Source organism: Bacillus sp. AFS041924, assembly GCF_002577195.1.
Taxonomy (GTDB): domain Bacteria; phylum Bacillota; class Bacilli; order Bacillales; family Bacillaceae_G; genus Gottfriedia.
Map to the genome: position 1 here is coordinate 136 of NZ_NULG01000017.1, position 84,181 is coordinate 84,316.

Annotated in this window: 69 protein-coding genes and 2 pseudogenes; 58 read left to right on the forward strand and 13 right to left on the reverse strand. The window is 31.8% G+C overall.

The annotated features are described in order from the left end of the window. Positions 1 to 123: 123 nt before the first annotated feature. Entirely contained in the window at positions 124 to 360 is a 237-nt protein-coding gene (locus tag COC46_RS06005; protein WP_098808840.1) for a hypothetical protein, read from the reverse strand. A gap of 241 nt (positions 361 to 601) precedes the next feature. Here COC46_RS06005 and COC46_RS06010 point away from each other — a divergent pair, with 241 nt between their 5' ends. Then, positions 602 to 1,216, forward strand: a complete 615-nt coding sequence (locus tag COC46_RS06010) for a zinc dependent phospholipase C family protein (RefSeq protein ID WP_098808841.1) — start codon at positions 602 to 604, stop codon at positions 1,214 to 1,216. A 39-nt stretch (positions 1,217 to 1,255) separates the two neighbouring features. Then, positions 1,256 to 1,954 (forward strand): Dph6-related ATP pyrophosphatase, encoded by a 699-nt coding sequence (locus COC46_RS06015; protein WP_176545073.1) that lies wholly within the window; start codon positions 1,256 to 1,258, stop codon positions 1,952 to 1,954. 106 nt (positions 1,955 to 2,060) lie between these two features. Here the strand turns inward: COC46_RS06015 and COC46_RS06020 are convergent, their stop codons facing one another. After that, complete coding sequence (locus COC46_RS06020) at positions 2,061 to 2,627, reverse strand: hypothetical protein (protein WP_098808843.1); 567 nt, start codon at positions 2,625 to 2,627, stop codon at positions 2,061 to 2,063. A gap of 178 nt (positions 2,628 to 2,805) precedes the next feature. Here COC46_RS06020 and COC46_RS06025 point away from each other — a divergent pair, with 178 nt between their 5' ends. From COC46_RS06025 to COC46_RS06050, 6 genes are all read left to right on the forward strand, one after another. Then, positions 2,806 to 3,360: a histidine phosphatase family protein gene (locus tag COC46_RS06025; protein ID WP_098808844.1), complete on the forward strand. Its 555-nt coding sequence runs from the start codon at positions 2,806 to 2,808 to the stop codon at positions 3,358 to 3,360. 256 nt (positions 3,361 to 3,616) lie between these two features. Then, complete coding sequence (locus COC46_RS06030) at positions 3,617 to 4,735, forward strand: RtcB family protein (RefSeq protein WP_098808845.1); 1,119 nt, start codon at positions 3,617 to 3,619, stop codon at positions 4,733 to 4,735. Positions 4,736 to 5,431: 696 nt separating this feature from the next. Continuing rightward, the gene (locus tag COC46_RS06035; RefSeq protein WP_098808846.1) at positions 5,432 to 5,842 is read left to right on the forward strand and encodes a hypothetical protein; all 411 of its coding nucleotides are present in this window, start codon (positions 5,432 to 5,434) and stop codon (positions 5,840 to 5,842) included. A 179-nt stretch (positions 5,843 to 6,021) separates the two neighbouring features. After that, entirely contained in the window at positions 6,022 to 6,810 is a 789-nt protein-coding gene (locus tag COC46_RS06040) for a DeoR/GlpR family DNA-binding transcription regulator (RefSeq protein ID WP_098808847.1), read from the forward strand. After that, a complete protein-coding gene (locus COC46_RS06045; protein ID WP_098808848.1) occupies positions 6,797 to 7,837 on the forward strand; it encodes an oxidoreductase in 1,041 nt (346 codons plus the stop codon). Before COC46_RS06040 ends, COC46_RS06045 begins: the two co-directional genes overlap by 14 nt. A gap of 11 nt (positions 7,838 to 7,848) precedes the next feature. Next, positions 7,849 to 8,334, forward strand: a complete 486-nt coding sequence (locus COC46_RS06050; RefSeq protein ID WP_098808849.1) for a heme-degrading domain-containing protein — start codon at positions 7,849 to 7,851, stop codon at positions 8,332 to 8,334. Positions 8,335 to 8,598: 264 nt separating this feature from the next. Here COC46_RS06050 and COC46_RS06055 read toward each other — a convergent pair whose 3' ends face one another. From COC46_RS06055 to COC46_RS06070, 4 genes are all read right to left on the reverse strand, one after another. Beyond that, positions 8,599 to 9,444, reverse strand: coding sequence for a polysaccharide deacetylase family protein (locus tag COC46_RS06055; protein ID WP_098808850.1), 846 nt, complete (start codon positions 9,442 to 9,444; stop codon positions 8,599 to 8,601). Continuing rightward, entirely contained in the window at positions 9,437 to 10,807 is a 1,371-nt protein-coding gene (locus COC46_RS06060; RefSeq protein ID WP_098808851.1) for a glycosyltransferase family 2 protein, read from the reverse strand. Before COC46_RS06060 ends, COC46_RS06055 begins: the two co-directional genes overlap by 8 nt. Before the next feature lie 706 nt (positions 10,808 to 11,513). Then, the gene (locus COC46_RS06065) at positions 11,514 to 12,692 is read right to left on the reverse strand and encodes a NupC/NupG family nucleoside CNT transporter (protein ID WP_098808852.1); all 1,179 of its coding nucleotides are present in this window, start codon (positions 12,690 to 12,692) and stop codon (positions 11,514 to 11,516) included. Between the two features lie 102 nt (positions 12,693 to 12,794). Beyond that, complete coding sequence (locus tag COC46_RS06070) at positions 12,795 to 12,950, reverse strand: XapX domain-containing protein (protein ID WP_098808853.1); 156 nt, start codon at positions 12,948 to 12,950, stop codon at positions 12,795 to 12,797. A gap of 329 nt (positions 12,951 to 13,279) precedes the next feature. Here COC46_RS06070 and COC46_RS06075 point away from each other — a divergent pair, with 329 nt between their 5' ends. The 10 genes from COC46_RS06075 (at position 13,280) to COC46_RS06125 (ending at position 23,884) form a co-directional block, all read left to right on the forward strand. Next, complete coding sequence (locus COC46_RS06075) at positions 13,280 to 13,903, forward strand: serine/threonine-protein kinase (protein ID WP_098808854.1); 624 nt, start codon at positions 13,280 to 13,282, stop codon at positions 13,901 to 13,903. Between the two features lie 335 nt (positions 13,904 to 14,238). Next, complete coding sequence (locus COC46_RS06080) at positions 14,239 to 14,760, forward strand: DUF4362 domain-containing protein (protein WP_098808855.1); 522 nt, start codon at positions 14,239 to 14,241, stop codon at positions 14,758 to 14,760. 405 nt (positions 14,761 to 15,165) lie between these two features. Then, positions 15,166 to 15,900: a hypothetical protein gene (locus tag COC46_RS06085; protein WP_098808856.1), complete on the forward strand. Its 735-nt coding sequence runs from the start codon at positions 15,166 to 15,168 to the stop codon at positions 15,898 to 15,900. A gap of 176 nt (positions 15,901 to 16,076) precedes the next feature. Beyond that, on the forward strand, positions 16,077 to 16,814 hold the full coding sequence (locus tag COC46_RS06090; protein ID WP_176545074.1) for a GDSL-type esterase/lipase family protein: 738 nt from the start codon (positions 16,077 to 16,079) through the stop codon (positions 16,812 to 16,814). 193 nt (positions 16,815 to 17,007) lie between these two features. Further along, a complete protein-coding gene (locus COC46_RS06095; RefSeq protein ID WP_098808858.1) occupies positions 17,008 to 18,048 on the forward strand; it encodes an XdhC family protein in 1,041 nt (346 codons plus the stop codon). Then, positions 18,041 to 18,685 carry an NTP transferase domain-containing protein gene (locus COC46_RS06100; RefSeq protein ID WP_098808859.1) on the forward strand — a complete coding sequence of 215 codons (645 nt, stop codon included), beginning with the start codon at positions 18,041 to 18,043 and terminating at the stop codon, positions 18,683 to 18,685. The genes COC46_RS06095 and COC46_RS06100 overlap by 8 nt, the downstream gene beginning before the upstream one ends. Then, the gene (locus COC46_RS06105; protein ID WP_098808860.1) at positions 18,682 to 19,560 is read left to right on the forward strand and encodes an FAD binding domain-containing protein; all 879 of its coding nucleotides are present in this window, start codon (positions 18,682 to 18,684) and stop codon (positions 19,558 to 19,560) included. Before COC46_RS06100 ends, COC46_RS06105 begins: the two co-directional genes overlap by 4 nt. A gap of 17 nt (positions 19,561 to 19,577) precedes the next feature. Beyond that, the gene (gene pucD / locus COC46_RS06110; protein WP_255294828.1) at positions 19,578 to 21,851 is read left to right on the forward strand and encodes a xanthine dehydrogenase subunit D; all 2,274 of its coding nucleotides are present in this window, start codon (positions 19,578 to 19,580) and stop codon (positions 21,849 to 21,851) included. 10 nt (positions 21,852 to 21,861) lie between these two features. After that, complete coding sequence (locus COC46_RS06115; protein WP_098808908.1) at positions 21,862 to 22,362, forward strand: (2Fe-2S)-binding protein; 501 nt, start codon at positions 21,862 to 21,864, stop codon at positions 22,360 to 22,362. 469 nt (positions 22,363 to 22,831) lie between these two features. Next, entirely contained in the window at positions 22,832 to 23,884 is a 1,053-nt protein-coding gene (locus COC46_RS06125; RefSeq protein ID WP_176545075.1) for an ATP-binding protein, read from the forward strand. Between the two features lie 188 nt (positions 23,885 to 24,072). Here the strand turns inward: COC46_RS06125 and COC46_RS23220 are convergent, their stop codons facing one another. Further along, a complete protein-coding gene (locus tag COC46_RS23220) occupies positions 24,073 to 24,180 on the reverse strand; it encodes a putative holin-like toxin (RefSeq protein ID WP_483295513.1) in 108 nt (35 codons plus the stop codon). A gap of 318 nt (positions 24,181 to 24,498) precedes the next feature. Here COC46_RS23220 and COC46_RS22625 point away from each other — a divergent pair, with 318 nt between their 5' ends. The 14 genes from COC46_RS22625 (at position 24,499) to COC46_RS06190 (ending at position 39,236) form a co-directional block, all read left to right on the forward strand. Continuing rightward, positions 24,499 to 24,633, forward strand: a complete 135-nt coding sequence (locus COC46_RS22625) for a hypothetical protein (protein ID WP_255294829.1) — start codon at positions 24,499 to 24,501, stop codon at positions 24,631 to 24,633. 210 nt (positions 24,634 to 24,843) lie between these two features. Next, positions 24,844 to 25,761, forward strand: a complete 918-nt coding sequence (locus COC46_RS06130) for an alpha/beta hydrolase (RefSeq protein ID WP_176545076.1) — start codon at positions 24,844 to 24,846, stop codon at positions 25,759 to 25,761. 188 nt (positions 25,762 to 25,949) lie between these two features. Beyond that, on the forward strand, positions 25,950 to 28,418 hold the full coding sequence (locus COC46_RS06135) for a transglycosylase domain-containing protein (RefSeq protein WP_098808864.1): 2,469 nt from the start codon (positions 25,950 to 25,952) through the stop codon (positions 28,416 to 28,418). Positions 28,419 to 28,485: 67 nt separating this feature from the next. Continuing rightward, entirely contained in the window at positions 28,486 to 28,971 is a 486-nt protein-coding gene (locus COC46_RS06140; RefSeq protein ID WP_098808865.1) for a hypothetical protein, read from the forward strand. A gap of 235 nt (positions 28,972 to 29,206) precedes the next feature. Beyond that, positions 29,207 to 29,644: a hypothetical protein gene (locus tag COC46_RS06145; protein WP_098808866.1), complete on the forward strand. Its 438-nt coding sequence runs from the start codon at positions 29,207 to 29,209 to the stop codon at positions 29,642 to 29,644. Between the two features lie 522 nt (positions 29,645 to 30,166). Continuing rightward, positions 30,167 to 30,562 (forward strand): transcriptional regulator SpxA, encoded by a 396-nt coding sequence (spxA, locus tag COC46_RS06150; protein ID WP_098808867.1) that lies wholly within the window; start codon positions 30,167 to 30,169, stop codon positions 30,560 to 30,562. 96 nt (positions 30,563 to 30,658) lie between these two features. Further along, positions 30,659 to 31,072: an RrF2 family transcriptional regulator gene (locus COC46_RS06155; RefSeq protein WP_098808868.1), complete on the forward strand. Its 414-nt coding sequence runs from the start codon at positions 30,659 to 30,661 to the stop codon at positions 31,070 to 31,072. A 126-nt stretch (positions 31,073 to 31,198) separates the two neighbouring features. Beyond that, entirely contained in the window at positions 31,199 to 31,534 is a 336-nt protein-coding gene (locus tag COC46_RS06160) for an IDEAL domain-containing protein (protein WP_098808869.1), read from the forward strand. Between the two features lie 308 nt (positions 31,535 to 31,842). Further along, positions 31,843 to 32,577 (forward strand): hypothetical protein, encoded by a 735-nt coding sequence (locus COC46_RS06165; RefSeq protein WP_098808870.1) that lies wholly within the window; start codon positions 31,843 to 31,845, stop codon positions 32,575 to 32,577. A gap of 17 nt (positions 32,578 to 32,594) precedes the next feature. Further along, the gene (locus tag COC46_RS06170) at positions 32,595 to 34,274 is read left to right on the forward strand and encodes a vWA domain-containing protein (protein ID WP_098808871.1); all 1,680 of its coding nucleotides are present in this window, start codon (positions 32,595 to 32,597) and stop codon (positions 34,272 to 34,274) included. Between the two features lie 19 nt (positions 34,275 to 34,293). Beyond that, positions 34,294 to 35,442 carry a toxic anion resistance protein gene (locus tag COC46_RS06175; RefSeq protein WP_098808872.1) on the forward strand — a complete coding sequence of 383 codons (1,149 nt, stop codon included), beginning with the start codon at positions 34,294 to 34,296 and terminating at the stop codon, positions 35,440 to 35,442. Between the two features lie 112 nt (positions 35,443 to 35,554). Then, positions 35,555 to 37,921, forward strand: coding sequence for a xanthine dehydrogenase family protein molybdopterin-binding subunit (locus COC46_RS06180; protein WP_098808873.1), 2,367 nt, complete (start codon positions 35,555 to 35,557; stop codon positions 37,919 to 37,921). Next, on the forward strand, positions 37,921 to 38,760 hold the full coding sequence (locus COC46_RS06185; RefSeq protein ID WP_098808874.1) for an FAD binding domain-containing protein: 840 nt from the start codon (positions 37,921 to 37,923) through the stop codon (positions 38,758 to 38,760). The genes COC46_RS06180 and COC46_RS06185 overlap by 1 nt, the downstream gene beginning before the upstream one ends. Further along, a complete protein-coding gene (locus COC46_RS06190) occupies positions 38,757 to 39,236 on the forward strand; it encodes a (2Fe-2S)-binding protein (protein ID WP_098808875.1) in 480 nt (159 codons plus the stop codon). The genes COC46_RS06185 and COC46_RS06190 overlap by 4 nt, the downstream gene beginning before the upstream one ends. Positions 39,237 to 39,356: 120 nt before the next feature. On the opposite strand, the gene COC46_RS06195 is transcribed toward COC46_RS06190, so the two are convergent. Continuing rightward, complete coding sequence (locus COC46_RS06195; RefSeq protein WP_098808876.1) at positions 39,357 to 39,587, reverse strand: hypothetical protein; 231 nt, start codon at positions 39,585 to 39,587, stop codon at positions 39,357 to 39,359. A gap of 81 nt (positions 39,588 to 39,668) precedes the next feature. Beyond that, a complete protein-coding gene (locus COC46_RS06200) occupies positions 39,669 to 40,565 on the reverse strand; it encodes an AraC family transcriptional regulator (protein ID WP_098808877.1) in 897 nt (298 codons plus the stop codon). Positions 40,566 to 41,233: 668 nt separating this feature from the next. Here COC46_RS06200 and COC46_RS22630 point away from each other — a divergent pair. From COC46_RS22630 to COC46_RS06235, 6 genes and pseudogenes are all read left to right on the forward strand, one after another. Further along, positions 41,234 to 41,539, forward strand: a pseudogene (locus COC46_RS22630) (HAD hydrolase family protein). Positions 41,540 to 41,681: 142 nt separating this feature from the next. Further along, a complete protein-coding gene (locus COC46_RS06215; protein ID WP_098808880.1) occupies positions 41,682 to 42,902 on the forward strand; it encodes a sugar efflux transporter in 1,221 nt (406 codons plus the stop codon). Between the two features lie 379 nt (positions 42,903 to 43,281). After that, complete coding sequence (locus tag COC46_RS06220; RefSeq protein ID WP_098808881.1) at positions 43,282 to 43,974, forward strand: response regulator transcription factor; 693 nt, start codon at positions 43,282 to 43,284, stop codon at positions 43,972 to 43,974. A gap of 145 nt (positions 43,975 to 44,119) precedes the next feature. Further along, the gene (locus COC46_RS06225) at positions 44,120 to 45,043 is read left to right on the forward strand and encodes an ATP-binding cassette domain-containing protein (protein ID WP_098808882.1); all 924 of its coding nucleotides are present in this window, start codon (positions 44,120 to 44,122) and stop codon (positions 45,041 to 45,043) included. Further along, positions 45,036 to 45,782 (forward strand): ABC transporter permease, encoded by a 747-nt coding sequence (locus COC46_RS06230; protein ID WP_098808883.1) that lies wholly within the window; start codon positions 45,036 to 45,038, stop codon positions 45,780 to 45,782. The genes COC46_RS06225 and COC46_RS06230 overlap by 8 nt, the downstream gene beginning before the upstream one ends. Before the next feature lie 162 nt (positions 45,783 to 45,944). Beyond that, positions 45,945 to 46,697 carry a sensor histidine kinase gene (locus COC46_RS06235; RefSeq protein WP_369700021.1) on the forward strand — a complete coding sequence of 251 codons (753 nt, stop codon included), beginning with the start codon at positions 45,945 to 45,947 and terminating at the stop codon, positions 46,695 to 46,697. A gap of 523 nt (positions 46,698 to 47,220) precedes the next feature. On the opposite strand, the gene COC46_RS06240 is transcribed toward COC46_RS06235, so the two are convergent. Then, complete coding sequence (locus COC46_RS06240; protein ID WP_098808884.1) at positions 47,221 to 48,621, reverse strand: aminotransferase-like domain-containing protein; 1,401 nt, start codon at positions 48,619 to 48,621, stop codon at positions 47,221 to 47,223. 176 nt (positions 48,622 to 48,797) lie between these two features. On the opposite strand from COC46_RS06240, the gene azlC reads away from it, so the two are divergent. From azlC to COC46_RS06290, 10 genes are all read left to right on the forward strand, one after another. After that, the gene (azlC, locus tag COC46_RS06245) at positions 48,798 to 49,553 is read left to right on the forward strand and encodes an azaleucine resistance protein AzlC (protein WP_255294830.1); all 756 of its coding nucleotides are present in this window, start codon (positions 48,798 to 48,800) and stop codon (positions 49,551 to 49,553) included. Further along, positions 49,550 to 49,882 carry a branched-chain amino acid transporter permease gene (locus tag COC46_RS06250; protein ID WP_098808886.1) on the forward strand — a complete coding sequence of 111 codons (333 nt, stop codon included), beginning with the start codon at positions 49,550 to 49,552 and terminating at the stop codon, positions 49,880 to 49,882. Before azlC ends, COC46_RS06250 begins: the two co-directional genes overlap by 4 nt. Positions 49,883 to 49,900: 18 nt before the next feature. Next, positions 49,901 to 51,658 (forward strand): adenine deaminase C-terminal domain-containing protein, encoded by a 1,758-nt coding sequence (locus tag COC46_RS06255; RefSeq protein WP_098808887.1) that lies wholly within the window; start codon positions 49,901 to 49,903, stop codon positions 51,656 to 51,658. A gap of 328 nt (positions 51,659 to 51,986) precedes the next feature. Next, positions 51,987 to 53,444, forward strand: coding sequence for a spore germination protein (locus COC46_RS06260; protein WP_098808888.1), 1,458 nt, complete (start codon positions 51,987 to 51,989; stop codon positions 53,442 to 53,444). 24 nt (positions 53,445 to 53,468) lie between these two features. Then, entirely contained in the window at positions 53,469 to 54,566 is a 1,098-nt protein-coding gene (locus tag COC46_RS06265) for a GerAB/ArcD/ProY family transporter (protein ID WP_098808889.1), read from the forward strand. Next, positions 54,563 to 55,681, forward strand: a complete 1,119-nt coding sequence (locus COC46_RS06270; protein WP_098808890.1) for a Ger(x)C family spore germination protein — start codon at positions 54,563 to 54,565, stop codon at positions 55,679 to 55,681. The genes COC46_RS06265 and COC46_RS06270 overlap by 4 nt, the downstream gene beginning before the upstream one ends. A gap of 290 nt (positions 55,682 to 55,971) precedes the next feature. Further along, positions 55,972 to 58,086 (forward strand): HelD family protein, encoded by a 2,115-nt coding sequence (locus COC46_RS06275; protein WP_098808891.1) that lies wholly within the window; start codon positions 55,972 to 55,974, stop codon positions 58,084 to 58,086. A 309-nt stretch (positions 58,087 to 58,395) separates the two neighbouring features. After that, positions 58,396 to 59,163, forward strand: a complete 768-nt coding sequence (locus COC46_RS06280) for an ABC transporter ATP-binding protein (protein WP_255294831.1) — start codon at positions 58,396 to 58,398, stop codon at positions 59,161 to 59,163. Between the two features lie 2 nt (positions 59,164 to 59,165). Then, on the forward strand, positions 59,166 to 60,800 hold the full coding sequence (locus tag COC46_RS06285; RefSeq protein ID WP_098808893.1) for a hypothetical protein: 1,635 nt from the start codon (positions 59,166 to 59,168) through the stop codon (positions 60,798 to 60,800). A gap of 222 nt (positions 60,801 to 61,022) precedes the next feature. Beyond that, positions 61,023 to 62,045 carry an NADH:flavin oxidoreductase/NADH oxidase gene (locus tag COC46_RS06290; protein ID WP_098808894.1) on the forward strand — a complete coding sequence of 341 codons (1,023 nt, stop codon included), beginning with the start codon at positions 61,023 to 61,025 and terminating at the stop codon, positions 62,043 to 62,045. Positions 62,046 to 62,134: 89 nt separating this feature from the next. On the opposite strand, the gene COC46_RS06295 is transcribed toward COC46_RS06290, so the two are convergent. After that, entirely contained in the window at positions 62,135 to 62,932 is a 798-nt protein-coding gene (locus COC46_RS06295) for a formate/nitrite transporter family protein (protein ID WP_098808895.1), read from the reverse strand. A gap of 283 nt (positions 62,933 to 63,215) precedes the next feature. Between COC46_RS06295 and COC46_RS06300 the strand changes: the two genes are divergently transcribed. The 5 genes from COC46_RS06300 to COC46_RS06320 all read left to right on the forward strand — a co-directional run bounded on the left by COC46_RS06300 (position 63,216) and on the right by COC46_RS06320 (position 70,585). Further along, on the forward strand, positions 63,216 to 63,767 hold the full coding sequence (locus COC46_RS06300) for a GNAT family N-acetyltransferase (RefSeq protein ID WP_176545077.1): 552 nt from the start codon (positions 63,216 to 63,218) through the stop codon (positions 63,765 to 63,767). Between the two features lie 503 nt (positions 63,768 to 64,270). Beyond that, positions 64,271 to 64,561 (forward strand): SAV0927 family protein, encoded by a 291-nt coding sequence (locus tag COC46_RS06305; protein ID WP_098808897.1) that lies wholly within the window; start codon positions 64,271 to 64,273, stop codon positions 64,559 to 64,561. A 592-nt stretch (positions 64,562 to 65,153) separates the two neighbouring features. Continuing rightward, positions 65,154 to 69,131 carry a S8 family serine peptidase gene (locus tag COC46_RS06310; RefSeq protein ID WP_098808898.1) on the forward strand — a complete coding sequence of 1,326 codons (3,978 nt, stop codon included), beginning with the start codon at positions 65,154 to 65,156 and terminating at the stop codon, positions 69,129 to 69,131. Positions 69,132 to 69,383: 252 nt separating this feature from the next. Beyond that, positions 69,384 to 70,406 (forward strand): TIR domain-containing protein, encoded by a 1,023-nt coding sequence (locus COC46_RS06315; RefSeq protein WP_255294832.1) that lies wholly within the window; start codon positions 69,384 to 69,386, stop codon positions 70,404 to 70,406. After that, entirely contained in the window at positions 70,403 to 70,585 is a 183-nt protein-coding gene (locus COC46_RS06320; RefSeq protein WP_098808900.1) for a hypothetical protein, read from the forward strand. The genes COC46_RS06315 and COC46_RS06320 overlap by 4 nt, the downstream gene beginning before the upstream one ends. Before the next feature lie 132 nt (positions 70,586 to 70,717). Here the strand turns inward: COC46_RS06320 and COC46_RS06325 are convergent, their stop codons facing one another. Continuing rightward, positions 70,718 to 71,557 carry a helix-turn-helix transcriptional regulator gene (locus COC46_RS06325; protein ID WP_098808901.1) on the reverse strand — a complete coding sequence of 280 codons (840 nt, stop codon included), beginning with the start codon at positions 71,555 to 71,557 and terminating at the stop codon, positions 70,718 to 70,720. 107 nt (positions 71,558 to 71,664) lie between these two features. On the opposite strand from COC46_RS06325, the gene fabF reads away from it, so the two are divergent. After that, positions 71,665 to 72,897 (forward strand): beta-ketoacyl-ACP synthase II, encoded by a 1,233-nt coding sequence (fabF, locus tag COC46_RS06330; protein ID WP_098808902.1) that lies wholly within the window; start codon positions 71,665 to 71,667, stop codon positions 72,895 to 72,897. A 108-nt stretch (positions 72,898 to 73,005) separates the two neighbouring features. On the opposite strand, the gene COC46_RS06335 is transcribed toward fabF, so the two are convergent. Further along, entirely contained in the window at positions 73,006 to 73,773 is a 768-nt protein-coding gene (locus COC46_RS06335) for a TMEM164 family acyltransferase (RefSeq protein ID WP_098808903.1), read from the reverse strand. A 1,096-nt stretch (positions 73,774 to 74,869) separates the two neighbouring features. Here COC46_RS06335 and COC46_RS06340 point away from each other — a divergent pair. The 4 genes and pseudogenes from COC46_RS06340 to COC46_RS06355 form a co-directional block, all read left to right on the forward strand. Then, on the forward strand, positions 74,870 to 79,270 hold the full coding sequence (locus COC46_RS06340) for a S8 family serine peptidase (protein WP_098808904.1): 4,401 nt from the start codon (positions 74,870 to 74,872) through the stop codon (positions 79,268 to 79,270). A gap of 330 nt (positions 79,271 to 79,600) precedes the next feature. After that, positions 79,601 to 80,059, forward strand: a complete 459-nt coding sequence (gene msrB / locus COC46_RS06345) for a peptide-methionine (R)-S-oxide reductase MsrB (RefSeq protein ID WP_098808905.1) — start codon at positions 79,601 to 79,603, stop codon at positions 80,057 to 80,059. A gap of 99 nt (positions 80,060 to 80,158) precedes the next feature. Continuing rightward, a pseudogene (gene msrA / locus COC46_RS06350) lies at positions 80,159 to 80,686 on the forward strand (peptide-methionine (S)-S-oxide reductase MsrA); the annotation flags it as partial. Positions 80,687 to 82,108: 1,422 nt separating this feature from the next. Then, positions 82,109 to 84,181: S8 family serine peptidase (locus COC46_RS06355; RefSeq protein WP_304362826.1), on the forward strand; the 2,073-nt coding region annotated here is incomplete at its 3' end.

The following is an 84,181-nucleotide window of genomic DNA, read 5'->3' on the forward strand; positions in this document are numbered from 1 at the left end:
GAGCACCTGTAGTGGAAATCCACATTACATAACTTAGTTATCAGTGATAATTTCCTGTAATAATTGACAAAGTCTTTTTTCAACAGCATGAAAAAAACTCTGATAAAACAGAGTTTTTTTACTTTATTTAACGAAATTTCCAGCAAATTGCATTACAACTGCTTTCACTTCTTCAAGTTTCTCAGGCTTTAATAAAGTAATCATTTTAGGGACAAATTGTTGAACTTCTTCTAGAGAAAAAGTACCTTCATCTTGTTTTCTGAAGTTTTCTAAAAGAATTTCCCTTGCTTCATCTTCTTTACCTTCTTGAACTCTTTCTAAAATAAAATTTAAGAACATTTCTTGACCTTGCTTGTCCATACCTGTTGCCTCCTAAGAAATAAATTATACAACCATAAGGTGTTATTTAAATTATAACACCTTATGGTTGTATGTCAATTTTATTTTTCTGCATGAATAAATCATTATTCGTTAATTATTTGCTATTATTGAAAAATTATTAGCTTATTTGATGTTTAATTTTTAAAGCAAAGTAGGATATTCAAAAGAAAAGTAATTGATTGAAAAATGCTATAATTTCTTTGTGGAGGAGATGTGTAACTTGGGATCACGTAATATGCACCTAATTATTGCGAATCAAGTTGCTAAAAAAATTTCTATTTCTGATAAATCATCATTTTTAATAGGGGGGATTGCACCAGATGCTGTTTCACCGAAAGAATTATCGCATTTCTTTATAGGTGAGGCGAATGACTATACTAGAAGCATAGATTTTGATGGATTTTTACATAAATATAATTCTATTAAGATAGAAAAATATATATTAGGTTATTATACTCATTTAATAGCTGATGATCTTTGGTTAAAGGGCTTTTACTTACCTTGGCTAAAAAACAGAATTGAAAGTGATCATCATATTTTAAACTTATATCACCAGGATTTCGAACTATTAAATGGTAAGTTATTAGAACTTTATGGTGATAAAGATGAATTAAAAGAGGACTTACATAGAAGAAATTCAATATTAGAAATACATGAGGTTTCATCAAATGATGTTAATAATCTTATACCTCATATATTAAAAGATATGAATTATAAAGAGGAAGACGTTTTCATAGATTTAAGTGTATTTAGGTTAGAACAAATTATTGGATATATAGAGACTTGTGTTAACAAGTGTATAATGCATCTTAAACCGATACTAAACTTACCTTAAATGGATTATGAAATGTAGATAGAAAATGAAATAATAAAGGTGGTAATCACAATTAATAAGAAAAAAGTAGCTGTATCTTTTAGTGGAAAGGATTCAACTTTAGCGTTGCATGATCTTATGCAATCTGTTGAATTCGAAGTAGTATTGTTAATTGCATCGGTAACAGAAGGTTATAATCGGACTAGTATTCATGGAGTGAGGGTAGAACTATTGGATGCTCAAGCAAAATCAATCGGACTTCCTATAAGGAAAATATGGATTCCAGAAAATTGTTCAAATGAAAAATATAAAGAGATAATGACTCAAGTTAATTTAGAGTTAAAAGAACAAGGGATCGAACATATTGCATTTGGAGATCTATTTTTAGAAGATGTAAGAAAATACCGAGAAGAAATGCTTAAACCATTAGGAATGAATCCGATTTTTCCACTATGGGGAGAAGGCACAACAAATGTGATTGAACGATTTATTTCCTTAGGTTACAAAACGATTATTACATGCGTAGATTTAACGAGATTAACAGAAGAATTTTCTGGTAAAGTAATCGATAATCAACTTATTAAGGGACTTCCAAAAGAGGTTGATCCTTGCGGTGAGAATGGCGAATATCACTCATTTGTATTTGACGGCCCTATTTTCAAGAATCCAATTCAGTTTGAACTAGGAGAAAAGAAGTTAAGTGCTGATGTTTATACAGGAGAAACTAGATTTTGTTATACAGATTTAGTTCTAGTATGAAATATGATTTAGAAAGAGAATCAAATAGTTAAGTAAAAATAGACTGTTAATTTGTAACGGTCTATTTTTTACTAATTAACTGTAAAAGGAATACTAATTCAAACTACTATTTTTTAAAATCTGGTCCCCAAGGTGGTTCAACTTTCGCATCCATCGTAATATTTTGTTTCGTTAATCCAACTTGTTTAGCATAATAATCTAACATTTCAAATACTGTAAGCCTATGAAAAGAACCATTAGTAAAACGTGGTTCATTTCTTCTTTTAGGATCTACTATCCAAAGAGCTACCGATTCTTTTGCAGAATTGTCGTTGAATTCGTTGATTGGTACATTAAAGTCGATCTGTTCATTATATCCATTTGCTACAGTGATAACAGTAACTTCTCCCATTTGTTTCTTCTGAAAACGATGATCCTTGTTCACTGTTACTTTAATTTTTGCTATTCCGTTTGAATTAGTTAATGTCGTTCCTAATACTTTACCAAAAGAATTAATTACTATAATCCTAGCTCCTTTTATAGGTGGACTAGATTCGACTAAGGTGTCATCTGATGGGCCTACTTGAACTGTAAGTATTGCCGTAACTTTATTTAAATTGTCGGCGAAAATTAAATGTGCTGAACAAAAAAATACTACGGTACTTAAAATAGTAGCAATACATATTTTTTTCATTGATTCACACCTTATGTTATTTTTAATGATTAGTTTTTGTTAAATTATGAAAAGTATACTTTTATTTATGAACTTGATCATTGATTAAACTTTATGATAGAAGATGTTACAAGGAAAAAATCAAAAAAATGTCGAATTTTATAGTGAGAAAGAATATTGATTTTTTAGGGAGAACACTATGATTACGAACCTATACTTAGTAAGACATGCCCATTCTACTTATACTCCTGATGAATTAGGGCGACCATTATCTAATAAAGGGTATACTGATGCAAAAACTGTTGCTGAAATACTATTAAAAGAAAAAATTGACTATGTTGTTTCAAGTCCATATAAACGGGCAATCCAAACTGTTGAAGAGTTAGCGAAATCATTAAATAAAGAAATTAAGCTTGATGAGAATTTTAAAGAACGTTTACTCTCATCAGAGCCTGTTGAGGACTTTGAGTTTGTAATAAGTGAAGTATGGAAGGACTTTAATCGTTCCTGGAATGATGGAGAGTCAAATAATATGGCTCAAAAAAGAGGAATAGAAGCTACTAAGAATCTATTGAAAAATTATTGTGGTAAAAACATTGTTATTGGTACGCACGGTAATATTATGGTACTAATTATGAATTTTTTTGATCAAAAATATGATTATGATTTTTGGAATGAACTTGCAATGCCGGATATTTATAAATTAACTTTTGATGGTGAAACTTTAATTGAAGTGAATAGAATATGGAGTTAATCTAACGGTTTATTCGAGTAGGCAAATAGAATTTTTCAATTTAAAATGAATCTCACTTAATAATTTTCTTTTATTAAATTATTCTATCACATACTTTCTATGAATAAGTTGAAAGATATTGGCTTTTATTAGAAGTAAATGGAAGGTTCATATTTTGAGAGATGCTATAATATTTCTAAGTTATTTTCCATTATATAGTTATTGGATTTGACTTAAATGAAAGAGTAGATATAGAAAATACAAGTGAGGATCATACATGATAGAATATAACGGTAAACATAATAATGGAAAAATATTACTTGATTATGTTGATACAAATGTTATTACACAATTAAAAACGATTTTAGATACGGAATGCTTTTCAGATTCAAACATCGTTGTCATGCCCGATTGCCATATCTCTAGTGGGGGTGTCATGGTAGGGTTTACAATGACGTTAAACGATTTTATTATTCCTTCTATCGTAGGTGTAGATATTGGCTGTGGGGTTAGTGCTTATCATCTTGGGCGAATGAAATCGGTAAAGAGTGAAAAGTTGGATAAATTCATTCGAAAAAATATCCCGATTGGTTCAAATATCCATGATGAACCTGTTATCGAACCACGAGAAATTGCTGAAGCAGTTGAGAGACTTGATCTTAATTATATGTATGTGATGAACAGCATTGCAACTCTTGGATCTGGAAATCACTTTATCGAAATAGATCGAGATGAGAATAATCACTTTTGGCTTGTCATCCATACAGGTTCTAGAAATTTTGGGTTTGAAATAGCAAAGCATCATATGAATGTCGCAAAAGAAAATATGAAACAATTATTCGGAGAAAGTTATAAAGGATATGACTATTTAACTAAAAAGGAAGACAAGGATGCTTATTTAAGGGATCTTTCAATTGCACAACATTTCGCTTCTTTAAATAGAGAAACAATTGCTAAAATCATCATTGAAAAATATTTTAAACTTGATTTTGATTCAATTAAAAAAATTGAATCGGTTCATAATTATATTGATCTTCAAAATAATATTTTAAGAAAAGGTGCAATATCTGCTAGTGAAGGCGAAGAAGTAATCATTCCATTTAATATGGCATTTGGATGTGTTGTAGGAAAAGGTAAAAGTTCGAGAGAGTTTAATTATTCAGCACCTCATGGGGCTGGTCGAATTATGAGCCGAACAGATGCAGTCTATAAAGTAGATTTAGATGTCTACCAAAAATCAATGAAAGGTGTTTTTACAACATCCGTAAACAAACATACTGTCGATGAGTCACCAATGGTTTATAAAAAACCGAAATTAATACTAGAAAATATTACAGAACTGATTGATATCGATTTCTTTATGAAACCAGTTTACAATCTAAAGGCTGACAAATAACCTCTTTATTTTAAGGGGTTATTTTATTGTTGAAAAAGAACAAACCAGCTAATAAACAATTATTCAAAATTAAAGAGAATATTAATCTCTTAAGTTCTTTATCCCCATTATAAGTATACAATTATAGTAATTCACTAATTTTGACACTAATTCTTGTACATAATGGGGGATTACTATGTTCATCAAGCTCAAAAGATTATTATTAGTACTTCTCATTTTTGTTCTGTATCTTGGATTGTCATTGTTACTTGGAAATTTTCTTTGGAGTTTATTAAATGATTAGGGAAATGAAAAAGGAGAAATTCTCCATGTAGCCTGAAGTCATCAGTATTTTTTTGATAGTATTTGAAGGACTAGTATAGTATTACTCTCTTGTGATTCTGAATTTCTTTTTGGATAATCCCTTTTATTATAGTCATTGCACATACCCTTTCTTACTTTATTTATCAACTTTTTTTAAAATAATACCGTCATTTAGCAGCTTATGAAAATCGATAATTTCATTTAACTAAGCCTAAAATTTAATAAAATCAGTATCAAATTAATATAGGTTTGATAGTTTTATAGAAAATCGGCGTTTTTGTCGATTTTTTTTATTGTGATTAATTTGAAGTAGGCCAATATGATTATAAGTAAGAGCATAAATTAAATGAAGTAGAAATGATAATGTAGTGATTATTATTAGGAGGTGCGAAATTGAAAATCGTTTTTTTTAGAAATCTTAATAAAATAGAAACATATGCTGCGAATAGAAAACAAATAAAGTTGAATCTTCCTAGAAAAGAAGAGGCTAGTGTTTTATTCGGCCTGAGAAGGAAATTTGAATTTGATAATCGTTGCGCAAGACCACCACAAATCAGCGGTACTGTTGTTGCTTCGGTTACTTGTAATAGAGATAAGGATATTCGAATTTATTTTTATCCAATCTCTCAAACTATTTATCCGGAAAAGGCGAAATCTCGATTTCATAATGAAGTTTTACCAGAACTTAAGAAATGGATCGATAATCAATCCTCAAAACCAGAAACAGCAGTATTAGGGATTGAAGAATTTATTATTGAGTGGAATGGAAAAAACCACTTATTCCATCAAATAAAATTTTTATAAAATTAAAAATAAGACGGTAAAGTTGAAATGCTTTTACTGTCTTTTTTTGCGAATAAATACTTAAAATATGTAATTAAATTAAGTTTTTTAAGTTTTTTTGGTGGATTAATACAAATTAATTTTATATAATATCTTTAGATTTTGAATTTGCTTTGAAAAAATAGAAGGAGATTTGGGCTATGTATCAAGAACAAAGGCTAACTTTGATAATAAATTATTTGAGTTCAAAGAAAGAGATTACATTAGAAAAAATATGTGAAATGCTTAGCGTTTCAAAAGATACAGCGAGAAGAGATCTAGTAAAACTCGAAGAACGCGGAGAAATAATGCGGATAAAAGGTGGCGCAACACTTCCAATCTCTAATGGAAATTTAATTGATTATAAAGAACGTAATGCAACTGAAGGCAAGGAGAAGATTGCTCAAAGAGCTACATCACTTATTCGTGAAAAAAGTGATTTATTGATGGATACTTCTTCTACAATTGCGCTAATGTCTAAATTTATGTTCAATAAGGAAGTTAATGTGATTACAAACTCAATTGATATTGTTGATTTATTAGGTGAGTATGAGCAAATTCAAAGCTTTATGCTTCCAGGGAAGTTCAATAGAAAAAACAGAAATTTAGTAGGTGCTAGGACAATTGATACACTAAATGATTACAAAGTAGATCAACTATTTCTTGGTGCTTGTGGAATCAGTTCTGATGGAATTACTTCACCTGACGAGGAGGAATCATTTTTAAAGAAAAAAATGATTAGTTGCGCAAGACAAGTAGTATTATTAGCAGATCACACAAAGTTTGAAAAGGGTTTTCTTCACAAAGTGTGTGAAATAAAAAATATAGATGTCATAATTACTGACAAAGCTCCTGATGAAGAATTTAAAAGTAAGATAATCGAAAATAATATTCATTTAATTATATTAGAAGAAGAGGAAAGTGAGAGGATTTTAGATGGAAAAAATTAAGGTTGGTTTAGTTGGATATGGATTTTCTGGTGCTACATTCCATGCTCCGTTTATTAGTGTTTTAGAAGAATTTGAATTGGCAAAAGTTGTTAGTTCAAAAAAGGAAGATGTAAAAAGAGATTTAGGGGATGTAGAAGTAGTAAGTAGTTTAGACGAGGTTCTTGAGGATGAATCGATTGATTTAGTTGTTATCACTACCCCAAGTGGAATGCATTATGAAATGGCAAAACAAAGCTTAGAAGCTGGTAAGCACATAATATTGGAAAAACCGATGGTAGTAAAAACGCGTGAGGCAGAGGAATTAATTAATATTGCAAATGAAAAAAATTTAATGCTAAGTGTATATCATAACAGAAGATGGGATAATGATTTTTTAACCGTTAAAAAGTTAATTAACGAAGGTCTATTAGGAGAAGTGAATACATATCAAGTTCATTTTGACCGATATAGACCAGAAGTAAGGAATCGATGGAGAGAAAAGCAAGGACCTGGCTCTGGGATGTTATTTGATTTAGGATCGCATTTAATTGATCAGGCATTAAATCTATTTGGTCAGCCTCAATTCATTTCAGCAGATGTATTTGCACAAAGAGTAAATGCCGAAACAGATGATTACTTCCATATCATATTAGGTTATGACAAGCTTCGTGTGATTTTACATTCCGGTTCGATTATCCCTAGTAACGGACCACGTTTTCAAGTTCATGGTAATAAAGGTAGCTTTATCAAGTACGGAATCGATGGACAAGAAGCTGCACTAAAAGAAGGGAAAAAACCTACCCAACAAGGATGGGGAGAAGATGTACCACAATTTTACGGTAAACTCTTTACTGTAGAAGGGGAAAAGGAATTGGAAGAAACGATAGTCACAATACCAGGCTCTTATACAACTTATTATAAGAAAATAGCTGAAAGCATTTTTGAAGGTAAAAAAGCCCCAGTTACTGGTGAAGAAGGTTTATCTGTTATTAAAATTATTGAAGCAGCACTTAAAAGTAGTGAAGAAAAGAAAGTTATTTATCTATAATAGGGGGAAGTATGGAGAAAAATATCCAAACAAAGCTTGAAGAAGTAAGGAAACAAGAAGAAAATCTAATCTTTAAAAGTTTTTCTAATCATGATGCTTTAGAAATTGGATTGTCAATTATTGAATCAGCTAAAGCCTTTGATAAACCAATTGCTATAAATATAGTGAAAAACGGTCAAACGGTATTCCATTATGCAATGGATCATACTGCTCCAGACCAAGATATATGGATTAAACGAAAATCAAATGTTGTTCTTCGTCACCATTCAAGCTCATATTTTATGAGGCTTTACAATGAAATGAAAAATCGTTCGTATTATGACTTTTACTCAGCCAGTCCATATGAATTTGCAATTCATGGTGGAGCTTTTCCTATTAAAATTGAAGGTTCAGGAGTAATTGGTGTAATTACTGTTTCAGGGTTATCTCAGGAAGATGATCATAATTTAATTGTTGAGGAATTAGCTAAATTCCTAAATAAAATGTTTGAAGAGTAAAACATATAACTATTTCAAAGGAGTCGAAATTTCGGCTCCTTTGTTATTGCTTAGAAAATTTCGGTTTAATTAAATAGTAAATCGTATCGAATAATATTGGAATTATTTAAATTATTGATCGAATAAGCTTAAAATAACCCGATTGACGCTTTCTGAATACTCATCCAGTATTAGTTTAAAATACTCATTTTTATATGTGGGGTAGATAGAATTCTCTGTTAAAGAAATAAATAGTTAAAAATAAAAAAGAGCTGCCAAAGCAACTCATTTAATCTCTTTTAAATCCAACCATTCAGAAAATGTCAAAATGTTTAATTCATTTTTTTTACTATCTACATAATTAACAATCGTTCTAAACTTTTCTGGATCAAAATTCATTTGCGCTTTATCGGCTTTATTATCAAACCGATGATTTGTAAATACAATCGTTTGTTTCGTTTTAATTGCTAAATCTATCTGATCTTTAACCCATGAAATATCAGTACTAGGAAGTAAATTGATCGTACGTATTTCATATTTTTTGATATCGTTTCTTTCAATTCCATCTTTAATCGTTCGAGCACTTCGATAATGTTCTTCCTGTAAAGTTTTCAATGTATCTTGATTATAAGAACCATATGGATAAACGGCAATATTACTTGCTCTTGTAAAACAATTTCTATTTAACCATTTACGTGCTTTGTTTAATTCTTTTTTTTGTTCTTGCTTATTTAAATTTGCTAAATGACGATGTGTATTTGTATGATTCATCAAGTCCCAACCTGAAGAGTATAAGGTATTTAATTGACTTAATGACATATATCCTTCAGTACCAATTTTTGTTGGTATAACGGCTATACTAGCTTTTATTCCTCTATCTTTTAATATTTGAAACCCTTTCGTAAATTGAGTTTCCCACCCATCATCCATTGTAAAAATAATGTTAGCATTATCTTGTAGCTTTTGAATTGTTTGTGGTTTTTCTTGCAAAGGTCTACATTCAGTAGGGTGTAGTAAGTTATTTTGTTGTATTGGTTTTGACATATAAGATGCGCTACTCTTCATAAATGGATATGCGATCATGAATGACGAAATTAAAATCGCATAAACAATCATAAGTTTTTTATCCAACGTTCTTCATTCCCTTATCCTTTTCTAACTCATAAACTCTACCGGATCTTGAAACTTTGTTCCAATCGTTCCGGTTTATAAAATATGAAACCGTACCAATGAGTACGAAAAATAGTGTTATAAATCGATAGACAAATAAGTCTAAAATAATTGTAATCGTCAATCGTATTTTATCTTTTCCTTTAAATTCAACCCCGTAATAACGAGCAAGATACATAGCGAATAGACTGTAAATTAAATTTAAAGAAACGACCCCAAGTAGATAAAATAGTAGGAGACTTTGAGCATGATTTAAATTTGTAAAGAGCATATAACCTAAATTGAAGAGCGTAAAATAAATTGCAACTGTACCTAAAATAAACGAATCGATTAGCATAAAGAAAGAAACAGTTCGAAATAAAAATGTCTTTATAAGCATCGGAAAATAATAAACGATACAGTCAATAAAAGCCTTTTGCCAGCGGACTCTTTGTTTAAATAAATCCTTCCAGGTTTCCGGACATTCGGTATAACATACTGCATTTGGTACAAATTCCATTCTCATGCCAGGGTTCTTTAAAATGTATTGCTGAAATTTTAAAGTAATGTCGATATCTTCGCCTAAAGTCTTTCTGTATCCACCAACTTTAAGCAATATTTCTCTATTAAAAACACCGAAAGCACCTGAAATAACTGATAGTGCATCAAATTTCGCAAGTGAAACTCTATTAATATAGAATCCTTTTATGAATTCAAATACTTGAAATCTAATGACATGATTAACGGATAAAGTGCGTTCGACTTTCTTTTGATTAAATTGAACTCCTTGAAGTGGGTGCACCATGCCTCCAGCTGCGATTACATCAACATCCTGAAATACTTCATTTAACACCTGTAATGCATCTTCAGCAAGAATACTATCGGCATCTAAAGTAACTACTAATTCATTTTTTGAATACATGATTCCAGCGTTTAATGCGTCATGTTTACCACCATTTTCCTTGTCAATTACGTATACATTGGGGAAAACAGTAGACTTATAGAAGTTTTTGATTGCATTACTTTTTAACTGATTGGATATTTTTCGTTCTTCCGGTACGAGACGAAGTAGTTTAAGTAAGATTTTCATTGTTGCATCTTGTGATCCATCGTTAATATAAATAACTTCTTTTGCTGAGTAATTCAATATTTTCATACCTTTTATAGCTGTTTCGATTATATTTTCCTCGTTAAAACATGGAATGAGTATGCTAATGCTTTTATTTTTTCGTACTTGATTATGGAATATTTTCTTGCGATTAAAAAAGATTGGTAAAGCATTAATCATATGTAAGAGGGGAAAAAAGGTACATAAGAATAATATAAGTAGTGTAACAAATTGCATAATAATATCTCCTTAAAACTATTATCTTAGTTACGAAATTCATCCTAAGAATACTAATTCAATAGTTAAATAGGAAAAGTAACATTAAACCAAACGTAACGAAAATAGATTCAAATTATAAAATAAACATAAGAAATATCATAAAGGGATATAAATAAATTTCCTATGATTTTTTTTGAACAATTTATTTCAATATGATGTCTAACAATACAAATATTAAAATAGTGATTTTTACGACCACTAAATTTTAATTAGTAAGGATACTTGATTACAATTATAAAATTAAAAAATATAAAAATTTCACATACCGTAATTTACTCTTATTTTAATTTGGAAAATAAATCGGTAGGATCGTAATTCAGTCTTTATGAATTATGGATAGAGAGCTTAGTGACAGGAAATGAGAGGGTGAAATCGCATGTAAAAGGAAAAGGTAAAAAACAACAGGGATTAGTCCGGAATTGATGGTTTTTGCAATTGGAAGTACAGTCAATCGTATGTACTCCACTTTGTGATGTATCCTTCTGGATGACGAAAGAATACTTTATCTTATGACTGTTAAATCTGTCAGTTTCATGTATACTTTTGTCGCGATTTATGGATTACTAGGGGATTAGTATTGAGTATGATACTTTAAAATTTTTAAGCCGAGTCCTTAACGGAAAGACTCGGCGTTTTTTGTTTTTACATTATAAGCGGACTGAGATTATCTAACAAATAAACCTACTATTGTCCCTGTTAAAATCGAACCTAATGTAGCAACAAATAGTACTTTAAAACCGAATTTAGCAAAAAGCTCAGATTGTTTTTTATCAATCGCTGCAATAGCACCATATATAATACCGATTGATGAAAAGTTAGCAAATGATACTAGAAATGATGATACGATTGCGACTGTTTTAGCTGATAAATTAGGAATTATTTTTTGGAAATCAAGCATTGCTACAAACTCATTTGCAGCAACTTTTGTGCCCATGATTGATCCTGTTCGAACTAATTCATCACTTGGAATACCCATAATGAAAGCAACAGGAGCAAATACATATCCTAAAATTTCAGTAAATGTCATTCCGATTATCGAGTTAAAAACGAAATTAATCATCGCAAGTAAACCGATATACGTGATTAACATTGCTCCTACGATTAATGCAACTTTACCGCCATCTAGAGCACCGTTTCCAATTGCTTCAAATAATGATTTTTCCTTAATCATTTCTTTAACGTTAATTTCTTCATCTTGTTCTGAAGTTACAGGACATACCATTGATGAAAGAATTAAACCAGAGAACACATTAATTGGTAGTGCAACTAATACATATTCAGGAGGAATCATTTGCATATATGCACCTAGGATTGAACAAGATACTGCTACTAAAGAAGAAGTAACGACAACGAATAAACGGTTAGCTGTAAGTTTGTGTAATTCAGTTTTAACAGAAAGAATTGCTGTTGTATCACCGAATACCATACTATTTACTGCAACGAATGATTCGATTTTAGGTAAACCAGTAATTTTTGCAACTGCACCACCAATATATTTAATTGCTAAGGGGAGTATTCTTGTATAGGTCAAAATTGATAATAATGCAGATACGAATATAATCATCATTAAAACGTTGATCCAGAAATATCCCTTTGTTGATAAATCGCCAAAAACAAATGCAATTCCTTCGTTACCGAATGATAAAACTTTATTAAAGAAGGCAACAATCTTTTGTAGAATTGTTTGTCCAATTGTGGTTTTTAGCATAAACCAGGCTAAAATAAATTGAACTATTAACATGATTGCAACAGCTTTATAATTTATGTTCTTTTTATCATTAGACATTAGCCAACAAATAGCAAGTAACAAGATAATGCCAATGATCGCGATAATATATGACATTTAGTTTCCTCCAAATTACAAAATCGTAGAATTATTTCTAATTTGCTATCTTATTATTTCCAATCAAAATAAAAATATCATTAAATATAACTAGGATTATTTTTAGATAAATAATTGCACTAATTTCATTCCACTCCATACACCTATAATTCCACAAATAGCCGAAAACACAGGGGGGGCTGGAATTGGTAATTTAATGAGTGTAAATATAACGCCAACAATTAAACCCGCAATTAAACTCATTATTATTTCATGCATATATACTAACTCCTTTAACTCTGTTTAGTGAACCAAAAATATGAATTGTGAAATATTGAATATTTTAATTATAAATACTTGAAAAATATAAAAAATTATGTAAAAATCACTCCTTTTAAAAAGATATCATTGAAGTTCGATTTATAGATTTTTTTAATTTAAGAACAAGCTTCTATTTAATAAGGTATTATCCCCAATCGATAAAAAATCATAGCTATTATAAATTTCTACTTTAATTCACATGCAATATAGGTAAATTGAATGTTTTTAGAGAATATATTGTAAAAGGAATTTTAGTTTTAAAATTAACATTTGAAAGGGGATTATAGATGAAACAATCGATTTTACAAGAAATTCATGATTTTTCTTTATTTGGTGAACACACTGATCGTTTTGAATACATAGCAAGTGGGAAAGATGGTGATGTTTACACTAGAGACAATTATGTAGTTAAAGTATTTAAGGATGATGGGAAAAGTCGCGATGATGGAATGAAACTACATCTTCTTGAAAGAAGTATTTATTTTCCACAAGTTCATGCATACACCAATGATTTTATGGTTAGCGAACGTGTATTTGGTGAGACTTTTTATGAGTTAGATGGTCATAATAAAGATATACGTAAACAATATGAAACTCAAATTAATCAAGCTGTCATAGACGCTCAAAATGCTGGACTGTACGCGTTTGATTTACATAATCACAATATCATGTTAACGAATGATGGAGAAGTACGAATTGTTGACGTTGGTCGATTCTCACTTGAAGTAGATACACTCCAATTAGGTTTTTTTAAATCTTTGTTTGGAAGTTCTCATCGACGTCATCGAAAACATAAAAGGAGACATCATCATTCTTCTTCAAACCATCATTATAGACGACACTCCTCTTCGTCTAGACGCCACCACCACAGACATTCACATTCGAGTTCATATAGCTCATACTCTTCATAAAAAATAATCCACCTTTAATCTAAGGTGGATTCAGACTGCCCGCCAAACGCTTGCTTTCTTCGTTGCTTCGCCTGCCTGCGCAGTGCTCATTACCGTTTAGGGNNGGGACTTTGTCTACACTCTGGATGAGGCTGTCCCAAAAAGTAGATTTCAGCCTTGAAATTTAAAAAACAAAACGCAAGACAGTTGAATTTTACAGCATTCTTGAGTTTTTAATTTGACGGTTTTTTAATCAAACAGTGCTTTTGAGACAGCCTCATTTTTTGTTAATCGCATAAGAAATATTGGAATGGAAAAACTAACCAATATTATTAAAAGTAATATTGGAGGGCAAAATGTATAAAATAATTATCTCATTTTTACTAATAGTATTTATTAGTTTTTCCTTCGACCATTTAATTGAAGTAGAGGCTAGTGTATTTACGAAAGAAATGTTAAAAAAAGAAATTGAGAATTACGGAGAAAAAGAAACGAATAGGATTCCGGCATTCTATACGAAAGAAGATGCAATAAAAAATGGTGATATTATCATAAAAGAAAGATCTTCATTACAAAATAACAGGATTAATAAATTTATTAATAATGTAAGAAATAAAAAGCCTGACTTTATTCGATTTGTTGAATTTACTTCAAAAGGTGATCCAGTAATTACCGAATATCAATATAATGGAAAATTAATTTATTATCGCTTTGATAGCTCTAGAGATCGAACAGACAAATATCGAAAAGGTACTTTTGCAATGAGTAAATTTGTTGCGGGCCCAAAAATTTTAGAAGATTATTGCCAAAAGCTTGTTGTAAATTCAAAAATGTCATATTTAACAAATTGTTATCACTTTGATAAAGTTGAATTTTAGTAACAAAAACGTCGGTTAACAAAAAATCGACGTTTTTATTTGTTTTGTTGTTAAAATCAATTAGACAGGGTAATCAAAAAACAAAAATATATATTTAGAAAAAATTCAACTCTGATCCTTGTAAACAATTAGATTAACAATTTAAGAATAGAAAAAATCATATAAACAACAATTTCATTTACCGAAGTATCTGTAATCAAGCGATCCATAAAGGAATTAATCTAATAAACAATTAAATTATCATGAAAATTTCACACACCGTAATATATCACTTAATTAGATAAAATTTACATTAATATGGACAAAGTATTCCGAACTACTCTATAATTTCTACATAAAACGAATAAAACAGCAACTAAAAAATGGAAATAAATAAAAAAGTTTTACTAAAAGGAGCACAGAAAAATGGTCGACAATTTAGTGCAAAGCGAAAAAATTGGAATGATTAAATACATACCTCCAAAAGGGGAATTTACGAAATTTTTGTCTGATGAGGATTATTTAGAAAAAGGACGATCTTGGGGATTATTTAATAAGAATCCAAAATATGATTTTTTATTTAAAGGCCAAGACTTTCAAGTGAATGTCAAGATTGTAGGTTATGAATCATATGGGGTAACGGATGAGTATCATACGATTATTATTGAATTTGAAGACGGTAATTTATCATGTATTCATCCTGCCTATTTAAAAGAAATGCAGTCCCCAAGCTTTAAGAAAGTTTATACAGTAGGTGAAAGTGATACAAAGATTGTTGAAGATAAAAAAACAGAAACTAAAACGAAAGAACCAGCTTCTAAAGGTACTACAAAGAAAAAAGCCGAAAAGAAAGAAGAAGTTTCAATCACATTACCAACTGATAAATCACATTTTAATGGAACAATTAAAGAATTTAGTACAAAATATAACCATTTTAACGATAGCGAAGAAGAAATTATTATATGGGAAAATGTTGTAGTTAAAGGAGAGCAGGATTTAATTATTGGAAATGCATGGTGCTCTTTAAGTAAAACCTTGAAAGCAGCTGAATTAGAAATCGGTAAATCGTATCAATTTGATGGAAAAGTTGTTGATAAGAAATTAAACAAAGAAGTTAAATATAAATTAAATAATCCTTCAAAGGTTGCAGAGATTTCATAAATAAAGTTTGGAAAAAAGCTAACTCAAACTGTTAGCTTTTTTAATTTTTACTTAAAGTTTAATTTTGTATGAGTAAATTTATTGAAATTGGAAATTTTAGTCTTATATTACTATTTATTACAAATTGTTTAATCGAAGTAAGTTTCTTTATCAAATCTTCTAGGGGGGCTCTTTTGATGAGAAAAACAATAGGGTCAGCTTTATTAATCATTACATTAGTAGGTACTTTTTTTTCAACTAGTGCACATGCAAAAGAATATAATGATAATACTTATGCAAAAAATGATCTCGTTGGCCTTGGGGATTCCATTACATTTGGTTATAACTTGGGTATAAATAATGATATACCATCAAACTATGCTTTCCCATTTCTAATTGGTGAATATGCAAACCTTGAAGTTCGTGACCTAGGAGTTCCAGGGTGGACAACTGATGACCTCTTGAAAGCAATTAAAAATGATCGTAATTTCAGGGAATCAGTAAAACAGGCAGGTTATATAACTCTCGATATAGGAAATAATGATTTGATTCATACTTTAAAAGCAACGGATGATTTAAAAGAATTTTCAGAAATGATTGAATTAATGGTTCCAATTTTAAAGAATAATTTAGATGAAATAATTCGTGAAATTCGCAAATTGAATGATGCGCCAATTGTCATGTACAATTTTTATAATCCTTTTCAAGTAACCAATCAACCGAAGCATGCTTTATCCGATCAATTATTATCAACAATCATTAATCCGAATATCGCAATCGTTGCAGATAAATACAAAAATGTAAAAATAGCTGATGCTTTTTCTGCATTTGATGAAAAACAAGATACTTATGTTAGAAAGGGAGACATACATCCTACTATTGCTGGACAGGAAGTACTAGCGAATATTGGAAAGAAAGCACTTGGAATAAAATAATTAAGAAAATACTGAATTAACCTAAAGATTAACTACAGATAGTGGTTAATCTTTTTCTATTTTATCGTAATTGCAAATGTTTAATTATGATATGAGACATAACACGGTAATCATAGAACTATATATTAATATTTACTAAAAATGTTTGTCTTGGAATCATTTATAATCTGAGTTTATATCTAGGGGGGATCTTATGGAATGTATCCATGAGATACTAAATGAAATTTTATCACCTTATGAAAATGATGTTTTAGCTACTATTATTCATGTAGAAGGCTCTGCTTATCGAAAAGAAGGAACATCAATGTTATTTAAAGGAAATGGTAAATGCATTGGTTTATTGAGCGCTGGTTGTCTTGAAACAGATCTTTCTTATCGAATTCAAGAAACTAGAATAAAAAAAATACCTCAGACAGTTATTTATGATATGAGTTCAGAAGACGACTTATCATGGGGAAATGGGGCGGGGTGTAATGGCATTGTTACTTTACTTTTAGAGCCAGTTGATGTAAGTATGTTTAATTTACTAACTAGACTAAAATCATTTCTTTTGAAAGGCAATCAAGTAACAATGATGAAAATTTTATCAAATGACCATGAAGAAGTTGAAACTATGTTCATGGTCGATGATAAAACTTATTTTGGTAATTGCAATGAGCGAAAATTAGAGCAGGTAAAGCGTGTTTTAAATGATTTACATATTTCAAATATGAAGAGCGGGCTTCGAACGATAGAACAGGTTGGAACACAAATATATTTACATTCTTTTAATCCGAAACCTCGCTTAATTGTGTTTGGCGCAGGTAAGGATGCGATTCCTTTAGTAAAACTTGCATCTTTAGCAGGATTTTTTGTAACGGTAACAGATTGGCGAGAAGAATTTTGTTCAAAAGAATACTTTCCAAGTACAGATGAAATACTTGTTGGTTTTCCTAGTGAGATTATTCCTAACCTTCAATTGTCTAATTCAGATTCCGTTATTGTTATTACGCATCAATTTCAAAAGGACAAGGAAATATTGAATCTTATATCAAATGTGAATCTTAACTATTTAGGAGTACTCGGTGGGGAATTACGATTACAACGACTTTTAGGTGGAAATACAACAAATTCAGAAATAAGCAGTCCAGCTGGGCTTCCAATTGGTGCTGAGGGTCCAGAAGAAATTGCAATCAGCATTGTTGCTGAATTAATTCAAAAACAGAGACTAAAAAGGAAGACGAAAGATGGATAAAAATAGCGTCATTGCTATATTACTTGCAGCAGGTAGTAGTAATAGAATGGGTCAGAATAAGATTGCTCTTCCATTAGGTTCATCTACAATTGGTAGCTATGGACTACGTCAATTTATCCAATCAAATATTGACCATATTTTTGTTGTTACGAAAGAAAACGATTCCCTAGATTGGATTGATCGAGATCTTTTTCAATTTCCTAATCGTGATTATTGGTCTCAAGTTCCATGTGGCAACGCTTTCCAAGGACAATCATTTTCTTTAAAATGTGGTTTAACTGCAGCACTTAAAATGAATCCTTTAGGTATTATGATTCTCCTCGCAGACCAACCTTTTTTATCTATAAAAACGATAAATGAATTACATGAAAATTATATAAAATGTATAAGTGAGACCCCTGAAATTCCATTTTTGGCTGCAAGCTTTCATGGAATTCCTAGACCACCAATTGTATTTTCGGCAAATACGGTACCGGACTTATACATGCTAAATGGAGATCAAGGAGCAAGAGTTCTTATTCGGAAACAAACGAATTTAGAAGGATTATTAGTAGAGTTTGATAATAAGTGGGACTTTTTTGATATTGATACAAAAGATGCATATGAGGTTGCGAAGGGAGTTGAATTTAATAATTGATTCGAAAAGGAGATGCAAGCTTATATTATCCTACTGTTTGGTTTCCAGATTCACTTGAAAAAGCATACAGTCTAAAACGCCAATTTTATAATAATTCATGCTTTATTGCAGGGGGAACTCTTTTACAAATTCATTGGGAAAAGGGGATTCATTGTCCTGATAATTTAATAAGTATAGAAAACATTAAAGACATGAAGGAATATAAACTAATACGGAAAGATGATCAAACCTTTCTCCAAATTGGCGCATTAACCACTTTAGATTGCTGTAGGAATAATCCAATATTTTTTGAAAATGTTCCTTTATTAGTAGAAGCCGTTCGAAATATTGCATCTCCAGCTATTCGTAATAGAGCAACGATCGGGGGAAATATAGCAAATCGTCAAGGTGATGTCATCCCTGCATTAATTGTCTTGGATGCACATCTAACTTTGTATGATGGAAACGAAATGTTCGTAAAAAAACTATCAGAGTGTATAAAAGATAGTAACTTTTTATCAAACTCTATACTTGTGAGCATTAGTATACCTGTGCAAAAAAAGAAGCCCAGAAATTATTATTTTTATAAAAAGGTAGGATTACGAGAGGTTTTCTGTCAAAGTATTGTAACTATATCTGGAAATTTTAAGATGAATGAAAATAAAGAAATAGAACAAGTTTGCTTAGTAGTTTGTGGTAACTCATTTTTGCCTCAAAGATTAGTTAATACTGAACAGTTTATTAAAGGCTTAATCGTTCCAACTTTTCAATTAAAAGAAATTGCTAATTCCATCAATAAGGAATTTAAACCTCCTTCAGATCATTTTTCATCTTCGAACTATAAGCAGGTTATTACAACTAATATTATCGTTTCCGAGATTGCTAAACTACCTTAAAAATAAGAGGTGGATGAATGAGTAAAGACATGATTCCTTCAAATAAAGAAAGAAGAATACGTCCTGATGGTCTAGGTAAGGTGACCGGAAATATGAAATATCTTACTGACCTTTCTTTTCCGAACATGTTATATGGGAAAGTGTTAAGAAGTACTGAACCACATGCTGAAATTTTATCAATTTCAATTGAAGAAGCTGAAAAAATTGAGGGAGTAAGGGCTGTTGTTACTTATAAAGATATTCCTGGATTAAATGGTTTTGGTCTAATATTTCCTGACCAACCGGTATTTTGTAAAGATCGGGTAAGATATGTCGGTGATGCAATTGTAGCTATTGCAGCTGATACAGAAGAAAAAGCTGAGCAGGCATTACAAGTAATTAAAGTTGAATATAGGAAACTGCCTGTTATAGATAGTCCTGAGTTTGCACTTCGCCATGATGCACCTCTATTACATGAACAAGGAAATATTTTACATCATGCCACATATCAAAAAGGAGATGTTGAAAGAGGCTTCCAAGATTGCTGTGTGATTGTAGAAGAAACTTATGAATTACCTAGGCAAATGCATGCATATATGGAAACTGAAGGTGGAGTAATTGTACCTGAAACGAATGGGAATTTAACAGTTTATGTTGGAACACAGCATGGTTTTAAAGATCGTTTTCAATTGTCAAGGATTCTTAATATACCAGAAGAAAATATTCGAGTTGTCTCTAGCCCTATGGGTGGTTCTTTTGGAGGTAAAGATGAATTAAATATTCAACCATATGGTGCTTTGTTAGCTTTAAAAACCAAATGTCCAATCAAAATTCATCAAAGTAGGAGTGAATCCGTAAAATCAGGTTTAAAGCGTCATCCTATGAAAATTACAATGAAAACGGGTGTAAACGAAAAAGGAGAAATTGTTTCTCATAAAGTAAAAATTATAGCTGATACAGGTGCATATGCAACATTAGGTCCAGCAGTTTTAGATTTTGCAATAGAGCATGCACCGGGACCATATATCATACCTAATATTGATATTGAAGGATATTCAGTATTTACGAATAATGGAGTAGCTGGTGAATTTAGAGGATTTGGCGGCAATCAAATTACGTTTGCTCTTGAAGGGCAAATAGATCGCCTTGCTGAAAAACTAAAAATGGATGCTACCCAATTTCGTTTGAAAAATTTAAGAAAAACAAATGATTTAGGCCCATTAGGTCAAAAAATTGTACCTACAAACGGTGCTTTTGATGTATTAAATAATATATCAAAAATACATTTATTAAAAAATCAGGGTGAAAATGATAGTAGTCAAGATTGGAAGGTGTATGGCAAAGGTATTGCAATAACAATGCATGGAGGTGGGCTTGGAGTAGATAGACTTGATCCCGCTGGAGGCCGTTTATTTTTTACACGTAACGGTAAAATAGAATCAGCTTTTGGATTTGAAGAATGTGGTCAAGGTTTACTTGGTGTAATCGAAACACTATTAATTGATGAATTTAATTGTTCGGTTCAAGATATTAATATAATCATAGGTGACACTGATTTAGTACCAATTAGCGGTTCTTCTACAGCATCGAGAGCTACAAGCATGGTTTGGCATTCTTTAAAAAGAATGGAAGCCTCATTTAAGAATCAGATTCTTGAACTAGCCCAAAAGGTTACTAGAATACCTATTAACAATCTTAATATGGGTCCAAATGGGATTTGGCTAAAGGTTAACGGAAGAGAGGAAAAATTAATTATCTCTTATAAAGAGCTTGCACGCAAAGCGCCACAAGAACAAGAAATACTCGTTCAAACTTCATTTGATTTTCCTACGAGCCCGGATGCTAAAGTTGGAGGTAGTCACTTTCTTTATTCTTTCGCAGCAGTTTTGGCACAAGTTGAGGTTGACCTCATTACTGGAAAAGTTAAGGTAACTGATTTAGATCATGCTGTTGCTGCTGGTCCAGTTGTCAATGTAGTTGGTTATAAGGGACAAATAGAAGGTGGCGGTATTATGGCATTAGGCTACTCATTAATGGAAAATTCATTAATGGAAAACGGTGTATACATTTCTGATAACTTTGATACTTATCTTATACCAATAATTTGTGATATTCCTTCAAATGTAAATGTAGTTCCAATCGAAAATCTTGAAGAAGGAGATTCATTTGGACCTAGAGGTGTTGGAGAAATCGGAACAGTTGCTGTTGCTCCAGCAATTGCTAGAGCAATTTATGATGCAACTGGCTGTTGGATCAATAAATTACCAATATCTCCAGAATATTTATTGCAATTAATCAAATCAAGGAGATGAGCTAATGGGTATGAATAAAAATAATAAAGATCAACCTATTCATTTGCTTGAGCTCAATTTAATAGTAAACAATATTGAAAAAAAATTACATGTTTCGCCTACAACTCGACTACTAGACATCTTACGAGAAGAGTTAAATATGACGGGAACAAAATTCTCATGTGAAATCGGTCGATGTGGTGCATGTGCTGTTCATATGGATAATAAACTAGTTAATTCATGTATGATGATGGCTTATCAAGTAAACAATACTTCGATTTGTACAATTGAAGGCTTAGCAGATGTAGAACTCCATCCCATTCAGAAGGCTTTCCTAGAAGAGGGTGGGTATCAATGTGGATATTGTACGCCAGGTATGATTATGGCTGTAAAAGCACTCCTTGACACAAATTCAAATCCAACAGAAGAAGAAATCAAAGAAGCACTATCAGGTAATCTTTGTAGATGTACTGGTTATATTGGAATTATACGCTCTGTACAAAAAGCAAAAAGCAATTGGAATGATCAATAAGAATAATAATTAATTTCTATATAATATAAGGAAAAAATTACAACGTCATAAACTTTGTCCTTCTATAATTATCCTATTGTTCATAGGGTAAATATGAGGGGGTTTTTTTGTGTATCGGGATATTTTATATTTCATTTATGGTGCATTTGTTGGATTCTGTATCTTGAAAATAATAAGCAATCTAGTTGTACATAATGATTCTCATACTTGGTTCTATTTTTTTTGTATACTTTTGATCACTGTAAAAGAACGCCAAAAAGGGGGTTTTTTACATGGATTTAGTTTTAAAAAAAAGAAATAATATCATTTTCCACTTTATTTTTACCTTAAATTTTACTTATCTGATTTATTGTATTTAAAAAAATTGAATTGTTTAAATTATTTCCGAAAATTCAGAAATATGTTATTCTTAATATAGAAAATACTGGTTGATTTCTAGTATTTAGTCATCAAAATTGGAAGGAGTATGATGACTTTGCATACAAATAGTAATTTACCATTAAATGAAGATGATAAATTAATTAATCACGTCGACTTATATGAAGTATTTAATAATATGGCTGAAGGTTGTTATTATTTAAATTCTAAAATGGAATTTGTATTTATTAATAAGGCTGCAGAAGCAATGATCGAGAAGCCAAAAGAAGAATTAATGGGTATTTGTATGTGGAATGCATTACCTAATTATATTAATACAGACATCTATTTCTACTATAATAAGGCCTATAATGATCAAAAAATTCAATCGTTTGAAGCAATGACCGAATACTCTCACATAGCTTATGAAATTAAGGTAATCCCAGATCAGAATGGAATCCTAGCAATTTTCAGTGATATTTCTGAGAAAAAAGTTCAGGAAGAAGAGCAGCGTTATTATGAAAAACTTAAAATAATAGGTGAAATGGCAGCTGGAGTAGCACATGAAATCAGAAATCCTCTTACAACGGTAAAGGGATTTTTACAATTAGGGTTACAAAATAAAACTTTTGAGAGCTATAGTCAGATTTTTGAATTGATGATCGATGAAATAAACCGTGTGAACACAATTATTACTGAATTTCTTGATATTGCAAAGAAAAAGCCAAATAAACTTGAAGAGTGTAATCTAAATAAAATAATAAATACCATTTATCCGTTACTTGAAACGAGAGCATTAAAAGAGGACAAAATGATTATAAGAGAACTAAATGACATTCCTAACATAATGATTGATCAAAATGAAATTCGACAATTACTCTTAAATATGGTTAATAATTCTTTAGATGCAATGGGCGTTAGAAAAATTGTAAGTATACATACATATGTTGAAGACGATAAAATTGTTATGTCAATTAAAGATGAGGGATCTGGAATTCCACCAGATATAATAGAGAGAATATCCACCCCTTTTGTTACATCGAAAGAAAATGGTACTGGATTAGGTTTAGCAATTTGTTTTGCGATTGCTAAACGAAATAATGCTACGATTGATTTTACGTCTAGTGAAGAAGGTACAATTTTTAATATAAGATTTAGTAGATAATGTTTCTTATGGAATACATGTCTAAATTTAAGGTTAATTGCTAAATTTTCGGATAATAAATTGCTAAATTTTATTATAAATTATGGTATACTTTGGATATAATGAAAAAGAGTTTGGTGCTGTAACACCAAACTCAGTACTACACCCGTAGTGATACGGCTGACAAATATGTCCTTGGGGAAGGACGGTTACTTCTTATTAGAAGTAATATTGATGATGGCAACGATTAAGCTAATTAGCGCAATCGTTGCCATTACACTTTCAAGCATTAAACTAATCGTTTCATGCTCCGTCATAGGCATCACCACCTTTCAAAAAAGGTAAGATCAGCCGATTCCCAAGATATGTAGTAATTTTTTTATACCATTTTCCGACTTTTTTCGCTCTTAAAATTTGAAAGATTTCCCAATTTTCAATTCAACTAATTGTAAAGATCATGCTATAAATAGATCCAATAAGCAACATGAACAAACAACAGTTTCTTAATATAACCATCACTTAATTTTACGTTTGTGAAATTCGTCGCAAATAATACACAAAATCTAGATTTTATAATGTGACTTATATGTTAAATTTAATTTGTGAACTTCATAACATATAAATGGTGTTATTTTATGTTCTTAGTGATCGGATTGTACTCAATGCTTCTATTTTATTTAGTAGCGATCGTAGCATTACTAGTATTAACATGTAAACAAGGACCACAAGACTGTATTATGGAAGATATCACAAAATTAGCTCGACAATAATTTTTTAATGAAATTATTTAATTCAATGGTGTGTCAAAAATTCATTATAGTTGAATTTTTGATACACCTTTTCTATTGATTAACAAGTGTCGAAAAAGATACACTTAATCCATAATAATAACTTTAATTAAGACTAACAAAGTCTAATTTTTTACATAATGTAAATAGAAGAACTTCTATTTGGCTAGCAAGACAAAAGGAGTGTACATGATGGAACGAAATAAAATAAAAAAGCTTATAATTTGGATGCTAATTTTGTCGCCGATTTTCTTCTTCTTAATTCCAATTTTAGTTGGATTGATCTTAACTCATCCATTTAGACGAAAAACTGAACAAACCCCTGCTGATTATGATTTACAATTTGAAGAAATTGAATTTCAAAGTAGTCTTGACAAAGTTGTGCTCAGAGGATGGTGGATACCAGCAAAAAAACCAACTTCTAAAACAATAATAACTGCACATGGGTATACAGATGAGCGAAGTCAAAAAAAGATAAATGGTCTTCGAATTGTAAAATCAATTCATGATAGAGGATATAATGTTTTAATGTTTGATTTTCGCAATAGTGGAAAGTCTGGTGGACGAACTACAGGAATTGGATATTACGAACAGCATGATTTATCATCTGCAGTAGAGTATGTGATCAAAGAAAGAAATCAGTTAGAAATTATTTTGCTTGGATGGAGTATGGGTGGAGCGACTTGTTTGCTTGTAGGAAGTCTACACCCACAAATTAAAGGAGTTATTGCAGATAGCCCTTTTCATGATTTACAAACCTATTTAGAAGATAATCTAAGTGTTTGGTCCAAGTTGCCTAAAAAACCATTTACGTCAATCATCTTAAAATCCATGAAGCATTTGTTAAGGATCGATCCGAAAGAAGTCTCTCCTGTATTAACAGTGCAAAAAGGAAATTCTACAAATTATTTATTAATTCATGGAAAGAATGATATAAAAGTACCATACAGTAGTAGTGAAATGATTTATGAACAAATTCCTAATGAAAATGAAAAATCTTTATGGATCACAGAGCATGGGCATACCACAACATTTATAGAAGAACCTGAATCGTATACTAAGAAGGTAATTGAGTTTATTGAAAAGACATTTTCATCGAATGAAAAATAAAATAAATAGATTTTGTGAAACAGATGAACCAGTGAGGTTAATCTGTTTTTTAAATTGTGAAAGGTATTCTTTAAGTACATGAAAGTAGAGCCTGTAGAAAATACTACTAATTATAATATTGCTTAATTTAAAGGTGAAATTGTTGCACCAAAAAAGCTCTATTTTACTAAAAAGGCAGGCGAACTAAGATGGGAAATGAATACCGTTCGCGAGAGGAACGTAAACGGCTGGAAAAGCCTTCGAAAAATGAAAATAAGTCTGATGGCTTATGGAAAAAAATTACAGTAACATTATTAACCATTGCAATCGTATTCATACTGATTGGAGTGGGAATATTTTCATATTTAATCAGCGGAGCACCAGCATTAGATGAATCGAAACTTAAAGTACCGCTTTCTTCTACAATTGTTGATAAAAATGGCAAAGTTGTAGCTGAATTAGGAAGAGAACAACGAACAAAAGTGTCCTATAATGAAATACCAAAGGTTGTTGAAGATGCATTTATTGCAACAGAAGATGTTCGTTTTTATAAGCATAAAGGTGTTGATATTCGTCGTGTTTTTGGAGCAATTATAGCCAATATTACTGGTGGATTCGGCTCACAAGGTGGTAGTACAATAACTCAGCAAGTAGTAAAGAACTCATTTTTATCCTCTCAAAAGACGATTAAACGGAAGGTTCAGGAATGGTACTTAGCTTTTAAATTAGAACAAAGATATTCTAAACATCAAATATTAGAAATGTATTTAAATAAAGTTTACTTTTCAAATGGACTAAAAGGGCGAGGCGTTTATGGAGTAGCAAAAGCTTGTGAAACATATTTTAGTATAGATTTATCTAAAATTACATTACCACAAGCTGCCACATTAGCTGGTATGGTTAAGAGTCCAAATAACTATAATCCCGCAAGACATCCTGTTGAATCACAAAATCGAAGAAATACAGTTTTAAGCCAAATGAAAAAATATGGTTATATAACAAATGAGCAATATACTAATGCTAAAGCAATTCCAATGAAGACATTAGTAAAGGTTCATGAATCTAAAGGTACAAAATATGATTCGTTTATTGATGTTGTCGTAAATGAAGTAGAAAAAAACAGTGATGCGAATGTTTATACCGATGGATTAACAATTGAAACAACATTAGATCCAAAAGCCCAAGATAAAGCGGATGAAATATTAAGTAGAGGAAAAAGCTTTTATCCAAGTGATGAATTTCAAACTGGCTTTGTATTATTAGATACAAAAACTGGAGAAATTAGGGCAGTTGGCGCTGGTAGAAATACAAGTACAGGTGGTTTAAACTTTGCAACTGATATTAAAAGACAACCAGGCTCTTCAATTAAACCTATACTTGACTATGGTCCAGCAATTCAGTATTTAAAATGGTCAACTTTTCATCAAATTCTTGACGAACCTTATTCATATTCAAATGGTACCCCAATTAGAAACTGGGATAGAAATTATAAAGGAAATGTTTCAATTCGTTTAGCACTAGTTGATTCTAGAAATATCCCTGCATTAAAGACTTTTCAGGCCGTAGGGACTGAACGATCAAGAGAGTTTGGAAATGGATTAGGTTTTAATTTTTCGAAAAATACATTTTATGAATCCTATTCTATAGGGGGATTCACTGGAGTCTCAGCAATGGAGATGGCAGGGGCATATGCTGCTTTTGGGAATGGTGGAATCTATAATAAGCCTCATTCTGTTAAAAAGATTATTTTTCCTGATAAAACTGAAAAAGTGTTTTCAACTAAACCAAAACAAGCAATGAGTGATTACACTGCTTATATGATAACTGATATGCTTCGAGATGTAGTAAAAACTCCATTAGGAACTGGTAAAAGAGCAAATGTACCAGGGCTTGATATGGCAGGGAAAACAGGTACAACGAACTACTCAGATGATGTAAAGCAAAAATACGGTTTCCCTGATAATGCAACTAGAGATAGCTGGTTTATAGGATACTCTGCTGATGTAACAATGGCAGTTTGGACTGGATATGAAAAGAATAAAGAAAATAATTTCCTCGGTAAAAGCTCGACGAATATCGCGAAATTTATCGCGAGAGACATGCTAGCTGCAAATGGAGATCGTAATGCTGAATTTAAAAAGCCTTCATCAGTTGAAGAAATTCGAAAGGAATTATACATTCGAGGAGAAAAAGTAGATGATATTCCAAAGGATATTGTGATTAAACCAGTAAAAAATGTGAATGCAAATTATGATCCTGTAACAAGCAATATTTCACTAAATTGGTCTTATCCTGCAAATTTACTTCAATCAACTTCCTTTGAAGTAAGTTTTACTGTCAATGGTGGACAAGGTCAATCTCAAAAAATACAAGGTACAGCAACAAGTATTAATGGAATCGTACCAGGAGATATAGTTAAAATAACAATCATTGCTATGAGTGCTGAAGGAAAAAGTGCACCTGTTACTGTAACCGTTGATTTATCTTCAACTGAACAACCTATAACACCACCTACAAATGAAGGGGACCAAGGCAATGGAAATGGGACAGATGAAGGTGACGATCAAGGAAATGAAGGGACCAATCCAGATACTGGTACTGGTAATGGTGAGGAAAATGGAAACAATGAAATTCCAATTGTTCCAAATCCAAATCCAACTCCTAACAAACCACAGTAGCTTACTAAAAAAACGCATTGAGTAAAAATCAATGCGTTTTTTCAATAGATAGTAAAAGGAGAAATAAATGGATAGCAAATTAACGATTAAGGTTTATTTAGAAGAAACTGACACTCCATTTGCAAGTTTTTATAGCAGTGACAATTTACACTTAAGCCCTGAATTAGAAGATTTTATTTTATCAAAACTACATAATGCTAAAAGAAAAAAAATTGAAATATACTATTTTGGTGAAAATAATTTTGATGAAATCTCACTAAAAACTGCGACTTTTAATTCATTTTCTAATCTTAAGGATGAGGACGAACTAATTTATAATAGAAATATTAAAAAGACTATAATTTTATTTGTAATTGGCATTATTATCGGAATAATTTATTTAAAGCTATCAAGTATTCACGCCTATATTGGTGGAATATTAAGCATAGTGAGTTGGGTTTTTATTTGGTCGGGTACAGAAGTATATTTTTTTGAAAATCTACAGATTAAACAGAAGATTAGAAAGTGTAAGTACTTACTTAATGCAAAGGTTTATAAAAATGCCCCGGAATAAATGGGGTGTTTTTTTGAATTTTGTAAATTGATATTAAATTTTTTAGCTCTGCATTATGTAATGATATGAATAGAGAAACATAAAAATCACAACAAAAAATGATTGAGAAACAAAAAAGAATTATCACAATCCTATATAAATTGAAAAAGATGTAATGGTTAGTAGAAGAAATCGATTGAAAAAAACTTTCTATAAAAAATTTGCGTCATTAATGATAAAAAATGGAGGTTTTCAAATGAAAAATAAGATAGCATTTACTACTCTCTGTTTAATATTTATATTTTATTCAACTGTTTCAGCATATGGAGAAATTCCAAATCATTTATTTAGTAGTAAGACGGTTAGCTTTAAAGGAGTCGATAATAAATGGGAAGTTTTACACGAAATGACTTTGGTGGGAACTGATATCTTATATCAAACAACTATTAAATATAAAGGAAAATATGATAAAGATTTAGTTAAATCAAAATCACATTATTTGATTAATTATAATCATGGAACCATCGGAGGAGAGACATTCTTATTAAATAAATCTGGTGAATTTCATGGTAAAAAAAGAGAGTGTGGTGGTTGTGAGTTTATTAATAAAGAAAAAGAAGTTTATATTGAAATTTACTGGAAAGATAAAATAAATAACGTTGTATTAAGAAAGGTTGATAAACAAAATAAATAATTTTCTTAATCCACTGATCAATTCATATATCTTTATCAGTAAATGGGCTGCAATTGCAATTATTTTTTATGATTATTTATAGAAAAACGACCCATAAGAGTCGTTTTTAAAATTATTTTTTATTATAAAAAAGGTCTGGTTTTCCACAATTTGGGCATTCATATTCATAATGATCTTGAATGATTTTACTACTATTTGAATATTCGCCATTTGAATTACAGTTTGGACAATTAATGCTCGTTTTGGGGGATTTGTTTTTCGAATACTCCATTTTCATCCATCCTTTCTTTTTATATCTCTGAACGGCCCTTTATATTTTACCCATTAAATTATATTTCTTATTATATTTAAATTCTAAAAAATATGGTTGACACTTTTAACTGTAAATAATAATATTACAGTATACTCATTTAAAATGAGTGGGAGGTCAATCTAGTTTGTTTTTCAATAATAAATTATTTCTTGTTTTATCCTAACTGTAATTTTTTTTATTGCATTTTAAATTTAAGGAGTGTGTAAAAAATGGTGAATCTATATGTAACACCAAGTTGTACATCTTGTCGTAAAGCAAAAGCATGGCTAGATGAACATAATATTGATTATAGTGTAAAAAATATTATGAATGAATCACTTACACTTGAGGAGATTAAATCTATTCTTCGTATGACAGAAACTGGTACGGAAGAAATTATATCGAATAAATCAAAAACGTTTCAGGAATTAGATATAAATATTGAATCGCTACCACTTAATGAATTATATAAATTAATAATTAATAATCCTAAAATGTTGCGCATGCCAATCATCCAAGACGAAAAAAGATTACAGATAGGCTATAACGAAGAGGAAATTCGTAGTTTTCTTCCTCGTAAGCTAAGAACAATTTCATATTCTAAATTACAAAATGTAGCTAATTAATCTCAGTTTTCTTGACATGATAATCTGTAACACATATTATTACAGTATGAATTAAAGAGGTATATAAAGAATAGAATGAATTTTAGGAGGCAGGCCATGAATAGTGATTTCACTCTTGCCATTCATAGTTTAACTTATCTCGCGCTGCAGCCGGATCGGATGTCTACAAGTGATTCAATATCAGAGAGTGCCTGTGTTCATCCTGTACGTATTCGTAAAGTGCTTAGTTTGTTAAAAAAGCATGGATTTATTAAATCGAAAGAAGGAACTGGTGGTGGATTTATATTTGCCTTAGATTTAAGTGAAATTAATCTATGGGACATTTATATGATTACCTCTGAAGGTGCATTGCAGCCTAAGTGTCCAGAATCAAATGAAAAGTGTGTTGTTGGGGCAAATATGCAAAATGTTCTTTTTAAAATTTTCTTAGGTGCAGAAGAACATCTTGGTGGATACTTAAAGCAATACACGATCAAGGACATTGTCGATCATATCAAACGTGAGAAGTGATCTGGAAAAAAGTGAGGGGCCAGGCCTTCTTTTGATCAAAATGTAATAAAAATAATTACAGTTTGATCAAAGTGCTATAATGTGCACAAATTATTAACTTATAACTCTAAATAAGAAGGTGGAAAAATGAACTTAAATAATGATTCTATTTTAAAAACAGGTGACTGGGTTAAAGGTATATCAATGGATGGAGAATTAGTAATTGGTTATATTGAATCATTTACTAGTCTTGATGAAATAGTAAAGGTAAATGTCATAACTTCAGATAATAAAACGTCTATTGGAAAAACTATTCACATGCTAAATAAAAATGTAAAGAAAATGCCTGCATCGAAAGTGACAAACAAAGAACAGATTCGCTGTCTAATTGACTTAGCCCTTTCAACTGGAGATGTGGATTGGTTTAATGAGCTATCTTCTCAATTAAACTCTATGAGGGAACTTGTTAATGGCGTAAAATAAGGATTATGTTTTTTCTAAGTTCTGTAAATTATTTCATAAGTCTAGAATAAGAGAACTATGGGGTGTCTAAATAGACAGCCTTTTTTTTAGTTCAAATTCAACATTTAACATTAACTGAGCTATATATATATAAATATTAAGTCATTGGATACTTGCTTAATCTATACATAAAAGTGGTTGTATTAATAAATTGTTCTTGTAAAAAATTAAATCTCGTCTAAATTCTATAAATTTTTCAACTAAAAATTCAGGTTGATAAATATAAATGAGTAATAGAGCATAAATAGAGTATAGCGGAGGAGTGAAGGATGACTAAAGGATTAAAATTAGTGGGGCTAATCGTTTTCATTGCTATTTTGAATGTGGTTGTTTTTTCTCCAGGTTTAATTGGAATCCAATTAATTAATTCAAGTCCATTTCAAACTGCATTTGGTGTTTCGTTCATAATAGCGAATTTATTAGTACTACTGTTTAGTATGTTTCAACTGTATTTTAAACCTGTTGAAGAAAAGACAATAAAAAAGCTTAAAACGAATGAAGATTTTGTTCTTGCTCTAGGTACCTATAAAAATAGTCATGTCCTTAAGGAAGATATTATTACTTCACTCGAGCAAATCGAACGAATGAAAAAGAAGAAAAGTATTTTTTATCACTTACTTTCAGATCGATTTTCTCCAACTGAGATTACTTACAATAAGTTTGCTTCTGTTGTGGACGAGGTTGAAACTTTATTTTATTTAACGATTAGAAACATTTTAAATAAAATTAGTACTTTTGATGAATCTGAGTATAAAAAATTAAAGGGCAAAGATGGTTTGCGTTATTCTAAGTCATTACTTCAAGAGAAAATAAATCTTTATAATGAATATTTCAACTTTGTGAAAAAAGCAATAGAAATGAATGAGGAGATTCTGATTAATATAGATAAATTAATTTTAGAAATCTCAAGACTCGATGAAATAGGGATTGATGAAATAGAAAAAATGGAATGTATGAAAGAAATCGATACTTTAATTCAGCAAACAAAATATTATAGGCAATGAATGAAAGGATGAAAAAAATGAATAGAAGGAAGTTTTTTTTCGCGTCTATTATTGTAATCGTAATTGTTTTTCTTCTTGTCTATATCGGAGTAAATTTAACATCGGATAAAAAAGTAGTACAGATTACTGACAAAAATAAAGAAGAGCAATTAACTAAAATGATATCAAAAATAAATGTTTCAAAATCAAAGCCAATAAAAGGTCAAATAGACTTAAGTACTGCTGATGTTGCTAGTGAGCTTCCTGATATTTCAAAATTTGCGGTTTCGGTAGACAATACGACTGATAGCTTTGTAGAAATTTTTTCATCTACTGAAAAATCTAGTGATGGGAAAAATGGTTGGTTAAATGAAGTTGCAAATGAATTTAATCAAGCAAAATTTAATGTAAATGGTAAGCAAGTATCTGTAAAAATAAGAAACATTGCATCGGGTACTGCTACAGATTTTATTAAATCAGGTAAATACATCCCTGATGCTTTTACTCCTTCAAATGAACTGTGGGGTCAAATGATTACAGCAAGTGGAATTAAAACAGAAACAGTCTCATCACGATTAGTTGGAAACGTCCCCGGCATCGTTATTTCTAAGTCAAAATACACTGAGTTAATGAAAAAGTACAACAAAGTTGATCCGAAAACTGTCATAGAAGCAATGACGAAAAATGAACTAGCAATGGGGTATACAGATCCATTTACTAGTTCTACAGGATTAAATTTTTTAGTGACTACATTAAATTCCTTCGATTCAAATGATGTACTTAGTGAGTCTGCTGTAAAAGGATTTGAAAGTTTTCAAGCAAATGTTCCTTTCACTGCTTCAACGACTCTACAAATGAGTGATGCAGCAAAATCAGGTGTACTAGATGCTTTCGTCCTAGAATATCAAACATTTGTTAATTCACCTGATTTAAAAAATACTTACGAATTTATACCATTTGGCGTGCGCCATGATAGCCCTCTTTATGCTTTAGGCAATTTACCTAAAGAAAAAGTGGATATATTGAAAAAATTTGCTGAATTTACAAGTCAAAATAATCTTCAATCACTTGCTAAACAATATGGTTTCAACGGCATGAACGATTACAAGTCAGAGCAAAAAACAATCGATGGAAATACATTAATTGCAGCTCAAAAGCTCTGGAAAGGAAAGAAAAATACAGCTAATCCAATCGCTGCTGTTTTTGTAGCTGATGTTTCTGGAAGTATGGATGGTAAACCATTAAATGAACTAAAAGAATCATTACTGAAAGGTCAAAAATATTTAGGAAGAGATAATAGTATAGGTTTAATTTCATACTCTGCCGATATAACAATCAATCTTCCTATAGCCAAATATGATGCGAATCAACAATCCAAATTTGTTGGTGCGGTAACTAGTCTCGATGCTGGCGGCGATACCGCAACAAATGATGGGATCCTTGTTGCTATTAATATGTTAAATAATGAAATGAAAAAAAATCCAAATGTAAGACCACTCATTTTTGTACTGACTGATGGTGAGACGAATCATGGGAATTCATTGGAAAATGTAAAGGGGATTATAAAAGCTTATAAAATTCCAATATATACAATTGGATATAACGCTAATATTAAAGCACTTGAAAGTATTTCAGACATAAATGAGGCTGCAAATATTAATGCAGACTCAGATGACGTAATCTATAAAATTCGTAATCTCTTTAATGTTCAACTTTAAAATATAGGAGGATTTAAGGATGTCATTTTCTATGCAAGTTGTAAATGAAGAAGAAATTAAGGCTGTAATAGAAGAGCAAGTGAAGCCAGTGCCAGAGGAATTAATGAAATTAAAAGAAGTTGCTGATACAAACGTTGCGACCATAATGGAGCTTGATACAATATCAAAGGAAACTTACGAGAAACGAAAAGAAATTCTACAATCAATTGAAGCATTTGGATTACAGACGATGAAATCTTCTGCGAATAAAAATTCACTTTTAAAGGTTTCGCTTGGTCAACTTGCTAAAAGTGGGGACGAAGGAGGGCAAGTTGCAAAGGGATTATCGGAGTTACAAGTTCAATTAAAGGATTTAGATCCGAGTGTAATTAATTTCTCAAAGACTGGCATTCTAGGTAAATTATTTAATCCTATTCGATCATATTTTCAAAGATTTGAAAAAGCTGATGTAGCTATAGCAGATATCGTAAAATCACTTGATAAAGGAAAAAATATTCTTGAAAATGACAACACAACTTTAGAGCATGAACAACTATCGCTTCGAATGCTTTCAAAAAAGCTTGAAAAAGAAATCCAGCTTGGTACATTAATGGATGATTCAATCGAAAATCAAATTGAAAAAGCAAAGATTGAGGGAGAAGATCAAGAAAAAATTAAGTTTATCACAGAGGAAGTTCTTTATCCATTAAGACAACGAGTCATGGATTTGCAGCAAATGTTAGTTGTAAATCATCAAGGAGACATGTCATATGAGGTTGTTATTCGAAACAATCGGGAACTAATTCGAGGGGTTGAGCGTGCAAAAACAGTAACCATTTCTGCTTTAAATACTGCTGTAACTGTAGCGAGCGCACTATATAATCAAAAAATCGTTTTACAAAAATTAACTGCTTTAAATCAAACAACAAATACAATAATTGAAGGTACATCTAGATTATTAAAAGAGCAAGGAGTCGCAATACAAAAGCAGGCAATGGAATCGGCCGTTTCTGTTGAAACATTAAAAACTTCATTCACAAACGTCATATCCGCATTCGAATCGATTAGTACATTCAAACAAGAGGCATTACCAAAAATGCGTCAAACAATTCTACAATTTCAAGAATTAGCTGAAGTAGGTTCACAACAGATTCAAAGACTTGAAAAAGGGGATCGAATAGGTTTATGAAATTACTGGAAAAAGACATGTGAAATGATACGTGTCTTTTTCAATTCGACCTTAGTTCTAAATAAGGACAAAAATTAATAGGATTTTATTATGGGGAAAAGGAGGGGGAATTGTGAAGCAGTATAGGGTTATAGGAAAAAGTGTTCTTAAAAAAGAAAGCTGGGATAAAGTAACTGGGAGAGTAAAATATATTGATGATGTTCAAGAGGTTGGCACACTTCATGCCAAACTGTTAACGAGTACGCATGCTCACGCAATTATTGGTGATATTGATACAAAGGAAGCTTGGAAAGTTAAAGGTGTAAGAATGATCATTACTGGAAAGGACTATCCGCTTTTATTAGGTACAACGATAAAGGATCGGCCATTACTTGCATTCGAAAAAGTACGATATTACGGTGAGCCAATCGCTATGGTCATAGCAGATACGGAAGCCATTGCTATAAAAGCATCTACTTTAATCTGTGTTAAATACGAACCCTTACCTGTTGTAAATTCACCCGAAGCGGCATATCAAAAGGACGCTCCGCTCGTACATGAAGATGTCGAACAATATTTAATTGACGAGTCATCAGGATTAACAGGTACGTCTGGTGGAATTCAGCCTATACCTGATACAAATATAGCAAATATACAAGGAATTCGGAAAGGGAATATCGATCGTGGGTTTGCTAATTGTGACGTAATAATAGAAGAAGAATTTTCATTTAATCAAGCTGACCATACAGCAATTGAGACAAGATGTGCGGATGTTGAAATTAAATCGACGGGTGAAGTAATTATTCACTCAGCATCTCAAGAACCATTCGAAATGAAAGAATTAATTAGTGAAACGTTCAATATAGAAGAAGGAAAGGTCATTGTTAATATACCTTTAGTTGGTGGATCTTTTGGTGCAAAAACTAGTGTTCAGTTAGAACCACTGGCATATGTAGCCTCCAAGGCTGTAGGTGGAAAAAGAGTTAGGCTTCGTAATAGTCGTGAGGAAGATATTGTAACATCGCCAGTTCATATAGGATTACATGCAACTGTTAAGATGGGGTGTACAAATGACGGTAAATTACAAGCTCTAAAACTCTTTTTTTTATTTGACGGTGGCGCTTATGCTGAAAGATCGGTTCCTATTACTAAGGCAGCAGCATTTGACTGTACAGGACCGTATAAAATAGATAATGTATGGTGTGATTCTTTATGTATGTATACAAATCATCCATTTGTAACCGATTTCCGGGGATTTGGTCGTACTGAAGCAGCTTTTGGTGTAGAACGAACGATGGATCTAATGGCTAAAAAACTTGGGATGGATCCATTAGAATTTCGTCTCATTAATGCAATTCAGCCAGGTGACACATCACCTACTCAAGTACTTTTGAACAAAAGTAATCTAGGAGATATAAAAGAATGCTTGTATCAGCTAAAAGAATTGATGGATTGGCATAAAGGACAACGAATAGAAATTTCAGAGCGGTTTGTCCGTACAAAAGGGATTAGTTGCGCGTGGAAGAACGGAGACCCGCCTCCCGGTGTAAGTGCTGGTGCAATCTTAACATTTAATAAAGATGGTAGTATTAACATCATCAGTGCTGCTGTAGAAATTGGGCAAGGTACTAAAACCGTATTAACACAAATGGTTGCTGAAAAGATGAAAATGGACGAAGATGAAGTGTTTATTCAAATGGAAGTAAAAACCCAGGATTCTCCTGATAACTGGGAAACAGCTGCCAGTCGAACAACTTTCATGTCTGGCAACGCTGTACTTAAAGCATGTGATGATGCCATTAGGCAATTAAAAAGAACTGCTTCGGTCGTACTTAAAGTTCCTAAAGATGAATTGGAAGTGGCCGATAAAAAAGTATTTAAGCGATCGGACCCTAGTATTTCAATCGATTTTTCTGAGATTGTTTTAGGATATATATACCCTAATGGGAAAGTTGCTGGAAATCAAGTTGTTGGAAGAGGGACATATATGATTCCAGGCGTTACAGAAATGAACCCCGTTACCGGAAAAGGTGTTCAAGGACCAGAGTGGGGGGTTGTAGCACAGGGGGTAGAAGTTGAATTTGATAAAAGAGACAACACCTTCAAGTTATTAAAAGCTGTAAGTGTTGCTGATGCAGGTCAAATTTTGAATTATAAAGGAGCAGAGACACAAATTACTGGTGCAATGAATATGGGACTTAGCTTTGCGACGAGAGAAGGATTTATTTTTGACGACGAAGGAAAAGTTTTAACGACACAATTTCGTTCATATAAAGTAATGCATTTTGGAGAACAGCCAGAATATATTGTTCGATTTGTTGAAAACCCGGTTAAAGGAGCCCCATATGGATCTCGAGGTCTAGGTGAGCACGGTATAATGGGGATGCCATCAGCGATAGCAAATTGTTTATCACTTGCAGCAAATGTATCCCTACAACGGTTACCTCTTACACCAGAGTTCATCTGGAAATCAAGGCTAGAAGCTGGGGAGGTGCACTAATGCTCCACTTCAATTTTGACTATTATAGACCTTCTACAATTAAAGAAGCAGTAGATTTATTTGTTAAGCTCGATAAAAGAGGAAAGAAACCAATCTATTTTAGCGGTGGAACGGAGGTTACTACTTTAGGGAGATTAAATCTGATTCATACTAAGGCAGTAATTGATGTAAAAGGAATTCCTGAGTGCAATGCCTTGGAAATAAAGGAGAATTCCATTGTTGTTGGAGCAGCCCATACTTTAACAAAAGTGTTTGAATCGAAAATTTTCCCACTACTTGGCGAGGCATGTGTACGGATTGCAGATCGCACTTCAAGAAATCAAATTACCTTTGGTGGTAATCTCGCTAGCGATATCATATATCGTGAAGCAATTCTTCCGTTACTACTTTCAAATAGTACATTAGTAATTGCAGGAATTGATGGTATAAAAGAGTATCCAGTTGAAGAAATATTTAATGAGAAACTTCGCATAAAGCGCGGAGAATTTCTAGTACAAACAATATCTGATGGAAAGTATAGGAAATTTCCTTTTTTCATTGATAAAAAAAGAAAAAGTGAAAAGGTAGATTATCCACTTATAACACTTGAATTATTAAAAGTTAATCGCTCATACCGATTAGCGATTAGTGGATTATGTGCATATCCATTTCGTTCTTATGAGATGGAGCAAGCATTAAATAACACTAATTTATCAGTTGATGAGCGGATTGATCAAGCCATTCTTGCAATTCCAGCTCCGGTCATCAGTGATATACGTGGCTCAAGGGATTATCGTATTTATGTCTTAAGGAATTTACTTCTAGATGGATTAGCTTATTTAGGAGGCGTGAGAGCATGATACAAAAATTGAAGCTTGATATTAACGGAGAACAGCGAACGGCAACAATCAGAATGGCTGATACACTTTTAGATGTTTTAAGGGAAAAACTCGACCTAACAGGAGCAAAACGAGGCTGCGAAAACGGTGACTGCGGAGCTTGTACGGTTATAGCGGATGGATTACCAGTAAAGACGTGTATGATGCTAGCGGTTGATGCCGTTGGTAAGAAACTTACCACAATTGAAGGTTTACATGACGATCCAATGCAGCATGCTTTTGTAGAGAATTGGGCTTTTCAATGCGGGTACTGTACTTCTGGCTTTATTTTAAACGCTCATGCACTAGTGACCGAGCATCCTGATGCAACTGAAGAGGTTATAGAAGAATGGCTTAGCTCTAATATATGTCGATGTACTAGTTACCAAGAAATAAAAGAAGCTGTATTATCCGTTTTAAATGATCAACGAGGCAAACCACGAAATAGACGTTCGTAATAATTGGAATTTATAGAATGAGATAAAAAGCCTACGTTAATAAAACGCAGGCTTTTACATTTTTTAGATTTACAGTTTAAATGAGCGAAAGTATAAAAGAGTTACATGAAATTTGGAATTTTAACACTTATTAAAATAAATTGGTTTTGTTCCAATTGGCGTAATTTGATATGGAATTGGATTCAATACAACTGGAACTGGAGGAAGATTGGAAATAACACCTTTCCGATTTTTTTGACGAGAACCTTTAACACTAACTTTAACGTGTTCAATTGTGGATTCATTTTTATGAATGTTACTCTCATTTTTTCGACCAAATAAAAAATCATCAAAATTTCTATTTGAAGCCATATTAACACTCCTAAATTCAAATTTTCGTATGTATAACTAATATATACAAATTTAGGATTATTGAATGGGCAAGAAACTATGTTAATACGCTTTCAGTCGTTTCATATCTTCTTTCGGTGGAAAGCCAAATAAACGGGAGTATTCTCTACTAAACTGGGATGGACTTTCATACCCAACTCGGAATGCTATTTCTGCTGCATCAGAAGATTCAGAGATTAATAATAGTCGTGCTTCCTGCAATCTTAAATGCTTTTGAAATTGCAGAGGACTCATCCCAGTCACCTCTTTAAAGTGCCTATGAAGAGAAGAGACACTCATATTTGCAATTTCAGCAAGCTCTTCAATTCGTAAAGACTTGTAAAAATTCATTTTTATTTGTTCAATAACTTCACTTATTCGATTTGTCGTGCTACCTTCGATTGCAATTTGTTGCAATATTCCCCCATGCTGTCCTCTTAAAACTTTGTATAGAATTTCTTTTTTGAAAATAGGAGCAAGAATTGGTATATCTTCAGGTGAATCTAATAAATGGACTAGCCTAATCACCGCATCTAAAATCGATTCCTCTAACTGACTAACAAAGATCGCCCTTTTCGAATTTTCTTTTGAATTAATAGAAATTTTAGTTTCAGTTAAAATTTCTGCAATCTGATTTGGACTAAATTCCAGTTTAAAAGCCAGATAAGGAGAGTTTGGTGTAGATTCGATAACTTGTCCTGTTACAGGTAAATCGACAGAAGTGACTAAATAATTTCCAGGGCCATACTTAAAACTTTCATTTGCTAGTAATAATTCTTTTACACCAGAAACTACAATACAAAGTGAAGGTTTATATACTCTGTATTTTGGTTCAGTAATGTTAGACTCACGAATGAAAAATAATGAGTTAATCGCTGTCTCGTTAACACCTTCATGATTAGTATAGTGGTCGATTAGTTCGGATAATTCAATTTGTTTAGAAAATTTTAATTCAGACATAAAGTCCTCCTTGTTTCTTTAAATTAAAATGACATATGAAAAATTTTTAAAGGATAAGTAAAAGTGAGAGGATTAGGCAATCTTTTGAGAGGAATAAGTTAGCGTTCATTTGTTATTTTAATGCATAATTAAGTATAACAAATATATCTTCAAAACTATCATATTATCATTTGACAAAATCCTTACCTCTTGCAATCTAAATTAAAAACAAATTTAGGGAGAGATTCTGATGAAACTTATTGCTTTGGACTTGGACGGAACTACACTAAATACGAATTAAATTGTCCAATTGGAGGTCATAATGGAACCGCATTATATGTGAATGGAAAATTAATTGAACTAAATTCATTAGGAAGAACTCAAACACAAACGTTTGCCTTAGAAGTTGAATAAGAAGCCTTACCTTACAATATTTCTACAAATAAGGGTGTTTTTGCACCTCGGAATTGGATTGATCGATTTAATCAAGCTGTTACATCGGGGAAAGTTCCAGAAGAATACTTCAATAATAAACACTACAACATGTTTACTACACCACCAAATGTATATGGACATTCGTATTTTAACGATGTTCAAGAGATTATAAATAATGAGGATTTTACAATTCAAAAGTTTCTTATTTAAGCGCTAGATCCACAGCAAAGAGAGACTGCAAAAGAATAAGATTTATAGAGGGGACTTTTGTAACTAGCTCATTCCCATTTAATTTAGAAGTCACACATCTAGATGGAAATAAAGGGTATGGATTAAAAGCTATGGCTACATATTTTAATATTCCTTTAGAAAATATAATTGCAATTGGTGATGAAAAAAATGATATTTCGATGTTTAATATAGCTGGTTAATCAATAGCTATGGGGAACGCAGAAGAAGAAATTAAGCTCTCAAGTGATCTTGTTACATTAAGCAATGATGAAAATGGAGTTGCTTATGCATTTGAAAAATATATTTTTAAAGAGTCTAATGTACTATAATAGTAAAGGAATCTAAATAGAACATAATACATTCATATTTTCCTTGGTTAAATTGGTGTCGTAAATTAATTTTTCCAGGGATGTTTTTGTTTAGCTATTTTAATCAGTAGATTAAAATATTGAAAGGTTAGGGGGCTTAATATTGGTTAGACGGATAAAAGATCTTTTTGCAATTAAGGGGTATAGTTTATTTGTCATCTGTTTGTTGTTTGTAGGGATCGGACTTTCAATTACAACTCCTTATTTATCGCTATATTGTACAAAATATCTAGGCATGAGTACAGGAGCTTTTGGAATCTTCATGGCAGTGATTTCATTAAGTGGGGTCTTAGTTAATTCAATTATTGCTGAACGTTCTGATCGAGGATTAGATAGAAAATGGATCATTTTATTTGCGATGATTTCATCCGCAATTGGGTATGCTTCCTATTTAATATTTCATAACTATTTTATTTTATTGGTTTTTGTAGGTTTGTTTAATGGCTTAGGTGCAGCGGCCATGCCTCAAATTTTTGCATCTGCACAGGAATCCGCTAATGCAAGCTTATCAAAAGATAAGACTTTAGCTCTATCAACTTTACGATCACTAGTGTCTTTAGGCTTTTTAATTGGACCTTTAATTGGTACTTTAATTTTAAGAGCTAAAGGGTATGACGGACTATTTTTGGGAACATCTAGTATTTATGTAATGATTGCTTTTCTAGTATTCTTCTTTTTAGAAAAAAGAAAACCAGCCCAAAATAATTTGAAGAAGAAAAATAAGACAGCCGTCTCATTGGCAAAGCGAAAACAGTTAAGGTTACCATTTATTGCTTTTATCTTACTATTTGCAGTAAGTTCTATTAATTGGATTAACACACCACTTTATATTGTAAATGAACTACATGGTACGAATACGGATGTCGGATTTGTCGTAAGTTTATGTGCAGGCTTGGAAATTCCTATCATGCTTATATTAGGGGTACTTTCTAAAAAAATCTCAAATCATATGTTGATCATCTACGGCTGCTTTATCGGTTTAGCCTATTATTTAATCTTAAGTGTATCAACACACACATGGGAATTAATTATCGCTCAGCTATTGCAGGCAACATATATCGCAATTGTGATGGGGAATGGGATCAGCTACTTTAACGACCTACTACCTAATTCACCAGGCTTTTCTGCGTCAATTTATGCAAATTGCTCCACAATCGGAAGCTTAGTTGGTAATTTAGGTGGAGGTATGTTTGCTCAACTTGCAGGTTTTCGAAACGTTTATTTCCTTTGTCTGTTTTTTGTAATTTGCTCACTCTTTATTTTATGGAGATCAAAAAAAAATGTGGAACTGGAAATATCGACAAATCACAGTCAGTCAGGGTAAAGTCAAATTTGCTAATATAGTCAGGGAAGTGTAAACAAAAATACTAAAACTGTAAAAATATTTGTCAGCACTGCAATTTAAATAAGCAAAACTGCTCGTGTTAAGTGTAAATAAGATACCGAATCCAGACGAAACTAAATCAAAACAACAATTACTACTAGAGCTAGGAATAAAAATGACTAATAATCAATCTTTTTTATTCTTGTCATGTCATTTAGCAACTGTTTGAGAATAAAAATTGACTAGAATTAGTCACCAGATGAAGCGAGCTACTTTTAAAGGCTCGTTTTTTATTTTGGTAAAAAGTTTGAAGATGCTATATTACCTATATAACCAATTTTTTTAGTTGAAAAATGATTACACATGTGGGGATAAAAAAATGAATGATAATGTGAATATTTTAATAGTTGAAGATGATGAAGATATTAATCGATTGCTTTGTGATATTATCCATAAAAATGAATATAATCCAAAGGCTGCATATTCTGGGACAGAAGCACTTATTTATCTAGAAAGTCAAAAGTGGGATATGGTTTTACTAGATTTGATGCTTCCAGGCTTGTCTGGAGAAGAATTACTAAAAAAAATAACAGGAGAAAGTACTATCCCCGTCATAATCATTTCAGCAAAGCTTGAAATGAAAACAAAAATAGATATTTTAAGAAGCGGTGCGGATGACTATATTACGAAACCATTTGATATAGAGGAGGTTTCCGCTCGAATCGACTCCTGCTTAAGAAGAACCCGACGAATGACGAATGAGCCAAGAATCAATCAAATTGTGCATAAAGATCTTGTTATTGACACTGATTCAAAAGAAGTGACGGTTAATGGAAAATTGTTAAAATTAACAGCAATTGAATACGAGATATTATGCCTCTTAGTTTCTTCACCTACGAAGGTTTTCACGAAAGCAAATGTATTCGAGAGTGTTTGGAATGAGGAATTCTATGGAGATGATAATACAATAAATGTTCATATGAGTAATATTAGGAGTAAGCTATCGAAAGCAAATCCTAATGAAGAGTATATTGAAACAATTTGGGGAATGGGTTACCGACTAAAAACTTAAGGTTTTCTTAAGAATTGACTTAAGATTTTCTTATGTTTTCCTTCTTATAGTTAAAAGTGTTCACAATTAAACTTGGTTCCAAATGGTCATTTAATCAATATACCATTTGGACGAGCGATAAAATTATATGTTTGGAGGAAAACTTATGAATGAATATATACTTAAAACGAATCAATTATCTAAGAAATATCAAAATAAAATGGCTCTAAATAAAGTTAATTTATCGATTAAAAAAGGCTCGATTTACGGTTTTATTGGGCAGAATGGTGCTGGGAAATCAACATTAATACGATTAATTACAGGTTTAGGCTATCCGACAACTGGATCTTTTGAATTGTTTGGAGAAAACAGTGAACGAGGATTGATTGAAGCAAGAAAAAGAGTTGGGACGATCATTGAAGGTCCAGCATTATATCCACATTTAACGGCTGCGGAGAATTTAGAAGCACATAGGCTTTTAAAAGGAATTCCTGGGAAAGAATGTATCAATAAAACACTTAAACTAGTTGGTTTAGAGGATACTGGTAAAAAGAAGGCAAAAAATTTCTCTTTAGGGATGAAACAGCGCCTTGGTCTTGCTATCGCATTATTGGGAGATCCAGAATTTTTAATATTAGATGAACCAATTAATGGACTTGATCCTATGGGTGTTGTAGAAATACGAGAATTACTAAAGAAACTTAATAGAGAATACGGGATAACGATTTTAATATCGAGTCATATTTTAAGTGAACTTCATTTATTAGCAACGCATTATGGAATCATTCATGAAGGAGTGTTACTAGAAGAATTATCGCTTAAAGAGCTAGATGAAAAATGTAAACACTTTTTGCATATTAAAGTTGATAATCCAAACAAGGCTGTCACTGTTATTGAAAGATCCTTAAGTACTCAAAATTTTGAAGTATTGCCTGACGGTTCGATTAAGTTATTTGAATATGTTGATCGAGCAAGAGTAGTATCGAAAGCTCTCACAAGCGAAGGCTTAATTATCGAAGAATTTATGCCTATGGGTGAAGATTTAGAAGCTTATTTTACAACTCGCATCGGAGGTGTAAATCGTGGGTAATCTATTGAAAACAGAACTATATAAATTAAAAAACGATCGTTCATTTCGAACATTAGTTTTAATATTAATTCTTTTCTCTATTTTATATCCTTTTACGACTAACGAGAGTTCAGCAGCTAAACTTTCTTTAGATGAATATTATATATATAATATTTTAAGCATTAACAATGATATTATAAAGCTTTTTCCATGTATCTTTGCAGGCTTCTTTATAACAAGCGAATATTCGAATGGAACGATGAAAAGTATTGCTTCTTCAGGAAATAGTAGATTACGAATTTACTTTTCAAAGTTAACGATGTTTTCAATTGGTTCAATCATCATCTTATTAATTCTTCCTGTCTTTATGACGACAACAGCAGGAATTTATTTCGATTTTAATGGTACAACTGATTGGGCGTTTATCTTTAAGACATATGGTCTAATAACAATCTATGGAGCTGCATTTGCTTCAGTTATGACGATTGTTGCCACTGTTTTTACTGACAATGGAAAAACAATAGGATTTCTACTAATGTTTTTTGCTTTAATTAATTCCCTTTTAGATTTTATAGCTTCAAAATTAACGTTTCTTAAAATAATCATTAAAAATTCAGTATTTATGCTATATCCAGGCATATATAAATTCAAACAACTCGATCAAAGTGAATTGTTTACATTTATTATTGTTCCAATTTTGACATTTATCGTACTAGGTATATTAGGAAGTTTAATCTTTAGGAAAAAAGAAATTAAGTAAGATAGAAGGCGGGTGAGTTTTATAATCTATTTAACGATAATCGTTAGTATACTTTTATTGTACTTTCTCACCCGATATTATCTATTAAAAAAAGAAATAAAAAGAGCCCAACGACAGCTTCATGAACTAAACAAAAATGCACTGGAAAAGAAAATAGATCTGATGTATTTTGATAAAGATCTTGAAAATCTTGCCGTGGAAATAAATAAACAAATTGAATTAACAAGGAAGTCAAAAGCAGAAAAACGCTTAAGTGAAAATGAATTAAAACAAGCGATTTCTTATATTTCACATGATATCCGAACACCAATGACATCAATTTTAGGATATATTCAATTTTTAGAGTCGGATGAAATAACGATAGAAATGAGAAAAGAATATACGAATATCATAAAAAATAGTGCCCAAAGATTAAAGGTACTGCTCGAAGACTTTTTTGAACTCTCAATTATAGATCAAATTGATTATCCAATGAAGCTTGAAAAAATAAAATTGAATCAATTGATACTAGAAGTTCTTTTAGGATTTTATGAGGAATTCAATAAACAGAATTTAGAACCAACGATTGAGATTCCTAATACAGAAATCATAATTATGGCTGATTCATCTGCTGTAAAACGGGTGATTGAAAATTTAATCATAAATGCGATTAAACATTCATGTGGAAATATAAATATCTTTCTTGAAAAGACAAAAGCATCAACTCAATTGACGATTAGTAATTCGGTTAACGAGTTAGGTGAATCAGATTTACAACGAATGTTTGATCGTTTTTATAAAGCAGATCAAACTAGGACTGGAAAAGGTACGGGTCTTGGTTTACCAATTGCTAAAAGTTTAATGAATAAAATGAATGGTAATATCCGTGCTGAATTTAAAGAGAATAGATTATTTATGAAATGTGAATGGTATTAAATTAAGTAGTAAGAAGTAAGTTTCAAAAATAAGATTATAGGTTAAGTTCCTTCGTGACTGGGACTTAACCTTTTTTTATCATTAGATAGTGAACTTATCCTGCCTAGATGAGAAGTTTTTATTTTTACAATAGTTAAGATTTTTAAAGACCGTTAGTGAAGTAGCATTTTTTCATCGTAATAAAATCAAAAAGGTATCTTTAGTTAACAATTGCATACTTTAAATGGGTCTTTCAGGTTATGAAAAAAAAACAATTTATTTGTAAAGGATGATTTTAATTGACTCTTAGTCTAATACAAACGAATGAACAAGATTTTAAAAGATTTCTAGATTTATCAACAACTTGGGTTTGAGATTACCGACTATAACTTAAAGGTTAATTCAGCACGTTTTTAAAAAAATACGTTAAATATTGTAAGAGTTTTCTTTGATAAATGGGGCTGATTTTTAATCTCATCAATTAATAAAAAAAGAGTTGGTAGTCATATAGCTACTTTCTTCATGCAATGCAATATAAGAATGTTCAACATTTCTTCTGATTATCGAGGTATTGAGATAATACTTTTAATCCTGTATTTAACTCATCTATGGAATAAGTAGAAGAAAGTGCTATACGTAAATACTTTTCAGAAGAAGCGTGTCCACTTAGAAAACGATCAGAATGAAAGACACGAATACCTAACTTTTTCAAATCTGCTTCTAAATTTACCCCATTACTATGTCCATGAATTGGAAGCCAACGATAGAAACAAAGTGGATGGCCACTTGTATTCAAAGGGAAATAGGATGAATAAAGATCGTTTACAGTTTCAGCGAGCTGTTTCTTTTGTTGAACAATTTCATGTGCTTTTCCTGATAAGATCAATTCAGTAATCACTTCAACATCAAGTGAAGATGTCTTAACATTAATATTAAAAATACCATGCGAAATTTTTTTGCGTAGTGCATCTCCAAAAACCATATAAGCAACCCTTAACCCAGAACATATAGACTTTGATGTACCACATAAATATACGCTTTGTTCTGGAACTAGGTTATACATAGGTTGTTGATAATCAAATAGTATTCCCGCAGTTAAAAATGCATGAATATCATCTTCTATTAAAATTAAACGATACTTTCGAATGATCGAAGCTAATTCATGTTTTCGTAAGTCAGAAATCATTACCGTGGTTGGGTTAGAACATGAAGGCATTAGGAATATCCCATGTATATTTAACTGGCTACATTGCTTTTCTAGTTCATCTGGCATCATGCCAAACTGATCTCCAGGAATTGGGATTAATTGAATGTGAAGCATTTTTGCCAATTCGATAAAATTTGAAAAAGTATAAAAATCAGTTGCAATTCGATTGCCTGGTTCAAATAAACTAGCCAAAGCAAGAGTCAATGCATTTTGAGTACCGGATACAATTGCTACATTATCTTGAGTAGCTTTTATACCGAAGGCTTCCATCCAGTTAAGTGCCGCTGCCTTCTGATGTGGGATACCGGTTGGATCATTGTAATTTAATAATTGATCTAAATAGTTTTTATTCACTACTTTTTGGATTGCTTCTGTCACAATAGTATTAGTTTGTTCAAAAGATGCTACAAATCCAAGGTCAATATAGTTTGCTGTTTTATCTGTTGAAATCGTGATTGAATGAGCTGCATTTGGAGCCACAAATGTACCGCTTCCCGTAATAGCATAAATTAAACCCTTTACCTCACATATTTTATAGGCTCGAGTAATCGTCGTAAAATTTAGGTCAAGATAATCTGCCAATTCTCGTTGCGGTGGTAGCTTTGTACTAGGTGCCAAAAAGCCATTCATAATATCATGTTCAAGTTGTAGTGCAATAAATTGATAGTAAGGGCGTTTTAATGACTGTTTATCGGGTTTCCATGACATTGGATAATTTTCAAATGAATTTACTGGCATATTTCACCTCAAAAGATTTATTCCATACAATTATAACATTTTGTATGGAATTCTAAAAATAGGATAATCTACATAATTGGGTAAGGAACTTAGTAAATAAACTATACACGCTACTTAATTTAATTTTTAGAAAATTGTAATCCATACAATTAATTCATTTTTTGTATGGATTTTGTATGTTAAATTATAATAAATTTAACGATACAGGAAGTGAGTCTATGAAAAAAGGAAACAAAATATGGATGGAATTTCGTACAGCTTTTCCACACACAGTACCCATATTAGCAGGTTTTTTATTTTTAGGTATTGCCTATGGCATCTTCATGAACTCATTAGGATTTAGTGCAATTTACCCGATTTTGATGAGTTTAACCATCTTTGCTGGATCTATGGAGTTTCTCGCAGCAAACCTATTACTCATGAATTTTAATCCGATTAACGCTCTGTTTCTAACTTTAATGGTGAATGCACGACATTTGTTTTATGGTATTTCAATGCTAGATAAATATAAAGATGGTGGAAAGAAAAAGCTTTATTTAATTTTCGGCCTATGCGATGAGTCTTTTTCGATCAACTATACTACTGATATACCAAATAATGTAGATAAAAGCTGGTTTATGTTTTTCGTTACATTTCTTAATCATGTTTATTGGGTGGTCGGGGCATCAATTGGAGGAATTTTTGGTTCACTTGTAAAATTCAATACGAAAGGACTCGAATTCGTAATGACTGCACTTTTTGTTGTCATTTTCATTGAGCAGTGGAAGAAGGAAACTAAACATATTAGTGCTATAGTTGGAGTTGGACTTTCAACTCTTTGTCTAATAATTTTTGGAGGAAACAATTTTATTATTCCTTCGATGATTACAATTCTTGTGACACTTACTGTACTTAGAAAACCACCTGAAAAAGTTGAGGAGGTTTCAGTATGACGATGAATGTAACACAGCAAATTATTACCATTTCAATGGTTGTTTTAGGTACAATGCTTACAAGATATCTTCCGTTTATCATTTTTCCAGCAGGTAAGCCTACACCGAAGTATATTCAGTATTTAGGTAAGGCCCTTCCACCTGCTGTAATTGGACTTTTAGTCGTATATTGTTTTAAAGATGTAAAAGTATTTTCAGGTACTCGTGGTATTCCTGAGTTTATTGCTGTATTAGTTGTTGCCTTGCTCCATATTTGGAAGAAAATGATGCTACTTTCTATAGCTGGAGGTACGATTATTTACATGATTTTAGTGCAATTTGTATTTTAATAATTTAGGGGTGAAAAAGTGAAAAATTATAGATGGAGTAATGAACAAATAAGAAACCAAGTAAATGTTCTTGATGAAGTAATAAATCCTCATATCATTTTAAAAAATGCAACCTACTTAAATAAATACTTGAATCAATGGTTATATGCAAATATTTGGATTTATCAAGATCGGATTATATACGTTGGAGAAAATCTCCCGGAGAACTTAGAAGGTATTGAAGTAGTAAATTGTGAAGGTCAATTTTTAGTTCCGGGTTATATAGAACCGCATTCACATCCATATCAGCTATATAATCCACTAACATTAGCCAAATATGCAGGTCAATTTGGTACAACAACATTAATAAATGATAATCTAAAATTTTTCTTAGAAATGTCTACTAATACTGCTTTTGAACTATTAAACGATTTTACAAACATACCATCAAGCATGTATTGGTGGTGTCGTTTTGACGGACAAACCGAATTTCCGAATAATGATGAGATTTTTAATTCGAAAGATGTTATTTCTTGGCTCGAAAATGAATTAGTTTTACAAGGTGGAGAACTAACCGCATGGCCGAAGTTACTAAATGGTGATAATCAAATGCTTACTTGGATACAGGAAACTAAGAAGCTAAATAAAAAAGTGGAGGGGCATTTTCCAGGTGCCTCAGAACGTACATTAGCTAAATTAAGTTTATTAGGTGCAGATTGTGATCATGAAGCAATGACTGGTAAAGAAGTACTTATGCGTCTAATGCAGGGGTATACGGTGTCATTGAGATATTCATCGATCAGACCTGATTTAGAAGTGCTTTTAAAAGAAATAAAAGAATTAGGTATTCAAAATTATGAGAGATTTTTCTTTACAACAGATGGATCACACCCTTATTTTTATGAGCAAGGAATGACTGATGAACTAATAAAAATAGCGATTCGGCATGAAGTTCCTTTGATTGATGCATATAAAATGGCTAGTTATAATGTTGCACAGTATTACAATATGGAACATTTACATGGTTCAATTGCAACAGGGAGAATTGCAAATATTAATTTACTAGAAAATATAGAAAACCCAACTCCTACAAGTGTATTAGCCAAAGGGAAATGGATAAAGAAAGAGGGGAAACAGATCGATCATTATTTATCTATCGATTGGGGAAAATATCAATTTACTAAATTAGAATTAAAGTGGTCATTACAAAAAGAAGACCTAAGTCTTTCAAACACATATGGTATAAACCTGATCAATAATGTCATTACAAAACCATATGAAAGCGTAGTTGATAAAGATTGTGATGAATTATCTTATGAACATGATGAATGCTTTCTATTAATTGTTGGAAGAGACGGAACTTGGAGATTAAATACGTTAGTGAAAGGATTTGCCGGGCATATTAGAGGTTTTGCAAGTTCTTATTCTGGTACTGGTGATATTTTAATTTTAGGTAAACGAAAATCAGATATGTTGAAAGCTTTTGAACGAATGAAAGAAATAGGGGGTGGTTTGGTACTAGTAGAAGACAATGAAGTCCTTCACGAAGTATCTCTACCGTTAAGAGGAAGTATGTCTGAATTAGAAATGGAAAATTTAATTAAAGTTGAGAAAAAAATGATTCAATTACTAAAAGAAAGAGGATATAAATACGACGATCCTGCTTTCACATTATTATTTTTTTCTGCAACTCATTTACCATTTATTAGGTTGACTCCTAGCGGTTTATATGATGTGAAAAACAAAAAGGTTTTAGTTTCTCCAGTAAAAAGGGAAACGCCAGAGAAAATAATTTAAGTCAATTATTCTATAAAAGAAAATAAAGATTGGAAAACTAATTGTTAATGCTTACTAAATAAAACATAAATATAACGCTGAATCGAAGGCATGAATCTGAAAATATCTGATTCATGCTTTTTATATTTGTGTTTGATTAACATATGCCAGACGAGCGAACTTTCTAGTTAAATTAGTTCAGACTTTAACATTTATTATTTATTTAAACTCATCATTATGAAAAATAAAAAAGAAGAGCATACTAAACGAGATAATTTATTGATTAGAAAATGATAGGGTGATGTTTCTTATATAGTTCTAAGTTTTTAGCGAAGGGATGAAATGTTAAGTGGTTAATTCAAATGGAAGAAATGAAAGAAATAAGAAAAATAATGTCCATACTTTCGCAATAAATTCTGAAGGAAATATTAATGAAAACTTAGAAATCATTGAATCAATCTTTCCTACTTCTGACCTTGTAAAAAAAATACTAATGATTGATGAAAAGCCTGCCCTGTTAATTTATTTATCTGGTCTAGTAAATGAGCAAAAAATTGATTCATTTATTAATAATATTAATTCGCATAAAAAAGATTTCGAGTTATTTGTTAATAATAATACGGAAAGTACTATTCGTATCGCTAAAATCGAAAAATCTGTATTAGAAGGTAAGAGTGTTTTATTTCTAGACGGGGTCTCATCCGCTTTTATTTATTCTACAGAGAATCCTCCTCATAGAACATTCATGCCACCAAATATCGACAATTCGTTGAAAGGATCAAGAATTTCTTTTGTTGAAACATATCAAGCTAACATTGCCTTGCTCCGTAGGTTTATTCAAATTAAAGATTTTCGAACAAAACAAACTGAAATTGGAACTGAGAATAGAAGCATCGTGTCGATTGCATATTTAGATCGTGTAGTTGATGAAAAGCTCCTGTTATCTGTAGAAAATAGAATTTCAGAAATAAAAATAGATTCAGTTCTCAATGCAAATCAATTGGCTCAATTAATGGAGAGAAATCAATTCTCGCCATTCCCACAAATATTAACGACTGAAAGACCAGATGAAGCGGCTTCAGCTATATTAAAAGGAAAAGTCGTCCTAATTTTAGATCGTTCATCTGAAGTAATTATTTTACCTTCGGAGTTCATAACTTTTTTTACAAGTATTGATGATTATTCATCTAGAACTATAGTAGCTTCCTTTAATCGTCTACTTAGAATTGTGGCATTATTTATAACACTCTATTTACCTGGAGTTTATATTGCGATGGTTTCGTTCAACTATGAAGTAATTCCATTAAAATTACTTATTTCGATTGGTGAATCACGTGCACAAGTCCCTTTTGACCCTCTATTTGAAGCAATTATTATGGAAATTACATTAGAATTGGTTAGAGAAGCAGGGATCAGATTACCTGCACCGATTAGTACCACAGTAGGAGTGGTGGGAGGAATTGTAATTGGCCAAGCTGCCGTTCAAGCAGGTATTGTAAGTAATATTATGGTTATCGTAGTAGCATTGACAGCTATTTCTTCCTTTATCATTCCTAAATACGAAATGGCATCAAGTTTACGTATATTAAGATTTCCAATTATGATAATGGCATCTTTATTTGGCATTTTTGGACTTGTAATAAGTACGATGATTTTAATCGTGCACGGATTATCATTAAAGAGTTTTAATACTTCGTATACTTCACCATTATCACCGATTATTTTTACTCAATTAAAGGATACATTTATACGAATGCCATTAAACTATCTTTGGAAAAATCAAAATAAAAACATTAAAAAGGGTTAAGTGAATATTGGATGTGATTAGTAAATGAATGAAACTAAATTAAATATTACATACTATCAATTTGTTACGATTATATTTGGAGTACAAATAGGCATTGGAATGTTATCCCTACCACGTGTTTTAGCTGAAAAATCCGGAACTAGTGGTTGGATTTCAATCCTATTTGGAGGTTTAATCGCTACATTACTTAGTATGTTATACATAAAATTAAGCCAAAAAGTTCCACACGAAAACTTTTCGGCTTTAATGACTATTTATTTAGGAAAATTACTTGGTAAACTATTTTTATTTTTACTATTAATCTTTTTCATATATGCTGGTTATTTAGTTTTAATGTTATCTGTATTATTTGCTCAATCATATTTACTTCAACATACTGGTGCTTATGTAATATTATTTTTATTTCTGATCCCGACTTATCAATTAATAACAGGCGGTATTCCTTTAATTGCGAAATATATTGAAACGATCTTTCCTCTGATGATTTTTTTCTTACTTATGCTTTTTTTAACATTAAAAGAGCCAAACTTTAAAAATCTATCGCCTATCATAAAAGAAGGTTGGCTTCCTATTATGAAAGCTGTACCTACAACGACAATGTCATTTTTAGGAATGGAAATAATATTCTTAATCTATCCATATTTAGATAAAAAGGAGAAAGCAATGAATGGCGTAGTGATCGCTAATGCGATGAGTACGTTTACATATCTATTTGTAGTACTCATTAGTTTTGTGAATGCTAGCCCATATGAAATGAAAAATATTTTTACACCAGTTATTGCTATGTTAAGTACGATAGAATTTCAATTTTTAGAGCGTATGGATGTAATCCTTTTATCATTATTATTAATGGTTATTTCAAAAACATGGGTTACTTATTTTTGGGCCGGATTGAACGGATTTAATGAGATATTTAAAATTAAAAAATTTCCACTTTTTGTTTTAATTATTTTTAGCATCATCATTATTTTTACGTATCAATTCATTCCAACTTTTAAAGTAATTCATCTTCAATTAAAAATTCTTTCTTACTTAGGACTTATCGTTATATTAGGATTACCATTAATTTTATGGATAGGTGGAATAGTAAATAAAGATAAGTTTAGGGTGACAACAAAGTGAAAAAGTTTGCCAATTGCTTGCTAAGTGTTTTGTTATTAATTGGATTAACAGGATGTAAAGATAAAATTAATATTGAAGATATTACAATAGCACTCTTATGGGGAGTTGATATAGATCAGCAAGGTGATGTAATTATTTATATGGCAAGTCCTGTTTTTAGTAAAGATGTTAAAGAAAAAAATGAACAGTTTAAAGTTAAAAGTTTATCATTGAGAGAAGCTAGAGATATTATAGATTCAAGATCAACAGGCATAACGGCTGGTGGAAAGGTACAAACTTTATTAATTGGTAGAAAAGTAATTGAACAAAAAAACTGGGATTCGTTACTAGATTTATTTTACCGAGATCCAAAGATGCGTCTTAATGCTGATCTAGTAGTAGTTAACGGTTCCGTTTCAGATATTTTTGAATTTAGTCCGAAAAATAAACCAAGTTTATCAATATTTATTCCACAATTAATCAAAACAGCAAATTTTAGAAACGTCTCAGTGCGAACTTCATTACGATTTTTTTACAAATTGACTGCTGAAAAAGGTGTTACTACCTTTGCACCTGAATTAACATTAAAAGACAATATTTTGGAAATCAGTGGAACTACATTACTAAACAATCAAAATGAATATCAAAGGACTCTATCATTAAAGGAAACAATGCTATTAATCATTTTACAAGATAAAAATGAAGGACAATTTTCTATGTGGTTACAGCCGAAACAACATAAAAAAATCAAAAATACTATATCGAATAACAATATCAGTTTTTATATTAATGATATAAAAAGGAATGTAATAAAAAAATATCATAATGGTAAATATCAATTTAATATAAATTTAAAATTACCAGTAGCTATAACAGAATCTCCAATAAAATTAAATAATAAATCGGAAGCAAAGTTAAAAAAGGAAATAGAAAATGATTTACAAATGGAACTAAATCAATTAGTTAAATCTCTTCAAAATGATAAGGTGGATCCAATTGGTCTCGGACTTTTTGCGAGATCATTTAAATACGCAGAATGGAAAAAAGTAGAGGATAATTGGGTCAGTGCATTTCAACAATCAAAAATTAAGGTTAAGGTTAAAATTATTTTGGTTGATAAAGGGTTATCGATGTAACTAATAAGATTTGCTATTTTCAAAATGTGCCTTTTGGAAAAGCGATGAAGAAAACGTTAATTTTCAAAAAGAAGATGATTTCTGTATTGTGAACAGGTTTCATCTTTTTTATATTACACTGATCTCATATCATTTCTTTCATTGTTTACTAAAGTTAGATACTTAGTTTCTATAGTAAATATTTAATAGATTATTTTCAAAAAACTCTTTACTTTTCAATGGAATTCTTGATACAATGTTTTTCCGTCTGAAAATTCGGCTATTTAGTTACATAAAAGGAGGTTTGAATAATGTCTACACAACAATTCGAAGAGGAACTTCAATATCTAAACACAATTTTAGATGAGATGGAGCGCCAGCTAATAAAACTTGAAGGGATTCCGGTTTATAAAGGTAGTGATGTAACCGAGCAAGTGCTTGAAGGAATTCGTGAAAATAATCGAAGAAATCTTCGTTTAGCTAAAAATGAACCATATTTTGGCCGAATGGATTTTGAGGAAGAACATAAGGATTCGGTACCTATTTATATTGGAAAAGTAGGAGTATCAGACCAAGCGACAGAAAATCCAGTGGTGATCGATTGGCGTGCTCCTATTGCAAGTATGTTTTATTCGTTTACTGGAGGAGATGATCCGGCTTATTATGAATCTCCAGAAGGTATTATCGAAGGCATAATCTATTTAAAACGAAACATTGTAATCCGCAAAAAAAATCTCCAACGTGTTGTAGATACCTATGTTAAGGGAAATCAAGATTTATCTGTTACTGATGATTTTCTACTTTATCGTTTAAGCGAAAACAAAGATAATCGCTTAAAGGATATTGTTTCTACTATTCAATCTGAACAAAATGATATTATTCGTTCTTCCAAAAATACACCTTTAGTCATACAAGGAGTTGCAGGAAGTGGAAAAACTACTGTTGCTCTTCATCGACTTGCATTTCTGATTTACCAATACCGTGAAACATTAAAGGCTGATAAAATGATTATTTTTGCACCTAATAATATGTTTCTTGATTATATTTCAAATGTTCTACCAGAGTTAGGTGTAGGAGGTATCCAACAAACAACGTTTTCAGATTGGGCTTTAACTATTCTCGATTATGAAGTAAAACTTAAGGATTCATCTGAAAATCAAAAAAAATGGTTCGCAATTGGTGCTGATCGCCTCGAAATCAATCAAAATACTCCAGGGAAATGGAAAGGCTCAACCCATTTTATGAATATTATTGATCGGTGCATGGATATTTACGAAACATCAGCTGTTCCTGAAAGTGATTTTATACCATGGAAAAATAAAATGATTGATAAAGAAACACTAAAACATTGGTTTAGTATTGAATACAAGCATTATCCACTTGCTAAACGAAGAGAACGCATTATAGCAAGAATTAAGCAATGGATAGATAATGAATTAAAATATATTGAAGAAACGAACATAAAAAAAGAGAAAAAGAAAAAAGCAACACAATATTTAAATTCTTATATGAAACAATGGCCAAAGCATACCGCACTATCTTTCTATAAAACGCTATTCACGACAATTAAGAGTTCATCAAATGTAGATGACATACCCGTGGATATCATTAAAACGACTTCTTTAAGTTGTAAAAAGAAAGAAATGGATCAAGAAGATTTAGCTCCACTTGTTTATATACATAATCGTCTTTTTGGAATTGAGTCAAAGCAAAAGTTCCATCATGTAATTGTTGACGAAGCGCAGGATTTTTCCCCTATTCAAATTGCATTATTAAAGCAGATGACGATTGGAAATTCGTTTACCATTCTCGGAGATTTATCCCAAGCTATTCACGAGTATCAAGGCATAAATAATTGGAGTGAGTTTATAGACGTATTCAATGAAAAAGAGGTAACATATTACGAGTTAAATAGGAGCTATCGTTCAACGATGGAAATAATCCATTTTGCAAATGAAATTATTAAAAATGCAAATATACCAGTTAGCCTAGCAAACCCTGTTTTCCGAAGTGGTGAAAAAGTTAAAATAATAGAAGTAAATGATACAAATCGGATTCAAGTCATTATTAATGCAATCCAGCAATTAAAGATAGATAAAATGGATACAATCGCCATTATTGGTCGTACTGAAGACGAATGTGAAATTTTATATAATGCTTTATCAACAGCTGGACAAGATGTAACCTTTATTCATTCAAAACAGAGAAAATACGAAGGTGGTATTTCCGTAGTACCAATTTATCTATCTAAAGGACTTGAGTTTGATGCTGTACTTCTCGTAGATGTAGATGATCAGCATTATGAAGAAACGAACCAAGACGCAAAGTTATTATATGTTGGATGTACCCGTGCCCTTCATAATCTATTGGTACTATATTCTGGAATCAAGTCTCCGCTTATCGATCATATCGACACTACAGAATGATGAAATCTATTATTAATTTAATCCATTCAACCGGCCTAGAAAGATATACTTCTTTAAAAAAGCATCGATGTTAGTTATCGATGCTTTTTTAATTCGAATAACAAGCTTTTTGACAGTTTGAAGAAATTAGACATATTTTTTTATTGAATACTTGCATGGCAGTGGCAGTGACATATTATTCTTCTATTATTGTCAGTAAAACTCCTAAAATATGGTAAATGTTACTCTTTTCAACTTCATTACTAGTCTATTAATATTGAAGTAATATTATAAAAGTAGGTGACCATCATCGAATCAAAACAAGATGTCATATTGTGCTTAAAAGATCTAAAAAAAGACTATGGCGCAAAATCAGTTTTAAAAGGGATTGATTTAACTGTTAATCGTGGGCAAATTATCGGCTATATTGGTCCAAACGGAGCAGGTAAAAGCACAACTATTAAAATATTGTTAGGTCTAGAAGGAGAATACACCGGTAAGGTCGAGGTTTTTGGAGAGGAAATCAGTGATCAAAATATTGAATTCAAGAAAAAAATAGGCTATGTACCTGAAATAGCTGAACTTTACGATAATCTTACAGCAAGAGAGTACTTAACCTTCGTGGGTGAGCTATATGGGCTGGATTTTGATGAAGCTGATGAGAAAGCAATGAAGTTAATGAAGGTCTTTGGGATGGAGGAAGTTTATTTATCCAGAATTGCATCTTTTTCAAAAGGGATGAGGCAAAAAGTCCTAATCATTTCAAGTTTAATACATAACCCCGACCTTCTATTTTTGGATGAGCCACTTAGTGGGCTCGATGCAAACAGTGTAATGGTATTTAAAGAAATATTAGCCATACTCGCAACTAACGGTAAAACGATCTTCTACTCATCCCATATTATGGATGTAGTTGAGAAAATAAGTAATCGTATTATTCTGATTAATGATGGTAAGATCGTTGCCGATGGTAGTTTTAAAGAATTAAAAGAGCAAAATGAAGAAGGTACATTGGAACAGATCTTCAATCAGCTTACAGGGTTTAATGAACATCAAGCTTTAGCTGAGGAATTCGTATCCATTGTAAAAGGGGGATAATTGTGAAAGATTTCCCTATGTTAAAAATCTTAGACTTATTTCGACCACTATTTGAACTATTTGGTGTTGAGTATCCAATCATGCGGAAAATAGTAGCAGTGAAATTGACAATGGATAGTCGAAGGACTCCGACAATTTTTAATCAAAACAAAAAGAAAAAGCACAATGACGAAGACAATGGCATTCTAAAATCTTTAGGAATGTATGCATTACTTAGCATCTTCTTTATTCCGGTGGTCATTATGGGAAAAGGTTATATATACCAAATGAGTGCTTTTTTTGGAATAGTCATGTTCCTCGTAATGACATCAATGATTTCGGATTTTTCCAATGTTTTACTTGATATTAAAGACAAAGGCATTCTTCATACGAAACCGATTAGAAAAAAGACTATTACCGCAGCAAAAGCGATACATATTTCAATCTATCTTTTATTAATAACTACGGCTTTAACAGCATTACCTATAATAGTTGGCACATTTAGGCACGGGGTATTATTCTTCCTATTATCCATATTAGAGCTACTTCTTGTGAACTTATTTATAGTTGTATTAACCTCGATGATTTATTATTTCATATTACGATTTTTTGATGGTGAAAAGTTAAAGGATATTATTAATTATGTTCAAATAGCATTATCTATTTCAATCGCAGTAGGGTACCAGCTTGTAGGAAGAGCATTTAGCTTTGTTAATATGGATTTCTCTTTCTCGCCAAGTTGGTGGCAATTTCTAATACCACCTATTTGGTTTGGAGCTCCGTTTGAGATGATTTTAAATCATGACACTAACCCATATTTTATCGCATTTTCAATTTTAGCGATCATCATCCCTATTATTGCAATCTGGGTATATAATCTGATGATGCCGTCCTTTGAGAAAAATCTTCAAAAATTAACAAATAATAGTGGCAAAAACAGACAAAAGGATAATAAGTTAAAAAAATGGGTGACCAATGTAATTTGTAGTAGTAAAGAGGAAAGGGTATTTTATAGATTTGCAGATAATATGATGCGTAACGAGAGAGAATTTCGTCTTAAGGTTTATCCATCATTAGGACTCTCGATCGTACTTCCATTTGTATTTCTATTTAATCAACTACAAATCTATTCCTATCATCAATTAGTTACAAGTAAAAGTTTTTTAACAATCTATACCTCATGTCTTATAATCCCTAATGCAATTGCAATGCTAAAATATTCCGGGAAATATAAGGGTGCTTGGATATACAAAACAGCACCTGTATCCAATCTTGCTCCATTATATAGTGCAACGTTAAAAGTATTTATTACAAACCTATATTTTCCTGTCTATTTTGTATTAAGTTTAATTTTTATTGGCATTTTTGGCATTAAAATTATTCCAGATATTTTAGTTACTTTCGTAAGTTCTATTTTATATACGGTTATTTGCTCGAATTATCTTAAAGGAACTTTGCCATTTTCGGAGTCATTTGAAGATGCCCAACAAAGTGCTGGGATTAAAATAATAGTTGCCTTATTATTTGGTGGAATTTTAGCTTTAATTCACTGGGGGGTAACTTTTATACCATTTGGCGTACCGATCTATTTTATATTGTTAATTTTTACGACATTCTTTTCATGGAAACATGCCTATAAGACTATTTGGGATTTTTAAAACCAAGTATATTAGTTTATTAATAAAGTAGAAAGCACTATTCTTTCTACTTTTTAATTTAAGTTAAAATGGTCCTTAAAAGTTCTTTAAGTATTGCATACGATTTGCCACTAGTTTCTTGGGTAAATAATGACTAAGCAATTTAATAGTACTTTTTAATTAATTGGGATAATATGGGAGAGTAACTTAGATTAAATAAAAAGTTGTGAAAGGACGTTGACCATGTCAAATTTATTCCAACCATTTAAATGTAAAGGATTAGAATTAAAAAATCGTGTAGTTATGCCACCTATGTGTCAATATTCAGTTCATCTAAAAGATGGAATTCCTACTGATTGGCATTTCATTCATTACACTAGCCGTGCAATCGGGGGAACTGGTTTAATTATTATCGAGATGACAAATGTTGAAGATCGTGGACGTATATCGGATTTTTGCTTAGGAATTTGGAGTGATGACCATATACCAGCATTTAAACGTATTATTGATGAATGTCATAAATATGGTGCAAAAGTTGCGATTCAGATTGCTCACGCAGGGCGTAAAGCTGAAGGTGCTCCAAAACCAGTATCTTCTTCACCAATCGCTTTTAATGAAAAATCAAAAACCCCACATGAATTAACTACTTTAGAAGTTAAAGAAATGGTTGAAAAGTTCAAAAAAGGTGTAGAACGCGCGGTTCTTGCTGGTGTAGATACAGTTGAACTTCATGGAGCACATGGATATCTAATTCACCAATTTGCATCGGCTTATACAAATCATAGAACAGATGAATATGGTCAAGATAAATTTTTATTCGGAAAAGAAGTCATTAAAGCTGCAAAAAGCGTAATGCCTGCAGATATGCCACTAATTATGCGAATCTCTGCATTAGAATATGTGGATGGAGGCTATGGTCTAGATTATTCTGTAGAAATGGCTAAAGCATTCCGAGATGCAGGAGTCGATCTATTCCATATTTCTTCTGGCGGTGAAGGGCCAATTGGTTCAGGAGGAAGACCTGGATCACATCCTGGATACCAAGTTAAATTGGCTGAACAAATAAAACAAGAGGTAGAAGTTCCTGTAATTGCTGTAGGAAAATTAGATGATGCTAACTTAGCAGAAGCTGTACTTGGCAATCAAGAAGCTGATTTAATCGCTGTTGGTCGTGGTATGTTAAGTAATCCATATTGGGCAAATGAGGCTTCAATACTTCTTGAAGGAAAACCTTTGACGCCAAAACCATATGAAAGAGCATATTAAAAGTAAGATAGAAAAAGTACGCAGATTGTAAAAGCGTACTTTTTTGCATTCTATGAAATTAAAAAAAGATCTTGAATGGTTACAAGACCTTATTTTGTCTCTATTTCATTAAAAAATGGTTTGTTAGCAAAATAATACATGATCGCCATCATAAATTCTCCACCAATCAGATTTCCAATTGTAACAGGAATTAGATTGCGAACCATTCCTGAAATCGAAATAGTGTCAGAGTGATCGATTACTAGTGCAATTGCAAAAGAGCACATATTGGCAATACTGTGTTCATAACCAGACATAAAAAAACAAAAAACAAAAAGCATCATGGCAGTGATCTTTGTTCCATTCTCTGTTTCTCCAAAGGACATTGGGATAAAAAATGCAAGGCACACAAGCCAATTACATAAGATACCTCTAGCAAATAAATGAAAAATGGGATTATGTATTTTATGCTCGACTACGGATAAAAGAAAAGCACTCGAGTTTTGCGCCTCAAAAAGCCCAGTAGTATAAATGATTATTGCAAACAAGCAAGCACCTAAAACATTGCCAATATAACTGTAGATTAAGAGCTCAAAGACCTTTGGCCACTTCATTCGACCTCTTAATGCAGCATATGTATAATAAAAGGTATTTCCAGTAAAAAGATCTCCTCCACCATACCAGATCAACACGATGGCTGCTCCAAATGTTAAAGCTGCAATAGGGTAAGCAACTGGAGAATTAACTAAGAAAAACCCGTTTCCTGTTTTGAAAGCTACCATTACACCGAATCCAATAAACATACTTGCAAGCATACTTCTTAAAACGTAGCGGAGATGGCTTTGTTCAAATATTTTTAATTTTTTTAAAGCTAATTTTTCTACTTCTAACAGTGGTTTAATTTCCATCATATCACCCCATGTTAATTTGCCATAAACGGATATGAAATATACGAATTCAATTTTTAAATAGAAAGAGAAAGAAAAATTTTACTAATAACAGCAAAACATATTTTCGTATTATGAGTGATTTTTAGTATAGTACGTTAAATCACGTACTTTATTTGAGAATTTTTGTGGTAAAATTTAATTATTAACAATTTTCCGTATAATTAGATGGTCCCCTGATTAAAAAAATAAGGATCTTAAACTAATAATTGTAGAGATAGAATAGTACATTGGAGGGGTTATTTTGAAAGAAATTATTGTACGTCCATATACATTTGAGGATGCAGAAGCAAAGCTACAGTTACACATAGAAAATAAAGAACATTTTGAAAAATGGTCCCCTACACTAAGAAACGATGAATTTTACACAATTCAAGGACAAATGAAGAGTATAAAAGAGCACATGGAAAATAGTGCAGAAGATAGTAGACATGATTTTGCGATTTTTATTAAAGAAGAGAATCATACACAGACTTTAATCGGAGAAGTACAGTTCATTTTCGTTACGAGAGGTCCGAAACAAAGTTGTATGGTAGGTTATCATATTGGAGAGAAATTTAATGGGCAAGGATATATGACAAAAGCTTTAAAAATTGCCTTCGAAGATTTAAAATTCCACCGAGTAACATCAGAAGTTAACCCAGAAAATTTAGGATCTATACGTGTACTTGAAAAGGTTGGCTTCGTGAAGGAAGGTTATTATAGAAAAAACTTAAAAATTAGAGATCAGTGGTATGATCACGTTTGCTTCGCAATTTTAGAAGAAGAGTTTGCAGAACTGGTGGCTCAAAGTTAAGTTTGGTTAATTAAAGAATAGATTAAAAAGATAAACAGCTTTTTTGTTTATCTTTTTTTGATATAAGATCCTTATACAAAAAATCATCCTAAAAATGTTGCAATATAAACTCTAATTATTGCTAAAGAAATTAATGAATATCGCCCCATGGAAAGCGAAATCCTGTAGTGGAAATCAACCCCATAGGGATCCCTTTACGGAAATTTAAAAGTGGTGAAATAAATCCTTTCTACTATAATTTTTGAGTTTGTTAAGAGCGTTTAATAAATAAGTAATACAAACTAGTCATTTGTAAAACTAAGCTTTTTCAGTGTTTTTACGACACGATTTTTAAATTGTCATAAAATTTTACAATAAAAATAAAGGGAAATTGACGTATATCATCTAATTAGTTAGAAAGGGAGTTTTTAAACTCTCTTTTCTCTTTAGTGTTAGATACCGCATGTTGATTAATTTGTAAGATGCTCAAAGTAAAACAATGATGAAAAAAAGGAGTGGTAGGGATGAATTTCCACATTTTATCGGAAGAGAAAGAAAACCAAAACATTCATTATTACTGTATCGCTGCAGGTAGCCATCGCTACGACTTTGCTGTAATCTTTTCAGAAAAATTTCTTGGGAAAGCAATGGTGATCTCTATTCAGAGTGGAAGAATGGTTTTACTATGTAGAGAAGATATTGACCACCCAGAACACTGGGATCAAAAGCTTGGAATTGCAACCGAAGACATCCCAGAACTTGAAATGTTTTTTCATTCTATTTTGGACCAACGAATTTTCAGTGATCAATATTAAAAATATGAGGGTCTCCAAATTATTGGAGACTCTTTTATTTTTTAGTCATAAAAAAACACAATCTAATTTTACCAATAATCCTCTACAAATATTAAATATGTATTTGCCAGGGGATAAAGCGGTTTGTCATTAGCATGTATATAAATAAACAGTTTAATAAAAATAAATAAATTGAATATTTAATTTTATTTTAAAATGGCATTAAATAACTTAATCTATCAATTAGGGGGTTATTCTAAAATCCAATTCTTTCTTTCTACTTAAACATGAGTAATTACACTTGTTTTATTATTTAATTTATGTGTAAATAGACCTCTAAAATTGCCGATTATATAAATTATTAAATTCTAAAGTTCTATTTTCTCATAAAGTAAAAGGTATTATTATGTGTTTACTAGAAAATAATTCCATATAGAAAGGAGAAATATGAAATTGGAAGATAGAAGCCTTATGTAACTTCATATAAATTAAATCGATTTGGTTTCATTTATTATTAAACCTTAAAGTTTCATAGGGTTGATAAATGAGTAATTGTTACATAAGTGAGTTATTAGTTATTTTCTATTAATCTTTTATAAAAAGGGGCGCAACAATGAAGAAAAAAAATTATTTAGCAATACCTGTATCAACAATGCTGTTATTTTCAAGTATTTATACTGGGACTGTTCAAGCAGCTTCAGTAACAGGTGCTAATAGCACAGCAGTTGCTAATCAGGTAAACTCTGGGAAAAATCTTAGAAAAAGTCAAATGAAGGAAGTACCGAAAGCTAGCAAAAAGGTACTCCCTAAAAAAGCTGAATCAAAAATTGAGACAAAATTAAGAGATAAATTAAAAGGTAAAGAGTCACTAACTAAACATAATTATCAAACTGGTGAATTAGTTGTTAAATATAAAAAGAAAACGACTACTGGGGAAATCTCTTCATTTCAGAAAAAGTACTCTTTAAAGCCTTCTAAGAAATTAAAGTCGCTAAATGCTGAGGTAGTAAAAATACCATTAGGTGAAAGCACTAGTGAGTACATAAGTAAACTTAAAAAAGATTCAAATGTTGAATCCGTACAACCAAACTACAAATATTATGCTTCTGATTTCAATAATACTGTTAACTATTATGATCAATTATGGGGATTAAATAATACAGGACAAACGATTAATGATAGTCAAGGTTTAAAGGATATTGATGTAGATGCACCTGAAAGCTGGGGAAATTATGGATCAAAGCTAGCAAATCAGGGAGCGCAAGTTGTAGTTGGTGTAATTGATTCGGGTATTGATATTAACCATCCAGATTTAGCTGGTAAAATTTGGACAAATACAAAAGAAATTCCTGATAATAAAATTGATGATGATCACAACGGTTATGTTGACGATGTAAATGGTTGGGATTTTTATAATCATGATAACACAGTTTATGATGCACTTGATGGAGATGAACATGGTACGCATGTTTCTGGGACAATAGCTGGAGCTTTAGAAGGAAAAACTACAAACGACAATAAAGGTGTTGTCGGTATTGCTCCAAACGTTAAAATTTTACCGTTAAAATTCATTGGTCCTGATGGTGGAACATCTGCAGATGCAATCGAGGCTATTGAATACGCAAAAAGTATGGGAGTTAAAATTACAAATAACAGTTGGGGCGGCGATGAATACGACCCATTACTGAAAGATGCAATTGAGAATTCTCAAAGCTTGTTTGTAGCCGCTGCAGGCAATGAAGGATGGGATAATGATGAAGGTGGCTCTTATCCAGCGAGTTTTGATAGTGCTAATATACTATCAGTTGCTGCTGTTGATAACAAAGGTAACCTAGCATCTTTCTCAAACTATGGCGCAGAATCAGTTGATGTTGCTGCACCTGGTGTAGACATTTTAAGTTCGGTACCGAAATATCCAGTCGATGAAATTACTTCAGCATTGAAAATTGGTCAAGCTGGAGCATCAGCAGAAATTAATAGTGGCAGTTATAAGGCGATCTTTGATGGTATTGGGTATGAAAAGATAACTTCTGAAACTGAAAGACAAGATGCTTTTAACAAAGCATTAAATTATTTAGATTTAGATCCAACCAAAAAAATATTACTTGTTCAAGATGATGAAAATGATCTTGCAGACATGTTAAAAGACATTCCTGAGCTTTCTAAAATCTTTAAAAACTATCTGCCAACATATCAAACACTGTTGGATGGCTATAAACTAGAAGATAATACGGTTACGATTAGTTCCGAAAAGTCTTTATCTGATTCTATGGACATTAATAAATTATCATCATACGATGCAGTTGTTTGGTTTACAGGAAATGCTATTGGATTTAACTCTGAAGAAGGTACTACTTTAACAAAATCAGATACAGATGCGTTAAAAAATTACTTAACGAATGGTGGTAAATTACTACTATCTGGTGTTAATGTTCTATCTGGACAAGAGAAATCATCACTTGTAAAGGATACTTTACATTTAAATGTTTACTCTGATATGGGTCCAAGTTTGAATGTTGAAGGATTGGCTGATGGAATCTATAAAAATACTAATTATGCTGTAAATAGATTTGATCTACCTTACTACATTGCTGATTATGTTCAATCAAATGATTCAAAAACGACGTATATAAATACTAAGTATGTTTCTGATTATTCACAAGCATATGACTATTATAGTGGAACATCTATGGCGACTCCTCATACAACGGGAACTGCTGCTCTTTTATTAGGTTTAAATCCGAATATGTCACCAGAGATGCTAAAATTATATACAAGTGCAAAAGGAACAAAATTAAATTCACTAAAAGAACTTGTAGGCACTGGAAAAATTGTTAAAGCAAAAGATCTAGATAGCTTTGATGATAATGACACACCAGGTGTTCCTTTAGATAAGAGTGTATTAAATGGAAGCTTAAAATTAACAAATGATCATAACAATGATAAAAACGATGTTTATGCAGTGTCTTTAAAAGAAGGACAAGGCATTACATTCTCATTAAATGGTCAAGCAGGTAGCGATTTTGACTTATATGTATATGATGAATCAACCGAAAGCGTAAATAATAAGAATGGAATGGTTGCATACTCAGAGAATGAAAATTCATCAAATGAAACGATAAAGTTTGTTGCTCCTAATACAGGAATTTATTTTGTAAATGTTTACGACTACAAAGGTGCTGGTAACTATAAACTTTACACAGGTAATTTCGGTGGAACGTATGAAGATGATTCTAGTTCATTGACTTACAACGGTGAGTGGATGCCAGTATTTAATCCGCAACTTTCTGGACAAATGGCAGGTGTCCTAAATTCTTCAGGAGACGTTAATTTTACGTTTGTTGGGTATAGCATTGAATGGCAAGGTTTTAAAGATCCTTCTCAAGGAATTGCCGATGTTTATATAGACGGCAAAAAAGTAACATCAAAATCGCTTTATAATGCTACTTTTAAATCAAAACAAAGCATCTTTAAACAAGATTTTACAACTTATGGTACACACTCTATCAAAATTGTGTGGACTGGAAACAACGACCCTGCTGCAAGAAAATCTGCTACAGGAATCAATGTTGATAAATTTATTGTAAAAAGTAATCCTATTTCATTGAAAACATCTTTTGACACTGCAAAGAAACAACCAGTTATTTCATGGACATCTTCAAATCTGGCAGAATCTTACAGTATTTATCGTAAAGAGTCTTCACAACCTAATTATGTTCAAGTAAATAAAACGACTACAACGTCTTACACGGATTCAACTGCAGTACCAGGTAAAACATATGATTATGTGGCTGTAATTAATACAGCGGATAAAACAGAGACACCTTTTTCATCAGCTATTCATTACGTTTACGATGATGATATTAAAGGAAGTAAATCAATTACAGGTACTGTAAAAGGTAGTCTTAGCATTGATGCAAAGGACTTAAAAGATGTTTGGTCTAAGACATTAACTGCGGGTAAAACATATGAGATTGCGTTAACTGGTCCTTCTAATGCTAACTTTGATTTATCATTATTCAATACTGGTTCATCAACTATTTATGATAAAAATAAACCTGCATTAAAAAAATCAGTTAGCACGACTTCTACTGAAAAAATCGTATTCAAACCAACGAAAACTGGAAAGTATTATATCGTCCCTTCAGCTGTAAAAGGCTCAGGTCAATATAGTCTATCTGTTTCTGTACAAACAACGAAATCAGTAGAGAACAGCGATTCAAATGTTAAATACTCTGGAACTTGGTCTAAGTTAAAATATACAAGTGCTTCAGGCGGAACAATTAATGAAACAAAAGGTTCTACTGGATCACTTCAATATAACTTTACTGGAACAGAAATAACAGTGTATGCCTTAAAAGATAAGAATATGGGAAAAGCTGACATCTATATAGATGGTAAAAAAGTAAAGCAAATTGATCTTTACTCATCAAGCCGAAAATATAAAATAAATGTATTCAATACTCAAAATCTACCAAATAAAGCACATACTATTAAAATCGTAGCAACTGGTACAAAATCTAGTGCTGCAACAAACAAGTTAATAAATGTAGATTCATTTAAATTAACTCAATTTACTTTAGTTAAATAATAATTTAATCTTTAAAAATCCTGATTGCTCCTTTAGGGGCATCAGGTTTTTTTATTATAATTTCAAAGTAATAAAAATTTACCTTTACTAAAGTGAAATAAAAGGTGACAAGTTTGTGTAAATTTTTTGAATATTATAGACGGTTTATCTATGTATTTGGTAAGATTAAGCAAAAATAGATTGGTCATTTTATTTGCCAATCATTTAAGTATTGTAATAATTAGTGAATGAAATATGGAGGATTTAAGTTTGATGGAGAGGAAACCAAGAGTGTTTATCGGTTCATCAGCGGAAGCTATTCATTATGTTGAAGCAGTATTTGAAGGTCTTAAACGAGATGCCGAAGTTACAATCTGGATGAATGCTTTTGATGAACTAGAGTACACAATGGATGATTTGGAAAAACAACTGGATACAAATGACTTTGCAGTTTTCATTTTTACTCCTGATGATATTATAGAAATTCGTAAGGAGAAATATTTGACGACAAGAGAAAATACAATGTTTGAAATGGGATTATTTTGGGGTCGATTAAAAAGAGGACGAGCCTTTTATATTATGCCAAATCATACGAAAGGCATAGTACATAAAAACTCAATGGAGCCGCTAAATTATCATTTACTTTCTGATTTAACTGGTCTTAATCCAATGAGATATGACATACGTGATGATCAGGATATAGTTCAAGAAGTAGTTGGTGCTTGTATTAAAATAAAAAGAAAGATTAGAGAAAAAGGTTTATTTCCTGATTTCCAAAATAAAATTGATGATTTAATCGTACAAAAAAAAGAAAGTGAAGTTGTAGCTAATTTTAGCACATTACTAACATTAGAACTCTTAAAATCCGACCGAAATAATGTTTCAATTTTCTTATCAGATAATTTTAAAAGAGCTCATAGCGTACCAGAAGGGTATGAAATAGATGATGTAGGAGTTTGGAAGGTAGAAGGAACTGATGGTCTAAAACATGTTGCTGGTAAAAAATCTAGAATCGATTTTTATCATTTTAATGTTAATGAAGGCATCGTTGATGATCGAATTTTTGTGATAGATAGTTATCTAAATAATGAAATCATTTTCATTAAAAAAAGTGATTTTTACAACACATACTTAATATGCTATCCTATTGAAAATAGTATGGTTTTAACAGTCACTTTTTCAAGTGAAGAGTATGATGCAATCGATTTAACTGAAGATGAAAAAGACTTTCTTTTAGGAAGAAATAAAAGGTTAATGAAAACAATAAACGAACTTTTTGGAGGTGTTTGTTTATGACAAGATATATCAACTTAAATGATGCTAAAAAAGAATCGAAGAAAGATTTCTATCCAAAAGTTGAAAAAGGTTTAGGTCAAAAAGGACTAGCTGATTTTAATGGTAAAACTGAAAGAGGTATCGTTGTTCTTCGTCGTAAAGCAGAATACGGTACTCCAGATCAAATGAAAGCATATTAAAACTTATGGGTGACTAAACTAGTTACTCTTTTTTTTGTATAAAATTGTATCCATAACCGCAAAATGAATGAATTTTAGTCAAATTTAAAAAGCTCGGTGCTACCAAGCTATTATTTTTTTACTTTGAAAAATCTATTCATTATTCATCAGTTTTCTTAACTTAGATTCTGTATTTGTATTTTCAACAGGGGTATAAACGCTACATCGTAAATCAATGTTTCCTTGAACTTGTAAAGATGTTAAGTTAAAAAGCATTTTTCCTGCTTTTGCATGTCGAAATTCTATTAAAACATCCGGGGCAGAACTTACTTCACTTTCATTCCAAAGCTCATGAAATTCTGGGTAATTTTGTTCCATCTCCTTAATAAATGAAGTATACCACTGGTCTCCTACATATTGTCCGTAATAAGTGCGAAAAATTGCTAAAAAGCCTTTTACAAAATGTACCCAATTTACTGCTAAACTTTTAAATTCCTTTCTAGAAAAGAGCAATTGAATTAGATTTCGTTTATCTGGTGGGATTTGTTCAAAATCTAAAAAAACATGAGAGGCAGCCTGATTCCATCCAACAATGTGGCACCTTCGATCTGAAATAATGATTGGACAATTCCGTAATTCTTGTAATATTTTATTTAATGCCGGACTAATGACTGTTTCTCCTTCACTTGAGAATGAATGTTTCTCAGCTTCAGGTAAAGCAAGTGCATATAAATAGTTTCGTTCATCTTTATTTAATTGTAATGCATTAGAGATTGCATCTAATACTGAATTAGAAACTTTAATATCTCTCCCTTGCTCTAGCCATGTATACCAAGTTGTACTTACTCCTGCAATTTGTGCAACTTCTTCTCGACGTAGACCTGGGGTTCTTCTACGAGTTCCAACTGGTAATCCAACCATCTGTGGATTAAGCTTAGAGCGCTGTGTTTTCAGAAATTCTGACAATGCTTGTAGTCTTGTTTCAGGATTCATTTAAAAACTCCCTTCTGAACGTAGTATAAATTATACTAGGATAAACTACAACTTGTAATAGGATAAATACAAGTTAAAATAAAGAAAAAGACTATGGAGGACTTAATATGAAAAGAATTGTTATAACTGGAATGGGCGTCATTTCACCATTAGGAAATGATGTCGACACGGTTTGGAATAACTTAGTTAATGGATACTCGGGTATTTCGTCGATTGATACGTTGGATGTATCAACTATAAAAACGAAAGTAGCAGGTATTGTTCGTGACTTCGATGCAGAAGAAAGATGGGGAAAAAAGGAGGCTAGAAAATTAGATCGTTTTTGTCAGTTTGCCTTAGCAGCCGCTGAACAAGCTTTGGAAAATTCACAATTACAATTAGACAAAATCGATCTTGAACGTTTAGGTGTATACGTAGGCTCAGGTATTGGAGGCATTAATACGTTTATTGAAAATGTAAATTTATTAAATGAAAGAGGACCAGGAAGAGTTAGTCCAAGTTTAGTACCGATGATTATATCAAATGCAGCTGCAGCTCAAATAAGTATTAGATTGGGTGCACTTGGACCATCTTTATCACCTGTAACAGCTTGTTCAATAGGAAATTCGTCAATTGGCGAAGCATTTAATACGATTCGAAACGGTGAAGCGGATGTGATTTTTGCTGGTGGTACTGAGGCTGCAATATCTCAATTATCATTAGCAAGTTTTGGGAACGCTAAGGCACTATCGATTAATCCTGATCCTACTTCAGCAAGTCGACCCTTTGATGCACAAAGAGATGGCTTTGTCATGAGTGAAGGTGCCGGAGTTTTAGTATTAGAATCATTGGATCACGCAGTAAATCGAAATGCACCAATCCTATGTGAAGTAATTGGTTACGGTGCTAGTTCTGACGCGTACCATATGGTAGCAACTCACCCGGAAGGACGCGGAGCATATATAGCAATGAGGAATGCATTAAATAGAGCAGAAATTTCAAGCCAAGATGTAGACGTTATTAGTGCACATGCTACAAGTACACCAATAGGAGATCTGTCAGAAACGTTAGCGATTAAAAGATTGTTTGGTGAACTTGCATATCGAATCCCAGTAACAGCAAATAAATCGATGCTTGGTCATATGCTTGGAGCAGCAGGTGGAGTAGAAGCAATTGCCTTAGTGAAAAGTCTGCAAGAAGGAATTATACCACCGACAATCAATTTAACTCAACCAGACTCAGATTGTGATTTAGACTATGTACCTGAAGGAGCAAGGAAGAAAGAATTAAACATTGGCGTCTCTAACTCATTTGGTTTTGGGGGACATAATTCAGCTATTGTATTGAAAAAGTATGTTTAATACATCTAATTGAATTGATTATTAGAAGATTAAATAAGCCTCTTTTCGTTAAGAGGCTTTTAATCTTTTTAAAAGGTTTGAGTTCATAATTAGTATTTTATTATCCAGTTATGAATTTAGATGACTCTGTCTTTTTATAACTAAATTCAAAAATAGATAAATTACATAAAAGAAAAATACAACACTTAAGCCTACTATGAGAAGAAGCAATAAATAAACTAGGTTGAAATGAAGTCCAAAAGTTGTAGTCTCTTTACCTAACTTATAAAAATATTCTAATGGTGTTCCATTTTCGGGAGCCATTGTATAAAAGTAATTTGATGAAAAAGGAGGCATCCATTTCATGAACAAATTATTCACAAAGATCGATAGAATGAACATTAAAATAATAAAAGATAATGAATGTCTCAAAACTTTAATCTTAATATGAACCATTTTATTGAAATACGCCCACAATACGACTCCAACAATTAGCATATGTCCAAAAAGATACGCCATACCTTGCCATGTGAGAAGTGAATGATAGTTAGTAAGACCATTAGCAAATAGTATACTAACTAAAGCAGCAGGAAGATTGAAACAAAAAGCGATTGTAAATAGTAAATCACTTTCAAATAAAAATGCAAAAAACAATATAAAATTAGCAAGATGGCAAATTTGTAGTGGAATTTCTTCAGGGGCAATTTGATTTACATTATGATAAATTTCTATATTACGACAAACTAATAGAGCGATTCCAATAAGCGAGAATCCCATACCAATCAATCGCAATGTTTTATAATTAAAACGTCTAAATAGAAAATAAAACAAAGTGACAAAAATAAACGGGCTCGACATAAATAAAAAATGGAAAGGACTCCACATTTGAAAGGTCATTGAACAATACTTACCTTCATGAAGTAAAATACACTTGTTTTCAACGCAATTTACCCCCTACATTTTATTTGAAATCTGTCTCGGGAAAAAACGTATCAATAAGCGATTAAAGATAGAACTAAAGTAAAATCAAATAACACCTATTATTGATTTATTCAAAAAAAAATTAGAAAGAACTTATAACATTTACTGTAAATTTTTAAATTTAAGAGATGGAGAAATTACACATAGAAAAAAATCGGTATTATGTATTAAGCAAGAAAAGTAATCTATTATATTCCATGTCTTTATATAAAGTTATTAATCTATTAGAAAATGTATTTTAAAAGAAATTTTTGAACGCAATTCATTAACTATGTTTTCCTTTTGAGTAGACTGTATAAATTTATTAATCAAATTAATACAATGGTTCTTATCTGTATACCGCATTAATGTTTCAATATCCTCGTCAATAAAAATATCATATAAAACCCTCTCAAGCGGCCTTATTCCTATCTTAAAAATAAAATCAATTAACTAATTAGCTCATTTAAATATAACTATTTCATTTCTAATCTATTGCGAGCCCTCGATTTAAACAACATCAAAATTTTTTTATACTACGATTCATTACATTACACCATTTTTAAAAAATATATAGTTAGATTCTTTATGAGTAATTAATAACGTTTTTTCCTAATTTAAAGTGGTTAGTTCATAGAATACAGTACTAATGACTTAGTTTTTATCTTTCAACATATTATTATCTAATTTTTTAATCAAAACCATCTAAAATTCTGTATTGTTCGCATATACAACAATTTATTACATTTATATTGGCTTCAGATATTTTTAAAAGGAGGGTAAGTAGAAGGTTTTTAATTGATTCGGGAGGAAGGTGGAGAACGAAGAAAAAAAGAGATTTTTTAAACACGATTACCAATTCGTCGTCTTTAACAAAAATACTTAATAAAACTTATTTGGAGAAGATTATAAAATCAATTCGAGACGAAATTATAGAGGTTATATAACTACAAAATTATGATAAAAATTATGCCGTTTAATTGATGACTTAATCTAAAATTAAAATGCTATTTTTAATAGAGGAGATAACTAAATGAAAAAAAGAAATAATTGGATTAAAAATGGAACCGCAGTTGGCTTTGTTGCTTCAACACTAGTAATCTCTAATGCTAATCTTTCATTTGATGTACCAACTAGTTTAGCACAAGAAACAAATTCAGATAATCAGATGACAAGTGTTATTGTCGAGATGGAAGGCGGACCTGCCATAGAAAGCTTGCCGAAATCAGAACTTATCGGTGCTACCACAAGTAGTACAGAAAGAAAACTTAACCAAAAAATTGAAAGCTTAAGGCAATCACACGGTCAAGTCTTACAAAAAGTAAAAGATAAAAAAATTCCATACACCAAATCAAATGAATTTACAATCACTTTTAACGGAATATCTTTACAGGTTCCTAATAATAAGTTGGACGAATTGCGTTCACTTCCTGGTGTAAAAGCAGTTTATCCAGATAAGGAAGTTCGTGCAAATCTAACCAAAAGTGTTCCTTTAATTGGAGCTACTGATGTTTGGAATAAAAAAGACAAAAATAATCAAGATGCTACTGGTAAAGGTGTCACAGTAGCTGTAATTGACACTGGTGTCGATTATACACACCCAGACCTCGGTGGGGCGTTTGGGACTGGACATAAAATTGTTGGTGGATATGATTTTGTCAATAAGGATAATGATCCTATGGATGACCAAGGGCATGGAACACATGTTGCTGGAATTATCGGAGCGAATGGAAATTTGATGGGAGTAGCACCTGACGTTTCGATTACAGCTTATAAAGTTTTGGACAACAATGGAGAAGGAAGTACCTCCGATGTCATTGCTGGGATAGAAGCTTCTATTTCCCCAGATAATCCATACCCAGCAGATGTTATAAATATGAGTCTTGGTGCTGCCGGTGATGAGAATGATCCTCTTTCAAAAGCCGCCCAAAATGCGGTAGATGCAGGTGTTGTTGTTGTTGCTGCGGCGGGGAATAATGGACCTGGTTATGGTACAATCAATTCTCCAGCAATTGCTAAAGGGGTACTTGCAGTTGGTGCAAGTGTCAGTGGTATAAAAGTTCCTGAAGCGAAGATGGTTGCTCCATTTAAAGAGAACTTAACCGTTACTCGACTTGATTTTTCAGCAAATCCTCCAGAAGCACCGACTACTCGTGAGGTTGTAGACCTTGGAGAAGGGGGACTGGAAAATTATGAGGGAAAAGACGTGAGAGGAAAGATTGTTCTAATACAAATACCACTATCTGTAAATCCAATGCTTAACTACTTTACTGAGTCGAAAATAGCTCAAGAAAAAGGGGCATACGCTACGATATTTTTTCAAAGTGAGGGGCTGCCTGGTGAGATTGGTCCTTTACTTGGATTAGGAAAAACTATATCATCTCAAGACAAATCCAGTTCTCATAGAATGGTAAAACCACAACATCAATTTAAGACGGGTTCTTCAATGGACGCTCAATTTGAAAAGTTAGTCGCTATGAGTATAGATGAAACAATGGCTGAGGAAATAAAGGAGAACTTGGCCAATGGACCTGTCAAAATAATGTTATCAGGAAAAGACGCAACGGATTTGATTGCAAACTTTAGTTCACGTGGGTATTACAGTGGAAAACCAGATCTTGTAGCACCAGGTGTTGAAATAAAATCTACTTACATTAAGAGTGAGGATAATGAGTCTAGATACGCAAGTTTAAGCGGTACAAGCATGGCTGCTCCTCATGTGGCAGGAGCAGCTGCTCTTCTGAAACAACTTAAACCGTCGTGGTCAAGCAGTGATATTTCCAGTAATTTAAAAGAATCGGTTGAGCCCTTAACATCAAATGATGTAGATACACAAGGAGCAGGAAGATTGGATATTAAAACTGCAGCAGAAACAAACGTCGTCGCCACTCCAAATGGTTTAAAATTTGGTATGGCAGATTTAAAAAATTCAAATATTAATAAAAGTTCTACATTATCTTTGGAAAATCACGGCGATAAACCGGTTGATATAGATTTCACTGGAACAGAATTTACAAAATCAGGGGCAGTTATTACCGTGAGCCCATCCCACATTCAAATAAAACCGGGCAAACAAGTAAATGTTTCAGTAAATATCAATATGAATCGACCGGATCAAGATACAGATGTAGAAGGCTGGATAGAAGGAAAAATCAAATCTGGGAAAAATTCACAACATTTACGGGTACCATTCCAGTTTATTGCAAGGCATTTCCATGTTATTGCATCACCTGATCCAGTGGTATCATCGCTAAAAGAAACAACAGCATATATTTACAGCCCGGTTCAACTATCAGAAGCACCGAAAGTGACCGTAAGAACTCCAAATGGAAAAACAAAAAAAGTTACAGCAGTTTTAGATCATGATACTTTGTGGAAGGCGAAAATACCTGTTAATGAATCAGGTATCTATCGAATTGATACAAGTACAAAAACAAAAAATTCCAATAATGAAGAAATTACAATAATTGGTACTGGTTTTGTCGAAAAATTAACTGCTAGTAAAGAAAATACAACTACGTGGAAATCAGTTGGTCCTTATTCTAATACTGGTCTGCTGAATTTTGGATTAAAAAATCCTAAGAACATGACAGTTTTACCGACACAGACTCTTTCTTTTTTCCGTTATGAGGATAGCACAGAAACATGGCATGAGTATCAAAATTTCCCTGTAACAGGAGGATTTGCTCGTGATATAGTAGTAGATCCAACAAATGATAAAAATTTATTCGTAGCTCTTAATGCTTCAGATATTTATTCTACTAATTTAGGTATGATAGTTGCAAGTAAAGACGGCGGAAAATCATGGGAAAGATTATCTTTTCCGGATACCTACACTAAAGATTTATTGATCGATAAAACTGGGAAGAAATTAGTAGCTATATCACAAAATGAAGTTTATGTGAGTACAGACAGAGGAAAGAACTGGGTGAAGAAGCCTGGAGACTGGCAATTCCTTACAAAAGCTAAACTTCTAGATAATGACCTCTATCTTTCAGCACATACGGAAGGTGTTTATTTATTAAAAGATGTATTCTCTAGTGTGTCCAAATCTAAGTTATTATTTAAACCAGAAGTAAAAGGTTTAGGTACTATTGAGATTGATGGTAACAAAGATATTTTAATAACTAGTACGAATACTACGGAAGAAAAAGCTGGTTTGTTTGCTTCATATAATAATGGTAAAGATTGGAAGGAGTTAACACGTGATGGTAAATCATTTAAAAGTGTAGCTCGAGTAGAAATTCTGGATGGAGATATTTATGTAGGGACATTTTATGATGGTATTTGGAGAAGTAACGATTTAGGAAAAACATGGAAAACAATAAAAAAACCACTTCCTGGGTATAATTCCCTTGAAATGGATTTTAATTTAAGTCCAAAGACTTCAAATAAAGGTGCGCGTCAATTATATGTCTCATCTGAACAGGCAGGGATCTATAGAACTCAAAATAATGGTGAATCATATAAACGAATTGGTATTCCTGGGGCAAATGTTTATGGCCTAGCTATTACACGTAACGCAAAAGGATATCAATTAATTGCAGGTACTGATTCAAACATTTACAAAACAGAATTGCCAACTCAAAAAAAGATTGATTCCTCTATATTAGAATGGGGTGCAGCTCAAGGGGAAGGTAGAGTAGGAGAAGCAGTGTATGATCTAGTTACTTCTCCTAAAGAACCGAATGTTGTTTTCAAAATACGCTCTGGTACGGATGGATCGTATATACACAGAAGTGCAGATAGCGGTGAAAGTTGGGAAAATAAATTTAAATTTTTCGAAGACGCACTTGCGTTGATGGTTAGTCCAGTTGACTCTAAACAAGTCGTAGTTACTTATTATGAGCCTTTTTCAAAAGAACGTGGTATCTATATAAGTATAGATGGTGGAGATAAGTGGAAAAAGATTAAACAGCAACATATTTTCTTAGCAATTGCAGCTGATCCTAAAGATCCAAAACGAATTTTTGCAGGTGGAAGTGATGGTCTATTTTTGTCAAAAGATATGGGTAAGACTTTTGAAAAAATTCAAGACATTCCTGTAAGCAGCATTTCTGTCGATTCGCAAAATCCAAATCATATAGTGGTAGGTGGAAACCATTTATATTTAAGCAAAAATGGTGGTAAATCGTTCGTAAAAGCAAATGGTGTAGGTAGTGATGAACTCCACATCAAAATAAATGATATTCTTATTTCTCCGAAAAATAGCAAAATCGTTTATGCAGCCACTGGTTCGTTTAGAGAAAGTGGTATTCTAAAAAAAGGTCGAGGCGTATTAATGAGTGTTGATGGAGGGAAAACTTGGAAGAATGTATCCGATGGTTTACAGAATAGAAATGCTACAGCACTTGAACTTTCCCCTGATGAACAATATTTGTTTGTAGGCACGGAAGGTGGCAGTGTTCACAGAATGAATTTGGCTAAAAAATAATTTTAAGAAATATCCCTATTCCGCTTTATGGTGTGGGGATTTTCTTTTATATTTTGTTTTTTAGTAATATTAATGATAGGTCTTCAAAATAATTATGGTAAAAATTGGCTAATATTATGAAATATTTCACTTTTTCTCCACTCTTTTGGTAGGACTAAACAGGTTCATTTATATAAAGGATCACGAATTTTTAAAATTTCTTTTATGAACATTCTTGACCAATCGTTCTTGAATGTGGTAAATTTGTACCACAGAAGATTGTTTTTGATTTGGATACTAATCAGATATGATTCTTCTATTTAAAAATATTTCTTGGGGAGTGATTTCATCATGAAATTTAATTCAAATCAAGAATTTAAAGATAATTTTAACAAAAAAGAAAAGCTAAATAAGCTGACTAGAATCCAGTTTAACGTTACTCAAAATGGGATAGATGAGGAACCTTTTAATAACGAATATTGGGATAACGAGGAAGAGGGCATCTACGTTGATATCGTTTCGGGTGAACCACTGTTTAGCTCTAAAGACAAATATGATGCAGGTACAGGTTGGCCAAGTTTTTCACAGCCTTTGGAACCTAAAAATGTTGTCTTTAAACGAAAAGGGTTATTATGGGGTGTCGAGGTTAGAAGCAAGGATGCTGATTCCTTCATTGGTGATGTATTCAATGATGGACCCGAATCAACTGGACAAAGATACTGCGTGAATTCTGCAGCAATGGAATTTATTCCGAAAGCTGATCTTAAAAAAAGAGGTTATGAAGCTTATGTAGAGCAATTTAAAAAGTAGACCTGTTAAAAGTTTATGATACTTCGTACTAGTAGAAGAAATTAGAAAGATATAGGAACCAGTTATTCTAAAGTGTTAAAAAAAGGGAGGATTAAAAGTATGGAATCAACATATGAAGTAGCCACATTTGCAGGTGGATGTTTTTGGTGTATGGTTCAACCATTCGATGAGTTACCAGGAATCATTAAAGTTGTATCTGGTTATACAGGTGGACATAAGAATAATCCAACATATGAAGAAGTATGTTCAAATTTAACTGGACATTACGAGGCAGTTCAAATAACTTACAATCCCAACATTTTTGAGTATGAGAAGCTGTTAGAGCTTTTTTGGCAACAAATCGATCCTACTGATGCATATGGTCAGTTTGGTGATCGAGGGGATTCTTATAAAACAGTTATCTTTTATCATAATATCGAACAAAAACGTATGGCGGAAGAATCAAAACGAAAGTTAGAAGATAGTAATATATTTAAGAAACCAATTGTTACAGAAATTAAAGAAGCATCTGTGTTTTATCACGCAGAAGAGAACCATCAGCAATATTATAAAAAAAATTCGATCCATTATAATCTATACAAAGAAGGTTCAGGAAGAGGACAATTTATTAGAGAAAACTGGAAAAATCACCAATTTGAAAAATAAAAGAATATATGCTTATTTTGAACCGAATAGTTAAAGATGATGTCTATGTTGAGAGGCTAAACATCTGATTTAGTAAGTTTAGAAAAGTTCTTGGATTTTTTACCAAGAACTTTTTTTATAATCTTAATTGTTTTGATTTTTAAAATTGTTCAATTTGATTGTATCAAATTGAAATATAGAAGAACTAATGAATCAAAAAGTATAGAAAAATCCCATTTAAAGAGGTGAATCAGCCTGTTTGAAATGCGCCTAATGCAACAAAGATTTGCTACTTTAGGGATAGGTTTAAATAACTATTTACCTTCACTCAAATAACCTAATTTTTTGAAATTTTGAGCTGTTAGTTCTTAGAATATAATACTTATGGCATAGTTTCTATCTCTCAACTTAAACTCATTTAATTTTTTAATCATTATCATCTAAAATACTGTATTGCTCACAGATCCAATTTTTTATTAAATTTATATATAGCTTCAGATTTTTCAAACGAGGGAAAGTAGCAATATATTAGATATTACTGATGATGAAGGTGGAGAGCAGAAAAGAAAAAACTTATCAATACAAAGTAATTACCAAAACTTCTTTAGCAATAATAATTTTTAATATAGGTTTGAATAAAATTGAAATCAATTCAGATCAGATTAGGTACAGTAATTGCTGGAATAGAAGCTGTTATTTCCTAGACAATTATAAAAATGTTCAAGATTGGTAGAGGAACTATTACAAACCAATTCTCTATTTTACCCAGTTTAAATAGTTAAAACTTTAGTGAAAGTAGTAATAATTAAATATAAATTAGACAAGCACCAAAAATAATGCATATATTTCATAGGCCTAAACGACTGATTACCCCAATATCTAGTAATCTAATTTTCATATTTTAATAAAGAGTTTAATTTTATTTGTCATAATTCTATTTTTTTCTTCGAATTTCGCTGTTTAACAAAGTGGAAAAAGTCTATTTTTGTAAAGTTTAAATAAATATCCCCCCCAATTTACAGTGAATAAAAGTACAACTACAATATGAATAAAGTTCCCGTACTAAATCGATAGAATATTAAATTTGTATAGTTGAAAATTTAAACGGATTTAGATCCTTTAAGGATGAGGGGAAATGAAATTCGAAAGGAGAGATTTTTTACCGATACATAAGTTAGTAGAAATAAAATTTGTATATTTTAAGGCAGGTTTTAAATTTTATTCTAATAAGAACGTTTACAAGATGAATGTGATTTAATTTTGTTTAAGATTTAATAAGAAAAAAGACTTAATTTAACTTACATGGGTCTGTCTCTCTCGCTGTAAACTTTAACTAAATTTAGAAGTATTCCACTAATTTTATCCTCTAATTTTCTTGTAAAAGACTACCCGCAAATTATTTAAAATTTTGAAAGGGTGGAGAGTTTGAAAAAAAGAAACGGATTTCCTTACAAAGTATTTTCTACAGTTTGTCTTTCAGCTTTGTTGTTATCTTCTACAGTATTTGCTGAAGAGGTTCGTAATAATTCACTTAATAAGCAAACAACCCGTAATATAAGCCATTACATAAAAAAAGGATTGTTATCTGAACAAAGTCAAAAAAAACCGGGTGAAAGTGATCAATTTGGAGATAAAAATTTATACGATTCAAAGAAGCAACAAACTAAAAAGTTTAAACCAGACGAAAAAGTAAGAATCATAGTTGAGGTTGATAGTCCAGTAGATGCATCAGCCATGTCTGAAAAAACAAAAGAAAAAGAGTTTAAGATAAAACAAGATAAAGTCATTAATAATCTTAAGAAAACAAAAAAGAAGATCCATATTAAACATCGTTTCTATACAGGGTTCAACGGATTTAGTACTGAAACAGATTATAAAAATGTGAATGAAATAAAATCGATTCAGGGTGTAAAAAATATTCATATTGCTAAAGTATACCAACCCTCTATGGCTGCAAGTAAAGAATTAGTACAAGCACAGAAAGTTTGGGAATCATATGGGTACCAAGGAGAAGGATTAGTAGTAGGAGTAATCGACTCAGGTATTGACTGGACACATAAGGATTTGACTTTGACTGAGAAAGGCATACAAAAAGAAAAGTGGACAAAAGAAAAGATTCAAGGGAAATTTGCAGAAACGAATGTAAATGAAGTTTGGTATAGCGACAAAGTTCCAACAGGATATGACTGGGCGGATGATGACACAAATGTTATTCCTGGCGAATATGGTAATCCACATGGTACACACGTTTCAGGAACAATCGGTGCAAATGGTGATGAAACGAAAGATGGAGTAAGAGGGATTGCACCAGGCGTGCAATTGTTAGCAGAAAAAGTATTTTCGGATAACGGTGGTGGAGCATATGAGGATGACCTTATTGCAGGAATCCAGCACGCAGTATCAATGGGTGCAGATGTTATTAATATGAGTTTAGGTAGTGATTCAGGATGGGTTGGCGAAGAAGATGATCCAGTACAGAAAGTGATTCGTCAAGCAACTGAACAAGGTACGTTAGTTGTTGTTGCAGGAGGAAATGCTGCTTATAGTACGAAAAATTATTTATTAGAAAGATCTTTACAACCATTTGCTGAGAACCCAGATATCGGAACAGTAGGGTCACCTAGCGTCAGTCCTTTTGCTTTATCTGTGGCATCTTATGAAAATTCAAAAATGCATATGGATTCCATGAAATCAACTACAGGTGATATATTTCCATATAAAAATCAAGCTGGTAATAAACTTATTGATGCTTTAGAAAAAGAGAAAAATTATGATTTTGTTTACGTAGGTGAAGGAAGAGATACTGATTACGTAGGAAAAGATGTAAAAGGTAAAATTGTTGTAACAAAGCCAATTCCATCAACAGGCTATAGGGGGAATGTTACTTTCCAACAAGAAGCAGCTAAAAGAGGGGCAGTTGCACTGATCCAAGTACCTCCGTCAGATTTACCAGACTATCCTAATGTAGACTTTTCACCGTATTTCTTGGCATCAGTTACTACTTCTAAAGCTATAGGCGATGAATTAATTTCAAAATTATCTAAAGGACTAAAAATAAGTATGCAACTCTCAAGTGGAGTATATGTCGAAAATGAAAATAAAAACAATATGTCATCATTCTCGTCCTATGGTGCACCTTATACTTTAGATTTTAAACCTGAAATTACTGCTCCTGGAGGAAATATTTATTCGACAGTACCGGGAAATCAATATGATGTTTATAGTGGTACATCAATGGCAACTCCTCATGTAGCAGGAGGAGCAGCACTTTTATTACAGTCATTATATAATAAAGGATTAAGTCATTCTGAGGAAACTGTACTAAAATCAAAAATTGCTTTAATGAATACTTCGAATATTATTATGGATTCTAACACGAATAATACATTACCATATTCTCCACGAATTCAAGGGTCTGGTTTAATGCAAATTCAAAATGCAATTACGACCCCGGCTATTATTACAAGAAAAGGGACATCACTTGAACAAGCTGGAGCT

What these genes read in the sequence shown, in the direction of transcription:
- COC46_RS06005 (WP_098808840.1), bottom strand. Translation starts at nt 360, where the DNA reads ATGGACAAGCAAGGTCAAGAAATGTTCTTAAATTTTATTTTAGAAAGA.
- COC46_RS06020 (WP_098808843.1), bottom strand. Translation starts at nt 2,627, where the DNA reads ATGAAAAAAATATGTATTGCTACTATTTTAAGTACCGTAGTATTTTTT.
- COC46_RS06025 (WP_098808844.1), top strand. Translation starts at nt 2,806, where the DNA reads ATGATTACGAACCTATACTTAGTAAGACATGCCCATTCTACTTATACT.
- COC46_RS06030 (WP_098808845.1), top strand. Translation starts at nt 3,617, where the DNA reads ATGATAGAATATAACGGTAAACATAATAATGGAAAAATATTACTTGAT.
- COC46_RS06040 (WP_098808847.1), top strand. Translation starts at nt 6,022, where the DNA reads ATGTATCAAGAACAAAGGCTAACTTTGATAATAAATTATTTGAGTTCA.
- COC46_RS06045 (WP_098808848.1), top strand. Translation starts at nt 6,797, where the DNA reads ATGGAAAAAATTAAGGTTGGTTTAGTTGGATATGGATTTTCTGGTGCT.
- COC46_RS06050 (WP_098808849.1), top strand. Translation starts at nt 7,849, where the DNA reads ATGGAGAAAAATATCCAAACAAAGCTTGAAGAAGTAAGGAAACAAGAA.
- COC46_RS06060 (WP_098808851.1), bottom strand. Translation starts at nt 10,807, where the DNA reads ATGCAATTTGTTACACTACTTATATTATTCTTATGTACCTTTTTTCCC.
- COC46_RS06065 (WP_098808852.1), bottom strand. Translation starts at nt 12,692, where the DNA reads ATGTCATATATTATCGCGATCATTGGCATTATCTTGTTACTTGCTATT.
- COC46_RS06070 (WP_098808853.1), bottom strand. Translation starts at nt 12,950, where the DNA reads ATGCATGAAATAATAATGAGTTTAATTGCGGGTTTAATTGTTGGCGTT.
- COC46_RS06075 (WP_098808854.1), top strand. Translation starts at nt 13,280, where the DNA reads ATGAAACAATCGATTTTACAAGAAATTCATGATTTTTCTTTATTTGGT.
- COC46_RS06080 (WP_098808855.1), top strand. Translation starts at nt 14,239, where the DNA reads ATGTATAAAATAATTATCTCATTTTTACTAATAGTATTTATTAGTTTT.
- COC46_RS06085 (WP_098808856.1), top strand. Translation starts at nt 15,166, where the DNA reads ATGGTCGACAATTTAGTGCAAAGCGAAAAAATTGGAATGATTAAATAC.
- COC46_RS06090 (WP_176545074.1), top strand. Translation starts at nt 16,077, where the DNA reads ATGAGAAAAACAATAGGGTCAGCTTTATTAATCATTACATTAGTAGGT.
- COC46_RS06095 (WP_098808858.1), top strand. Translation starts at nt 17,008, where the DNA reads ATGGAATGTATCCATGAGATACTAAATGAAATTTTATCACCTTATGAA.
- COC46_RS06100 (WP_098808859.1), top strand. Translation starts at nt 18,041, where the DNA reads ATGGATAAAAATAGCGTCATTGCTATATTACTTGCAGCAGGTAGTAGT.
- pucD (WP_255294828.1), top strand. Translation starts at nt 19,578, where the DNA reads ATGAGTAAAGACATGATTCCTTCAAATAAAGAAAGAAGAATACGTCCT.
- COC46_RS06115 (WP_098808908.1), top strand. Translation starts at nt 21,862, where the DNA reads ATGAATAAAAATAATAAAGATCAACCTATTCATTTGCTTGAGCTCAAT.
- COC46_RS06125 (WP_176545075.1), top strand. Translation starts at nt 22,832, where the DNA reads ATGACTTTGCATACAAATAGTAATTTACCATTAAATGAAGATGATAAA.
- COC46_RS23220 (WP_483295513.1), bottom strand. Translation starts at nt 24,180, where the DNA reads ATGACGGAGCATGAAACGATTAGTTTAATGCTTGAAAGTGTAATGGCA.
- COC46_RS22625 (WP_255294829.1), top strand. Translation starts at nt 24,499, where the DNA reads ATGTTCTTAGTGATCGGATTGTACTCAATGCTTCTATTTTATTTAGTA.
- COC46_RS06130 (WP_176545076.1), top strand. Translation starts at nt 24,844, where the DNA reads ATGGAACGAAATAAAATAAAAAAGCTTATAATTTGGATGCTAATTTTG.
- COC46_RS06135 (WP_098808864.1), top strand. Translation starts at nt 25,950, where the DNA reads ATGGGAAATGAATACCGTTCGCGAGAGGAACGTAAACGGCTGGAAAAG.
- COC46_RS06140 (WP_098808865.1), top strand. Translation starts at nt 28,486, where the DNA reads ATGGATAGCAAATTAACGATTAAGGTTTATTTAGAAGAAACTGACACT.
- COC46_RS06145 (WP_098808866.1), top strand. Translation starts at nt 29,207, where the DNA reads ATGAAAAATAAGATAGCATTTACTACTCTCTGTTTAATATTTATATTT.
- spxA (WP_098808867.1), top strand. Translation starts at nt 30,167, where the DNA reads ATGGTGAATCTATATGTAACACCAAGTTGTACATCTTGTCGTAAAGCA.
- COC46_RS06155 (WP_098808868.1), top strand. Translation starts at nt 30,659, where the DNA reads ATGAATAGTGATTTCACTCTTGCCATTCATAGTTTAACTTATCTCGCG.
- COC46_RS06160 (WP_098808869.1), top strand. Translation starts at nt 31,199, where the DNA reads ATGAACTTAAATAATGATTCTATTTTAAAAACAGGTGACTGGGTTAAA.
- COC46_RS06165 (WP_098808870.1), top strand. Translation starts at nt 31,843, where the DNA reads ATGACTAAAGGATTAAAATTAGTGGGGCTAATCGTTTTCATTGCTATT.
- COC46_RS06170 (WP_098808871.1), top strand. Translation starts at nt 32,595, where the DNA reads ATGAATAGAAGGAAGTTTTTTTTCGCGTCTATTATTGTAATCGTAATT.
- COC46_RS06175 (WP_098808872.1), top strand. Translation starts at nt 34,294, where the DNA reads ATGTCATTTTCTATGCAAGTTGTAAATGAAGAAGAAATTAAGGCTGTA.
- COC46_RS06185 (WP_098808874.1), top strand. Translation starts at nt 37,921, where the DNA reads ATGCTCCACTTCAATTTTGACTATTATAGACCTTCTACAATTAAAGAA.
- COC46_RS06190 (WP_098808875.1), top strand. Translation starts at nt 38,757, where the DNA reads ATGATACAAAAATTGAAGCTTGATATTAACGGAGAACAGCGAACGGCA.
- COC46_RS06195 (WP_098808876.1), bottom strand. Translation starts at nt 39,587, where the DNA reads ATGGCTTCAAATAGAAATTTTGATGATTTTTTATTTGGTCGAAAAAAT.
- COC46_RS06200 (WP_098808877.1), bottom strand. Translation starts at nt 40,565, where the DNA reads ATGTCTGAATTAAAATTTTCTAAACAAATTGAATTATCCGAACTAATC.
- COC46_RS06220 (WP_098808881.1), top strand. Translation starts at nt 43,282, where the DNA reads ATGAATGATAATGTGAATATTTTAATAGTTGAAGATGATGAAGATATT.
- COC46_RS06225 (WP_098808882.1), top strand. Translation starts at nt 44,120, where the DNA reads ATGAATGAATATATACTTAAAACGAATCAATTATCTAAGAAATATCAA.
- COC46_RS06235 (WP_369700021.1), top strand. Translation starts at nt 45,945, where the DNA reads ATGTATTTTGATAAAGATCTTGAAAATCTTGCCGTGGAAATAAATAAA.
- COC46_RS06240 (WP_098808884.1), bottom strand. Translation starts at nt 48,621, where the DNA reads ATGCCAGTAAATTCATTTGAAAATTATCCAATGTCATGGAAACCCGAT.
- azlC (WP_255294830.1), top strand. Translation starts at nt 48,798, where the DNA reads ATGTTAAATTATAATAAATTTAACGATACAGGAAGTGAGTCTATGAAA.
- COC46_RS06250 (WP_098808886.1), top strand. Translation starts at nt 49,550, where the DNA reads ATGACGATGAATGTAACACAGCAAATTATTACCATTTCAATGGTTGTT.
- COC46_RS06265 (WP_098808889.1), top strand. Translation starts at nt 53,469, where the DNA reads ATGAATGAAACTAAATTAAATATTACATACTATCAATTTGTTACGATT.
- COC46_RS06275 (WP_098808891.1), top strand. Translation starts at nt 55,972, where the DNA reads ATGTCTACACAACAATTCGAAGAGGAACTTCAATATCTAAACACAATT.
- COC46_RS06290 (WP_098808894.1), top strand. Translation starts at nt 61,023, where the DNA reads ATGTCAAATTTATTCCAACCATTTAAATGTAAAGGATTAGAATTAAAA.
- COC46_RS06295 (WP_098808895.1), bottom strand. Translation starts at nt 62,932, where the DNA reads ATGGAAATTAAACCACTGTTAGAAGTAGAAAAATTAGCTTTAAAAAAA.
- COC46_RS06305 (WP_098808897.1), top strand. Translation starts at nt 64,271, where the DNA reads ATGAATTTCCACATTTTATCGGAAGAGAAAGAAAACCAAAACATTCAT.
- COC46_RS06310 (WP_098808898.1), top strand. Translation starts at nt 65,154, where the DNA reads ATGAAGAAAAAAAATTATTTAGCAATACCTGTATCAACAATGCTGTTA.
- COC46_RS06315 (WP_255294832.1), top strand. Translation starts at nt 69,384, where the DNA reads ATGGAGAGGAAACCAAGAGTGTTTATCGGTTCATCAGCGGAAGCTATT.
- COC46_RS06320 (WP_098808900.1), top strand. Translation starts at nt 70,403, where the DNA reads ATGACAAGATATATCAACTTAAATGATGCTAAAAAAGAATCGAAGAAA.
- COC46_RS06325 (WP_098808901.1), bottom strand. Translation starts at nt 71,557, where the DNA reads ATGAATCCTGAAACAAGACTACAAGCATTGTCAGAATTTCTGAAAACA.
- fabF (WP_098808902.1), top strand. Translation starts at nt 71,665, where the DNA reads ATGAAAAGAATTGTTATAACTGGAATGGGCGTCATTTCACCATTAGGA.
- COC46_RS06335 (WP_098808903.1), bottom strand. Translation starts at nt 73,773, where the DNA reads ATGACCTTTCAAATGTGGAGTCCTTTCCATTTTTTATTTATGTCGAGC.
- COC46_RS06340 (WP_098808904.1), top strand. Translation starts at nt 74,870, where the DNA reads ATGAAAAAAAGAAATAATTGGATTAAAAATGGAACCGCAGTTGGCTTT.
- msrB (WP_098808905.1), top strand. Translation starts at nt 79,601, where the DNA reads ATGAAATTTAATTCAAATCAAGAATTTAAAGATAATTTTAACAAAAAA.